Source organism: Rhodanobacter sp. L36, assembly GCF_009765755.1.
GTDB lineage: Bacteria > Pseudomonadota > Gammaproteobacteria > Xanthomonadales > Rhodanobacteraceae > Rhodanobacter.
In genome coordinates this window covers 624,119-739,461 of record NZ_LMUV01000002.1, presented here as the reverse complement: position 1 = coordinate 739,461, position 115,343 = coordinate 624,119, and the positions used below count along the sequence as shown (strand labels likewise).

The 115,343-nt window shown below is 62.6% G+C and carries 91 protein-coding genes, 2 tRNA genes and 1 pseudogene (2 of these 94 running past the window's edge); 31 read left to right on the top strand and 63 right to left on the bottom strand.

The features are described from left to right. From GSQ73_RS03165 to dtd, 14 genes are all read right to left on the bottom strand, one after another. On the bottom strand, positions 1 to 2,501 hold the 5' portion of the coding sequence (locus GSQ73_RS03165; protein WP_158880913.1) for a ThuA domain-containing protein. Its footprint begins 349 nt before the window's first position; the window shows 2,501 of its 2,850 coding nt (coding positions 1-2,501); it begins with the start codon at positions 2,499 to 2,501; the stop codon falls past the left edge of the window. Between the two features lie 10 nt (positions 2,502 to 2,511). Then, a complete protein-coding gene (locus GSQ73_RS03160) occupies positions 2,512 to 4,683 on the bottom strand; it encodes a formylglycine-generating enzyme family protein (protein WP_158880911.1) in 2,172 nt (723 codons plus the stop codon). A gap of 32 nt (positions 4,684 to 4,715) precedes the next feature. Continuing rightward, positions 4,716 to 5,657 (bottom strand): ribokinase, encoded by a 942-nt coding sequence (locus GSQ73_RS03155; RefSeq protein ID WP_158880909.1) that lies wholly within the window; start codon positions 5,655 to 5,657, stop codon positions 4,716 to 4,718. Further along, the gene (locus GSQ73_RS03150; protein WP_158880907.1) at positions 5,654 to 6,967 is read right to left on the bottom strand and encodes a serine hydrolase domain-containing protein; all 1,314 of its coding nucleotides are present in this window, start codon (positions 6,965 to 6,967) and stop codon (positions 5,654 to 5,656) included. The genes GSQ73_RS03155 and GSQ73_RS03150 overlap by 4 nt, the downstream gene beginning before the upstream one ends. Positions 6,968 to 7,035: 68 nt before the next feature. Beyond that, the gene (locus GSQ73_RS03145) at positions 7,036 to 9,303 is read right to left on the bottom strand and encodes a TonB-dependent receptor (protein WP_158880905.1); all 2,268 of its coding nucleotides are present in this window, start codon (positions 9,301 to 9,303) and stop codon (positions 7,036 to 7,038) included. Positions 9,304 to 9,618: 315 nt separating this feature from the next. Then, positions 9,619 to 10,503, bottom strand: a complete 885-nt coding sequence (locus GSQ73_RS03140) for a LysR family transcriptional regulator (RefSeq protein ID WP_158880903.1) — start codon at positions 10,501 to 10,503, stop codon at positions 9,619 to 9,621. Positions 10,504 to 10,619: 116 nt separating this feature from the next. After that, entirely contained in the window at positions 10,620 to 13,004 is a 2,385-nt protein-coding gene (locus GSQ73_RS03135; RefSeq protein ID WP_158880901.1) for a sodium:solute symporter, read from the bottom strand. Next, positions 13,004 to 13,861: a CoA ester lyase gene (locus tag GSQ73_RS03130; RefSeq protein WP_158880899.1), complete on the bottom strand. Its 858-nt coding sequence runs from the start codon at positions 13,859 to 13,861 to the stop codon at positions 13,004 to 13,006. Before GSQ73_RS03130 ends, GSQ73_RS03135 begins: the two co-directional genes overlap by 1 nt. Before the next feature lie 141 nt (positions 13,862 to 14,002). Beyond that, a complete protein-coding gene (locus GSQ73_RS03125; RefSeq protein WP_216844710.1) occupies positions 14,003 to 17,095 on the bottom strand; it encodes a PAS domain S-box protein in 3,093 nt (1,030 codons plus the stop codon). Positions 17,096 to 17,485: 390 nt separating this feature from the next. Continuing rightward, positions 17,486 to 17,713 carry a DUF2188 domain-containing protein gene (locus tag GSQ73_RS03120; RefSeq protein WP_158880895.1) on the bottom strand — a complete coding sequence of 76 codons (228 nt, stop codon included), beginning with the start codon at positions 17,711 to 17,713 and terminating at the stop codon, positions 17,486 to 17,488. Between the two features lie 608 nt (positions 17,714 to 18,321). Further along, a tRNA-Ile gene (locus GSQ73_RS03115) sits at positions 18,322 to 18,397 on the bottom strand. Between the two features lies 1 nt (position 18,398). Continuing rightward, complete coding sequence (locus tag GSQ73_RS03110) at positions 18,399 to 18,665, bottom strand: hypothetical protein (protein ID WP_158880893.1); 267 nt, start codon at positions 18,663 to 18,665, stop codon at positions 18,399 to 18,401. 85 nt (positions 18,666 to 18,750) lie between these two features. Further along, the gene (gene rpoD / locus GSQ73_RS03105; RefSeq protein ID WP_158880891.1) at positions 18,751 to 20,625 is read right to left on the bottom strand and encodes an RNA polymerase sigma factor RpoD; all 1,875 of its coding nucleotides are present in this window, start codon (positions 20,623 to 20,625) and stop codon (positions 18,751 to 18,753) included. A 168-nt stretch (positions 20,626 to 20,793) separates the two neighbouring features. Then, a complete protein-coding gene (gene dtd, locus GSQ73_RS03100) occupies positions 20,794 to 21,234 on the bottom strand; it encodes a D-aminoacyl-tRNA deacylase (protein ID WP_158880889.1) in 441 nt (146 codons plus the stop codon). A 111-nt stretch (positions 21,235 to 21,345) separates the two neighbouring features. Here dtd and GSQ73_RS03095 point away from each other — a divergent pair, with 111 nt between their 5' ends. Further along, positions 21,346 to 22,239 (top strand): lipid A biosynthesis acyltransferase, encoded by an 894-nt coding sequence (locus GSQ73_RS03095; RefSeq protein WP_158880887.1) that lies wholly within the window; start codon positions 21,346 to 21,348, stop codon positions 22,237 to 22,239. A gap of 6 nt (positions 22,240 to 22,245) precedes the next feature. Here the strand turns inward: GSQ73_RS03095 and GSQ73_RS03090 are convergent, their stop codons facing one another. The 4 genes from GSQ73_RS03090 to GSQ73_RS03075 form a co-directional block, all read right to left on the bottom strand. After that, entirely contained in the window at positions 22,246 to 22,572 is a 327-nt protein-coding gene (locus GSQ73_RS03090; protein WP_158880885.1) for a BTAD domain-containing putative transcriptional regulator, read from the bottom strand. Continuing rightward, positions 22,569 to 24,296 carry a glycosyltransferase family 39 protein gene (locus GSQ73_RS03085; RefSeq protein WP_158880883.1) on the bottom strand — a complete coding sequence of 576 codons (1,728 nt, stop codon included), beginning with the start codon at positions 24,294 to 24,296 and terminating at the stop codon, positions 22,569 to 22,571. Before GSQ73_RS03085 ends, GSQ73_RS03090 begins: the two co-directional genes overlap by 4 nt. 73 nt (positions 24,297 to 24,369) lie before the next feature. Continuing rightward, entirely contained in the window at positions 24,370 to 25,413 is a 1,044-nt protein-coding gene (locus GSQ73_RS03080) for a CDP-glycerol glycerophosphotransferase family protein (protein ID WP_158880881.1), read from the bottom strand. Positions 25,414 to 25,415: 2 nt separating this feature from the next. Then, entirely contained in the window at positions 25,416 to 26,231 is an 816-nt protein-coding gene (locus GSQ73_RS03075; RefSeq protein ID WP_158880879.1) for a glycosyltransferase family 2 protein, read from the bottom strand. Between the two features lie 213 nt (positions 26,232 to 26,444). On the opposite strand from GSQ73_RS03075, the gene GSQ73_RS03070 reads away from it, so the two are divergent. Genes GSQ73_RS03070 through GSQ73_RS03055 form a run of 4 tightly spaced genes read left to right on the top strand, consistent with a single transcriptional unit; the run spans position 26,445 to position 30,519 of the window. Beyond that, positions 26,445 to 27,665, top strand: coding sequence for an O-antigen ligase family protein (locus GSQ73_RS03070; RefSeq protein ID WP_158880877.1), 1,221 nt, complete (start codon positions 26,445 to 26,447; stop codon positions 27,663 to 27,665). A gap of 37 nt (positions 27,666 to 27,702) precedes the next feature. Beyond that, the gene (locus GSQ73_RS03065) at positions 27,703 to 28,653 is read left to right on the top strand and encodes a UDP-glucuronic acid decarboxylase family protein (protein WP_158880875.1); all 951 of its coding nucleotides are present in this window, start codon (positions 27,703 to 27,705) and stop codon (positions 28,651 to 28,653) included. Beyond that, a complete protein-coding gene (locus tag GSQ73_RS03060; protein WP_158880873.1) occupies positions 28,650 to 29,582 on the top strand; it encodes a glycosyltransferase family 2 protein in 933 nt (310 codons plus the stop codon). The genes GSQ73_RS03065 and GSQ73_RS03060 overlap by 4 nt, the downstream gene beginning before the upstream one ends. A 52-nt stretch (positions 29,583 to 29,634) precedes the next feature. Next, a complete protein-coding gene (locus tag GSQ73_RS03055) occupies positions 29,635 to 30,519 on the top strand; it encodes a glycosyltransferase family 2 protein (protein WP_158880871.1) in 885 nt (294 codons plus the stop codon). On the opposite strand, the gene GSQ73_RS03050 is transcribed toward GSQ73_RS03055, so the two are convergent. The 5 genes from GSQ73_RS03050 to def all read right to left on the bottom strand — a co-directional run bounded on the left by GSQ73_RS03050 (position 30,516) and on the right by def (position 36,064). Beyond that, positions 30,516 to 31,490: a glycosyltransferase gene (locus GSQ73_RS03050; RefSeq protein WP_158880869.1), complete on the bottom strand. Its 975-nt coding sequence runs from the start codon at positions 31,488 to 31,490 to the stop codon at positions 30,516 to 30,518. The two genes, GSQ73_RS03055 and GSQ73_RS03050, sit on opposite strands and share 4 nt — an antisense overlap. Beyond that, entirely contained in the window at positions 31,480 to 33,207 is a 1,728-nt protein-coding gene (locus GSQ73_RS03045) for a glycosyltransferase family 39 protein (RefSeq protein ID WP_254063247.1), read from the bottom strand. Before GSQ73_RS03045 ends, GSQ73_RS03050 begins: the two co-directional genes overlap by 11 nt. A gap of 96 nt (positions 33,208 to 33,303) precedes the next feature. Next, positions 33,304 to 34,605, bottom strand: a complete 1,302-nt coding sequence (gene rsmB, locus GSQ73_RS03040; protein WP_158880865.1) for a 16S rRNA (cytosine(967)-C(5))-methyltransferase RsmB — start codon at positions 34,603 to 34,605, stop codon at positions 33,304 to 33,306. Next, positions 34,602 to 35,528, bottom strand: a complete 927-nt coding sequence (fmt, locus tag GSQ73_RS03035) for a methionyl-tRNA formyltransferase (RefSeq protein WP_158881691.1) — start codon at positions 35,526 to 35,528, stop codon at positions 34,602 to 34,604. The genes rsmB and fmt overlap by 4 nt, the downstream gene beginning before the upstream one ends. A 26-nt stretch (positions 35,529 to 35,554) precedes the next feature. Then, positions 35,555 to 36,064 carry a peptide deformylase gene (def, locus tag GSQ73_RS03030; protein ID WP_158880863.1) on the bottom strand — a complete coding sequence of 170 codons (510 nt, stop codon included), beginning with the start codon at positions 36,062 to 36,064 and terminating at the stop codon, positions 35,555 to 35,557. 190 nt (positions 36,065 to 36,254) lie between these two features. Here def and GSQ73_RS03025 point away from each other — a divergent pair, with 190 nt between their 5' ends. From GSQ73_RS03025 to GSQ73_RS02995, 7 genes are all read left to right on the top strand, one after another. After that, positions 36,255 to 37,388 carry a LysM peptidoglycan-binding domain-containing protein gene (locus GSQ73_RS03025; protein ID WP_158880861.1) on the top strand — a complete coding sequence of 378 codons (1,134 nt, stop codon included), beginning with the start codon at positions 36,255 to 36,257 and terminating at the stop codon, positions 37,386 to 37,388. A 99-nt stretch (positions 37,389 to 37,487) separates the two neighbouring features. Continuing rightward, positions 37,488 to 38,654, top strand: a complete 1,167-nt coding sequence (gene dprA, locus GSQ73_RS03020) for a DNA-processing protein DprA (RefSeq protein WP_158880859.1) — start codon at positions 37,488 to 37,490, stop codon at positions 38,652 to 38,654. A gap of 129 nt (positions 38,655 to 38,783) precedes the next feature. After that, a complete protein-coding gene (locus GSQ73_RS03015; RefSeq protein WP_158880857.1) occupies positions 38,784 to 41,294 on the top strand; it encodes a DNA topoisomerase I in 2,511 nt (836 codons plus the stop codon). Beyond that, the gene (locus GSQ73_RS03010; protein ID WP_158880855.1) at positions 41,295 to 41,867 is read left to right on the top strand and encodes a Sua5/YciO/YrdC/YwlC family protein; all 573 of its coding nucleotides are present in this window, start codon (positions 41,295 to 41,297) and stop codon (positions 41,865 to 41,867) included. A gap of 134 nt (positions 41,868 to 42,001) precedes the next feature. Beyond that, positions 42,002 to 43,387, top strand: coding sequence for an AMP-binding protein (locus tag GSQ73_RS03005; protein WP_158880853.1), 1,386 nt, complete (start codon positions 42,002 to 42,004; stop codon positions 43,385 to 43,387). 107 nt (positions 43,388 to 43,494) lie between these two features. Further along, positions 43,495 to 44,778, top strand: a complete 1,284-nt coding sequence (gene purD / locus GSQ73_RS03000; RefSeq protein ID WP_158880851.1) for a phosphoribosylamine--glycine ligase — start codon at positions 43,495 to 43,497, stop codon at positions 44,776 to 44,778. A gap of 223 nt (positions 44,779 to 45,001) precedes the next feature. Next, on the top strand, positions 45,002 to 45,904 hold the full coding sequence (locus GSQ73_RS02995) for a DUF1481 domain-containing protein (RefSeq protein WP_158880849.1): 903 nt from the start codon (positions 45,002 to 45,004) through the stop codon (positions 45,902 to 45,904). A gap of 102 nt (positions 45,905 to 46,006) precedes the next feature. On the opposite strand, the gene GSQ73_RS02990 is transcribed toward GSQ73_RS02995, so the two are convergent. From GSQ73_RS02990 to mnmG, 4 genes are all read right to left on the bottom strand, one after another. Continuing rightward, positions 46,007 to 48,025, bottom strand: a complete 2,019-nt coding sequence (locus tag GSQ73_RS02990) for an autotransporter domain-containing protein (RefSeq protein WP_158880847.1) — start codon at positions 48,023 to 48,025, stop codon at positions 46,007 to 46,009. 97 nt (positions 48,026 to 48,122) lie between these two features. Continuing rightward, positions 48,123 to 50,450, bottom strand: a complete 2,328-nt coding sequence (locus GSQ73_RS02985; RefSeq protein WP_158880845.1) for a Tex family protein — start codon at positions 50,448 to 50,450, stop codon at positions 48,123 to 48,125. Positions 50,451 to 50,596: 146 nt separating this feature from the next. After that, positions 50,597 to 51,367, bottom strand: a complete 771-nt coding sequence (locus GSQ73_RS02980) for an RDD family protein (RefSeq protein ID WP_158880843.1) — start codon at positions 51,365 to 51,367, stop codon at positions 50,597 to 50,599. 121 nt (positions 51,368 to 51,488) lie between these two features. After that, entirely contained in the window at positions 51,489 to 53,366 is a 1,878-nt protein-coding gene (gene mnmG / locus GSQ73_RS02975; protein ID WP_158881689.1) for a tRNA uridine-5-carboxymethylaminomethyl(34) synthesis enzyme MnmG, read from the bottom strand. A 582-nt stretch (positions 53,367 to 53,948) separates the two neighbouring features. Between mnmG and GSQ73_RS02970 the strand changes: the two genes are divergently transcribed. Further along, the gene (locus tag GSQ73_RS02970; protein WP_254063246.1) at positions 53,949 to 54,128 is read left to right on the top strand and encodes a hypothetical protein; all 180 of its coding nucleotides are present in this window, start codon (positions 53,949 to 53,951) and stop codon (positions 54,126 to 54,128) included. 62 nt (positions 54,129 to 54,190) lie between these two features. On the opposite strand, the gene pepN is transcribed toward GSQ73_RS02970, so the two are convergent. Further along, on the bottom strand, positions 54,191 to 56,830 hold the full coding sequence (gene pepN / locus GSQ73_RS02965; RefSeq protein ID WP_158880839.1) for an aminopeptidase N: 2,640 nt from the start codon (positions 56,828 to 56,830) through the stop codon (positions 54,191 to 54,193). Positions 56,831 to 56,895: 65 nt separating this feature from the next. On the opposite strand from pepN, the gene GSQ73_RS02960 reads away from it, so the two are divergent. Then, positions 56,896 to 57,897: an aldose epimerase gene (locus GSQ73_RS02960; RefSeq protein ID WP_158880838.1), complete on the top strand. Its 1,002-nt coding sequence runs from the start codon at positions 56,896 to 56,898 to the stop codon at positions 57,895 to 57,897. Beyond that, positions 57,894 to 58,862, top strand: coding sequence for a pyridoxal-phosphate dependent enzyme (locus GSQ73_RS02955; RefSeq protein WP_158880836.1), 969 nt, complete (start codon positions 57,894 to 57,896; stop codon positions 58,860 to 58,862). Before GSQ73_RS02960 ends, GSQ73_RS02955 begins: the two co-directional genes overlap by 4 nt. Before the next feature lie 30 nt (positions 58,863 to 58,892). Here the strand turns inward: GSQ73_RS02955 and GSQ73_RS02950 are convergent, their stop codons facing one another. Continuing rightward, entirely contained in the window at positions 58,893 to 59,780 is an 888-nt protein-coding gene (locus GSQ73_RS02950; protein WP_158880834.1) for a DMT family transporter, read from the bottom strand. A 77-nt stretch (positions 59,781 to 59,857) separates the two neighbouring features. Here GSQ73_RS02950 and GSQ73_RS02945 point away from each other — a divergent pair, with 77 nt between their 5' ends. After that, the gene (locus GSQ73_RS02945; RefSeq protein ID WP_158880832.1) at positions 59,858 to 60,442 is read left to right on the top strand and encodes a DNA-3-methyladenine glycosylase I; all 585 of its coding nucleotides are present in this window, start codon (positions 59,858 to 59,860) and stop codon (positions 60,440 to 60,442) included. Between the two features lie 14 nt (positions 60,443 to 60,456). On the opposite strand, the gene GSQ73_RS02940 is transcribed toward GSQ73_RS02945, so the two are convergent. Beyond that, the gene (locus GSQ73_RS02940) at positions 60,457 to 61,020 is read right to left on the bottom strand and encodes a hypothetical protein (protein ID WP_158880830.1); all 564 of its coding nucleotides are present in this window, start codon (positions 61,018 to 61,020) and stop codon (positions 60,457 to 60,459) included. A gap of 309 nt (positions 61,021 to 61,329) precedes the next feature. Further along, positions 61,330 to 62,289 (bottom strand): hypothetical protein, encoded by a 960-nt coding sequence (locus tag GSQ73_RS02935; protein ID WP_158880828.1) that lies wholly within the window; start codon positions 62,287 to 62,289, stop codon positions 61,330 to 61,332. 248 nt (positions 62,290 to 62,537) lie between these two features. Between GSQ73_RS02935 and GSQ73_RS02930 the strand changes: the two genes are divergently transcribed. Next, positions 62,538 to 63,014, top strand: a complete 477-nt coding sequence (locus GSQ73_RS02930; protein ID WP_158880826.1) for a hypothetical protein — start codon at positions 62,538 to 62,540, stop codon at positions 63,012 to 63,014. A gap of 100 nt (positions 63,015 to 63,114) precedes the next feature. Here the strand turns inward: GSQ73_RS02930 and GSQ73_RS02925 are convergent, their stop codons facing one another. From GSQ73_RS02925 to GSQ73_RS02905, 5 genes are all read right to left on the bottom strand, one after another. Then, positions 63,115 to 63,990 (bottom strand): hypothetical protein, encoded by an 876-nt coding sequence (locus GSQ73_RS02925; RefSeq protein WP_158880824.1) that lies wholly within the window; start codon positions 63,988 to 63,990, stop codon positions 63,115 to 63,117. Positions 63,991 to 64,054: 64 nt separating this feature from the next. Beyond that, complete coding sequence (locus GSQ73_RS02920) at positions 64,055 to 65,581, bottom strand: esterase-like activity of phytase family protein (protein WP_158880822.1); 1,527 nt, start codon at positions 65,579 to 65,581, stop codon at positions 64,055 to 64,057. A gap of 63 nt (positions 65,582 to 65,644) precedes the next feature. After that, entirely contained in the window at positions 65,645 to 67,996 is a 2,352-nt protein-coding gene (locus tag GSQ73_RS02915; protein WP_158881687.1) for a TonB-dependent receptor, read from the bottom strand. Positions 67,997 to 68,234: 238 nt separating this feature from the next. After that, positions 68,235 to 69,683, bottom strand: a complete 1,449-nt coding sequence (locus GSQ73_RS02910; protein ID WP_158880820.1) for a histidine kinase dimerization/phospho-acceptor domain-containing protein — start codon at positions 69,681 to 69,683, stop codon at positions 68,235 to 68,237. Between the two features lie 8 nt (positions 69,684 to 69,691). Next, positions 69,692 to 70,447, bottom strand: a complete 756-nt coding sequence (locus GSQ73_RS02905) for a response regulator transcription factor (RefSeq protein WP_254063244.1) — start codon at positions 70,445 to 70,447, stop codon at positions 69,692 to 69,694. A gap of 302 nt (positions 70,448 to 70,749) precedes the next feature. On the opposite strand from GSQ73_RS02905, the gene GSQ73_RS02900 reads away from it, so the two are divergent. Next, positions 70,750 to 71,838, top strand: coding sequence for a glycosyltransferase family 9 protein (locus GSQ73_RS02900; protein ID WP_158880816.1), 1,089 nt, complete (start codon positions 70,750 to 70,752; stop codon positions 71,836 to 71,838). A 64-nt stretch (positions 71,839 to 71,902) separates the two neighbouring features. On the opposite strand, the gene GSQ73_RS02895 is transcribed toward GSQ73_RS02900, so the two are convergent. The 6 genes from GSQ73_RS02895 to bioB form a co-directional block, all read right to left on the bottom strand. Further along, positions 71,903 to 72,490: a phosphatase PAP2 family protein gene (locus GSQ73_RS02895; protein ID WP_254063243.1), complete on the bottom strand. Its 588-nt coding sequence runs from the start codon at positions 72,488 to 72,490 to the stop codon at positions 71,903 to 71,905. Between the two features lie 170 nt (positions 72,491 to 72,660). Beyond that, positions 72,661 to 73,542, bottom strand: a complete 882-nt coding sequence (bioC, locus tag GSQ73_RS02890; protein WP_158880814.1) for a malonyl-ACP O-methyltransferase BioC — start codon at positions 73,540 to 73,542, stop codon at positions 72,661 to 72,663. After that, positions 73,539 to 74,324, bottom strand: a complete 786-nt coding sequence (bioH, locus tag GSQ73_RS02885) for a pimeloyl-ACP methyl ester esterase BioH (RefSeq protein ID WP_158880812.1) — start codon at positions 74,322 to 74,324, stop codon at positions 73,539 to 73,541. The genes bioC and bioH overlap by 4 nt, the downstream gene beginning before the upstream one ends. Beyond that, a complete protein-coding gene (locus tag GSQ73_RS02880) occupies positions 74,321 to 75,070 on the bottom strand; it encodes a sulfurtransferase (protein WP_158880810.1) in 750 nt (249 codons plus the stop codon). The genes bioH and GSQ73_RS02880 overlap by 4 nt, the downstream gene beginning before the upstream one ends. A gap of 28 nt (positions 75,071 to 75,098) precedes the next feature. Further along, positions 75,099 to 76,349 carry an 8-amino-7-oxononanoate synthase gene (gene bioF / locus GSQ73_RS02875; RefSeq protein WP_158880808.1) on the bottom strand — a complete coding sequence of 417 codons (1,251 nt, stop codon included), beginning with the start codon at positions 76,347 to 76,349 and terminating at the stop codon, positions 75,099 to 75,101. Continuing rightward, positions 76,291 to 77,325 carry a biotin synthase BioB gene (gene bioB / locus GSQ73_RS02870; RefSeq protein ID WP_158880806.1) on the bottom strand — a complete coding sequence of 345 codons (1,035 nt, stop codon included), beginning with the start codon at positions 77,323 to 77,325 and terminating at the stop codon, positions 76,291 to 76,293. Before bioB ends, bioF begins: the two co-directional genes overlap by 59 nt. A 139-nt stretch (positions 77,326 to 77,464) precedes the next feature. Between bioB and GSQ73_RS02865 the strand changes: the two genes are divergently transcribed. Beyond that, positions 77,465 to 77,599, top strand: coding sequence for a hypothetical protein (locus GSQ73_RS02865; RefSeq protein ID WP_343160817.1), 135 nt, complete (start codon positions 77,465 to 77,467; stop codon positions 77,597 to 77,599). Positions 77,600 to 77,681: 82 nt separating this feature from the next. Next, positions 77,682 to 78,395, top strand: coding sequence for a ComF family protein (locus tag GSQ73_RS02860; protein ID WP_158880804.1), 714 nt, complete (start codon positions 77,682 to 77,684; stop codon positions 78,393 to 78,395). Between the two features lie 2 nt (positions 78,396 to 78,397). On the opposite strand, the gene ubiA is transcribed toward GSQ73_RS02860, so the two are convergent. From ubiA to GSQ73_RS02800, 12 genes are all read right to left on the bottom strand, one after another. Next, positions 78,398 to 79,426, bottom strand: coding sequence for a 4-hydroxybenzoate octaprenyltransferase (gene ubiA / locus GSQ73_RS02855; protein WP_158880802.1), 1,029 nt, complete (start codon positions 79,424 to 79,426; stop codon positions 78,398 to 78,400). 84 nt (positions 79,427 to 79,510) lie between these two features. Next, positions 79,511 to 81,079 (bottom strand): threonine ammonia-lyase, biosynthetic, encoded by a 1,569-nt coding sequence (ilvA, locus tag GSQ73_RS02850; protein ID WP_254063242.1) that lies wholly within the window; start codon positions 81,077 to 81,079, stop codon positions 79,511 to 79,513. A 20-nt stretch (positions 81,080 to 81,099) separates the two neighbouring features. Beyond that, the gene (gene ilvN / locus GSQ73_RS02845; RefSeq protein ID WP_158880800.1) at positions 81,100 to 81,354 is read right to left on the bottom strand and encodes an acetolactate synthase small subunit; all 255 of its coding nucleotides are present in this window, start codon (positions 81,352 to 81,354) and stop codon (positions 81,100 to 81,102) included. A gap of 23 nt (positions 81,355 to 81,377) precedes the next feature. Continuing rightward, the gene (gene ilvB / locus GSQ73_RS02840; protein ID WP_158881681.1) at positions 81,378 to 83,261 is read right to left on the bottom strand and encodes a biosynthetic-type acetolactate synthase large subunit; all 1,884 of its coding nucleotides are present in this window, start codon (positions 83,259 to 83,261) and stop codon (positions 81,378 to 81,380) included. Between the two features lie 55 nt (positions 83,262 to 83,316). Then, positions 83,317 to 84,342, bottom strand: a complete 1,026-nt coding sequence (ilvC, locus tag GSQ73_RS02835; RefSeq protein WP_158880798.1) for a ketol-acid reductoisomerase — start codon at positions 84,340 to 84,342, stop codon at positions 83,317 to 83,319. Next, positions 84,339 to 86,057 carry a dihydroxy-acid dehydratase gene (gene ilvD, locus GSQ73_RS02830; RefSeq protein WP_158880796.1) on the bottom strand — a complete coding sequence of 573 codons (1,719 nt, stop codon included), beginning with the start codon at positions 86,055 to 86,057 and terminating at the stop codon, positions 84,339 to 84,341. Before ilvD ends, ilvC begins: the two co-directional genes overlap by 4 nt. 93 nt (positions 86,058 to 86,150) lie before the next feature. After that, positions 86,151 to 87,248 (bottom strand): 3-isopropylmalate dehydrogenase, encoded by a 1,098-nt coding sequence (leuB, locus tag GSQ73_RS02825; RefSeq protein WP_158880794.1) that lies wholly within the window; start codon positions 87,246 to 87,248, stop codon positions 86,151 to 86,153. Next, positions 87,245 to 87,829: a 3-isopropylmalate dehydratase small subunit gene (gene leuD / locus GSQ73_RS02820; protein WP_158880792.1), complete on the bottom strand. Its 585-nt coding sequence runs from the start codon at positions 87,827 to 87,829 to the stop codon at positions 87,245 to 87,247. Before leuD ends, leuB begins: the two co-directional genes overlap by 4 nt. Next, entirely contained in the window at positions 87,826 to 89,241 is a 1,416-nt protein-coding gene (gene leuC / locus GSQ73_RS02815; RefSeq protein WP_158880790.1) for a 3-isopropylmalate dehydratase large subunit, read from the bottom strand. The genes leuD and leuC overlap by 4 nt, the downstream gene beginning before the upstream one ends. Continuing rightward, complete coding sequence (locus tag GSQ73_RS02810) at positions 89,238 to 90,233, bottom strand: branched-chain amino acid transaminase (RefSeq protein ID WP_158880788.1); 996 nt, start codon at positions 90,231 to 90,233, stop codon at positions 89,238 to 89,240. The genes leuC and GSQ73_RS02810 overlap by 4 nt, the downstream gene beginning before the upstream one ends. Next, the gene (locus tag GSQ73_RS02805) at positions 90,230 to 91,822 is read right to left on the bottom strand and encodes a 2-isopropylmalate synthase (RefSeq protein ID WP_158880786.1); all 1,593 of its coding nucleotides are present in this window, start codon (positions 91,820 to 91,822) and stop codon (positions 90,230 to 90,232) included. Before GSQ73_RS02805 ends, GSQ73_RS02810 begins: the two co-directional genes overlap by 4 nt. 406 nt (positions 91,823 to 92,228) lie before the next feature. Further along, complete coding sequence (locus GSQ73_RS02800) at positions 92,229 to 92,846, bottom strand: TetR/AcrR family transcriptional regulator (protein ID WP_158880784.1); 618 nt, start codon at positions 92,844 to 92,846, stop codon at positions 92,229 to 92,231. A gap of 51 nt (positions 92,847 to 92,897) precedes the next feature. Here GSQ73_RS02800 and GSQ73_RS02795 point away from each other — a divergent pair, with 51 nt between their 5' ends. Continuing rightward, complete coding sequence (locus GSQ73_RS02795) at positions 92,898 to 93,467, top strand: hydrolase (protein WP_158880782.1); 570 nt, start codon at positions 92,898 to 92,900, stop codon at positions 93,465 to 93,467. 32 nt (positions 93,468 to 93,499) lie between these two features. Here GSQ73_RS02795 and thrC read toward each other — a convergent pair whose 3' ends face one another. The 7 genes and pseudogenes from thrC to GSQ73_RS02760 all read right to left on the bottom strand — a co-directional run bounded on the left by thrC (position 93,500) and on the right by GSQ73_RS02760 (position 101,838). Beyond that, entirely contained in the window at positions 93,500 to 94,825 is a 1,326-nt protein-coding gene (gene thrC / locus GSQ73_RS02790) for a threonine synthase (RefSeq protein WP_158880780.1), read from the bottom strand. Further along, complete coding sequence (locus tag GSQ73_RS02785; protein ID WP_254063279.1) at positions 94,822 to 95,799, bottom strand: homoserine kinase; 978 nt, start codon at positions 95,797 to 95,799, stop codon at positions 94,822 to 94,824. The genes thrC and GSQ73_RS02785 overlap by 4 nt, the downstream gene beginning before the upstream one ends. 11 nt (positions 95,800 to 95,810) lie before the next feature. Continuing rightward, positions 95,811 to 96,884: pseudogene (locus GSQ73_RS02780) on the bottom strand (homoserine dehydrogenase); the annotation flags it as partial. 189 nt (positions 96,885 to 97,073) lie between these two features. Beyond that, positions 97,074 to 97,232: a hypothetical protein gene (locus tag GSQ73_RS02775; RefSeq protein WP_158880774.1), complete on the bottom strand. Its 159-nt coding sequence runs from the start codon at positions 97,230 to 97,232 to the stop codon at positions 97,074 to 97,076. 76 nt (positions 97,233 to 97,308) lie between these two features. Next, positions 97,309 to 99,507: an alpha-galactosidase gene (locus GSQ73_RS02770; protein ID WP_158880772.1), complete on the bottom strand. Its 2,199-nt coding sequence runs from the start codon at positions 99,505 to 99,507 to the stop codon at positions 97,309 to 97,311. A gap of 25 nt (positions 99,508 to 99,532) precedes the next feature. Then, positions 99,533 to 99,709 (bottom strand): hypothetical protein, encoded by a 177-nt coding sequence (locus tag GSQ73_RS02765; protein WP_158880770.1) that lies wholly within the window; start codon positions 99,707 to 99,709, stop codon positions 99,533 to 99,535. Between the two features lie 146 nt (positions 99,710 to 99,855). Then, positions 99,856 to 101,838 carry a bifunctional 2',3'-cyclic-nucleotide 2'-phosphodiesterase/3'-nucleotidase gene (locus GSQ73_RS02760; RefSeq protein WP_158880768.1) on the bottom strand — a complete coding sequence of 661 codons (1,983 nt, stop codon included), beginning with the start codon at positions 101,836 to 101,838 and terminating at the stop codon, positions 99,856 to 99,858. Positions 101,839 to 102,029: 191 nt separating this feature from the next. Between GSQ73_RS02760 and GSQ73_RS02755 the strand changes: the two genes are divergently transcribed. The 7 genes from GSQ73_RS02755 to GSQ73_RS02725 all read left to right on the top strand — a co-directional run bounded on the left by GSQ73_RS02755 (position 102,030) and on the right by GSQ73_RS02725 (position 109,992). After that, entirely contained in the window at positions 102,030 to 103,745 is a 1,716-nt protein-coding gene (locus GSQ73_RS02755; RefSeq protein WP_158880766.1) for a sulfatase-like hydrolase/transferase, read from the top strand. 40 nt (positions 103,746 to 103,785) lie between these two features. Then, the gene (locus tag GSQ73_RS02750; RefSeq protein ID WP_158880764.1) at positions 103,786 to 104,832 is read left to right on the top strand and encodes a glycerophosphodiester phosphodiesterase; all 1,047 of its coding nucleotides are present in this window, start codon (positions 103,786 to 103,788) and stop codon (positions 104,830 to 104,832) included. Then, entirely contained in the window at positions 104,822 to 105,550 is a 729-nt protein-coding gene (locus GSQ73_RS02745; RefSeq protein ID WP_158880762.1) for a lysoplasmalogenase, read from the top strand. Before GSQ73_RS02750 ends, GSQ73_RS02745 begins: the two co-directional genes overlap by 11 nt. Next, a complete protein-coding gene (locus tag GSQ73_RS02740) occupies positions 105,547 to 106,815 on the top strand; it encodes a sterol desaturase family protein (RefSeq protein WP_158880760.1) in 1,269 nt (422 codons plus the stop codon). Before GSQ73_RS02745 ends, GSQ73_RS02740 begins: the two co-directional genes overlap by 4 nt. Before the next feature lie 9 nt (positions 106,816 to 106,824). Beyond that, positions 106,825 to 107,424 (top strand): hypothetical protein, encoded by a 600-nt coding sequence (locus GSQ73_RS02735; RefSeq protein ID WP_158880758.1) that lies wholly within the window; start codon positions 106,825 to 106,827, stop codon positions 107,422 to 107,424. Positions 107,425 to 107,429: 5 nt separating this feature from the next. Then, on the top strand, positions 107,430 to 107,894 hold the full coding sequence (locus tag GSQ73_RS02730; protein WP_158880756.1) for a hypothetical protein: 465 nt from the start codon (positions 107,430 to 107,432) through the stop codon (positions 107,892 to 107,894). 595 nt (positions 107,895 to 108,489) lie between these two features. Beyond that, the gene (locus tag GSQ73_RS02725) at positions 108,490 to 109,992 is read left to right on the top strand and encodes an amino acid permease (RefSeq protein WP_158880754.1); all 1,503 of its coding nucleotides are present in this window, start codon (positions 108,490 to 108,492) and stop codon (positions 109,990 to 109,992) included. A 12-nt stretch (positions 109,993 to 110,004) separates the two neighbouring features. Here GSQ73_RS02725 and GSQ73_RS02720 read toward each other — a convergent pair whose 3' ends face one another. After that, complete coding sequence (locus GSQ73_RS02720; protein WP_158881679.1) at positions 110,005 to 111,081, bottom strand: GGDEF domain-containing protein; 1,077 nt, start codon at positions 111,079 to 111,081, stop codon at positions 110,005 to 110,007. A gap of 282 nt (positions 111,082 to 111,363) precedes the next feature. Here GSQ73_RS02720 and GSQ73_RS02715 point away from each other — a divergent pair, with 282 nt between their 5' ends. Next, positions 111,364 to 113,262, top strand: a complete 1,899-nt coding sequence (locus GSQ73_RS02715; protein WP_158880752.1) for a M61 family peptidase — start codon at positions 111,364 to 111,366, stop codon at positions 113,260 to 113,262. Between the two features lie 132 nt (positions 113,263 to 113,394). Next, positions 113,395 to 113,471, top strand: a tRNA-Arg gene (locus tag GSQ73_RS02710). 153 nt (positions 113,472 to 113,624) lie between these two features. Here the strand turns inward: GSQ73_RS02710 and GSQ73_RS02705 are convergent. Then, positions 113,625 to 113,978: a hypothetical protein gene (locus GSQ73_RS02705; RefSeq protein WP_158880750.1), complete on the bottom strand. Its 354-nt coding sequence runs from the start codon at positions 113,976 to 113,978 to the stop codon at positions 113,625 to 113,627. A 1,012-nt stretch (positions 113,979 to 114,990) separates the two neighbouring features. Between GSQ73_RS02705 and GSQ73_RS02695 the strand changes: the two genes are divergently transcribed. After that, positions 114,991 to 115,343: the beginning of a TonB-dependent receptor gene (locus GSQ73_RS02695; RefSeq protein ID WP_158881677.1), read on the top strand. The gene runs 2,575 nt beyond the window's last position; only the first 353 of its 2,928 coding nucleotides appear in the window; the start codon lies at positions 114,991 to 114,993; its stop codon lies beyond the right edge, outside the window.

The window sequence follows — 115,343 nt, the reverse complement described above, 5'->3', positions numbered from 1 at the left end:
CTGGTATAGAGATCGCCGGCGCTGCTTTTCCACAACAGGCGCAGCGTGTCCGCGGCAAAGGCATACAACATGGGCGATGGCGTGTCGTCGCCGGCGAGCAACGCGGAGCGCCGCGCGTTTTCATCCAGCACCCAGACGATCGCGTCGCGTGCGCCGTCGCTGCTGACCACCGGCGAGCCGGGATTGCCGAACACCACGTCGGGCTGGCGACGATCGACACGCAACCACGCGGGTCGTCCGCGCGCCGTCGCCACGTCAAGCTTCACCAGCGACGGCGCGACGCCGACCGCGGAGCCACTGGCCGTGTGCGTGTTGCCGGTCATGTAGACCGACGTGTTGCCGCCGGCAGCGCGAAACACCGCGACGGCCGAGCGCGCGCGCGCAAGATCCATCGCCGCATCGCGATCCGAATACGGTCCAAAGACATTCAGCGGTCCGCGCGTGCCGAATTGCGGCTGTGTTTGCGGCGCCAACAACGAGCCATCGCTTGCGGCGTCGGTGCTGCAAGTCTGGCGCTGATCGAGCCGGCCGGGCAGGTGATCGCGATCGAGCAGATACGCGTTGCCCTGCTTGCCGCCGACCACCAGCAGATGCGATGTGGATGTGAGTGCATGATCGAGATCGGGCAGGAGCGACGCGCCGCCCGATCCGAGATCGATATCCATCTTCGCTGTCGCGCAATAGTTGAACGGCGTGTAGGTTCCGATCAGCTGCAGTCCGCGCGGCGCGATGTCGGAAAGTTTCAGCAACGACTGTGTCCAGTCGTGCGCCTGTTCGATGTAGCCATCGAAACCGCTGCCTGTCACCACGAAAATGTTTCCCGCAGCATCCATCGCCGGGCCACCCGCACCCCACATGCCACCACTGCCACGATGCGGCATCGCCACCGCGGCGAACGCGCTGTCGACTGTCGCGCGCACCGTATCCACGGACACCAGCCAGCCGGTTTCGGTTTCGCCGAAGACGACATACAGGCGTGAACCATCCGGGCTCAGATTCAGTGCGCCACGTTGCACGCGGAAATCGAAACGGCGCGTCGGCGGCAATCGATGCAGGCCGGCGTTATGGTTCACGTCGTTGAGGCGCGGCTCGTCCAGCCGCACCGGCCAGCCGGGAAGCACCGCACCACTGCCCAGATTCAGCGCATACGCTTGCCAGCCCATCTTCGGATCACACGCGGTAACGTAGATGCGACCATGCACCACGTCGATCACCGGCGTGCTCAACACGCCGGTCGGCACGGCGTCGAGCGGCGCTGGCTGCAATCGGCAAGGCGTCGCCAGATGCGTTCGCCAGAGGATGCGACCAGTCGCGACATCGCCGGCCTTCGTCGCGTTGATCGCGTAGACGTCGCCGTTGTTGCTGGCCGCGATGATCACCGAAAACATTTCCCCGCGATGTTCGCCGGCCGTGATCGCGACGCGATCGACGTAGAGCGGTGATGCGTAAAGGCGCGCCGGTTGTCCATCGAAGCTGTCGAGTGCGGGCGACTCCCACAGCAACCCGAACGACGGGCTGGCCACGCTGCTCGGCGTCAGTGCGGTTTCGCGATCATTCCAGCCGCTGCGCTGCGCATCGCGATGAAACGTCGGCGCATCGGGCGCAGCAACGCGCGTGGTTTTTCCTGCCGCGGCATCGCGCAGTTCGTGTGTGGCGATACGCGTCGCGGCATCGGCCGCGCCTGCACTCGTGCCGTTCATGGGAACGTCCACGTGCGCGGTCCACATGATGGCGTTGAGCAACATGCGACGGAGCATCGGCTGATCGAGCGCAACCAGATAGTGCGCGCCGCTGAATCCGAACGAACGCCCACCGCCGTCGCGCTCGTACGCCCAAGCGACGGCAGTTTTCTCGGGACGATCCTCGACGATCGACTGGCCATCGCGGTATTGCACGTGCAGAGTCGCGTTGAGGATCGGCGTGATGGGCGCGGTGAACCGGAACGTCGGGTAGAACTCGTCACGATAGCTGAAATCATGCATGCCGCGCGTGATCGCATGCGCAGGCGACGCAAGCTGCACGCTCGCCGTTTCCGTGGTGCGATCGAACATGCCGAAGCGCGCACCTCCCAGCCAGCGCTGCAATCCGATGTCCTTGTCATCGGCCGGCACGGTCGACGCCTGATGCAGTGCGACCAAGCCAGCGCCACGCCGCATCGCCGCTTCGAACACGCGGCGGTGTTGCGCGTCGCGCAAGGGATGTTTCATGTCGCCATCGAGATACAGCACGATCGTCGCTGCATCGTCGAGCGCATGCGCATCGTCCGGCCACCCATCCGGGTAACTCGTCACCTTGATGTCGCCGCGCCTTGCTTCGGGCAATGCATCGAGGAACGATGCGATCAAGCGGATGCCGTTACCGTAGTCGTGTCGCGCCGGGCCTTCGCTGCTGCTGCCGCCAACCAGCACGATTTTCTTCGGCGCGTCGTGGGCGTGGCAGCTCAGCGATACAAGCAAGCCGAGCGACATCCACCAGCGTCGCGCGCGAAACGGAGAGTTCACGCCGCGTCCATCAGGTCGCGTCCACCACGCAACGGAATCCGACGCAGCCGGAGCGATCCTTGCACGGCGCCATCAGCAAATATTTTCCGTGTTGATCGAGCCGATGCGCCTGCGGGAAATACCAGTGCGAGGTCTGCGGCTGATACGAACTGCCGCCGCGCAGGATCGCCGCGCGGGTGTGTTCGTCGACATATTCGTCGGTCCACTGCCAGACATTGCCGACCAGATCGAGCACACCGAACGGGCTGGCCCCATCGGGATGTGCATCGACATCGTCGGGCGCACGCAGCGTGCGCGCACGATTCGTCACCGGCACCATCGCATCGTTCCAGTCGTTGCCCCACGGATACAGACGGCCATCGCAACCCTGCGCGGCGTACTGCCATTCCCACTCGCGCGGCAGACGCTTTCCGGCCCATTGCGCATAGGCGCGCGCATCCTCGATCGACACCCACGTCACCGGCTTGCTGTCCCATCCCGCAGGTGGTGCATCATTTTTCCAGTGGCGCAGAAAGTTGTGTGCGTCGCGCGGATGCCAGCCGCTGGCGTCGAGGAACGCGCGGAATTGTGCGTTGGTCACCGGCGTGCGATCGATGTGGAAGGCGCGCATCGCGATACGCCGGCGATGGCCGCGACGTGCGCTGCCTTCCCACGGATACTGCACGTCGTTGCCTTCCCAGGTTTGTCCTTCTATCTCCACCCCACCGACTGCAAAATCGAAATCGCCAGCGGGAATCGTGAGCATGCCTTGCGGCGCTTCGACGACGGGTTTGGTAGGTTCGATGGACACCAGCGATTGCGGCAGCGAGTGCCACTGGTTCGACAGCGAACGCAATGGCACGGCAGACAGCGCGTGCATGCGCGCGAGAAAATCGTCGAGGCCATCGATGTTCCTGTTTGCAGAAACCGCCAGCAGCGCGCCGAATCCGCGCCCCTCGATGGCGAAGTCGAACACCGCTTGTTCGCCGTCGATGCGCGGCTGCAGAGCCCCGCCGCTCCACGCGTCGACATAGCGCGTGCCTTCGCGGTGTGGCACCGCAATCTGCTCGCCGGTGACGTCGTATTCGTTGCGATTGACCAGTGTCCACAGCGTCAGGCCATCGATGGGAAAACGGCTGGCGAACACACCGGCTTGCAGCGTGTGTTCGTAAGGCCGCCAGTCCATGCTGACCATCGCCGTTGCAAACTGGCGTTCGATCATCGCGATGCGGCGCAGCGTCTCCGCATCGCGCGGCGTGAGCTGGTTCCAGATGCCCCAGACGTTTTCCCAGGCGTTGTAGCCGATGCCGTTGAAGAAAATGTATTGCAGGTCGTGGTTGCGGTCGCGGCCCCAGCGGTTTTCGTAGTTGATCATGTGGCGCGGTTCCAGCCACTTGAACTTCGCCACCGGTGGAACGATTTCGTTCGGCGCTTTCTTGCCCCAGCTCTGCACATTCCAGATCAGTGCTTCTTCCGCGCTGATGGTGGATTCCGGCTGCAGCACCACCGGATGCCCGAGCGCATCGCAGGCATCGAAAAATGCGCGCGGCACGCCGTTGTAGGTATCACCGTTGATGCCGTCCGCGCCGAGCGCTTTCACCAGTCCGGCGATGGCGTTCCAGTCGTTCTGTTCCGGCGGACGCGTGCCGTTGTCCCACGGCATCGTCGGCAGAAACACGCGCACGCCGCGCCGGTGGAAATCGTCAACCGCACTGCGCAGGCCGTCGATGCCGCCGGGCAGATCGTGCGCGAGATCGCTCTTGTTGCGATCGTCGATGCCGATGTTGGGATAGACGAACCACAGCAGCACGCTGTCGATGCCGCCGAATCTCGCCTCGAGATCGTCGAGGTAGCGATCGACGGTATAGCGCCCCGCGACCGGATCGTGGAAATAGCGATCCTCGACCATCATCTGCGCGTGCACAAAGTTGCGCTGCGCCCATTGCAGTTCCGGTCGGCGATAGTGGGTGTCGTCGTAACCGATGCGCGTGAGGTGCTCGCGACGCCAGTCGATCAGCTCGGCGATCCAGTCGTCGCTGCTGCCATTGACGTCTGTTTTCCAGTGACCGATTTCCGCGAATGGCCAGCCCGGCGCCTTGCCCGGCGTTGGCAGATAACGCTGGGTGGTGACGTGCGAAAACTTGTATTCGTTCTTCACCTTCGGTGGCGCGTCGTCGCGGGGAGAATCAGGATCGGTGTTCATGCAGTGCGGGCTCGGGGAAGTGGGGAAGTCGATCAGTCGAAACCGCAGTACGCGGCGAGGTCGTCGGTGGACTGGCTCGCGGTGTTGGCGGCCAGCATGCTCTCGACTTCGGCATGCGCGGGCACGCCGGTCTGCGCACCCATGCGCGTGCACGCAAGCGCGGATGCAGCGCTCGCGCGACGCAAGGCTTGTGCGAACGGCATGCCCTGACTGAGGGCGGCGACCAGCGTGCCGCAGAAGGTGTCGCCGGCACCGGTGGTGTCCACCGCTTCGACTTTGAAAGCAGGTTGCAACACGTACTGGCCATCAATGCGCGCGCAGCATCCGCGTTCGCCCAGCGTCACCACCACGCATGGCACATCGAGTGCGGCGATACCTTTGGCGATGCGACGACGGACGCCGCTGAGTTCCGCCAGCTCGCCTTCGTTGACGATGAGGATGTCGATGGCCGACATCAGCGCGGCGGAAAGCGGATGCGCCGGCGCCGCGTTCAGCACCACGGAAACTTTCGCGTCGCGTGCTGCGATCGCCCACGCTTCGACGCTTTCCAGCGGCGTCTCCAACTGCATCAGCAGGTGCGACACACCGTCGAGCGATGGCAGGTGTTCGGGACGCAAGGAACTGTTCGCGCCAGGCGCCACGGTGATCGCGTTTTCGGCGTTGTCGGAAAGACAGACGAAGGCGACACCGGTCGGTTCGCTGTGCGAGCGGATCAGCTCGAGTTGCACGCCGGCATCGCGCAGCGAAGCTTCGAGTGGCTTGGAAAAATCGTCGTCGCCCAACGCGAGCAACATGCGTGTGGGCGCGCCGCCGGCGCGCGCGCAGGCGACGGCCTGATTCGCACCCTTGCCGCCGGGAAATGTTTCGAACGCACGCCCGAGAATGGTTTCGCCAGGCGCCGGTACATGCGCCGCGCGCACCACGAAATCGAGATTGGCCGATCCGGCCACCAGCACACTGCGTGCGCCGCTCATTGCAGCGCCTGGTAAACGAGGTCGTAGAAGTTGCGGCTGATGCGCGGCAGATCCTTGCCGCCATCATCGCGCGGCAGATGCTGCAGCATCAGGATCGCGACCAGATGTTCCTGTGGATCGACGGTGTAGTAGGTCGATGCCGCGCCGGTCCAGCCGAACTGGCCGTTCGAGCCGAGCTGCCCGCGCCGCGCCGCGTCGATCACCACCGAGCCGCCGATGCCGAAACCTTCGGCGTCGCTGAATTGCGTCACCGGCGGATTCAGCATGGTGAGGTGGTTGCGCATCATCAGTTCCACGGTTTTTCGTCCCAGCAAGGTGTGTCCGTCCAGCGTACCGCCGTCGAGCAGCATCTGTGCAAAGCGCGCGTAATCGGCGGCGGTGGAATACAAACCACCGGCGCCGCTGGTGTAGGGGTTGAGTGCCACGCCCGGATGCACGGCGCTCGGGCCTTTGGCGATTTCCAGATGGCCGTCCGTGTTCGTCGTGGTGATGTCGACCACGCGCCATCGTTGCGCCGCCGGCACGCTGAATCCGGTGTCGCGCATCTGCAACGGTTCGAAGATGCGTTGCTTCAGGAAGCTGTCGAACGATTGGCCGGAAACCACCTCGACCACGCGCGCCATCAGTTCGATCGATGCGCCGTCGTAACCGAAGCGCGTGCCCGGATCGGCAGCGAGCGGCACGCGGCTCATGCGTTCGGCGAAATCGCGCAGGTCGCTCGCGCCGTGCGGATCGATCCGTTCCATCCGCCGCGTGGCGATTTCCTCGTCTTTCAGCCCGGCCGGATAACCCGCCGTGTGCGTGAGCAGCGCGTGCAACGTCACCGGCTTGTCGGACGGCCGCAGCTTCGGCGCATCGACACTGCCGCCGATCAGCACCTGCGGATGATCGAAGCCGGGCAGGTAACGCGAGACCGGATCTTCCAGCGTGATCTTGCCTTCCTCGACCAGCATCATCACCGCGACCGACGTGATGGTCTTGCTCATCGAGTAGATGCGGAAGATCGAATCCGGACGCATCGGTTTGCTGCGCGCCAGATCACTATGGCCGTAAGCGCGCCATTCGATCAGCTTGCCGTTGCGGGCGATCAGCGATACCGCGCCGAGATAGCCGTGTTCGTCGGTGGCGCCATCGAGGAATTCGTGCAGTCGCTGCAGCCGTTCGGCCGAGAAACCCTGCGACGCGGGTGACGCTGGCGGCAGTGGCGACGCGGCCTGCGTTGATCGCGGAAGGCCACAGCAGAAAACGATCAGCGACAGTGCACACACAAGACGCGGTGCGATGCGGTGCCGTCGGGCAACGTCGATCATCAACGGGTTTCCTTCATGTTGCCGCGGCACGGCATGTATCCGTGCGCGGCCCGTTCCCGTCATGCCTTTCAGAACGTGATCGAGTACGTCAGCGAGGTGACCCGACCGCGGCCGGCCCAGTAATTCTGGTAGCCCGGCACCTGCGACCAGGTGAGGATGTATTGCTTGTTCAACAAGTTCTCGACACCGAGCGAGAGCTTGCCATAACGATACATGTCGTAGTCCACGCCGAGGTCGAACAGCGTGTAGCCATGGGTCTGTTCCTCATAGCTGAAGGTCTGGCCGTCATAGGCACGCGTGTCGCTGCCGGAGATATGCCGGCCGAACAGCGAGGTGGAATCAATCGTGGCGTCGGCGTTGGGCAGGAAGTTCCAGGTGAACACCGTCACGAACTTGTTCGGGCTGATGTTGTTGATGCCCAGCGGCTCCTTCAGTCCGCCGCCCGCATAGGCGCCGGCCGGGTCGGCACCCCAGAACGCGGTGTAACCTTTGATCTGCGAGTACAGCGCGTTGATCTTGAAATCGGAATTGAAGCGCCACTCGCCAGTGACTTCGGTGCCGGTAATGCGCACCGGCGCACGACTCAGGATGAAATCCGAGGTAGTCGGGCTGACCGACAGCGAGGCGCCGAACTTGGATTTGGAAATGTAATGCGTCGCGCCGAACGCGCCGTGTTCGCCGCGCCAGTTGAAACCGAATTCGTTGTTGTCGAACACGATGTCCTTCAGGCCGCTGATGCGATCCACCGACTGGCCCGGGATGTTGATATTGCGCAACGGGATGCCGACGTTCGGCAAGGTGAAGCCCTGGCTGTACGAGTAGTAGGTCGACCATTCGTCGTTGATGCGCCAGATGGCACCCAGGTTCTTGAGGTTCTCCTTGTACTTCAGGCTGCCGCCCTGGACGATCACGCGGTTGTTCGCCCAGGTCGACTGGTACGTGTTGACGTCGAGCTTGTCGTCCTCATAGCGCCAGCCGCCACTGAGCGTGACCGGGCCGACATCCCACGAGAGTTGCGCATAGGGCGCGAGGCTCTTGTAGTTCATCGGCGGCACCCACAGGCGATCGGTCAGCGCCAGCCGCTGCTGCGCCTGATCCTTGCCGATGTCGACGCCACCATGCAGCTCCAGGCCGCTGACGTTGAACAGTTCATCGCGTGTCCACGAAGTGCGCAGGCCTTTCTTGTGTGCGTCGATTTCGGACTGGTCGAACAGCGTGCCGACCGGTGCGATCAGCGGATCCTGTTTCTCCGGTGCGTTCTCCGGCAGGAAACGCATCTGCTGGTCGGCCTTGTATGCCGTGACGTTGAGCGTGCCACCGAAGAAGTTGGTGTTGTCGTATTCCAGTGCGTACTGCGCGAAGTCGTTGAACGCATCTTCCGAACCGTTGATCTGGCCACGCACCGACGTGTTGGTGACCGGCGTGGCGCACGGTGGATCGTCGGTTGGCCCGCGGCAGCCCAGCACCTGGATGTACTTGCCCTTGCCGTTGATCTGGAAGTGGCTGTAGGTGGCCTGCAGGCGTTGCGTGTTGTTGTCGCCGAAATTGAAACCGCCCTTGAAGAACAGGTTCTTGGTTCGCGAATCGGCCAGCGAGCCGCTGGTATTCATGCCGATGCTGCGGCCGTTGCCGTCGTAGCTGAGGCCACGATCGATGTACGAGGCGGCGAACAGCATGTCGAACTGATCGTCCTTGTGCGTGAAGGTGAGCCCGGTCTTCCAGCTCTCGCTGTCGTCGTGGCCCTGGGTCTGGTAACGCGTGGTGAAAGTGGTCTGGTTGCCGTTCTCGGTCGGCACCTTGGAGATGTAGTTGATGATGCCGCCGGCGGCGCCGATACCTTCGGAAGCGGAGGGACCGTTGATCACCTCGACGCGGCCGATGATGCCCATGTCGGTGAACGTGGCGCTGCGGTCGCCCTCGCGCAGCGGCGAGCCTTGCGGAATGCCGTCGAACAAACGCAGCGGCTCACGGCCGCGCAGGGTTTCGCCGCTGTTGCTCATCGCCTGCGAGGATTCGGAATAGCCCGGCACCTGCTTGGACAACACGGCCGTCGCGTCTTCGGTCACCGCCAGCGTGTGCTGCACTTCCTCGGTGGAGACCACGGTGATCGCGCCGGGGATTTCGTCCACCGCCTTGGGTGCACGCGTGCCGGTGACGATGACTTGGCCCAGGTTGGCGGCCTTCTTTTTGTCCGCGTCCTGCGCTGCCTTGGCATCTTTTGCCGGCGCCGTGCCGGTGGCCGGCGTCGTGCTCGTGGTGTTCTGTGCATGCACGCTGCCTGCAAAAACGGAAACCAGCAGGATGCTGCTGATCGCTGCGGAAAGTGGCTTGATCATGTCGTGTCTCGTGGTTGTTCTAGGTGGCCTTGGCCGGCCGAGATGGCCAACCTGGTCTTTTTTGTGCCGAGCAATCTTGTCGCGCGTTGAACGTCGTGCCGCATGGTCGAAAGGGCGACGTCCTCCCCGACGTCGGACAACCCTTGCTTGATTTTGAGCGAGCCTATGCGCTTCGCAGCGTGGGTAGAACTGGCGCGGACTATGTTCAGAGACTAGTTTTTGTTGCTTACCGATGACGCGCGCAGATGCCGCTTTGCAGCATCGGACGTCTATCGCATCGAATTCGTTCGCAGTGAAAAAAAGCGCCCGCGCGTGTCAGCGCGGCGGCTTGGCTTTCATCGCCTTTCGGCTTTCCTGCAGGAACACCGTGACCAGCCGCACGCGCACGCTGGAGCGCGACCACACGATGCCGATGCGTCGCGGCACCGCAGGGCAAGGCAATGGAATGCGCGCGAGATTCAGGCCTTCGGGCCAAGGCTGCGCCCAGTCCGGCACGAGTGATACGCCGAGGCCGCGATCGACCATCACGGCGATCGCGTTCAATGCGTTCAGTTCGAAGCGCTCGCGCGGCACGATGCCGTTGATGCGCATGTATTCGTCGGCCTGGCGTCCACCCCACTGATTGCGGTCGTAGCGGATCAGCGGTTGCGTCGCGAGCAATTCATGCGGGTTGCGATCGGCCATGCTCGATGGCGCCAGCACGATCAGCGGCTCCTCGCGCAGCAGTTGCCATTCGCAGGTCTTGGGCAGCGCGTAAGGCGCCTGCAGCACCATCGCTGCGTCGAGGTCGCCCGTCTCCACCGCGCGATAGAGATCGGCCGAATAGCCCGGCTTGATGAACACGTTGATCTGCGGAAAGGTTTCCACCATCAGCGCCAGCACGTCCGGCAACATGCCGGCCAGAGCGGTAGGGCAGGCACCCAGGCGAAGCTCGCCGGACACACCGTTTTCGTTCGCCACGCTGCGCAGGTCGGCCACGTTGCGCAGCAGGTCGCGCGATCGTTGCAGGATGCGCGAGCCTTCTTCAGTGACGCTTACCGTGCGACCGACACGGGCGATGAGCGTGGCGCCGATCTCGCGCTCCAGCGTGCGGATCTGCTGCGCGACGGCGGCAGGCGTGATGTTCAGCACGCGTGCGGCGGCAGCCATCGAACCCTGGTCGACGATGGTGATGAAGGTATGCAGGAACTGGGTATCCACGGCGTCTCACTGTTCAGGCGGCGCAGTCCTTGCGTTGCGGTCCGTGCACAGACGGCAAGTCATGATCGCATCTGCGGTGCGCTGGCGCGGGTGCCGGAAGTGATTGTCGCGCCATCTCAATGGCCTTCATCGGAATAGATGGTCAGCCCTTTCAGCGAACGCGTCGGCGCCGGAAAGAACAGGCTCGCCACATAACCGATCACGATGCACAACAGGATCGAGATCGCCAGGTAGAAATACGGATGCACCAGCTTGAACCACCACGCCACCAGGGTCAGGCAGATGCTGGCGCCGATGCCGATGGCCACGCCCGGCGAATTGGCGCGGCGGGTGAACATGCCCAGCGGGTATGCACCGGCGAAGCCGCCGCCGAGCAGCCCCGCCAGTTCGATCGACACGTCGAACAGCGAATGCACATCGAAGCGCGAAAGCAGTAGCGCGAGACCGATGCCGGTGAGGCCGACCATGATCGTCATCGCCTCGGCGAAGAACACGCTTTTCTTCTGCGAGGAATCCTTCACCAGGCGGTCGTAGAAATCCACCGAGATCAATGTCGCGACGCTGTTCATGATGCCCGACAGCGTCGCCATCGCCGCGGCGAAGATGCCCGCGATGATCAGCCCGGTCACGCCCATCGGCAGCTCCGCGGCGATGAACAGCGGAAAGGTCGCATCGATCGGCAGCAGCGGATTCATGCGCTCCGGGTGCGCCTTGTAGAACACGAACAGCGCGGTGCCGATCATGTAGAAAATGAAGCCGCCGGGAATCATCATCGCGGCGAACATCCAGATCGAACGGCCGGCTTCCTTGTCTGACTTGGTCGACAGCGTGCGCTGCATCAGCACCTGATCCTTGGGGAACGTGAGCACCACGTCGAACAGCACCAGAAAAAGGAAACCCCAAACCGTCGCCTTGGTCAGGTCGAAGCTGAAATCGAACAGGTGCATCTTGTGCTCGGCCATCGCGGTGGACATCATTGTTTTCACGCCGCCATGCAAGCCGTACGCGATGAAGCCGATCGCGAAGATCGCGCCCCCCATCTTCACGATCACCTGCACGAAGTCGGTCCATATCACTGCCTTCATGCCGCCCATCGCGGTGTAGATGATGGTGAAGCCGCCCATCAGGATCACGCTCCAGGTGACACTGATGCCGGTGATGGTGGAAATCGCGAGCGCCGGCAGAAACAAAATCACGCTCATGCGGCTGCCGAGCTGGGTGAAGATGCACAGCGCGCTGGCGAGCATGCGGATGCCGGGATGGAAGCGTGTTTCCAGATACGAGAACACCGACATCAGGTCGAGCCGGCGCAGCAGCGGCACGATCCACACCGCGACGAACATCAGCCCGAACACGGCGATCAGATTGTTGGTGAGGTATTGCCAGTTGCTCTCGAACGCCTTCGCCGGTATCGCGATGAAACTGATCGAACTGGTGTTGGCCGCGTACAGGCTGACGCCGGCGGCCCAGAACGGAATGCTGCGGCCACCGACGAAAAAGCTCGAAGTGGAATTGCGTTTTTCGCGCACGTAGAAAAACAGCCCGATGCCGATCATCGCCGACAGGTAGACCACGATCACCAGCCAGTCCAGCCAGCGCAACAGATGCTTCGTGGTCTGCACGCTCGCGTAGCCAAAATCGAAAAGCGAGCCGTCGGTGCTGCGTTGCGCCCAGAACATGCCGTCGGTCCATGCGCCGGTGACGGTGGTGTCGCCCACGGTCGCGCCGGGCAGCACGGCCCACGCACTGGTGATCATCTGGAACGTCATCAGCTTCGACGGGCCACTGCCGGCAGCATCGCGAACGAGATACAAGGCGTTCGCCTGCCCGAGAATCTGCCCGGAACCGGCGACGATTTGCCCAGGCACGCGACCGCGTTCCGTCCAGCCGGTGCCGCTGTTCCAGCGCAACAAATGTTCCGTGCCGCCCGCGACATCCTTCACTGAAAGCAGCACGGCCGACGAACTGGCGATCAACGATGTCGGCGGCTGCGCACCCGGCCAGCCGGCGATCGCACTCCACGCCGGATGCTCCGCTGTCGGGTTGTACTGCAACAGCTGCGCCTTGCCGTTTGCGCCGATGCCGGCGATGGAAAGCGTGTCCGACGACCACGTGCCGCGCGCGTCGCGGAGTGGCGCGGGCAGTGAAATCGGCGCGTCGATATTCAATGCGCCGTTGGCGAGATGAAGCCGCGCCACGGCCGAGATTTCATTGTCTGTCGCATCGAGCAGTAGCCACGCACTGCTGCCGCCTTCGACGACCTGATCGAAACGCGGCGCGCCGGACGGCAACGACAACGGCGTCCATCCCTTGTGCGCGTCGTCGAGTCGCCAGGCTGCGTTGTCCGACAACGCAATCGGCGTGCCGTCGACCACCATGATGCTGCGCAACGGCGTGGTCGACGCCAGCGAAGGCAGCCGACCGCTGTTCAACGGCGCGAGGCTTTGCGCGTATAGCGGCGTGGCGATCGCCATCAGCAGCATGCAAAAAAAGGCGCGCATCAGTTCGATTTTCGCGATGCGGCAAGCAGGACTTGCGCGCGTTTGAGAAAGGGCAGGTCGATCATCTTTCCATCGACCACGAAGGCACCGTTCGACGAACGTCCCGGCGCGTTCGCGGCATCGACGATGCGTCGCGCCGCTTCGAGTTCGTCATCCGTCGCTGCGAAGACCGCATTCGCAAGCGAGACCTGCCGCGGATGGATGCAGCTCTTGCCGACGAAGCCCAGCCCACGCGCCATGCGCGCTTCTACGGCATAGCCTTCATCGTTGTCCAGCGTGGCGAACGCGCCGTCCATCGCGAACACGTTCGCCTGCGCCGCAGCCATGCGCAGCGCAAACATCGACGCGTGCACATGGCGTGCGTCGGTGCGGTCGATGCCGTGCGGTTCGAACAGGTCGCCCAGCCCGAGTTGCAGCCCGGCCACACGTGGATGCGCGCCGGCGATCTGTGCGGCATGCGCCAGCGCCAGCGGCGTTTCGATATTCACCAGCAGGCCGATCGGTTGCTTCACGCCGTTCGCGTGCTCGGCGTTTTCGATCATCGCGATCGCACGGAGCAATGCTTCCGGCGATTCGATCTTGGGCAGGTTGATCAGCGTGACATTCGGCAGCGCGACCGCTGTGATGTCTTCCGCGAAATGCGCCGAGTCCGGCGCGTTGGTCCGCACGATGATGAGCTTGTCCGCATGCGTGACGTCGTCACTGGCGACGAACCGCGCGACAGTTTCGCGTGCCTCGGCCTTGCGAGCTTCGACGACGGAATCCTCCAGATCGAATGACAGCGCATCGGCCTCGCCGGCCAGCGCCTTGGCAAACAGCTCCGGCCGCGCGCCGGGCACGAACAATTTGCTACGCATGGGACTGGTCGGTCTGCGTCCTTGTCATGAGCGCCAGTGTGCGGCATGAATTCGCGCGAATCGAGTCGCGGCGACAGGTTCAAAAGATAGATTTTGTGTTGAGCGACAAAAGGCGCCTGAAGCGCGCCGCGGTTCAATCCGCTACGACGTCAGCCGCCTGATTTCGCCCATCAGTTCGGCTGCGCCGTAGGGCTTGAGCAGCGTGCCTACCTTTCCTTCCAAGGGAATCGCCTCGTCGCTGAGTTGCCCGGTTGAAAACACGACAGGGAGATCGGGAACGATTTGCCAAAGCCGTTTCGCCAGTTCGATGCCGGAAATATCCGGAAGGGTGATGTCGGTCACCAGTACATCGAAACTGTCGGTGCGGAAATGTTTTTCGGCGACGGATGCGCGCGGCGTGCCGACGACATGGAACCCTTTCGCCTCCAGCATTTCGTGGGTGGCGATCCGGATCAGGTCGTCGTCTTCGCATAGCAGGACACGAAGCGGCCGTACCGTTTTCGCATCGGCAGAGATCGTTGACGAAAGACCGCCAAGAATCGGCACCGCGTCCAACCGGGCGGCTGCGTTGCGTTGCGCCTGAGCGGCCAGAACGGAGCGGACTTTTCGCGCCATGGTTTCGCTGGTGTAGGGCTTGCTCAGCAGGTCGACGCCTTCGTCCAGCCGTCCACCGTGAACGATCGCGTTCTGCGTGTAGCCGGATGTGAAGAGCACGGCCAGTTCGGGCAACTGCTTGCGCGCCAGCCTTGCGAGATCGGGGCTGCGCAGGTCGCCGGGCATCACGACATCGGTGAACAGGAGATCGACACTCGCGCCGCTCTCGATCACCGCAAGTGCCTGGCGCCCATCGCGCGACTGCAGCACGCGATAGCCGAGATTGCCCAGCAGCGCGACGACGGTTTCGCGCACGGCGTCGTCGTCTTCCGCAACCAGGATGGTTTCGCTGCCACCTTCGACCGGACCGGTGGCGCCGCTGACGATCACTTCTTCGGACTTGGTTGACCGTGGCAGGTAGAGCTTCACCGTGGTGCCGTGACCGGGCTCGCTGTAAATCTTGATGTGGCCTTCGGACTGCTTCACGAAGCCATGAACCATCGACAAGCCGAGGCCGCTTCCGCGTCCTTCGGCCTTGGTCGTGTAGAACGGTTCGAATACTTTTTCGAGCAGCGATGCGTCCATGCCGCAACCGGTGTCGGTCACGGCGACCAGCACGTACTGGCCGGCTTTGGCATCCAGATGATTCTGCACGTACGCTTCGTCGAGCCAGGCGTTACCGGCTTCGATGGTGAGCCGACCTTTGCCATTCATCGCATCGCGCGCGTTGATGGCCAGGTTGAGCAGGGCGTTTTCCAGATTGCCCGCGTCGATGAAGGTGTTCCACAAGCCACCGGAGATCACCGTCTCCAGTTCGATTTCCTCACCCAGTGATCGGCGCAGGAGATCGTCCATGCTGCGAAGCAGCCGCGCAGGATTGACCGCGCGCGGAGCCAGCGGCTGACGCCGACCGAAAGCGAGCAGCTGCGAGGCGAGCTTTGAGCCACGCGCGACACCGGCCATCGCGTTGTTGACCCGACGCGATGCGCGCTCGTTGTCCGCGATGTCGTCGGCGACCAGCTGGAGATTGCCGCTGATGACTTGAAGCAGGTTGTTGAAATCGTGCGCCACGCCGCCGGTCAGATTGCCGATGGCTTCCATCTTCTGACTCTGGCGAAGGGCTTCCTGTGTCCTGACCAGGTCCGCCGTGCGTTCCTCGACGCGCCGTTCCAACTGCACGGCCAAATCGGACATGGCCGCCTCCACTGCTTTCTGGTCTTCGATATCCGCGTTGTTGCCGACCCAACGCTCGATGCTTCCATCGGCATGGAAAATGGGCACGGCGCGAACGCTGTACCAGCGGTAGCTGCCGTCGTGGCGACGCAAGCGGAATTCGGTGTTGTATGGCTGACGGCTGACGAGGGATTTCTCCCATTCCGAGAGAGCGCGGCCGATATCGTCCGGATGCAGCATGGCGGTCCAGCCGTCGCCATCGAGCGATCCCGGCTGCGTGCCGAAGTAGTCGTAGACGCGATCATTGAACCAGTTGAGCCTTCCTTCCCGGTCCGCGGTCCAGATCTGGTTAGGCATCGACTGCGCCAGCTGGCGAAAGCGCTCCTCGCTCTGGCGCAGGTTTTCCTCGGATCTTTTCCGCGCCGAGATCTCGACGAACAGCACGGCGAAACGTTCTGCGTCCATGCGTCGCGCGCGCGCTTCGAACCAGCGATTTCCGAGGCCCGGCGTGTGGATTTCGAATTGCCTGGGAATGCCGGTGGCCAGCACTTCCGCATACGTCGCGATCGTCACGTCGTCGATCGAGGGCACCAGTTCGCGAATGGAATGGCCCACCGAGTTGGCGGCATCCAGCCCCGTCTGCACGCCGAATGCCGGGTTGATTTCCAGGATCATGAAATCGACCATTTTCCCCGAGTCGTCGCGAATGGCGCTCGCGACAAAAAAGCCTTCCTGCATGCGCTCGAACAATTCGCGCCAGCGAAACTCGCTGCGTGCCGTGGCCTCTTCGGCTTCCTTTCGCTCGGTGATATCCATCGCGATGCCGATGTAGCGTCGCTGCTGCGTCACACCTTTCAGGAAAGGCTCGCCGCGTCGCGCGATCCATTTGATCGCGCCGGTTTTCGGATCGACCCGCCGGAATTCGGAATACCGGATCGGATTGGCCGCGTCCAGGCGCCCCGGCCCGAGCAGCCTGCGATCGTCCGGATGAACCAGGTCGACCAGCAGGGAATCGGTCACCTCCACATCCGGCGGCAAATCCCAGATTCGGCGGTATTGAGCCGACACTTCCATGCGACCTGTTTCGGGAAACCACTCGAACGTTCCGACGCCACCGATTTCCTGCGCCAGTTTCAGGGTCTCCTCGGCAAGCACTTTCGTAGTGGTTTCCTTGACGATCGCGAGCACGCCCACCGGCGTGCCGGAATCGTCGACGAGCGGGCTGTAGTCGAGCGTCAGCCAGACGTCCTCCGGCTCGCCCTTGCGCATCAGCACGAGCGGTTTGTCATCGTAGTTGAGCGTGCGGCCGGCCAGACCTTCGCTGAGCACATGCGCGTTGAAGTCGGCGACTTCGGGCCATCCTTCGAGGACATTCGAACCGAGCAATGCCGGGTGACGGCCGCCGGCGAAATCCTGATAGGCGTCGTTGTAGATCATGACCCCGGTCACGCCCCAGAGCAGCGTCATCGGGACATCCGATCTCAGGATCAACGACGTCGTGAACCTCAGCTGTGGCGACCACCTCGAGATATCGCCCAAAGGCGTCAAGGACCAGTCAAACGCGCGGATGAGTGCGCTCATCCCGACAGCGGGCCCTAGAAATGCCAGCGGGTCGACGCCTTGCGAATCTTGCATCGTGAAATCCCCGGCCCGCCTCGGGCCAACCGGCGCATATTACGTCAACCGCCTGCGATGGTTTTGTGTTTGCCGAGTCGACGGCCGCATTGTTTCAAGGCGAAAAATCCTGCGGAAAAAACCAAGATTCTTTTCGGCCGAGTTACCCGCTTCGGTGTCGAGTCGCAGCTCCGCGGGCACCGATGTCCGAGCGACGCTGGTCGCCGCGTTGCGCGAAAAATTCTATTTCACGGGGAGCAGATCAGCCGTAAACAGCCGCCACTGACCATCGGCTCCTTCGACACAGAGATAGCTCTCGTCGACGGCCTTGGTGCGTTGCACTTTTGCAAGATTCACCGCGAACGCGAGCGCCTGTTCACGTGATCCGAAGCGCTTCTCGCCATCGCCAGGAACGGGAACCGTCCAGCCGCGAGTTGCATCAGGTCGGAAAGGTATCTCGATCAATTTCACTTCGGAGCCCGGCGTGATTCGACAGGCGCAACCTATCTTCCGGGTAGTGAACGACCGGTCGAGATGCGATGGAGTAACCATCGCATGGGATACACGCAGCGATGGACGTGGTGTGGACAGTGCGAACGCACGAATGCCATCTGCCGATCGTCGTCCAACGACTGGAGCGTTGATGACTCGCCGAACAGCAGCCGTGATAGACGGGGGCCGCCGTAGACGAAGGCATTGATGAGGATCAGAAACCCCTGATCGCTACCGGCGGCTGGAAAGCGCAGCAGCACAGGCTGCCAGACAGGCGATGACGCCGACGCATTGGCTGGCAATCGACGCGGCGCGCGTGGCAGCTTCGTCCGGATCGTTGAACTGCCGCGGAAGCTTCGGCAGCACGCTCAGGCGAGCTGCGCGGGTGAACGGCTGGATTAATCTGTACGGTTTCCATGACGCGGACTGTGATCACCTGCTGCCGACGTTCGACGCAGTCCATCGCAGCGTTCGCGACTTACATCAAACAGTCATCTGCTGACCGTCTGCCATGCGTTGCCTGAAGAAATCGCGTGGCGGAACCCTGGGTGCGCATCGGCGTAGATCGTCCGAAATGGCGCTGTGTATGGTGGGCCCACGAGGACTCGAACCTCGAACCAAAGGATTATGAGTCCTCTGCTCTAACCATTGAGCTATAGGCCCTTTACGGCCGGCAAGTGTAGCGAATGGTCGCGGAAACGACGATGGGGGTTTTTTCACATTGTTGGGCGCATGCTGCAGCTCGGCCCACGAAAGGAGAGGCGGCATGAAGCGACTGTTGATTGCGGGATTGATTGCTTTTGGCGTGATGATCGCGGCACCGACATCGGCGCAGGTTCATCGCGTCGTGGTGGTGCATCATCCGGTCCACCACCGGATCGTCCACCATCGTCCACCACCGCCGCGGCATCATCGCCGGCACGTGGTCCATCACCCGATCCATCATTGATCGGGTGAACTAGACCAAAGAAAACGCCCGCGAAAGCGGGCGTTTTCTTGTGCAGCCTTGTCGCGATTTATTCGACGTCGAGGAACGAACGCAGCTGTTCGGAGCGGCTCGGATGACGCAGCTTGCGCAACGCCTTGGCTTCGATCTGGCGAATGCGCTCACGGGTGACGTCGAACTGCTTGCCGACTTCTTCCAGGGTGTGATCGGTGTTCATGTCGATGCCGAAGCGCATGCGCAGCACTTTGGCTTCCCGCGGGGTGAGGCCAGCGAGCACGTCGCGCACGGTTTCCATCAGGCCGGTTTCCGTCGCCGAGTCGATCGGCGAACTGGCGTTGCCGTCCTCGATGAAATCGCCCAGATGCGAATCCTCGTCGTCGCCGATCGGGGTTTCCATCGAGATCGGTTCCTTCGCGATCTTCAGCACCTTGCGGATCTTGTCCTCGGGCATCTCCATTTCCTTGGCCAGTTCCTCCGGCGTAGCCTCGCGGCCGAACTGCTGAAGCATCTGACGGGAAATGCGATTGAGCTTGTTGATCGTTTCGATCATGTGCACCGGAATGCGAATGGTGCGCGCCTGGTCGGCGATCGAGCGCGTGATGGCCTGGCGAATCCACCACGTGGCGTAGGTGGAGAACTTGTAGCCGCGGCGGTATTCGAACTTGTCCACGGCCTTCATCAGGCCGATGTTGCCTTCCTGGATCAGGTCGAGGAACTGCAGGCCGCGATTGGTGTACTTCTTGGCGATCGAGATCACCAGGCGCAGGTTGGCCTCGACCATTTCCTTCTTGGCGCGACGGGCCTTGGCTTCGCCGCTGGCCATGGCGCGATTGATGTCCTTGATGTCGATCAGCGGCAGGAACAGCTTGCGCTCGATGCTGGCGAGCTTCTCCTGCTCTGCATCGATGGTTTCGCGATGCGTTTTGATGTTCGGCGACCATTTCTGGCGCTTGCGGCTGAGTTCGGCCACCCACTCGAGATTGCCCTCGTTACTGGGGAAGGTCTTGATGAACTCGGCCTTGGGCATCTTCACCTGCTTGACGAAGATGTCCATCAGTACGCGCTCGTGGTGACGGATGTCGTTGACCACTTCGCGCAGCTTGCGCACGAAACCGTCGATCAGCGCGGACGGCAGCTTGAGCTTGAGGAACTCCTCGGCCATCTGGTCGCGCAGCTTGACGATTTTCTTGTCGAGAATGCTGTCGGCTTTTGGCGCAGCCTTCTGGAATTTGCCGTAGTAGTCGCGCAGCAACTCCATGCGACGCTTGACCTCTTCCGGATCCGGGCCCGTCGGGCCGGCTTCTTCTTCCTCTTCAGTCGCGGTCTCATCGTCTTCGACTTCGGCCTCGTCGTTCGGATCAGGCTCGGGCAGCAGTGCAGCGGCCGCTTCCTTTTCCTTGCGCGCGAGATCGGCCGCTTCTTCCAGATCGAGGAAACCGGCGAGGATTTCACTGAGGCGGCGCTTGCCGTCCAGATGCTGGTCGTATTCTTCCAGCAGCAGCTCGATGGTCAGCGGGAAGCTGGCCAACGCAGTCTGCACCTGGCCCAGACCCTCCTCGATGCGCTTGGCGATCGCGATTTCGCCCTCGCGGGTCAGCAGTTCGACCGTGCCCATTTCGCGCATGTACATGCGCACGGGATCAGTGGTGCGGCCGACTTCGGCGTCCACGGCGGACAGCAGAGCGACAGCTTCTTCGGCGGCGGCTTCGTCGTCGGTGCTGCTGCCGGCCTTGTCGGCCAGCGGATCGGCATCCGGCGCGGCATCGTGCACTTCGATGCCGACGCCCTTGAGCACCGCCATGATGTCTTCGATCTGCTCCGGATCGACGATGTCGTCGGGCAGGTGATCGTTGATTTCGGCGTACGTCAGATAGCCCTGCTCCAGACCCTTGGAGATGAGCGCCTTGATTTCAGACTGTTGCTCGTGGGGAGCTTTGCTATTCATTAACCGACCGCCGAGGGGTTCAAGAACCGGACATTATAGCGATGTGCTGCTTTTTTGACCAGATTTCAAGTGGAAAAAGTTTCGGGGAGAGACGCAAAAATCACGCCAGCGCAAGACGTTGCAGCGCGCCTTGCAGGCTCGGCCACCGAAGGGCCGTGTTCGCATGAGTCAACGGGTGTCGAGCCAGAAAGTGACGGGTCCATCGTTGACCAGCTGCACCACCATATGGGCACCGAAGCGCCCGGTTTCCACCCCCGGATGCGCGATGCGTGCAAGTTCCACCAGACGATCGAACCAGTGCCGGCCGTGTTCGGGCGTGCCGGCGGTAGTAAAGCTCGGGCGCATGCCCGAATGCGTATCCGCGGCCAGCGTGAATTGACTTACCAGCAGCAGGCCGCCACCGATGTCGGTGAGCGAGCGATTCATCCGGCCGGTGTCATCGGAGAACACGCGGTAGCCGAGCAGGCGTTCGAGCATGCGTTTTGTCTGTGCTTCGCCGTCGTCCGGTTGCACCGCCACGAGCGCCAGCAAGCCGGGGCCGATCGAGCCGACGGTTTCGTCGTCGACATCGACGCGGGCGGAAAGTACGCGCTGGATCAAGGCAATCATGTCGGTACGCATGATGGACGACGATGCAGCTTAAGTCCGTCGCTGCATCGGCGAAAGCGCCGTACGCCTGATCACGGACAGCTCGTTCATCGGCTCCCGTAAACTGCGCGAATGCGCGCCGACATGGTTGTCCTCTATCTTCTTCTTCGCCTGCTGGCATTGCTGCCTTTGCGCGCGTTGCATGCATTCGGTGCTGCGCTTGGCCGGCTTGTATTGTGGCGCCGCGGCAGGACCGCGCAGAACACGGCAGTGAACATACGTATCACAAGGCCGGAACTGGACGAAGCGGCACAGTCTTCACTGTTGCGAAAAGTCATGGAGGAAAGCGGCAAATCCGCTACCGAAATCGTCAAGGTCTGGGGCGCAGGCGCCGAGCGATCGCTGGCGCTGATTCGCGACGTGCAGGGCGAGGCATTGCTGGATGCGGCGCTCGCGGCGGGCAAGGGCGTAATCATCGCGGCGCCGCACCTGGGTTGCTGGGAAGTCTTGAATTACTGGCTGTGCCGCAAAATGCCGATGGCGATTCTCTACCGGCCACCACGGATCGCCGCGATCGAAGGCCTGTTGCGCAAGGTTCGCGGCGCGCTGGCACCGGAGCAGGTGCGCGCCGATGGTGCGGGCGTACGCACGCTGTACAAGCGGCTTGCTTCCGGCGGAACGGTCGGGATTTTGCCGGACCAGAAGCCGCGTGCCGGCGAGGGTGAATTTGCACCGTTCTTCGGACGCGACGCGTTGACGATGGTGCTGCTGCCGCGACTCGCCGTGCGCACCGGCGCAACGGTTTTGTTCGCCTTCGCCGAACGGTTGCCACGCGGCGCGGGATATCGCGTCCACTTGCTTCCTGCGCCAACGGGCATCGCCGATACCGATCTCGTGATGGCGTGCGCAGCTCTCAACCGCGGCGTGCAGAATTGCGTCGAACTCGCGTTCGCGCAGTATCAGTGGCAGTACAAGCGCTACTCGGCCAGCGACCGGATTAGCCCGTACGATCGCGAAAACGGTTAGCGCCGGCTACGGCGCTGTTTTCTCCAGCCGTCGCAGAAACACGGTCATTTCCTTTTCGGCCTGCTTGTCGCCGCGTTGTGCGGCAGCTGCGATGCCACGACGCCACGCGTCCATCGCGTCCGCGATCTGGCCGCTATCCAGCAGTGCCTTGCCAAGCAATTTCCACGCTGCCGAATAGACCGGATCGAAAACCAGTGCGCGCCGCAATTCGTCGATCGCCGCTGCGCCGTCGCCAGCGGCGATCAGCGCATTTCCAAGCGAGAAACGCAGCAACGCGCCGTCGCGCGGGCCACCGCGCTGGCTGCGCAGGCTGACGATCAGCGAGGCATTCATGGCCGGCTGCGGTAGCGCCAGTCGTTGGTCGGATAGACCTGGGTAGGCTGCGGCAAATCAGGCGGCGTGAGGCCGTTTTTCAGATCCGCCAGCGATGCGGCCGGCCACACCACGATCCACGACGAACGAAACGGCTGCACCAGCAATGCGTAGCGCAGGTCGTTGGCATCGAGTTTTTCCGGATGCGCCACGATCACGCCATCGGGATGCGCGCGCGCGAAATCTTTCACGGCCTGATCGTTGAACAGCTCGGTGATCGGTTGCGTCAGGCGACCTTCGAAATGGAATTGCCCTTCGTAAGTACCGACGTTGCCGATCGGCCGATTGGCTGCTTCGGCTGCGCCGAGCAACTGCGCCGCCGGCCGCAAGTCGTAGTGCTGCCATAGCGTGAGCGTGAACAGCGTGTTGAGCGCGAGCGCGCCGATCAGGCCGGCGAAGGCCAGCCGGCGAAGTTCGCCGCGACCACGAAGCAACAGCAGCGAACCCAGCAGCAGAAACACCATGCTGAAATAGCGGCTGTACGGCGCGGCCGTATCGAACCATTCGCCATGCAGGTGATTGCCGTTCACCAGGATCGGCAGCAGAAACAGAAACACGCCGAAGCCGATGCCGCCGATGCCCAGCGGCCATGTTCCGAGCCATCCGCTTTCGGACGACCACGAACTACGTTCGCGCAGCATTGCGATGGCGCCAGCCATCAGCAGAGCAGCGCCGCCGAACTCGGGCAGCGGGTAGTACCACTGCTTGCCGCTGATCAGCGAAAACAGCACAAAACTCGGCACCAGCCAGCACAACGCGAATCGCAGGCCCGGTTCCAGCGGCCGACGCAATGTGGCCAGTGCGACCCAGACACGCGGCCAGCCGCTGAAGGGAAACAGCAGCAACGGCAGGCCGATTACGTAGAACCAGATCGGCCGCGCGTGGCTTTGCAGATCCTTCACTTGCGGCAGGCCATTGACCACGCGGCCGGCCGTCTGCGTGAAAAAAAGTCGGTGGCGATATTCGTCGCCGCCGGCGAAGCCCGCGGGCAGAGCCCACGCCAGCATCATCGCGCCGCCGAGCAGAATCGACAGCACACCTGCGCCATACCAGCGCGCGCGATGCTGTCGCGCCCACTCGTTCCACATCGGCCCGAGCAACCATGGAAACACCACGTGCAGCAGCATCACCGGGCCCTTGGTCAGCAGGCCCAGGCCGATGCAGATGCCGAACAGAATCCAGCGTGGTTCCGTGCGCCGCGACTTTGGCGTCAGACACAGCAGAGCGGCCAGCACGAACACCGCCAGCAGCACGTCGTACATCACTTGCAGGCCGAACAGGAACGCGTAGCCCAGCGCCAGCAGCATCCACGGCGCCGCCTTGGTCATCCATGGGCGAGACGGAAAAAGGCGCCGCGCCAGCATCGACACGAGCACCAGCTGCGCGCCGCCGATCAGCACTTCGAGAACGCGCGGCCACACATCGGTGACACCGAACACGAACCATCCGGCCTGGATCAGCCAGAACAGCAGTGGCGCTTTTTCGCTGTAGGGCTGGCCGTTGATGTGTGGCACCAGCCAGTGGCCGTGGCTCCACATTTCCCACGCGACGGCGAGCGTGCGGGTGGAGTAGAGCGGCATCGGACCGTGCGAAAACATCGCCAGCAGCGCCACCAGCATCCACAACGGAAGCCACGGCCATACGGCGCGCAGATGTTCGGAACGGCTATAGGTGCTGACGGACACAGGCGGATCCCCGGCGAATATCGAGCAATTCTAGCCTGCGCCGATCAGCCGGCGTCTTGCCGCAAAAGGAAACTCAGGCCGGCCCCCAGTAACCGATGCGCCGGCGCAGCTTGAGCTTTCGCCACCGGTTGCCCGGCTTGCGTCGCGGATTGCGTGCACCGGCAGCGATGAAGGTATCAATGGCATCGAGTACACGCTCGCTGGATCGGCCATCGCGATAAGGGTGGATGGCATCGGCGTAATCGCGAATGGCCTTCATCAGTTCCGGCGGGCGCGCCAGTGCGCGTTCGATCGCCGGTTCGAATTGCGCCGGGTCGTCGATGTCGATCAGTTGCGGCCCGGGCCGCCGATTCTTGAACGTCACCACCGGTTTGCCGGTGAGCAGGAATTCGTTGAGTGCGGACGATGTGTCCGAACACATCAGGTCGACCTGCGGAAACAATTCCAGAATGTTGTCGTTCTCGGCGAACGTCAGGTAATCGTTCTGCAGCGCCTTGTAACGCGCGCGGGTTTCGGGATTCATCTTCGGGTGAAAGGTGACGATCCAGCGCCAGCGCCCATCGCGCGACAGGCGCTTCACCTCCTCGAACAATATTTCCGCCGCGCTCCACGATGGCGAAAACGTGGAGTGGTACAGAATCACCGGCGGCTTGCGCACGTCGGGCAAGGGCCCGTCGATGTCGCGCATGAAGGGATCGATCTTGGGCCAGCCGGTTTCGATCACCGCGAAGTGCCCGAGTTTTTCGGAGATCGCCTTGAACTGCGCGGTGTCTCGTGGCCCGGTGGTGCAATACAGGTCGAAGAAACCGCGTATGTAGATATGCCTCGGTTTGCCGGCATCGAAGCCGTGAAACGTTTCCACTTTCACGCCCGGAAAAAAATGCGGCACGGCGTTGCTCGACGTGATCACCGCAATGGGTTTCCACGCGCGCACTTCGGCGACGCTGAGCAGGCGTTCGCCGTCGACCAGATCTTCCGCGCCAGGTCCGTCGAAAAACCACGCCGCCTCGTGGCCTCGCGCGCGAATCGCTTCCTGTATCGGACGCAGGATGGCGAGCGCGTAACGCTCCGATCCGTACAGCAGATAATGTTTGCGCGTTGCCGTTGTTGTGTTCATCGTCAGCGATCGATGCCGTGCTTCGAGAGGATGTTGGCGGCGCTCGCCACCGACTCGGGGTTGTGAACCATTTCGAAGTAACGCATGCGCTTGTACAGCGCGTAGCTCGCGGCCGTCCGCGCGATGACAAAACCGCGCCACCCGTCGAGGAACGCGAGGCGGAACAGATAATCCTTGAGGAACGCGAGCGGATACACGAACGGCGCCTGCCACATGCGCACCGGCTTGCCCTTGTCGAGCCAGTCGCGACATTTCAGTTCGGCGTAGCGCAACACCTTGAGCTGCTTGTGCGGCAAGGTCGGATTGTTGACGTGGTTGAACGGCGCCTGCAGCGTTGGCGCTGCGCCGTCGAAACGCAATGATTCATGCACGCGCGCATCCGTCCAGCGCGCGCGATCACGGTGATACAGACGCGCCATGCGCTCACCGACAGCCGGGCGATACCAGCGCATCGGACGACCCATGTAGATCGTGCTGCGACGCAGGTACGCGGCAGGCGTATTGCCTTCCATCAGGGTCGGCAACTTCTGTTCGAGTTCCTTCGCAAGTTTCTGCGTGAGGTACTCGTCGGCATCCAGCACGAGAATCCACGGATGGCTGCTTTGAGTCGACGCAAAATTTCGTTGCGCGCCGAAGCCCAGCCAGTCTTGGTGGATCACGCGCGCGCCGTGTTTCTGCGCGATCGCGACCGTGTCATCGTCGCTCCCGCTGTCGATCACGAGTTTCTCGGCCGCGAACGGCACGCTGTCCAGGCAGCGCGCGATATTGCGTGCTTCGTTGCATGTGATGACGATGAGCGTGACGGGGAGCGAAGCCATCGCGAAAGTCTAGCTGCTCCGAATCGTTGCGCGTGCTGTCGGATCCACGCGAGATATCCGATGCCGCTTGCGACGGGTGATAATGCGCGGCGGCCCGGTCGACATGGAAGCGTCGCAATTCATCGGTGGGCGCCGCCAATCGGTAAGTCACCCTTCACGACGGCGCGGGTAGCTTGTCCCGCAACACTCAAGCGGTATCCGCGGATTTCATACGTGTCTTTTCAGAGTCTCTACCAAACACAACCTGCGTGGCGCTGGCTGATCGGCATCGGACTGCTCTGGATGATGCTGGGCATGGTGCTGGTGCCGGCCGGCGTGTCGTTCAATCCCAGTCACGGCTATGAGGTGAGTCTGGGAATCCTGCTTTATCTGCCGACCTTGCTGGCACTTGTGATGCGCCGCGAAGCGATCTGGGCGTCGCTGTGGGCGCAACCACTGTTTCGTGTATTTCTATTGCTGCTGGCCTGGGCAGCGATGTCGCTGCTTTGGGAGCATGCGCGCCGGCCCTGGGATGAACTGGGGCGATTGCTGAGCGTGTTGATCTTCGTGCTGGCCTGGCAGTTGTGGGATGTCCACGACCGTTTCCGCGTGGAGCTGATGTTGCTCGTCGCCAGCGTTGCGCTGGCGCTCTGTGCGGCCTATTACGATATCCAGTACCTGCTTGCGCCCCCTGCGGACGATCGTCTGGTCGGCGACGGCACAATCGCTACTTCGAACTACGCCGCGGCATTGATGGGCGCCGTGGTGGTGTGGCTCAGCCAGCTTCCCGGTGGGGACGCGCGACGTTTCTGGCTGCGTTGTGTCGCTTGCATTCCGCTGCTGATATTCGTTGGATTGACCCAGTCACGCAGCGTGTGGCTCGCACTCATCCTCTGCACCGTGCTTTCACCGCTATGGCGACGCCGCGATTATCTGATTTCCGGATTGGCGGTGGTGGTTCTGGTGGTCGCGACGGCGTTGGTACTGTTCGCGCCGCATGTGCTGGTTGAACGCGGCACCTCGCGGCGGCCCGAATTGTTTACGCAAGCGATCCATCACATCGCGCAACATCCGTGGCTTGGCCTGGGCCAGGGCGCGCCGTTCGCGCTGCACGTCGCCGGCATGGATTTCACACACAGCCACAACGTGCTGACGCAGACGGCCATTGAACTGGGGTTGCCGGGATTGCTGCTGCTGGTGATCTTGTGGCTGATGCTGGGCTGGCGTGCGTGGAAGCAGCGCTATCTGCTGCGCGGGCAGGTGGCGATGGGGCTGTGGGTATACGCCAGCATTACGTTGCAGTTCGACATGCCGCAGATTCTCGATAGTCCGCGCCCGGGCTGGTTGCTGGTGTGGCTGCCGTTGGCTCTGATGCTTTCGCAGCCGCGACCGCAGCCACCATCCCCGTCGACGCCGGCGCGATCGGCAGACGACCTCGCTATGATGCGGGACTGATCATTCAGCCCGGACGCCTCGGGCATTCGAGGGCATAGTGAACAGGCTGCTAGTCACCGGCGGGGCCGGATTTCTCGGGTCGCACTTGTGCGATCGCCTCATCGCGGATGGCCACGACGTGTTGTGCGTGGACAACTTCTTTACCGGCAGCAAGCGCAACGTGGCCCATCTGCTGGACCATCCGTATTTCGAGCTGATGCGCCACGACGTCACTTTCCCGCTGTACGTGGAGGTCGACCGCATCTTCAACCTGGCTTGCCCGGCATCGCCTGTGCATTACCAGCACGATCCGGTGCAGACCACCAAAACCAGTGTGCATGGCGCGATCAACATGCTTGGGCTGGCCAAGCGTCTGCACGCGCGCATCCTGCAGGCTTCCACCAGCGAGGTCTATGGCGACCCCGAGGTGCATCCGCAGACCGAGGATTACTGGGGCAGGGTCAATCCGATCGGTATCCGCAGCTGCTATGACGAAGGCAAGCGCTGCGCCGAGACGCTGTTTTTCGACTATCACCGCCAACACGCGCTGGAGATCAAGGTGGTGCGCATCTTCAACACGTATGGTCCGCGCATGCATCCGAATGACGGCCGCGTGGTAAGCAACTTCATCATGCAGGCGTTGCGCGGCGAGGACATCACGATCTACGGCGATGGCAGCCAGACGCGCAGCTTCTGCTATGTCGACGACCTGATCGAAGCGTTCGTGAGAATGATGGACAGCGACAAGGGTTTCATCGGCCCTGTGAACATCGGCAACCCGGTGGAATTCACCATGATCGCGCTGGCAGAAAAGGTATTGCAGCTGGTCGGCGGCAAGTCGAAGCTCGTCTATCGGCCGCTGCCCTCCGACGATCCGCGCCAGCGTCAGCCGGACATCTCGCTGGCGAAAGACAAACTCGGCTGGCAGCCGAGCGTGGCGCTGGAAGACGGCCTGAAGGAAACCATCCGTTATTTCCGCGGGTTGATGCAGCAGGGCCTGGCGGCATGAGCAATCCGGTCGGCTTCGCCGTCGTCATCACCAACTACAACTATCGGCAATTCGTCGCCGAGGCGGTTGACGGTGCACTGGCGCAGACGCGTGCGGCCGCGCAGGTGATCGTGGTGGACGATGGGTCAACCGATGGATCGCCGCAACTGCTGCGCGAGCGCTACGGCAGCGATGCGCGCGTCACTTTGTTGCTTGGCGAAAACGGCGGTCAGCTTGCAGCATTCGTGCGCGGGTTGCGTGCGGCGACCGCCGAGGTGATCTGTTTTCTGGATGCGGACGATCGCTGGGATCCCGAGTACCTGGCAAAAATCGGTGAGATCTACGACACGCGTCGCGATATCGATTTCGTGTTCAGCGATGTCGCGCTGTTCGGGAACGAACAAGGCGTGCAGGGTTACGCGAAAGACGCCACCGACCTGGGTTACACGGCCATCAGCACCTGGGCGACCGGCCACTGGTATGGCGAAGCAACTTCGGCTTTGTCCATGCGTCGCCACTGGGCCGTACGCGCGCTCGATCTTCCGGCGGATTTCGTGTCGAGCTGGCGCATCTCGGCGGACAACTGCCTGGTGTTCGGCAGCAGCGTGCTCGGTGCACGCAAATTCTATTTGCCAACTGGCGCGGTGCACTACCGCATCCACGATACCAATGGCTGGTGGCATGCGCGCGATCGCGAGCGTCAGTTCGCCAGCGGATTCCGTTCGCGTTGCCTGATCAACTATTACGCCAGTCGCATGTACATGGACGACCACGTGTTCGACCTGGTCAAGCGCGAATTTCTCAGCAAGCCCGCGCCAGCGCACGATGAAATCTGGCGCTACGCCGCGCTGGCGTTGCGCGGTCCGTCCTCGTGGTTCAAACGCGTGGAACGAGCCGTCGCCATTGCCCGTCGAGCGTTTGGCGCGTCGTCCGGAAAGTCGACGCAATGAACCGGCGCTTCGGCTTTTCCACGAGCCCGTGTTCCGCATCAGGTTCGCGCACATGAGCCAACGCCATCCCCCGACGATCAGCGTGATCGTGCTGACATACAACTGGCCACAGGCGCTGGCGCTGGTATTGCGCGCACTCGCGATGCAGACCGTGCTTCCCGACGAAGTGATCGTCGCGGACGATGGTTCGACGCCCGAGACGCGCGAATTGCTGGTACGCCTTGCGCGTGGTTATCCGGCTCCACTGCGGCACGCGTGGCAGGACGATCGCGGGTTTCGCGCTGGTCGTGCGCGTAATGCAGGCATCCTGGACGCCACAGGCGAGTACGTGATCCTGCTCGATGGCGACATGCTGGTGCATCCTCATTTCATCGCGGATCACCTGATGCTCGCAGCGCGCGGCAGTTTCGTGCAGGGCACGCGGTTGCGTGCCACCGAGCGCGAAACGGCGCGATTGTTGTCCGGCGGCACGCCGCGGTTCGGCCCATGGATGGATGCGTACTTTCGTCAGCGAAATGCGCCGCGCACGCAGTTGCACTATGGCAAGCGCATTCATACCGTGCGCTGGCCATGGCTCGCGCGCCGCAAGGCCCGTTCGCGCAAGGGCGGACACGTGATGAGCTGCAACATGGCCATCTGGCGCGACGATCTGTTGCGCGTCAACGGGTTCAACGAAACGATGGAAGGCTACGGCAGCGAAGATCTCGAACTCGCGGCGCGTCTGCAGAACAACGGCCTGCGGCGGCGCCAGCTGAAATTCGCCGGGCTGGCGATTCATCTCGAACATGCTTCGCGCGCTCCCGCCGATCCGGACGACCCGACGCTGCCCAATAACGTCATCCTGCGGCAGACGCGGGAGCAGGGCATCCGTCGTTGCGACTCAGGTATCGACGGGCACGTGCGTGAAGCGCTGCCCGACCTGCGCAACCACGTCTAGCCGAGTGCCGCCAGCGCGTCGCGCAGGCGGATCGGAAACGCCAGCTGCTCGCGTTCGTACCAGGCGCGCGCCTCGCGCCCGAGCCGATCCATTTCGTCGGTCGACATTGCAATGCAGCGATCGATGGCCTCGCGCATCGGTGCGCCATCGAAGACGTAACGCGTAGCCAGATCCTGCGTGCCGTTCGGCGTGGCGTGCACGAGCACGCCGCGATTCGGCGCAACCAGTTCATTCATCGGCTCGGCATCCAGCGTCACGACCACGGCACTGCAACTCATCGCTTCAGCGATGTAGTGGCCATAGCCTTCGGTCTGCGACGGACACAGGTGGAAGCGGTGTTCGTTCTGCAATCGCCGATAAGTGTCGTCGTCGATGTGATCGCGGATCAGCCGCACGTTGGATGCTTCAGGCAGCGCGCCGTGCTGGCGTCTGCGCCACGCCACGGTCAGCATCGGCCACGCGGGATTCGCGGCCCACAATTCGAGCAAGGCTTGCGTGCCCTTGTTGCCGCTGCGACCCGGGCCGTGGAAGAACGCGTGCCGGCGCGGCACGTTTTCTGTTCGTCGATCGGGGCTGGTGAAACCGATGTAGCGCACCGGCATATCGAGCGCGCGGAAGATCGTCGCGGCGTGTCGGGTTTTCACCCATACCGCGTCGATGCGGCTCAGCGCGGCGCGATCCTGCGCACGGAAATATTCCGGGTTGGGTATCAGCACGTTGTGCCGGGCGGCGCGCAGGAATTCCGGCCGCACGCGTTCCAGCATCACGTTGAGATCGAACCGCGGAGCGCGACCTGTGAGGCGCCATCGTGTCCACGCTTCCAAAAGGCGGCCGCGATGCGCGAGCGCAGCGGTTGTCGATGGGACGCCGACGCTCCTCAACGCGTCGGCGAGAAGCACCATGTCGCGACTCAGGCCGGCGCCGTTGTCGCGGCCGATCAGCTGCACATGCGTAGTCGTTTCATTCGGCATCGCTGTCCTTGTCCGTCGCGTTGTCGCTGATGGCCGGTACGCAGCCTGATTTCACTGCATCGGCGCGAAATATCCACCAGTCGCGACGACTGGCGTGGCCGACGCGCACCGCGCGCGCACGATCCACGCAATGTCCCATCGCCTCGTCCAGGCTGAACACCCAGCGCTGGTCTGGAGCGGCGCGCAGCCATGCTACGGCATCTGAGTATTGTTGCCGCCACGGCACGACGAAACCGAATTCGACGACCGGCCCCTGCGCCATCAGCAGGTTCTGTTCTTTCCACGCGACCAGCCCGATGGTCGCAACCGGGCCGGCGATGGCGCGCGCACGCGTCATCACATCGCGGGCCGAACGGTCGTCGTTGAGCAGTGGATAACCCCATAGGCCGTGCATGCTCCACAAAGTGGCGGCGAACAACAGCCATCCCAGCGGTGCCTGTCGCAGCCGGGTAATGGCGGTGATCAGAAAGCCGGCCAGGCCGATAGCCAGGAACAGCCACCAGATGCGTGGATCGAGTTCATGTTCGAACCGCGCCGCCCACGCCGGATGGACGTCCAAAGCCACGGCGGACGTAACCGCCAGGCTCGCCGACATCACAAATGTCAGCGCCAGGATGGCCGCACGCACGCGGAGCATTCGCAACAGTGCCGGCAACAGTGGCGCGAGTGCGAAGGCGATCATCGGCAGGGCCGGCAAAATGTAGACATCTCGCTTGCCCGGGCTCAGCGAGAAAAACACCACGACCAGAAAGGTCCAGCCAAGCGGCAGCAGGAAACGCGCATCGCGACGTTTGCATCGCCGCCACCATGCCGGTATCGCCCACGGCAGCAGCAGCGACAACGGCATCCAGTCGAAGATGATGACGCCGAGGAAATAGAGCGGCGAATGGAAGTGCCCCGGCGGTGCCGCGTAGCGATGCACGGTCTGGCCGAAAAGAATGTCCTGCACGTACTCGGCATGTTGCGCATCGCCATTGGCGCGCGCCGCCAGCAGCATCGGCAACAGCCAGGCCAGAATCGGAACGAAAAAACACGCCAGGCCGCCGATCCAGCGCCATCCGCCGTGGATGATGGCCAACTGGTTCCAGCGCTGTTTGCGAGCCAGCAGATAGGGAACCAGCATCAGCATCGCGAGCACGCCCACGCCTTTGGTGATTACGCCGACGCCCGCGAAAAAACAGCCCACGGCAAACCATTGCCACGACGGCCCGACCAGCAGATGGCGCAGCATTCCGTAATTGGCGAGGGTGATCCAGCCGAGCAGCAGCGGATCGATCTGCGCGTTGCGCATCTGGTAGGTGAAGTGGATCGTGACCAGCAAGGTCGCCGCGGCAAGCAGTGCACTGCGGTGACTCCAGCATCGGCGTGCAAGGTCGTAGACCAGCGCCAGTGCGCCCAGCGCGGCCAGCAACGAAGGCAACAGAAAGGCGACGCGCCAGTTGCCAACGAGTTGATAAGCCGATGCCTGAAGCCACATGAAAACCGGCGGCTTGTCCGCATACAGTTCGTGGCCGCGATGCGGAAACAGCCACTCGCCGTGTTCCGCCATCCAGCGTGCGGCCAGCGCAAAACGTGGTTCGTCCGACGGCCACGGATCGCGCAGACCGATGCCCAGGCCGAGCACCAGCAACGCGAACACGGCGAAAAGAATCAATTCCCGGCGGGCGTCGCTCAGCCACAGCGGACGAGACCGGGACAACGGTACATGCGACTTCACGAGTGCAGATTCCATCGGTCGAACAGCAGCGAAAGCATAGCCCGCGGAATGCGACGGTTCGAAGATGGTCAACGCATCGAGGCGTCGAACCTTCGATCAGGAATGCTTTTCGATCACCGCGTAATACATGCCGTCGAGGTCGCCATCGCCGGGCAGTATTTGCCAACCCACGGCGGCGGCCTGACCCGTCGGCAGCGTAAAGGCGATCGCCTTCGCGTCCGATTGTGCGGCCAGCAATTCGTTGACGATGGTTTCGTTTTCGGGGCGCAAGACCGAGCAGGTGATGTAGACGAGTTTTCCGCCGACTGCCAGCAACGGCCACAACGCGGACAGGATCCGCCGCTGCTGCGCGTGCATGGCGGCGATGTCGCTTTCGCGACGATGCAATCGCACATCGGGTCGCCGACGCAGCACGCCCGTCGCCGAGCACGGCGCGTCGAGGAGGATGCGATCGAACGGCTGCCCGTTCCACCAACCGCGCGGCGCGCCGGCATCGCCGACCACAATCCGGCCATCCAGACGCAAGCGCATGAGGTTTTCGCGAATCCGCTCGGCGCGTTTCGGATCGACTTCCAGCGCGGTGAGTTCGATCTGCGCGCGTTCGAGCAAATGACAAGCCTTGCCACCCGGCGCGGCGCAGGCGTCGAGCACGCGCAGGCCATCGCGAAGATCGGCGAGATCGGCGGCCACTTGCGCGGCGCCGTCCTGCACGGCGAACGCGCCATCGTCGAAGCCGGGCATGCGCGTGACGTCGGTGCTATGCGGCAGGACCAGTGCATCCGCCAGCCATGGATGTTCGGTGGCGGCGTGGCCAGCTTGCTGAAATTGCGCAAGCAAATCCGCGCGCGTGCTGCGCTGACGGTTCACGCGCAACGTCAACGGTGGCTCGCGATTGTCGGCGACCATCACTGCTTCGGACTCGGTTGGCCAGTCGCGTGCCAGCGCAGCGGCCAGCCACGCGGGATGCGCATGGCGCGTCTGTGGTTGGGCGTCGAGCGCGGCGAGCAGCGACACGCGCTCGCGCTGCCAGCGGCGAAGCACCGCGTTGACCAAGCCGGACAGTTGCGGCCGTTTCAGCGAACGCACCGCTTCGACGGTCGCAGCGACGGCCGCGTAATCCTGCAACTCCAGGATTTCCAGCTGCACCAGACCCAGCACCATGAGCGCGTGCACGGACGGGTCCTTGTGCCGCAACGGTTTTTCGAGCAATCCATCGATGGCCGCATCAAAGCGCAGCCACCAGCGCGCACCTTCGCTGAGCAGCGCCATCAGCAGGGCACGATCGCGCGGATCGGGCAGGCGTGGCGCGCTGCGTTCCATCACGTCACGCAGCGACGCACCGCGCATCGCGATCTCGGCAAGCCCTTTCGCGGCGAGCGCGCGGGTGTCGATTTTCATCGGGAACGGCGCAGGTCGGGACGCGCGTTGAGATAGTCCGCTGCGCCGATGCGCTTGCCGCCGGGTCGTTGCAGCGAGGTCACGCGCAGCGTGCCTTGAGCGCATGCGATGTCGATGCCGTCGCGCCCAGCAGCGAGCATCGCGCCTGGTTCGGCGTCGTGTTGTAAATCCACGGCTTGCGCGGACCATATTTTCAGCGACTCGCCGCCGATCGACGCCTCCGCCACGGGCCATGGATCGAATGCGCGGACCTGTCGTTCCAGTTCGATCGCGGTGCGCTGGAAATCCAATCGTGCTTCCGACTTGTCCAGCTTGTGCGCGTACACCACGCCGCTCTCGTCCTGCATTCTTGGCGTCAACACGCGGCCCTGCAGAAGATGGCTCAGGCCTTCGGCAAGCGCTTCGGCGCCCAGCATCGAAAGGCGATCGTGCAACGAACCGCCGGTGTCCGTTGCTGCGATCGGCGTGCGTCGTTCGAGCAACACCGGGCCGGTATCCAGACCGGCTTCCATCTGCATCAGATCCACGCCGCTTTCGGTATCGCCGGCCAGGATCGCACGCTGGATCGGCGCCGCGCCGCGCCACCGCGGCAACAGGCTCGCATGCACGTTCCAGCAACCGTGCAACGGCAACTTCAGCACTTTGCGTGGAAGGATCAAGCCATAGGCCACAACCACCAGCAGGTCGGCGCGATAGTCCGACATGGTTTGTTGCGCATCGGCGGATTTCAGTGACTCGGGTTGCTCGACAGCGAAGCCGGCTGACAGCGCCGCCTGCTTGACCGGGCCGGGCATGAGCTTGCGTCCGCGTCCGGCTGGCCGGTCAGGTTGCGTGTAGACCGCAACAACCTCGGCGCCGCTGTCGCGACAGGCAGCGAGGCAAGGCAAAGAGAATTCGGGCGTGCCGGCGAAGATCAGTCGCAGAGGTGGCTTGCTTGCATCCAAGTCGTTCAAGCACTCGCCGCCTGCTTGCGTTGCTTGTCCAGGCGCTTCAACAGCAGCGCGCGTTTCAGGGACGACAGGTAATCGACAAAAACCTTGCCGTCCAGATGATCCATCTCGTGCTGGATGCAGACCGCCAGCGGACCATCGACATCGATGACGAATTCGTTGCCTTGCACATCCTGTGCTTTGACTTTCACCTTCAGCGCGCGAGTCACATCGGCGTACAGGCCGGGAAACGACAGGCAGCCTTCCTGATAAACCTGCGAGCCTTCCTTCTCGAGAATTTGCGGATTGATCAGCGCCAGTGCGTGCTTGCGATCCTCGCTCATGTCCGCCACCAGCACGCGCTGATGCACGTTGACCTGGGTCGCGGCCAGGCCGACGCCGTTCGCCACGTACATCGTCTCGAACAAATCGGCAACAAACTGCTTGAGGTCGGCGTCGAACGCCCGCACCGGTTCAGCACGCGTGCGCAGACGCGCGTCCGGAAATTCGAGAATGGGTAAAACAGACATGGTTCTCACCTCGGCGCCGAAATTGCGGGCAAATCGGTGACAACCCAGCCCGCCGGCAACTTAGAATGGACGCGCATTGTACGGCTGTATGGCCTTGCCTGCAGACGATTTTTGCCAACTCGCGCCTGTTGCGTGTCTTAACGGTTCGGTTACACTCGGCCGAGCATCTGGGGAAGGGGGATTCCCACCAATGATCAAGAAAATATTCGTGTTGCTGGCCGGCATGCTGGTCACCGTTGCCGTGTACGCGGCGGGCGCGCAACTGCGAGCCAATCATCCCGACACGTACACCGTGCGCAGAGGCGACACGCTCTGGGATATCTCTTCCAAGTTCCTCGCCAAACCCTGGTTGTGGCCTGAAATCTGGCAGGCCAATCCGCAGGTGCGCAATCCGCATCTGATCTATCCCGGCGACGTGCTTAATCTTTCATTCTTGAACGGTGGTCCGCACGTGGGCCTTGAGCCGCGCGTGCACGCCGAAGGCGAGGCCGTGCCGGCGATTCCGCTGTCCGAACTGCGCATGTTCCTGAAGGACATGCGAGTAATGGATTCCAACGCAGTGCGAAATGCGCCGTATGTGGTCGGCCTGGAAGAAGCCCGTCTGCGCGGCGCGGTCGGCCAGAACATCTACGTGCGCGGTTTGCAGGGCGCGCCGGGACAGCGCTGGGCCATCGTGCGTCCGACGCATGTGTTCCGCGGATTCGAGCAGGGCGATGCGAAGGACGCCGAAAACGAAATCGTCGGCCATGAGTTGGACAGCAACGTCGCCATGGTCAACACGCCGTGGGACGAAGATTCGCGCAACGACGGCCACTACGGCCGCGGCGACGATCTGGGTGTCGAAGTCAGCGTGATCGGCAACGCCGAGACACTGCGCACGGGTGATCCGTCGACGCTGCTGCTGCTGGATTCCACCATGGAAATCCGCAGCGGCGACCGCGTGCTGCCCGTCGATGATGCACCGTACGACGCTTTCTATTACCCGCATGCGCCGAAGTCGGCAGTGCCGGACAACGCGCGCGTGAACGCTTTCGCCGATGCGATGGACGCTGTGGGTTCGAGGCAGGTCGTGGTGTTGTCGGTCGGTGCGAAGGACGGCGTCGACAACGGCACCACCTTCACCATCGAGGAGCCGGGCGAAACCATCCATGACGACGTGGCCAGCAACAGCTGGCGCCGCGGCGTGGGCAAAACGGTCACGTTGCCCAACGAATACGTCGGTCACGTCATGGTGTTCCGCACCTTCGACCGCGTGAGCTACGGCCTGGTCATGGACAGCCTGCGTCCGGTGCACAAGGGCAATCGCCTGCGCATGCCTGAGTAAATCTGGCGCCTCCTGGAGGCGGTCGCGCAACATCCCTACACAACGGCGCGGCCATCACCGCGCCGTTTCTTTTTGCGTCTGCTTCGTACACTGCAAGGCATGAACGACACGGACGAACTGCGCGCATGGATGGTGGCGTTGCGCACGCCAGGCCTCGGCCCCGGCGGGCTGCGCCATCTGCTGGACAAGACCGGCAACATTGAAGGCGCTCTGGCGCGGCTGCGTCGATCGGCACGTCTCGACGAATCGGCACGGGCATGGCTGCAACAACCCGATGATGAATTGCTGCGTGCGGATCTGGCCTGGCTTGCCCAGCCGGGACATCGGCTGCTGCGCTGCACGGAGGATGATTTCCCGCCGCAGCTCGAAAATATCCCGCAACCACCGGCGGCGTTGTTCGTGATCGGCGATGCGAGTCTGCTGTTGTATCCGCAGGTGGCGATCGTCGGCGCGCGCGGCGCGAGTATCAGTGGCCTGGCGCACGCGCGTGCGTTCGCGCGTGCTTTGGCCGAAGCCGGTTTCGCGATCACCAGCGGCATGGCCGATGGCATCGATGGCGCCGCTCACATCGCAGCGCTGGACATCGGCGCACGGACTCTCGCCGTGATCGGTACCGGACCGGATCGCGTCTATCCGCGCAAGCACCATGCACTGGCGAAAAGGATCGCCGCGCACGGTGCGCTGGTCAGCGAATTTCCACCGGGCACGGCGGCGCGCGCCAATCATTTCCCCCGGCGCAACCGGATCATCGCAGGCCTTTCGCTCGGCACGCTGGTGATCGAGGCGGGCCTCAAATCCGGTTCACTGATCACGGCCAGGCTGGCGGCCGAACAGGGTCGCGAAGTGTTTGCGCTGCCCGGTTCCATCCACAATCCGCTGGCTCGCGGTTGCCACAGGTTGATCCGTGATGGTGCCCGATTGGTGGAGGACGTTGCCGAGATTGTGGAGACATTGGTGCCCGCAGCGCGCATGCTTGGCGGCGAATTGGCTGCACGACTGGGCCATGATGCGTCGTCGGAAAGTTCGGTCGCAGCTGCAGAGTTCGAAAAATCAGACAGCCTTGCGGATTCGCAGACGCCCGAATATCGGCGACTTTGGACTGAACTCGGCTACGAGCCCGTGACGTTGGACGAACTTGTCCAGCGGACCGGGCAATCCGCGGCGTTGCTTGGTTCGATGCTGCTGATGCTCGAACTGGATGCGCGTGTGGAAAGTTTGCCGGGCAATCGCTACCAGCGGCTGCCTGATGCGGTGACGAAAAGCTGACGTCATTGCGTGACTCACGCGTCATGTGGATCGGCGCGGGCTTGACAGCCGCGGCCACGACGTGGTTTCAACTATATATAGATGTCCGGCGCGCAAGCACCGGTGGTTCGCTTACGGAAATCCCGCTTCATGGCAAAAAACCTGCTCATCGTCGAATCGCCGGCCAAGGCCAAGACGATCAACAAATACCTCGGCAAGGATTTTCACGTGCTGGCTTCCTACGGCCACGTGCGGGATCTGCGGCCGAAGGAAGGCGCGGTCGACCCCGACAACGGGTTTGCGATGGCGTACGAGATCATCGAGCGCAACGAGAAACACGTTGACGCCATCGCCAAGGCGGCCAAGCTTGCCGATGACATCTATCTGGCGACCGACTTGGATCGCGAAGGCGAAGCCATTTCGTGGCATATCAGCGAAATCCTGAAAGAGCGCGGCCTGACTGACGGCAAGCGCGTGCATCGGGTTGTTTTTTCCGAGATCACGCCCAAGGCGATCAAGGCGGCGGTGGCCGCGCCGCGCCAGCTTTCGCATGATCTGGTCGATGCGCAGCAGGCGCGGCGGGCGCTGGATTATCTGGTCGGCTTCAATTTGTCGCCGGTGCTCTGGCGCAAGGTGCAACGCGGCCTGTCCGCCGGGCGCGTTCAATCGCCCGCGCTGCGCATGATCGTGGAGCGCGAAGATGAAATCGAAGCGTTCAAGGCGCGCGAATACTGGTCCATCGAAGCGCAGCTCAAGCACGCCGAAGGCGATTTCACCGCGCGCCTGAGCAAGCTCAACGGCAAGAAGTTCGAACAGTTCGACCTCACCAATGAAGCGGATGCCCATGCGGCGCGCGATGCATTGAAGCAGGCTGCGCGTGGCCGTCTGACGGTCAGCGATGTCAGTTCGAAAGAGCGCAAGCGTCGGCCTGCCGCGCCCTTCACCACGTCCACGCTGCAACAGGAAGCCGCACGCAAGCTGGGTTTCACCACCAGCCGCACCATGAAAGTGGCGCAAGGTCTGTACGAAGGCGTTGCGCTGGGCGACGAAGGCAACGTCGGCCTGATCACTTACATGCGTACCGATTCGACGATGCTCGGCGATGACGCCGTAGCCGAACTGCGTCAGTTGATCGCGCGCGATTTCGGCACCAAGGCGCTGCCGGATGGTCCGCAGGTCTACAAGACCAAATCGAAAAACGCGCAGGAAGCGCATGAGGCCATTCGCCCCACGTCAGCGATGTACACGCCCAAGTTAGTGGCGGCGTTCCTCAACGACGACCAGCGCAAGCTTTACGAATTGATCTGGAAGCGCACCGTCGCCTGCCAGATGATTCATGCCACGCTCAACACGGTGTCGGTCGAATTTGCACTGAAGGACGTCGCCGGTGGCGATGCGTCGTTCCGCGCCAGCGGGACCACCGTGATCGATCCGGGCTTTCTCGCCGTGTACGAAGAAGGTCGCGACCAGAAGAGCGCCGAGGATGACGACGAAGGTCGCCGTCTGCCGCGCATGCAAGTGGACGAGCAGGTGCCGCTGCACGAGATCGCGGCCGATCAGCATTTCACCGAACCACCGCCGCGCTATTCCGAAGCCAGCCTGGTCAAGGCGCTGGAAGAACACGGCATCGGCCGACCGTCGACGTACGCCAGCATCATCCAGGTGCTGCAGAATCGCGAATACGTTTTTCTCGACAGCCGTCGCTTCAAACCAAGCGACGTCGGTCGCGCGGTCAGCAAATTCCTGACCGCGCATTTCACGCGCTACGTCGACTACGACTTCACCGCCAAACTCGAGGACGAGCTCGACGCCGTCAGCCGTGGCGAGGAAGCGTGGGTGCCGTTGATGGAGCGGTTCTGGCAGCCGTTCAAGCAACAGGTCGACGAGAAGACCGAGTCGGTCGATCGCAACGAAGCCACTGGCGCGCGCGATCTGGGCATCGATCCGAAAACCGGCAAACCAGTGTCGGTGCGTCTCGGTCGCTACGGGCCGTTCGCGCAGATCGGCACAAAGGAAGACGAAGACAAACCGACCTTCGCCAGCCTGCGCACAGGCCAGAGCATGCACACGATCAGCCTTGTCGATGCGCTTGAGTTGTTCAAGATGCCGCGCAAGCTCGGGCAGTCGGACAACGGCGACGAAGTGAGCGTCGGCGTGGGTCGCTTCGGTCCGTTCGTGAAGCAGGGCAGCACCTATGCCTCGCTCAAGCCTGAGGACGACCCATACACGATCGAACTGCCGCGTGCCCTGCAAATCGTGCAGGAGAAAATGGAGATGCTTGCCAACCGGTTGATCCTCGATTTCGGCGATGGCGTGCAGGTGCTCAACGGTCGCTACGGCGCGTACATCACCGATGGCGAAAAGAACGCACGCATACCGAAGGATCAGGAGCCGAAGGAACTGACGCAAGCGCAGTGCCTTGAATTGCTCGCCGCTGCGCCGGTGCGAAAAGGTCGCTTCGGCAAGAAGGGCGCGACCAAGAAAACGACTGCGAAAAAGGAAACTTCGACGGTCAAGAAGGCGGCTGCTAAGAAACCGGCCGCGAAAAAATCCACAGCCAAGAAAGCCACCAAGAAAGCCTCCACGAAAAAGACCGCCAAGAAAGCTGCCGCGAAAAAATCGGCAACCAAAAAGGCCGCGTCGGTGAAGGCCGAGCCCTGAGTGCTGCGGCGATTCACCTCCGACGAGCTCGATGACGCCGCCGATGTATTGCACAACGGCGGCGTCATTGCGTATCCCACCGAAGCGGTGTTCGGCCTCGGCTGCGATCCGCACAACCATTCGGCATTCGTGCGGCTGTTCGCGCTCAAGCAGCGTCCGCCGACGCAAGGCGTGTTGCTGATCGCCGCCGAGTTCGCCGATATCGAGCGCTATATCGAAACCGGCTCGATACCGACCCATATCCTGGACGAAATAAAAGCCGGCTGGCCGGGCCCTCGAACCTGGATTTTTTCGCGCTCGCCGCAGGTGCCGGCGTGGGTCGCCGGCGACCATCCGGGAATCGCCTTGCGAGTGACGGCACACGAACCCGCCGCCGCGCTGTGCCGCGCTTTTGGCGGAGCGATCGTGTCGACCAGCGCCAACCTGCATGGCCATCCCGCGGCGCGTTCCGTACAGGATGTGGTCGATGCATTTGGAGACAACCTGGATGGCGTCCTCGACGCAACTCTGGGCGGACAGCAGCAACCCACCGTGATTCGCGACGCGCTGTCGGGCGCTATCATTCGTGCCTGAAATAAGGGAGCTCGACCGGGCGAGGGTCGCAGGCCGCAGCTGAAGTCAGATCATCTGGATCATTCACGTGACGGTGTGGGCGGCGCAGCGATGCTTTCCGCACTCACAGCCGTCATACGTCAGGGAGTTGTTGCTTGGCCATCGTTTACGGAACCTATGAGCGCGAGGTGCTGCAGCACCTGCCATTGCTGAATGCCACCGACGGCGACTGCGTCGTTGCGTGGCGCGACGGCAAGCCGATCAGCGCGCACGTGTTCGTTGCGCATGTACACGCGGTGGCGGAGTCGCTTCCGTCGGCGCCGGCTGCCATCAACCTGTGCGAAGACCGTTACGCGTTCCTGGTGGCGTTCTGCGCCATCGCCTTGCGCGGACAAACCAATCTGCTGCCGTCATCGCGTGCGCCCCGGGCCGTGGACGAAGTGATGGCCGCGCATCCCGGCTGCTATGCGTTGGGCGAGCAGCCGCTCGATCCGGCGCCGGCGGGTTATCAGCGCATGAGTTTCTCGGACATGCCTCTCGCGCCTGAGATCGATTCGACCATTTGGCCGTCCATTCCTGCCGAGCAGGTGGTCGCCATCGGCTACACGTCCGGCTCGACCGGAGTCCCGAGCGCAAACGTCAAGACCTGGCGCAGTTTCCATGCGAGCAACGCAGGCAACCTGGCGATGTTGCAGCAGGCGGTCGGCCAGCGTTTCGAGATCGTCGCCACCGTGCCACCGCAGCACATGTACGGCCTGGAGACGTCGGTGGTGCTGCCCTTGCTCGGTGGCGTCGGCATCCATGCGGGGCGGCCTTTTTTTCCAGCCGATGTGGCTGCTGCATTGGCCGCGTTGCCTTCGCCGCGTGTGCTGGTGACCACACCCGTACATCTGCGCGCGATGGTGGAATCGGGCGTGACGTTTCCCGCAGTCGCGGCGATGTTGTCCGCCACCGCGCCGATGCCGATCGAACTGGCGCGACTCGCCGAAGCATGCTTCGACGCGCCCCTGCTCGAAGTGTTCGGCTCCACCGAAACCTGTGTCTTCGCCAGCCGTCGCCCGAGCGTCGACGAGGATTGGCAGTTGTACGACGGCGTCACGTTGCACCCCCAACCCGATGGCACGCTGATCGAGGCGCCGCAACTTTCCTCGCCCGTTTCGCTGGCCGATATTGTCAGTCTCTCCGCGGGCGGGCGGCGATTCCAGTTGTGCGGCCGGCATGCCGACATGCTGGAGATTGCCGGCAAGCGCGCATCGCTCGGAGATCTCACGCGGCGCTTGCTGGCGATTCCCGGTGTGAAGGATGGCGTGGTATTCCAGCTCGACGGCGGCGACGCGCTCGGCGTGCATCGCATCGCCGCGCTCGTCGTGGCGCCGGGTCTGGATGAACACGTGATCCAGAATGCGCTGCGCCAGGCCATCGACCCGCTCTTTCTGCCGCGCCCACTGCGTCTCGTGCACGCGTTGCCGCGCAACGAAACCGGCAAACTGCCGCGGGAAGCGCTGCTCGATCTCCTGCAGCAGCACGACCCCGCGGTCTGACGATGTTCGATCCGCGACGTCGGCGTTTTCGCGAATAGGCGCTACGCGGCAGTCGCTACAATGCGCGCCTGCGTCACGTGGCGCATCGATGTATCCGGAGTGCAGACATGAAAGTTCTCGTCATCGGCAATGGCGGCCGCGAACACGCGCTGGCGTGGAAACTCCGGCAATCGCCGCAGGTCAGCGAAGTGATCGTCGCGCCCGGCAATGCCGGCACCGCGCACGAGCAGGGCGTGCGCAACGTAGATATTGCCGCACATGACATCGACGAACTGTTTGCGTTTGCGAAGGGCGAGAAAATTGGTCTGACCGTGGTCGGTCCGGAAGTGCCGCTGGTTGCCGGCGTGGTCGATCGATTCCGCGCGGCGGGTTTGCGCATCTTCGGTCCGCGCGCGGTGGCCGCGCAACTGGAAGGCTCCAAGGCTTTCGCGAAGGATTTCCTGCTCCGGCATAACATTCCAACGTCGCGCTACGCGGTATTCACCGATTTGAATCCTGCGCTGGCTCATGTCAGAAAACACGGCGCACCGATCGTGATCAAGGCCGATGGTCTCGCGGCAGGCAAGGGCGTGGTGGTGGCGCTGACTCTGGCCGATGCGGAACTGGCGCTGCACGACATGCTCGGCGCGCACAGTTTCGGCGACGCGTCGGCGCGCGTGGTGATCGAGGAATTTCTCGAAGGCGAGGAGGCGAGCTACATCGTGATGAGCGATGGCAGCCACGCCTTGCCGATGGCCAGCAGCCAGGATCACAAGCGGCGCGATGAAGGCGACCTTGGTCCGAACACCGGCGGCATGGGCGCGTATTCGCCGGCGCCGGTGGTCACGCCCGTGATCGAGCAGCGCATCCTCAAGGAAGTGATCGAGCCAACGCTCCGTGGCATGGCAGCCGAAGGCGCGCCGTTCATCGGGTTTCTCTACGCCGGCTTGATGATCGACAAGGACGGCACACCGAAGGTGATCGAATTCAACGTGCGCTTCGGCGATCCCGAAACCCAGCCGATCTTGCTGCGGCTGAAGTCTGACCTGGTTGAACTGATCGACGCTGCGCTGGATGGCCGGCTCGAACATGTTCACGCGCGTTGGGATGTACGGCCGGCGATCGGTGTAGTGATGGCTGCCGGCGGTTATCCCGGCAAGGTTCGCGCCGGCGATGTGATCAGCGGACTGGATGCGGTCCATGGTGCGGACGTGAAAGTTTTTCACGCGGGTACGCGTCTCGATGCGCAAGGACAGGTGGTTACCGCGGGTGGCCGCGTGCTCACGGTCTGCGCGCTCGGCAACGACCTCGCTGCCGCGCGCCGCGATGCTTATGACGCAATCGATGGCATCCATTACGACGGCGCATTCTGCCGTCGCGATATCGCGTATCGCGCATTGCAGCGCGGATGAACTCGCGCGCGACAGGTCGTGCACGCCATTTGAATGCGGCCCGTGAAATGCTCAGTCTGCATTGCAAAACTGCGTACGGGCACGCATGGATATGCCATTGGCTGGCTTGACTTTTCCGTGCCCGTATTTTTCGGCTATGCTTGAAACTTCCCCCGCGAAAAAGCCGTGGCGCGCAGGCGCCTGACCCGTTTCGTGTTTGTTTCCACGTGAAAGAGGTTTTCCCATGCGCAAGATGGTTTTGTCGCTGATGTCCGTCGCCGCACTTGCTCTGAATGGCTGCCACGGTAGTTCGTCAGAGTCGGCACAGCCGGCGGATAGCAACGCTGCTGCTCCGACTACAGCAGCCACAGCCGCCGCTGCACCTGCTGCTGCACCTGTCGGCCCGGCCAACGAGGTTAGCGGCACGGTGTCGGTGCGCGGTGCCGGTTCGCTTTCGCCGAATGCCACGTTGGTGATCAACCTGGTGGACGTTTCCGCCACGGCTTCCGGCGCGGCGCCTCTGGCGACCAAGACGGCTCCGGCCGGCACGTTCCCGCAAGCGTTCCAGCTGACCTTCAACAAGGCCGAGGTCAAGGCGGACGATCTGTACGTGGTACAGGCATCGCTGACCGATGGCGATCGCCACTACGCGATGCCGATTCAGGCACCCGTGCTGACCAAGGGCAACAAGAACACTGGCGTGGCGGTCGAGCTGGTTGCCGAACAGACACCCGGCGAAAAGGTGCTTGCCGAATTCGATGGCGTGCAGAAGCAGATCGGCGGCATGAAGGTCAGCAACGGCACCAAGCTCGACAAGGATATTTCGCGCGGCTGGCAGGTGTTCCGTCAGGCCGGTGAAGTGAAGTTCATTCGCGAGCTGGTGGATTACGGCGACAAGGGTTTCACCAGCACCGACTACGCGTACAAGGATGGCAAGCTCTGGGCCGCCGTGCAGCAGAAGAAATCCAACAAGGATGCCAAGCCAACCTCGACCGACAGCGTAGGCTGGGATGACAGCGGCACACTGGTGTTGAAGCAGCATCAGGCCGGTGGCAACACGCAGGACCTCGATGGCGACGCCGCTGCTTCGCTGCACAAGCAGGGTGTGGAAATTCTCAACCTGGCGACGAACGGCAAGAAAAAATAAGCCGTCTGGACGTCCAAACAAAAAGCCGCCCATGTGAATGGGCGGCTTTTTGTTTGGCGAGTGCTGTGACTGGAATCGGTCGGGCATGCCGACCGGTTTCGATCAGAACAGGATCTTCACGCCCATGTTGACGCTGTTGTACTTCTGGCTGTCATCGCTGAAGCGGCCGCTGTAACCGATCCAGCTGGTGACGGTTGGCGTGAGCTGCGCGGTGACGCCCAGATCCGCCGTGCCCCAGGTTTTGTCGGGAAGGAAACCGGTTAGGGCGAACGTGCCGTTCATGCTGTTGAGGCCGGCGGTGACGAGTCGGGCATCCGCCTTGCTGTCATGGTTCCAGGCCAGTTCCGCATACGGCGACAACGCCAGATTGCCTGCATCGAAATGACCCTGCAGACGCCAGCCCAGCGTGCTGACGAGCGCGTCGCGCTGCTGGCGGCCGAACCACATGGCGCTGCTGTCGTTGCCGTTTTCGCTGTAGCCATTGACCTTGATGCTTTCCCAGTCGACGTTGGCAAACGGCCCGGTGCGCAAGTTGGAGAAATCGAACCAGTAGCCGCCGGTGAACCCGCCGCCGAGGTGCGAACCGTCGGCTTTGCCTGTTTCATTGCGCTGCATGGTGCCCAGATCGATGCGACGATCGATGTCCTTGAAGTTGGACTGGCCGAAGTTCGCGTAGCCACCGATATAGCCGCCACCTTGATGATAGGTGACATAACCCAGACCGCTGATGTCCTGAAGCTTGTAACCGCCACCGCCGGAAACGTAGGCGTTGTTTTGTGCGACGCCAAGCGCCACACCCGCGGAAATATGCTCAGCGGCACGGATGTCTGCGCCGAGCGTGAAGTTCACATCATTGCTGTTGGTTTTCGGCGCACCGTTATTGGCGTCGAAACGCTGACGGGCGTAGTCGATGTTCACGAACGCACGTGTCTCGCCGCCGTCGTTGTCGGCGACCATCTGGTTGCGCACGACGCGGTTCTGCACTGTGCTGACCTGCAACGGCGCTTCGCCAAGCAGCGAAATCTGTTCCGGCGCCTGTAGCACCGACAGCACGTATTGACTAAGCAACGCGTGCGCGGCCGTGGTGGGATGTACGCCGTCGGCGAACACGTAACTCTGGTCGGCACCCGCGGCGTAGGTATACGGCAAGCCCGAGCCCTGCGGTCCGCACTGCACCGAACTGGAACCCACGCCGCAAGCGGGATCGGTGGCGTTGGTGAATCCGTAGGCGGTCGGGTTTGCGACGACTTCCGACAGCAGGCCGTAGGCATTGATCGGGATGATGCCAACCTTCATCTGGCCCAGACCCGAGTTGAGCTGGCCATTGAACAACTGGCTGAGTCCGGCCAGCGACGCTGCGGCCGATGCGCCCTGTTCCGTGGCGGAAGGCGTGGTGCCGATGTTCGGCAGGTTGTAGACGAGGATGTTTTTGACGCCCGCGGATTGCAGCTGACTGATGAGCTTCACTTCCTGCTGCGCAGCGGCTGCGACGCCCGCCTGCGCCTGATCGGCAGTCTCCAGTCCTGTGACGCCAGCCTGCGCTGCAACTGCAGCGTTGACTTGCGCCGCTATGATCGGCGTGATCTGCGCGGTGAATGCGGGAACCTGGCTCGGCGGCAATCCACCCGCTTCGGCGGCCGCGACCTGTGCGGCGACGGCCTGCGCGATCAATTGCTGCGCCACGGCGGCGCCGCCTGCGGCTGTGGCGTGATAGAAGATGTCATTCGCACCGCCCCAGATCGAATACAGCGCCTTGCTGTCGGCCGAGCCGGCCGAAAGATACGCGCCCACCTGAGTCGTCAGCGTTGGCACCGCCGCCGGCGTACCCGGTGAGTTGACCAGCACGCCCGCGCCGCCCCATGCGTAGTCGGTGCCGCCCAGCAGCGATGGGCTCAGGCTCAGGCCTAGTTGGTTGGCGACATTCTCGATACCGATGCTGCCCGGATTGGTCGTGAAGCGCAGCGGTGGCTGGATGCCGGGCGCCGTTGCGAGGGAAATGTTGCCATCGTCGCTGAGGCTGTCACCGAAAACGATGAGATGGGTGAAATCAGTGGCGACGGCCGCGCCGCTGAAGAGCAAGGTAGCGGCAATGGCGCCGGCAAGGTGGCGGGTGCGAAGCATGGGTTAACACTCCCTGGGCCGGAATGGCCTTGTTATATGTTCGTTACGTTAATGCACCCCATACGGAAGCGCATGCTGCATCGCAACGCGCGGCCGCTCAGCGCTTGGCGGCGCGAGCAAGGGCGTCGGCAAAAGCGCTGTTCACAGGCGGCGCGGCCGGCTTCGCGGTTGCATTGCTTGAAGGGCGACCGGGGTTGCGTTGATCGCGCGGCGCGGCTGATTTGTTTTCCGACGGACGCCCCGCACGTGCCTGGCCGGGCTCGTCGTCGAGTCGCATGCTCAGGGCGATGCGCTGTCGCGGCAAATCGATTTCCATCACCTTGATCTTGACGATGTCACCGGCTTTCACCACGTCGCGCGGATCCTTGACGAAGGTGTGCGAGAGCGAGGAAACATGCACGAGTCCATCCTGATGCACGCCGATATCGACGAACGCGCCGAATGCTGCCACGTTGGTGACGCGACCTTCGAGAATCATGCCGGGGCGAAGATCCTTCACGTCATCCACGCCTTCGGCAAAAGTGGGCGCGACGAATTCAGGACGCGGGTCGCGACCAGGTTTTTCGAGCTCTTTCAGAATATCGCGCACGGTCGGCACGCCGAAACGTTCGTCTGTGAACTGCTCGGGTTTCAGGCCGCGTAGAAAACCCGCGTCGCCGATGATGGATTTCATCTCGCGCCCGCACTGCGCGATGATCCGTTCAATCACCGGATACGCCTCGGGGTGCACCGCGCTCGCATCGAGCGGGTTGTCTCCGCCAGATACGCGAAGAAACCCCGCGCATTGCTCGAATGCCTTGTCGCCCAGACGCGCCACCTTGAGCAGCGCCTTGCGATTGGCGAACGGCCCGTTAGCGTCACGATGCTTGATCACGTTTTCCGCGACGCCGGCACTCAGCCCTGCGACGCGCGCAAGCAACGCCGCGGATGCCGTGTTCACGTCGACACCCACGGCGTTGACGCAATCCTCCACGCGCGCGTCGAGTGCGCGTGCCAGCTTGATCTGGTTGACGTCGTGCTGGTACTGGCCGACGCCGATTGCCTTGGGTTCGATCTTTACCAGCTCGGCGAGCGGATCCTGCAATCGGCGCGCGATCGATATGGCGCCACGCAGCGTGACGTCGAGCTTGGGGAATTCCTTCGCTGCCAATTCAGAGGCTGAATAAATCGAAGCGCCGGCCTCGCTCACGACGACTTTGGAAAGGTCCAGGCCCGCGTGTTTCTTCATTAATTCGGCGGCGAGCTTGTCGGTCTCGCGAGACGCGGTGCCGTTGCCGATCGCGATCAGGTTCACCCCGTGCTGCTTGCTCAGCGCGGCCAGCCGCGCGATTGATTCATCCCACTGGCGGCGCGGTTCATGCGGATAGATCACGTCGGTGGCAAGCACTTTGCCGGTGGCATCGACGATCGCCAGTTTCACGCCGGTGCGGATACCCGGGTCCAGGCCCATCACTGTCCTCGCGCCGGCAGGTGCGGCCAGCATGAGGTCCTTGAGGTTATCGCCGAATACGCGGATCGCCTCGTCTTCCGCGCCTTCGCGCACGCGGCCGAACAGATCCAGCGTGAGATGCAGATGCAGCTTCACGCGCCAGGTCAGGCGCACCGTTTCGCGCAGCCATGCATCGGCGGCGCGGCCGCGGTTGTGGATGTCGGCATGTGCGGCCACGCGGCCTTCGCCTTCGGCGTGACCTTTTTCGGCGTCGACATCGGGATAAAGTTCAAGCTCGATGACGCCTTCATTGCGCGCGCGCATCAGCGCCAGCAGGCGGTGGGATGGAATCTTTCCGATCGGTTCGATGTGATCGAAGTAGTCGCGGAACTTGGCGCCTTCGTTTTCCTTGCCGGCCACGACCTTGGCGCGAATCTGTCCCTTCGCCCACATCCAATCGCGCAGCTCGCCCACCAGATGGGCGTCTTCGGCAATCGATTCCATCAAGATCGCGCGCGCGCCATCGAGTGCGGCGCGCACATCGGCAATGCCTTTCTCTGCATCGACGAACGACTCGGCAAATGTCTCCGGCGACTGCGTAGGATCGCTGCGCAATCCCAGCGCGAGCGGTTCCAGTCCAGCCTCGCGCGCAATCTGCGCTTTGGTGCGGCGTTTCGGCTTGAACGGCAGATAGAGATCTTCCAGTCGCGCCTTGGTTTCGGCGGCGAGCAATTCATTCTTCAACGTGTCGCTGAGCTTCCCCTGTTCCTCGACGCTGGCAAGGATCGCGGTGCGTCGTTCTTCCAGTTCGCGCAGATAACGCAGGCGTTCTTCCAGCAATCGCAATTGCGTGTCGTCCAGACCGCCGGTTGCTTCCTTGCGATAGCGCGCGATGAAAGGCACCGTGGCGCCGCCATCGAGAAGATCGACCGCCGCCTGCACCTGCTCTGTTCGGGCGGCGATATCGTGAGCAATGCGTTGTTCGATGCTGAGCATGGAGACGATCAATTCCTTGGATGATGAAGCGCGTCGGATCGGTAATAGCCGTCGATGATAACAAGCGGTCGCATCGACGCAGTTGGATATGGCACAAGAAAACGGCGCCGGAGCGTGGCTCCGGCGCCGCATGGGTCCACACTTGATCAGGCGCTGAAAGTATTGCTGCCGCCCGATGTCGAAGAGGGGGCCGTTGGTTTGAATTCGCTGGCGCGACCGTTCAGGACCAACGTGTTGCAGATGATGTCGTGCAAGCCTTGCTTGCGCCGTGTCCACGCGACCATCAGGAAGCCGATGAGAATGATCAGGCTGCTGAGGTATTTCGCAAAGAACCGTCCAGTCGCGCGCAGAAATGAAATGCGCCCGCCTTGTTCGTCCACTACGCGGATACCCAGCGCCAGCTTTCCGACGGTCGCCTGCCAGGTCGAACTTTCACATGCAGCGAAATAAATCCACGTCACCACGGTAACGATGAGCAAGGCAGGCCACATGGTGGCGTAGTACTGTTGGTACGCAGCGACAAACACCTGCATGTCGTTGGGAGTCGCCATGATGGTCTGCTTCATGGTTTCCTGCGCTGCGTCACTTCCCATCATCTTTTGAATGATGGTGCTGGGAATCAGCAGGATGATGAAGTCGAGGATGTAAGCTGCCACGCGTTTCCAGAAACCTGCGTGATCCTCCAGCGCTGCCGTCGTGGTTTGCGGCAAGGGAGTGGCTGCCATCGGTGTTGCGGGAGCAGCGGATGCATCCGGTACCACATCCGGAAACAGCACGGACAGCGGCTGCCAATCGGCAAGCCCTTCGTACCACGCCAGGTCATCGCGACTGACCTGTCCGCTGCGCAACCACTGGCGCACGTCGTCTTCCTTGTACGGCCCATGTCGCTCGCCATCACGACCGATCCAGATTTCCATTGCGCGCTCCCCATGCTGGTGAAAGCCGAATGATGCCACGAGCCCATGAGAAGCCGTAGGCCATCGGTCCCGAAGTCTCTAGCCGCGGACGTTACGGACGCAGCGTTTCGCTCATGCGCCCTCAGGCCGCGTTGCGTCGCTTGAGATGCACCAGCAGCAACGAAATCGCTGAGGGTGTCACACCGCTGACGCGCGCGGCCTGACCGATCGTCGCCGGCAGCGTTCGCTTGAGCTTGAGCAGAACTTCGGCCGAAAGCCCGCGCACCTTGTCGTAGTCGAAGTTCGATGGAATGCCGGTGTGTTCGTGTCGGCGCTGACGATCGATCTCCTCGCGCTGCCGCTCGAGATAGCCGGCGTACTTCACCTGCACTTCGACCTGGGCGGCGACATCGTCGCTCGATACCGCCGGACCAAGGCCATCGACGCTCATGAGTTTCGTGTAGTTGAGCTCTGGTCGGCGCAGCAAATCCAGCGCGCTGGTTTCGCGGCTGACGACTACGCCGAGTTGGCGTTCGATCGCGGCGCCCAATGCATTGTTCGGTGCTGACCACAATGTGCCAAGCCGTTGGGTTTCGCGCTCGACCGCTTCGCGTTTCGTCAGCATCGCCTCGAAGCGCGCCTGTGGCACGACGCCCAGCGCGTGACCTGTCTCGCTCAGGCGCAAATCCGCATTGTCCTCGCGCAGATGCAACCGATACTCCGCGCGCGAAGTGAACATGCGATAGGGCTCGATGGTGCCGTTGCTGGTGAGGTCATCGATCAGCACGCCGATGTACGCCTCGTCGCGGCGCGGAAACCACGGCGCTTCGCCACGCGTCGCGCGGGCGGCATTCAATCCGGCGATGAGGCCTTGCGCGCCGGCTTCTTCATAACCGGTGGTGCCGTTGATCTGTCCGGCGAAGTACAGTCCGGCGATCGCCTTCGTCTCCAGCCACGGCTGCAAGCCGCGCGGATCGAAGTAGTCGTATTCAATGGCATATCCCGGCCGCGTGATGTGCGCGTTTTCGAAGCCCTTGATCGAACGCACTAGCGCAAGCTGCACGTCGAAAGGGAGCGATGTCGAGATGCCGTTGGGATAAATCTCGAACGTGTCCAGCCCTTCGGGTTCGATGAAGATCTGGTGCGAATTCTTCTCGGCGAAACGCACCACCTTGTCCTCGATCGACGGGCAGTAACGCGGGCCAACGCCTTCGATCTGCCCGGTATACAGCGGTGAGCGATCCAGCGCGCCGCGGATCAGGTCGTGGGTCTGCTCGCTGGTGTGCGTGATCCAGCAGCTCACCTGGCGCGGATGTTCGCTGCGCGAACCGAGATAGGAAAACACCGGCGCCGGATTGTCGCCCGGCTGCTCTTCCAATCCGTCGAAATTCACGCTGCGCATGTCGATCCGTGGCGGCGTGCCGGTTTTCAGACGATCGGCGGCGATCGGCAGCTCGCGCAGTTTCTGCGCGAGCGCGCTGGCCGGCGGATCGCCCGCCCTGCCACCTGCGTATTGTGCCGGCCCGATATGGATCTTGCCCGCGAGAAACGTCCCCGCGGTGAGCACCACGGCATTCGCGCGAAACGAAAGCCCCATCTGCGTGACCACGCCGGTGACGCGTCCGTTCTCGATGATCAGATCGTCCACCGACTGCTGGAACAAATCGAGATTCGGCTCCGACTCGACGATCTGCCGGATCGCCGCCTTGTAGAGCGCGCGATCAGCCTGGCAGCGCGTGGCGCGTACGGCCGGGCCCTTCGACGCGTTCAACGTGCGCCACTGGATGCCAGCAAGGTCGGCGGCGTGGGCCATCGCACCGCCGAGTGCATCGATCTCCTTGACCAGGTGACCCTTGCCGATGCCGCCGATCGCCGGGTTGCAGCTCATCTGCCCGATGGTTTCGATGTTGTGGCTGAGCAGCAGCGTACGCGCACCGGTTCGCGCAGCGGCGAGCGCCGCCTCGGTGCCGGCGTGGCCGCCACCGATCACGATGACGTCGTAGTGGGTCGGGTGATGCATCGAACTGACCTGACAGAGCAAAAAGGTGACGCGCAGGGGCGCCATGGTACCGCCAATGTGCTGATTGCGATTTCGGCGGCCGGGAGTGGCACGCTTCCTGCTTCTTCAATCTTGCACTTTCAAGGGCAGACGCTGCGCGACACGCGCGCCGAGATCGAACGGACAGGGGTTCGATCGCGTACCAGGAAAGGTAGCAATGACGGCACCCTTCGGGGTGCCGTCGCCTTTTGTGGAGGCTGAAACGACAAGACCCCGCGGCATGCACCGCGGGGTCTTGTCTATGTAGATCTGGCGCCGGGCGGTCTCAGGAACAGGGGGAATCCAGGATGACCGTATTGCCGGGCGCCAGAAAGCGAAATCGTTGCGTCCGGGTCGCTGACTGCGGCCCGGGCGAGGTTTGATATTTACCGCAAGTGCGTGAACAACGGGTGACTGAAAAGGGATTTTGTGTCGACTCGTGGCAGCTGCTGACGTGGTGCGTCAGTCCTGTGGGCGCAGCCAGTAAGTGCGTGTGATGCGGATCACATTTGGCACGGCCATTGCATTTCCCTTCTCACCACTTCAGGGGGAAGCGACATGGACATGAGTTTCGATTTCCAACCGGTTTATCCGCGCCACGATCTGCTCGTCGAACTTGGCGAGGTCGAGATGGCCATGGACAACCTCAACGACTACGACGAAAGCCAGCGCAGCGTGATCGAACCCGATCTCGAATCGCGCATGCAAAGCCTGCTCGAAGCGCTGGATCATCTGGCCGTCTGATTGTTTCCTTTGCATGGCAAGCTCGCCATGCTGAATGCAATCAGTGGCCTGCTTCGCATCGATCAGCCTTGCATCATGCTGACGATGATTTCCGAGAGGTTACGGGATAGCGCGTCGTTACCGGCTAGTTCGCTGATGACCGCATGCGCCAGTTCGCGCCGACACGGCTCCAGTCTCTGCCAGCCGTTGAACGCAGTCGCCAATCGCGCCGCGACCTGCGGATTCAGCGCATCGAGCCCAAGCAACCGATCGGCCAGCAGTCGATAACCCGCACCATCCGCGCGGTGAAAGCCGCTGGGGTTTCCGCGTACGAATGCGCCGAACAGTGACTGCACGCGATTCGGATTGCGCAAGGTAAACGAAGCATCCTGTTCCAGCATCTTTACGCGATCGAGCGTCGCATCCCCGGGTACCTGCGCCTGCAGGGCGAACCACTTGTCGAGTGCAAGTGCGTTATCTGCATAGCGCGCCCGATATTGCGCCACGGCAGACCCGGCTTGCGGCGCATCACTACGCAACAAGACATTGAGAGCCGCGAGTCGATCCGTCATCCCCGGCGCTTCGCGATACTGCGTGACGGCCCGCCGTTGCGTTTCGGCGCTATCGACCAGCCCCAGCAATTCCAGCGTGCGGCGTTTGAGTCGACGCTGCGCCTGACTCGTCGCATCGAGTTTGATTGTGCTGCACTTGTGCAGCATCTCGTATTTTTCTGCCAGTGCGCGAGCGCCAATGCGTTCGGCGAGTCTGAGTTGAAGCTGCCGATGTAGCGCATGAATGCGCTGCGGATCAACTGACGCCTCGCGCTCGGCCAGTTCAATTTCACCCGGTGGCGTCAGCAGATCGGCCAACAGTGCCTGGTCGATCTCCGTCGCTTCAAAGAGCAGCGCCAGCGCATCGGTCCATGCGATCAACGCGTCGTCCGCGACGCCATCGCGAAGGTTTTCGTAAGCGCGACACGCCAGTTGCTGGCCGGCTTCCCATTGATTGAAACCATCGGGATCGTGAGCCAGCAGCAACGCCAGTTCGGCCGGTGCGTATTCGTATTCCAGAATCACCGGCGCGGAGAAACCGCGCAACAACGATGGCACCGGTGCTTCGACCACGTCGCGGAAAACGAATGACGCTTGCGCCTGATCCAGCAAGACGACTGTCTCTTTTTCGCCGTGGGACGTTTGGCCGTCCATATGCAGGTCGAGCATTTCGCCATCACGATCGAACAGCCCCACCTTGACCGGAATCGGCAGCGCGGGCTTCTCCTCATGACCGTTCGAGCCATGTTGAATAAGGCGAAGCGTATAGGTGCGGCTCTCGGCATCGTGGCGGCCTTCGGCCTTCAGTCGTGGCGTGCCCGCCTGTGCATACCAGGCGAGATACGGCATCAGATCCACCTGATTGGCCTCGCCCAACGAGCCGAGAAAATCCTCCAGCGTCGCGGCGCGACCATCGTTGCGTTCGAAATATAGATCCATGCCGCGCCGGAATCCCTGCTTGCCGAGATGCCCAGAAAGCATGCGCACCAGTTCGGCGCCTTTCTCGTACACGGTCGCGGTGTAGAAATTGTTGATCTCGCTGTATTGCGCGGGCCGCACCGGATGAGCGATCGGGCCGGCATCCTCGGGGAACTGCGCACGACGCAACAGCGATACGTCCTCGATGCGTTTCAGCGGTGCGGAATTCATGTCGGCCGAAAAACTTTGTTCGCGAAATACCGTCAGGCCTTCCTTCAGCGACAACTGGAACCAGTCGCGACAAGTCACCCGGTTGCCACTCCAGTTGTGGAAATACTCGTGCGCGACCACCGCCTCGACGTGACGGTACTCGTCGTCGGTGCTGCTGTCCTGGTCGGCCAGCAAGTACTTCGCGTTGAAGATGTTGAGGCCCTTGTTCTCCATCGCGCCCATGTTGAAATCGTGCGTGGCGACGATATGGAAAACATCCAGGTCGTAGTTGCGGCCGAACGCCCGTTCATCCCAGCGCATCGAACGCTCGAGCGCATCCATTGCGTAATGACAGCGATCGATCGCGTCGGACTCGGCCCAGATATTCAGCACGACCTTACGACCGTCGGCAGTCACGTAATCGCGCGTGATTTTATCGAGACGGCCGGCGACCAGCGCGAACAGGTAACTCGGTTTCGGATGCGGATCGACGAACCGGACCCAATGCCAGCCATTGTCCAGATCACCCACGCCATCCGGATTGCCGCCGGCCAGCAATACCGGAAAGCGCTCGCGATTCGCGCGCAACGTCACCGTGTAGCGCGATTGCACGTCGGGGCGATCGGGAAAAAACGTGATGTGCCGGAAACCTTCCGCTTCGCATTGCGTCAACAGGAATCCGGCGTCGTGCGAGCCGGAAAGATAAAGACCTTCCAGCGCCGTGTTTGCGGCCGGCCGCAATCGCACGCGCGTTTCCAGCACGCTGCCGTCGCGCGCATTGTCGATTTCGAGCAGATCGTCAACGAAGCGATAAGCGTCGGCATCAAGTGTCTTTCCATCCAGCGCGATCGAAAGCAGTTCGAGATTCTCGCCGTTCAATCGCAATGGTGAATCCTGCGCCGGATCGCGGCGGAGCAGCAGGCGGGTCGACAATTCGCTGCTCTCGATATCGAGGTCGAAATCCATCTCGATGGAATCGACGTGCCAGGCGGGTGCGCGGTAGTCGGCCAGGCGGATCGCCGCGTTTTCTTGCGTGTCGTTCATGGAGGCAACAATGAAATCGGAGGCGGGCAGGCTAACATGACGGCTTTCAATGGCAGGAGAATTCGATGGGCCATTACGCCGCAACCCGCGCCTCCATAGGCAACCAGCCGATCGTGGTTCTTGAGGATGTCGACAACGCGCGGCGCGTGAGCATCGCGTGCCATGGCGCCACCTTGCTGAAGTTCGAAGTGACCATCGATGGCGTCACGCACGACCTCGCCGACGGCTATCGCGACGCTGCGGAAATCGCCAGCCGTCCTGGTTCGCGATTCGCGATCATGGTGCCGTTCGCTGGCCGCATCGACGACGCGCGCTACACCTACGATGGTCGATTCGAAGATCTTCAACCCGGCGTCACCGGTGATCAGCGCGCCAGCCGCCACGGCTTCGTGCGCGGTGTCGATTTCAGTATTGCCTCGATCATGTCCGACGACGAACGCGCAAGCGTGACGTTGACGACCGACGCAATTCGCCCGCAGCCGGGTTATCCGCACTCGATCGATCTGGCGGTCACCTTCACGCTCGACGCGGTCGGCCTCACACTCGATGTCCACATGCACAACGTCGGCGACAGTGCCGCGCCGTGTTTCTTCGGCTGGCATCCGTACTTTCGTCTCGCCAACAGCAGCGTCGTTGATGAGTGGCAATTGCGGATTCCCGCGCAGACGATGATCCGCACCGACGCCAACCTGATCGCTCTGCCCGGGGCGGCGACCTACGTGCCGCTGGACGATGTGCCCGCGCTGGATTTTCGCGAGCTTCGTGCGATCGGCAACGCCGTCATCGATCAGGAATACACCGACCTCGATGCCGATGCCGATGGCCGCATCCGCACGCACCTGCGCAATCCATCCAACGGCCTCGGCATTGCGGTGTGGCAGGAGCACGGCCTGATGCATGCATTCACCGCCGATACGGCGAGTCGCGACGTGCGGCGCTCGGTCGCGCTGGAGCCGATGGAAAGCATGGCCAATGCGTTCGATCGTCCCGACTGCGCCGATGCGATCCGCCTGCTGCCCGGCGCCGAGCGCCGCTTTCGTTGCGGCGTGGAGATCGAGCGCTCATGAGCGCGCAGCTTGCAGCCGTCGATGCATTGCCAAGCCTCGAACAGATTCGCGATGCGGCCGCGCGCATCGCGCCACATGCGTATGTCACGCCGATCCTTCGCAGCCCGGCGCTGGATGCACTGAGCGGCGCGCAACTGCATTTTAAATCCGAGAACCTGCAGCGCGGCGGCGCGTTCAAGTTTCGTGGTGCGTGCAATGCGGTGTGGTCGCTGAGCGATGACGAAGCCGCCCGTGGCGTGGTCACGCATTCGTCCGGCAACCATGGCAACGCGCTCGCACTGGCTGCCGCGACGCGCGGCATTGCCGCGCATGTAGTCGTGCCGGAAGGCGCCGTGCGTGCGAAGGTCGAAGCCATCGAGCGCGCCGGTGCGATCTTGCATCGTTGCGCGCCGACGCAGGCAGCGCGCGAGGCGATGTCGCACGACGTGCAACGCGCTACCGGCGCCATCATGGTTCACCCGTATGCCGATACGCGCGTCATGGCCGGGCAGGGCACGCTCGCGCTGGAACTGCTGCGTCAGTCCGGTGGACTCGACGCGTTGATCACGCCGGTCGGCGGCGGCGGCCTCGCCAGTGGCGTCGCGATTGCCGCGCACGGTGTCGATTCATCGATCACGTTGTTCGGTGCCGAACCGCAAGGCGCCGACGACGCAGCGCAGTCATTGGCGCACGGTGCGCGTGTTGCCAGCGTTGTGCCCGACACGCTGTGCGACGGACTGCGCGCCTTGATCGGTGAGCGCAATCTCGATGCGTTACGCACCTATCGTGTGCAGGTCATCACCGTCGCGGACGCGGATACCGTGGCGGCCATGCAGCTGCTGTGGTCGGAGTTGAAGCAGGTCGTCGAAGTTTCCAGCGCCACGGTGTTCGCGGCGATACTCAAGCGACGCGACTTGTTCGCCGGCAAACGCGTTGGCGTGGTGCTCACCGGCGGCAACGTGGATCTGCACGACCTTCCCTGGTAACTCCCGTGTTGCCATATCTGAATGCGAAACTCAGCCGGCGCGCTTCGTTCCGACACCACTGACCGCGACCAGCCCGAGTAGCACGAACACGATGCCGATCGCTTCCATCATGGTCGGCTGCTCGCGGAGGATCAGCCACGCCAGCAACACGCTGATGATCGGCACGCCGAGGCTGGAAAGGCTCGCCACCGCGGTGGACATTCGCTGCAGCACGATCGACCACAGCCACCACGCCAGGCTCGATGCCATCACCACGCTGTAGATCAGGCCACCGATGAAGGCGCCGTTCCATTCGATCGCGCGCTGCGGCACGACCAGCGCGACGATACCGAGCGCAACGCCGCCCGCAAGCATCTGCCACGCGGTCAACGCCAGCAACGGCGGCGACGTGCGGCGCATCAGGCGCTTGCTCAACACCGTGCCGGCAGCCCACGCCACACCGCCGGCGATCGCCAGGATCGTGCTCGTCGCACTGCCCATGCTGCGCCACGGTTCGATGATGCAGAGCAGGCCGACCGCCGCCAGCGCCATGCCGATCCAGTGCCGACGCGTGGGTCGTTCGCCGATCATCAACCACGCGAGCAACACGGCCCAGAACGGCATCGTGTACGCGAGCAACGCCACGTGGCCGGCGCCTCCGCTGATCAACGCCCACTGTTCCAGGCCCTGAAATGCCGCGGTCTGGCACAGCCCGATCAACACGGTCGGCAACAAGGGTGGCGGACGCAACGATTGTCGCGACAACAACAGTGCCGCGAACAAAACGGACGCACCGAGCAGGTAGCGCAACGCTGCGAAATCGAAAGGCCCGGCGTGTGCCAACACCTGCTTCATCACGATCCAGCTGTACGACCACAACGCGAGCGTGGCGAGCAGCGCCAGAATCGCGCCGCGCTGCGATGAGAAACGACTCGGCATGGTGATGTCGCTGATGAGGAAGCGACAAGTCTAGCGGTGTCGGTTAGGGTGTGCCGGACTTCCATCCAGGGCCCGCCATGACCAAGACTGCCGAACCGAAACGCTGCCATTGGGCTACCACCGATGAGCTGCTGCGTGACTACCACGACACCGAGTGGGGCACGCCGGTGCACGACGATCGCACGTTGTTCGAGTTCCTCTGCCTCGAAGGCGCACAGGCCGGGCTTTCCTGGCGCACGGTACTGGCCAAGCGCGACAACTATCGCAAGGCGTTCCACGATTTCGACATCGCGCGCGTCGCCGCGATGAAAGACAAGCAACTGGAAAAACTGATGCTCGATCCCGGCATCATCCGCAACCGCCTCAAGATCTGGTCCACCCGCGACAACGCGATCACGGCAATCGGCGTGATCAAGGAGTTTGGAAGTCTGGACGCCTATCTGTGGTCCTTCGTCAACGGCAAGACCCTGGTCAACCGCTGGCGCGAGATGAGCGACGTACCAGCCAGCACACCGCTATCCGACCACATGAGCAAGACGCTGAAGAAACGCGGCTTCCGTTTTGTCGGCACCACGATCAGCTATTCGATGATGCAGGCGACCGGGATGATCAATGATCATCTAGTGGGGTGTTTTCGGCACAAGCGCTGTGCGTGTGAGTGATGCGAGTTCGCTCACTATGCTGACAGGTGTTCCGGCATTCGGTGAATCTGCGACTGCCACAAGGTATTGAGTTCGTCTGCGATGGCTTGGGTGTCTTGTAGGCCAAGCAAGATGAACTCTCTAGCCATGCCGGACTTGAGGCCAATAAGGATACGTCCAGAATAGCGCACGTTGCCCATGCCCCATTTGGGCGTCAGGTCGATGGAGATGGATGAGATGTCTCCCATCGCATAGCAAAAATTGGCCTTATCCAGATGGAGAAAACAGGATGGGTCCGATTTCATCTCGACATAGCGGGCTAGCATCACTGGATTGACATAAAAATGCGGATCGATTGCCAATCGCGGTGACATGAACCCAGGGTTGGAGATCATTTGCAAAATGCGCACGCCGAAGATGCCATTCTCGAACCCGGAGATCCGGAACGTCCGGTTCAAGATGCCGGAGTAGTACTCCATCGCGATGAAATTGCAGAGGCCAGGCCCTGAAACCATCAAGGCTTGGCGCTGGTTTGCAGGATTGTTCGAGATTGAAATGGGTGCTCGTGTGGATATGGCCGTAAAAAATTTTCGAAGCATATGTTGAAACTCCACGGCAAGGTGCAGTCGCCTGATCGAAGCGTACAAAGAGATCGACAAGCTTTCGATAGCCTGCCTGGCTATCTTTTATCGCAGCTTTTTAAGCGAGGCGTTTCGTACTCCTACCCATTTGTCCGGTCTGCACAGCTTCACAAAAGAAAGTGATTCGCGCTCCGCAAGCGTACGAAAGCTTTTGCTTTGAAGCGCGGCATAGATTGAACGCTGGATTCCGGCCTTCGCCGGAATGACGGGCGGACAAGGCGTTTCCGGCCTTCGCCTGAATGACGAAAAGCGGCGCGACACCGCACCTCAATCCGACAAATCCAGCACACACGCATCCGCCCCGAAACTTCGGCAACACACCGGGAAAATCATCAAGCTTGCCGGAGCGATCGCAGGCCCGAGCAGTCCTTCGAGAAAGCCACCGAAGAATCCGCAACCTGATTGACCGTCCTTGCCGCAGAGTGGGCTGTCGTGGATATGCAGCTGGTTTCCCTTCAGATCCACCTCGACCAACGCACGCAACGCCGGCACGCCGATGCGCTCGATCGCTTCACGCAGATCGAGCTCGTCATCCAGGCTGTACTCGCGTGCGAACACCCAGTTTCCCGTGCGCTGACCTGCCAGTGCCAGCGAGGATTCGCGCGACGCCTCGTTCACCGATTGCTGCAGTGCCAGGAGTTCCGGCGTGATGTTCGGATAGTTGGAGTCCAGCGAACGCAAAACTTTTTCGACAGCCAGCTCGTCGGGAGCCAGCGGCACGAGTTCAACGAACGGCAACACGACGTCGGCTACAGGCGGTGCCGAAGGTTGTGGTGCCGGCTGGATGAAATCGAAATCCGGTCCTGTCGCGGATATTCCCTGCAGAGCTGATGTGTCCGTGGTCGACTCATCGACGATGGGGTCAGACGCCTCAACTTCCACCGGTGGCATCGTCGCGGTTGATACGGGCGCGATCGCGGCAACGGGCACTGGTGGTGGCACGTAAGCCGCACGCGGCAGCGAGGCCGCGAAATGCGGTCTCGTTTCACCTTCCACGAAGGGAAATATCTGCACACTGACGAGGCGCTCGCAGTCGTCCAGCGCGGCCTGCAATGATTTCTTGCCGCCGCGCGGACCGCGCACCACGATGGTCAGAAGTGTCCCGTGAGGATCCTGCACCAGTCGCTGGCGCTGCAAGGTAAAACCATGAGCCATCACGAGTCGGCCCACATCAATCAGCAGGCCATCGCGATTTTGCGCGAGGCCCTGAATTTCCAGCTCGATCATCGGACCCCCTGTGATACCGATGCAACGCGTGTGTGCGGGTCGTGCCGCATGCGCAGGCGACACGCCAGGCTGGGATTCTAGAGGAATCGACGCCGTGCGCGCAGCATGGATGTCGGCGCCAGATGATTGGTTGAAGGAGTGAGTCCCGAACTTCGACGGAATCACATTGCGACAAATCGCGCCACAGTTTTCACTGTCCGATGCGACAGTGGCGTATGGTCAACCACCACCAGAACCACGGGCTCACCATGCCACCTGCGAAGCCCTTTCGACAGTTGGACTTTCTGAACTATCTGGAACACCTCGATGCGTCCACGGGCCGCGTCGCGCACGCATCGATGCCACCATCGATGGCGCGCGTCATGGCAGCCGCGAACGAAGCCGGCGAACCCTCGCAAGCCGTCGATCAGCTGATCGAATTGTTGAAGGCGCACAAGGCCGTGTGGCAGGCGTCATTCGACACGGACGTCGTCGCCGGTGAATTGCGGCGCTATCAGAAATACGCCAAGCCGGGCCAACCATCACCGCATATCGTGCAACTGCGACAGCAGCAGGCGGTCGCTCGACAGGCATCCAGCCAGTCGAAGCAATCGTTTATCAAGGCGGCCTCAGCGTTTGTTCGAAGCGTCGGTATCGAGGTGCCGCAGCGGATGGGGCTTGAAGTTTTCATCATCGGCTGGATCGATGCCAACGTGCCGACGACGTTTGCGTTCGCGGCGGAATGAATCGCGCTTGCGCAACATCCGGGGAAAAATTCAGTGGGTGATTGTCATCACTCCCGCCATCCGCGGGAGTTTGTTTTTTCGGTATCGAGAACCGAATGACTCAGTTGCAGAAGTCGTTCGGGTAGGTCGCCGAGTGGTAGTCGTAGACCCATGCGGTCTTGGTGGTGGACGGCGAGAGATCCCAGCTGGTCAGCGTGCTCATCGCCTGCATCAATATTTGCGAGCGCTGCATGACCGGCGTGGTGAAGTAAGAGCTGCTGTCGGCGTCGATGCGAAACGACAGCTCGGCCAGGGACGGTGTGCTGCTGCTGCCGATGTACCACAGGGTCAGCGTGAAGTCGGCGACCGACTGGCCGAGGTCGGAGCTGGGGCCGTCGTATTCGTGTTGCGTGAGGCTGAGACCGTTGACTTTCACCAGCGATTGCGACGAAGAAGCAGAGAGCACGCTGGCGCCCGGAAACTGCGAGATCAATGCGCTGACGGTGGCCGGCGCGCCGCCGGATGCCGGGTCCTGTTTGCTGGAGTTTGAATAGACCAGGCTGCTCGGGCTGACGTCGGTTTCCAGCTTGCCGCTGTTGTGTTTGCCGGAGCCCGACACGTCAGTGAACGAAGAGAGCTCTTCATCCGGATGGCTGAATTTGAACTCGATGTCGTTGTCGTCGCCGGTGCGATAGCGCACGGCGTATTTGTTGTTGCGCACGACGCAGGTGCCGGCGGTGTCGTAGTAACTAACCACGTCCAGCCCATCGGCGGCGAAACTGCCGGTGATGGTCTTGTCGAAGTTCAACTGGGTCAGTCGCGTCGACAGCGCCTGCAGCAACGAGCTGGCGGCGCTGGCAGGGTTGCTGGCGAACAGGCTCGGCGTCAGCAGGACTTTGTATTCCTTGCTGTCGACGTAGGCGGGGGAGTTGGCGTGGCTGGCGAAACTGCCAAACAGGCCAGTGATTGCGAGAGTGCAGGCAAGCGATCGTTTCATGTCGTGCGCCTTGGTGGTGGAGAAAAAGGATGTCGACCACGCGCCTGCATGCCGGCGTCGTGGATCAGTGTGTCGTCTGTGTCATGCCCGGAAGCGTGAGCCGGTAGACGAGCAGCATGTTGTCGTTGTCGAAATTCGAATCGCAGCTCTGCTTCTCCATCACGCAATGGCGCGCGATGAAGTCGTTGTCGTTGCCGACGAACAGGAAAAAGTCATCCGGGTTCGCAGCATCAAACGCCGGCGCGAAGTCCATCGCTTCCCATTTCTCCGAGATCGTCAGCGGCTGATTTCTGGGTTGCGTCGTGAGGTTCATGCCGAAACGCGCGAGTTGATCGGGATTGAGCATGTTGACCAGTTCGACCCACGACATCGGATGGATGTCGTGTTTCAGGATTGATTTGCCCGGTGATTCGAGAACGGAGGCCGTGGTGTTTTCGTAAGTCGTGCCGGCGAGATTGGTGGCGCCATCGGTATCGACCAGCAACATGCTCTTGTAGACGATCGGCTTGTCGTTATCCGTGCCAAGGCCGTTACCATCGCGCGCGAGTATGAGCAATTGATGATCGTTCAATGCGCGTATTTCACTTTCGGCAGCGGTCTTGTTGGCCGGCTTGCCGTCGCCCTGGTCGCGGTACGCGGGAAGTTCGATCACGTAGTGCGCGATCGGTCGTGCTGGCACTGGTTGCCGGGTCACGTCGTAGACCATCACACGCGTCACAACGCGACCGCTGGCGTCGTCCTTGTCCTCGGGATGACGCGCGGAATCCTGGATCAGCGCGCTTTGCAAGGCCACGAACAAGCGCGTGCCATCGGGCGACAGCGACATGCCTTCGACGCCCTGATTATTGCGACGGCCGCTGTCCGGCGCGGCCAGCGAATTGAAGTCGATCTTTCCATGCGTGCGCGGCGTCACCGCGGGTGGCGGTACGAGTACGCCGCGCAGGTGCCCGCGTGGATCAAAGAAATACACGTTGGCTGCGTACTCGTCACCGACGTAGAAACTGCCATCGCGAGTGAACTGCAACGACTCCGCATCGATCGAAATCTTGCCTGCGCCGATGCCTTGATGCGGCGACGGCAGCAGGACGCCGTGCTCGGTGATCGTGCCGGTGCCCGGATCGGCACCGGTGAACGGCCGGCCATGAAAATCGCGCAATTCGATGCCGCCATCGGGAACGATCGACACCTGCGCCTGCGAATGGACGTCCGCCGCCAGCGCCTTGCCGACGTAAGGTTTGAAGCGAATGTGGAAACGATGCAGGCGTGCCGCGTAGTCATAAAACAGGTTGGCCGCCGGATCGTTGCGACCGCGATCAGGCAGCGTCCACAGCGTGCCTTCGTAGTGATCGCCCACCTTGCGCCAGCGCTTCTTGTCGATCGCCAGCGAAGAGAACGAGCCCAGTGTGTCGCCGAGAAAATCCACGGTTTGCGCTGAAAGCCTGCCGGTTCCGACCAGACCCTCGTTGACGAATTGCTGGCCTCGCACGGTCACCGTGCGCGATTCGTCGCCGTGTTCCAGATGGGGCGTCGTGACGCTTGTCGTCGCAAACGCCTGGCCGGAAACAAGCAGAGCGAGCAGCAGGGATTTCATGCGGTTCCCGTTTCGATATGGAGCCACGGCGCCAGACGCATGCGCGAATGGCGCGAGGTTTCATCAGATGCGGATGTCGAGCGTGCCGAACATCTGTCGCGGCGCCGAGGCATGGAACACATAGATCGCGCCGGTCGGGTCAGTCGGTGCGAATACGCTGTTGTCGAAATTCGCTGCGTAGCGTTTATCGGTCAGGTTGGTGACGTTGAACGAGAGGCGCACATCCTTGGCAAACGAGACACGACCGAAGTCGTAGCCGGCGCCCGCATCGAACACGGTGAACCCGCCAAAGCCCTGGTCGTTGGTGTACGTGTAATAGCGCTTGCCTGTGTACTTGCCCTGCAGCGACGCGAACCATGGGCCCTCGTTGAAGCTGAGCACGCTGGAGAAAAGCTTGGTCGGCGTATCCACCTGGATTTTGCCCGCGGTGGGTTCGAGCACGCCCGCCTGCACGTAGTCGCTGTTGTAGGTGGAGCGGTTGTACGAGGCCGAGTTGTACCAGCTGAAGAATTCCACCGGCGTCCACAGGAACGTGAGTTCCACGCCATGGCTGTCGACGCCGCCCACGTTGTAGAAACGGTTGCCGCAAGTCGGCCCGACCGGCTGGCGAGAGTCGCACGGGTTGTATTGCAGCAGGCGATTGTCGAACGCCACCTTGTACAGCGCGGCCGAAGCCTGGAAGGTGTCCTGCACCACGCGATAACCCGCTTCAAGCGAACGCGATTCCTGCGGTACCAGCGGCGTGGTCTGCGCGTTCCACGTGGCCTGGCTCACCGCTTGCGGACCGAGCTTGAAACCACCCTGGAACATGGCAATGTTTTTCGCATAACTGCCAAAGATTTCCTGGCCATCGCCGAGCTGGTAATGCACGCCGGCCTCCGGCAGAAACGCCTTGCTCGCGCGCAAGCTGCCGGTGGCGAACTGGCCGCTGGAACTGGGCGAGATCGGCGTCTTCGCAATGCCGGGCAACGCCTGCGCATCGGAAGTGACGTGCGGGCTTTTGACGCCGGCGTCGATCGACAGTTTGTCGTCGAGCAGCTTGATGGTGTCCTGCAAATACGCCTGCTTGGTTTCCCACACGGTGCGCTGATCGAACGTGCCGGTATCGGGCTGGCCACTCAGGAAACCGCTGAGGCTGCGTGGTCCGGTCACGTCGGTGAAGCTGTAGCGCGACGCGCTGCTCACGTTGTGCTCGTACCAGAGGCCACCCTCGATGTGGTTGACGCCGATATCCCAGTTGGCCGATAGGATCGCGCCGGTGCGGTTGATGGTGTAGAGCGTCTCGCGAATGATCACCGGCAGTTGTTCGGGCGTGCCCTTGTTGGAGAATGTGCCGCTGTTCCAGTTGTTGCCGGTGCCGGCGTCCTCGTGGTGATACACCTGCGCGTGCACGGTGAGGTCGTCGGTGGGGAAGAAATCGCCGGCGATGTAATACAGGTCGTCGTTGCGCATGATCTGGCCACCGGTGAACGCGCCATCGGCATCCTGATCGGGTCCACTGCTGTCGCATCTGGAGGCGACGAAACTGCCGGTGTTGCAATAGGCGCGGCTCAGCGCCTTGCTCCAGTCCGGCGCGTAACCGCCCCAGTTGTAGCCGAGGCCGCGGGAGAGTTCGTTCTTCGACAGATAGAAATCATCCGCCTGCGAGGTGCGCGAGGTATCGGCGAACGCCGTGATGTGGCCGCCGTCGAAATCGTAGACGGCCTTGCCGTTGAACTGCTTCTCGCTGGAATTGTTGTACGCGCTCTGGTCGTTCCACAGATCCTGCGAAGTGCGTGCGCCCGACAGGTACATCGAGAAGCCGTGATAGTCGCCGGTATCGAAACGCGCGTAGGTGCGATGGGTCATGTCGCTGCCCATGGTCTGGGTGATGCGCGCACCCATGGTCTTGTCCGGGTTGCTCGAGGTATACGCCACGGTGCCGCCGAGATCGCTGGTCGATGGCGTGCCCAGGTTGCCGATGCCTTCGGCGAGTTCCGCGCCACCGAAATTCTCCGGGATCAACGCGCGGCTGATCGACAGGCCGTTGTAGTTGTTGTACGAGCTGTCGCCGAGCGGCATGCCGTCCAGCGTGTAGCCGAGCTGGGTGGAACTGAAGCCGCGCAGGCTCATTGTCATCGACTGCTCGTTGAGCCCCATCGCATCGACTGATTGTGCATTCACGCCGGGCAGGTAATTGAGCACCTTCTGCAAGCTCGTGCCGGGCGGCAATACCGCGAGGCTCTTGGGCGTGACGCGCTGTACCTGGCGCGATTCACCACTACCCACCACCGACACCGCCGCCAGATCCTTGGCATCTTTCGATGTGGAGCTGGCGTCGCCGGCGCTTGTAGTCGCCGGCGTCGTCGTATCGGTGGCATGCAACACCGACGACAGCGCCAGGCACACGGCAAGAGCGAGAACAGACTTGTTCAACACGGGCATCTCCTCGAGGAATGTCGGCGCGCGAGATTGCGAAACCTGTTCGCAGCGCGCCGGTGGTCAAGCGACCCGGGGATGCTTTCATGCGGAGATGAAACATTTATGACGTGTGCGCGTCACGAGTCAAAACGATGACATCGCGCGATCTTGCGCAGGAATTTGCGTGCAAACGGAATATACATATGGACGTCCAGACGTCTATCACAGAGAAGATGCTGCAAGTACACAAAGATCAGCGACTCAAGCACTCGGAGGCGAGTGCTCGCGGCGAAGACGCTCCTGTGCCGGAACTGCTGTCGGTGACAGATAGTGAAGCGGGTCGATCAGTGCGCACTACGGCATGCAGTTGGCCACTCATCAACTTCAAGCTGAGGTGCATGGACTGAATGCCTGCCGCCGCAGTGGCCAGCGCAACGCCCAGCCCCGTATGTACGCCAGCATCCTGGCCCTTGCGCCAGAATCGTCGATGCATCAGCAGCACATCGTCCTCATCGAGGCCTGGCGCATCGTTTTGCAGCGTCCAGCTATTCGACTGGTAGCTCACCCGGAGGCGACTGCCGACAGGTGCATAGGCCACGGCATTGCCCAGCAGGTTGCCCAGGACGACTTCCAGCAGGGTCGGGTCCGCTTGCCAGATCAGTGCTTGCCGAGTGCCAAGGGTCACGTCGAGATGCCGCCGATGGATGTCCTCACCAAGACGTTCCAGCAATTTTCGCGTCAAGGCTCCGATGTCGATGGATTGATATTGCACACGCTCGATGCCCGCCTCGATACGCGTCAAAAGCAGCAACGCAGTGACGAGGCGTTCCATCTCCATGCCGATGTTGCCGATAACGGCCAGAAACGCGCGCAGATCAGCGTGACTTGGATACCGCAGCTCCACCTCGATCATCGTGTGCATCTCGGCGAGCGGTGTACGCAGCTCGTGCGCAACCCCACTCGCGAACTGGCGTTCGCGCATCAGGCCCTCTTCCATGCGTGAAAGCACCTCGTTGAAGCGCATGATCAGCGGCTTGAGCTCCGAGGAACTGTCGGTATCCAGTCGTCGTTCGGGTGACTCGGGTCCGATCAGCTGCACGGCTTCAGCGAGCCGGGTCAGTGGCTTCAAACCACGCCGAATCAGTAACGGGGCAAGCAGCGCGACGATAAGCACGGCGATCAGAACACAGCCGTATTCGATGCGGTCCATCGAGGTCTGAAAACTTCTCACTTCCTTGAGATCGACGGCCAGCCCAAGATGGCAGCTGGACGCGGATGACGTGCCCTTGCCGCTTCCGGTGAGCGACGAGGGCGGAAAACTGAGGCTCACTCCCCGCAATTCGCTGCCTTTGGCATCCGACATGTCGGCGAACACAGGCTTGCCCGCTGACATGGTCGGCCAATGCAAGTCCGCGGCCGCAGGCGATGACAACACGTGTTCGTCGCCGCACCGGATGTTGAAATAGACGATGCCATCATCTGCGAGGAACTGCGGCATGCGGCCCGTGCCGAGAGCAGACTGCGTCGCGATGGGTCCCATGCGAAAGATGTCGGACAGCGCCTGGGCACGTTCGAGAAGGTTGGTATCCGCCTGCGCGGCCACTTCATTGTCGATATGCGCATCGAGCAGCCAGGTCGCGCTGCCCAGTGTGAGCACGATGGCGCCCACCAGGAACAGCGTGATGCGCAGCCTGATCGACATCGGGCTGATCATTTGATCAGGTAGCCGGAGCTGCGGCGTGTTTCGATGACGTCGATGAGACCTGCCTCGGCGAGCTTGCGGCGCAACCCGAAGACAACAACTTCGATGCTCTTGTCGGACGCATCCGACTGCGTGCCCGACAGACGATCCAGTATTTCGGCTCGCGTAAAAACACGACCGCGATGGCGCAGCAACAATTCGAGCAGCGAATATTGCCTGGGCGTCAGCATCAGCGGGACACCGGCAACATCGACCATCCGCGCCCGGGGATTGAGGTTCAGCATTCCGACCGACAACGAAAGCAGCTTGGCTTCCTGCGGACGTCGGGCCAGCGCATGCAATCGCGCCACCAGCTCGTCGAACGCGAACGGCTTGACCAGATAGTCGTCGGCGCCCTTGTTCAGCGCGCCGATCTTGTCGGATACCTGATCGCGCGCCGAGAGAACCAGCACGCGCGGGCGGTCGCTGCGATGACGAAGGTGATGCAGCACGGCCAGGCCATCTTTGCGCGGCATGCCCAGATCCAGCACCACCTGTTCGTAGCCGAAGCTGTCCAGGTGATGGCAGGCCGCTACGCCGTCGGCGGCCTGGTCAACCGTGAAGCCGGCGGCCGTGAGCCCGCGAGCCAGCGAGTCACGAAGACGCATCGAGTCTTCAACAATGAGTACGTTCACGCTCGGTACTCCGGGCAGGCTGAGGGCGCTTGGCGCATCGTCGAAAAACATCCTGACCCCGGCCCGCAGAGATCCGGTCGCTGCGGCCATCGTTCCGTGCGGTCGAACCGCGCGGCGATACAGACCATGACATTTATATGCATTCAACGTCGCTGCCAGCACTGTGAAAACAATTTGTCATAAATGTTCCGCATTCCTAAAAAATATTTAATCGAGTCGGTAAACCATTCCTGTCTGCGTTTATATGTGTCGAGTGATAAGTGCCATGCCGTCGAACGGATAAATAACAACGGCTAACCGGCAACAAAGATTCTGGCGACACACTTGCGTTCTAAAGCCGCATTACCGGCTCCGTTACGTTGCGCTGGTGCAACGGCGGCATGGAGGTATCCGTGAAACCCTCATTTGTCCACACGCGAGTCGATGCCATACCAGCCAACGAGATTTATCGCATCCTCGTGTGCCGGCCGAATCATCGTCTCGGCAACATGGTTTTGATGACGCCCCTGATTGCCGAGCTCGAACGGCTATACAAGGGTGCGGAAATCGACATCGTTGCGGAAGGTTATGCGGCCAATGACATCTTTCAAACCTTCTTGAATGTCAGGCATATTCATTGCCTTCCGCCCAGAGGTTTCAAACATCCTTTCGTTTTCCTTTCAAAAATACTGAAAATACGAAAAACGCGTTATGACCTGATAATTGATCCGTGCCTCGGTTCGGGCTTCAGCCGTCTGCTGACGCGATTATTCAACGGGCGACGCAAACTTGGCTTCGACGATTCAGGCCGACGTCGCGGCATGACTCATCTGGTACCGAGTTCCATGGCGCCGCTTCACATGGCGAAGCGTGCGGTCATGCTCGTACGCTGGTATTCCGCGCCTGTGGGCAACCGAGTTGAGAATTTTCCCGTGCTGGATATCCGTCTGACCGGGTTGGAACGAAGACAGGGCGAACACCAGATACGCGACATCGTGGTCGCGTCGGCTCAATCCAGTACCGGCGGCGTGATCGGACTGTTCGCGGAGGCCACGGGAAGAAAGCGCTACGACCAGGACTGGTGGAATGCCTTTGTCTCTGCCGTGCAATCGGCAAGCCCGGATTGCAGTCTGGTGGAAATCATTCCGGTGCACGGTCGTTCGATGCTGGATTCGAAATGGCCCGGCTATTATTCCACCAGCATTCGCCGCATGGCATCGGCCATGGCGGGTGTCGACATGATGATCAGTGCGGATTGCGGCGCGATGCATCTGGCTGCCGCTTCGGGAGTTCCGACCATCGGCATGTTCTCTGTCACCGATGCGCGCGTCTATGGACCCTACGGATCACACAATGCCTATCTGGTGACCGAAGGCATGACCCCGCAACAAGCCGCAAGAAGAGCGGTCGAACTCTACCGTGAATCGTTCTCGATCCGTCGTGCGGCCGATCTTGTCGAGAATCCTGTCTTCGCCGCGATTCAGATGCTCAGCGTGATCTGACGAGCACGCCCTGACTGCACGTGTCGGAAAGACGCCGGCGTCAGCACCAACGGGCCTGGGTTTCTCAAGGATTGAAATGATGAATATACCCAACGCTCAAGCCGCCAGGCAGCCAGCCGACGGTCAGCGACGACTTCCGCCGCGCAGCCCACACGCCGATTCCTGTACCAACAGCCGCGGCGACAATCACGTCACTCTGCCAATGGCCGCGTGTCTTGAGTCGCGCGATAGCGTCATAAGCGGGGAGCAGGGCAAGCGCGTAGATGGCAGGGTGATCTTCGCCGTAGTTGACGATGAAAGGAGTGACGGCTGCGGAGATGGTCGAGACTTCGCCGCTGGGGAAACTGCTGTCGTGGCTGCTTTTGAAGAAGCGGTTGGGATCGTCGGTTTGTGATGGGCGCTCACGTCGAAAAACATGCTTGGCAGCCGTCACGGCCACGGTGTTGACAACCACCGCGTCGACCGAGCGCCAGAACGTGTCGCCCAGCTTGTCGTCATCGCCGAAGGCAAACGCCCCTGCGCCAATGGTAAAGAGGGTGCCGTAGACCAACGCTTTCTGATTGCTTCGCTTCCAGATGCCGCGGTTGTCATAGGCGAGTCGGTGATCGATGCCGAATGGACCGTCACCGGCTCGCACGGTGGACGACCACATGGTCGTCGCAAGAAGCGGGCTCAGCCACAACGAAATCAAACATAGCCGTTTCATCGAAAGACCCCAGAGTGGCCGCACAACACGCGCGTTCGGATGGTGCTACCGAATTCTTGTGATTTGCTTACGATCGGTTTCAATGATGCCGATCAAGCATCGCCTGTTGATCCTGATCAACTGCGACGCGAGCCGCGCAGGCGTTCGATCGGGAAGCTCGCGATGTCGCCACCGTCGGCGTCGCGTCGCGACTGTCCTTCGGGCGGGCCCCATGCGTGCGCGCTGACGACTTCCCAAGTGGCGGGTATGCGGCCATCCACGCGCATCGTTTCGTAGGCTTCAAGCATCCGTCGATAACGATGCTTGCCGGTGAGCCCGCGTACGCGCGCCTGGTCGGCGTTGGTCGCGCCGAGGCCTTGCAGCTCTTCCAGCAACTTGCGTGGTGCGCTGTAAGTGAGCGTGTAGCGATGCACATCGAGCACCGGATCGCGCAGGCCCGCCGCGAGCATGGCGTCGCCGACATCGTGCATATCGAGGAAACGACTCACGTGAGGCTGCTGGTCGGCTTCGGCCCAAGCGGCGCGAAGTTCCTTCAGCGTGTCCGGCCCGAAACTGGAAAACAGCAACAATCCGCCGGGACGCAGCACGCGCGCGCATTCGCCGAACAGGGCGGGCAAGTCGTCGATCCACTGGAAACACAAATTGGAATGCAGCACGTCGACACTGCGGTCGGCGAAAGGCAGCGTGGTGGCTTCGGCGCAGACGCGGATGAAGGGCTTCAACCAGCTGCTGTGCTTTTTCGCCGCGCGCAGCATCGGCAAGGCCAGATCGACCGCGATTACTTCGGCCTTCGGGTATTGTTGCTTCAGTAACGCGGTGCCGCGACCGGTGCCGGCACCGACGTCGACCACCTGCTGCGGTATCTGCGTGTAGAAAGCCAGGCGTTCGAGCAGGGCCTGCTGCACTTCACGCTGCAAGACATCGTGGTTTTCGTAGGTCGTGGCGGCGCGACCGAAGTGCCGGCGCACCTGCGCGCGATCGAGTTCGAAATCGCTCATGGCGTCACCTTGGCGTGTGTGGATGCCAGCCATGGCTGCAGTGCCTGCGCCACCGCATCGGCGTATCCGAAAAAGGGCGCGTGGCCCGCATGCGCAATTTCATCGAAACTGCCGCCGGATTGTTCGGCCGACCACTGCATCGCCTGCGGCTTGACCAGACGATCGCGCCGACCGGCAATCCATGCGCTGGGCATCGTGAGGTTTGTGAGCGCTTCGCGCTGGTCGCTGGTTTCCAGCAGACGGATACCTTCCTGCAGCACGCGCAGATCCGGTTCGCCACGCGCGAACGCGAGCGTGCGCAGATGACGCAATTCTGCGCGCGGGTCGGCGCTACCCATGGCTTCGAGTGCGAGAAAACGTTCCAGCGTGGCGTGATAGTCGGTTTCGAGATCCAGCGCGAGCTGGTGCACCAACGCATCGTCGGCACCCCAAGGCCAGTTTTCATCGCGGACGAATTTCGGCGTCGCGCACACCATCGCCAGCGCATGCACCTGCTGCGGCATGTCGAGCGCCGCAGTGAGCGCGATGATGCCGCCCATCGACCAGCCCAGCCAGATCGCCGGCGGCGTGATCGCCGCAATGGCTGCGACGCAGGCACGCGGCTCCAGCGGAATGTCGCTGTCGCGCGAATAACCGTGGCCGGGCAGATCGACCACGTGCATCGTGCAATGTTCGCGCAGAGCCTCGACCAACGGCGCAAGCACGCCGCCATGCATCGCCCAGCCGTGCAGCATCACCATCGGCACCGGCCCGTGACCGTGTGTCTCCATGTGCAAACTCATGGTGTTTTTGCTGCAGGCGATGCGGGTGCAAGTTGCGTGTCGACCGCCACGCGCTCATCGAACACGAAGCAGGCGCCACGCCAGTGCGCGCCATCTGTCTGTTCCAGATATTTCAGGATGCCGCCATCGAGCTGGTAGACATGCGGCATGCCGAGGTACTGCATGTGCAGCACGGCCTTCTCGCAGCGAATGCCGCCGGTACAGTACGAGACCACCGTGCGACCTTCGTAGCGTTCGCGATCAGCGGCGATCGCTGCAGGAAAACCGGTGAAGCTCGCCAGCCGATAATCGATCGCGTCATTGAACTTGCCGACCGCGACTTCGTAATCATTGCGCGTATCCAGCATCACCACCTCGCGACCTTCATCGTCGTGGCCCTGCGCAAGCCAGCGCTGCAATGTCTCCGCATCGACCGCCGGCGCGCGCCCGCCTTCAGGGCGAATGGTCGGCAAGCGCATCGTGATGATTTCCTTCTTCAGCCGTACGCGCATGCGTCCGAACGGCGGCGCGTCCGAGATCGACTCCTTCGGCGCGATATCCACAAAGCGCTGATCGTCGTGCAGCCACGCCATGAAACCATCTATTGCATCGCGCGTGCCGGCAAGGAAAAGGTTGATGCCTTCGGGCGCAAGCAGGATCGTGCCTTTCAGCGCCAGCTTCGTGCAGCGTTCGAGCACGCGCTCGCGCAGCGCCGGCAGCTCGTCCAGGCTGATGAATTTATAGGCGGAGATATTGACGGTCGACATGCGGGAACATCGGCGGAGCAGGCCGCGATTATACGGGAGCGCCGCTGATCGCTTGCGCTGCGGCAGGCAGGCGCAAGGTTTCCAATGCGCCCAGCAGTTGATCGACATGCGATTCGTCGTGCGCCGCCGATAGCGTGATGCGCAGACGTGCGCTGCCGGAAGGAACCGTCGGCGGGCGAATGGCTGTTGCCAGCAAGCCGTGTTTTTCGAGATGACTCGCAGCATCCAGCGCAGCCTGTGCGTCGCCAAAAGCCAGCGGCTGAATCGCGCCGACGCTCGGCATCAATGCAAAGCCGAGCTGGTTGGCGCCGCTGCGAAAACGCTCGATCAGCGCGACAAGTTTTTCTCGCCGCCAAGACTCTGTCTGCGCAAGGTTCACCGCAACGAGCGCGGCGGACGCCACAGCTGGCGGCATGGCGGTGGTGTAGATGTACGGCCGCGCGAACTGGATCAGTCCTTCGATCAGTTCGTTGGAGCCGGCGACGAAGGCGCCGAAACATCCGAGGGCCTTGCCCAGCGTGGCCATCAAAACCGGCACGTCGCTCTGGCCCAGATTTGCCGCGTGCACGCTGCCGGCGCCGCGCTCGCCAAGCACACCGAGTCCGTGCGCATCGTCGACCATCAGCGTGGCATCTTCACGCTTGCACAGTGCAGCCAGTTCGCGCAGCGGCGCGATATCGCCATCCATGCTGAAAACGCCATCGGTGGCGAGCAATGCTGCTGCGTCGCGGCGTGCACTTAACTGGCGCGCAGCGCCCTCGATGTCGGCATGTGGATAGCGTTTCAATTCCGCGCCGGACCATTGCGCGCCATCGAGCAGACAGGCGTGATTGAGCTTGTCCTGCACGCATACATCACCGCGCGCGAGCAGTGATTGCAACACGCCAAGGTTCGCCATGTAGCCGGCGGAAAACAGCAGCGCGCGTTCGCGTCCCGTCCAGTCGGCGAGCGCCTCTTCGAGCGCGGCATGCTCGGCGCGGTGGCCGCAGATCAGGTGCGCCGATGTGCTCCCAACACCTTCGTCGTCGGCCACGCGCTTGAATGCGGCAATCAGTTGCGGATGCTGTGCCAGCCCGAGGTAATCGTTGCTGCAGAACGACAGCAGGCGTCGCCCGTCGATTTCCAGCCACGGGCCCTGCGCGTGATCGATTGTGCGCAACTTACGCAGCAGTCGCGCGCCTTCGCGTTCGGCCGTCCGGACGGCCAATCGATCAAGCAGATCAGGCCGCGATGGTGCGATCACGACGTTCGTCTGCACCTGTTTCGAGGATGTCCGCATGCACCGTGGTGCTTTCCTCGACGACCTCCATCGGATGCAGGTCGAGACGGCGGAACAGCGCGCGATCCTGCGCCACGTCCGGGTTGCCGGTGGTCAGCAGTTTCTCGCCGTAGAAAATCGAGTTGGCTCCGGCGAAAAAGCACAACGCCTGCACCGCATCGTCCATCTGCTGACGACCGGCAGAGAGCCGCACCATCGATGCGGGCATCAGTAACCGCGCCACGGCGATCGTGCGCACGAACTCGAACGGATCGAGCGCGGCGATGCCATTCAACGGCGTACCTTCCACCTGCACCAATTGATTGATCGGCACCGACTGCGGATGCTCGGGGAGATTGGCCAGCGTCTGCAGCAAACCGGCGCGCTGGTCGCGCGACTCGCCCATGCCGACAATGCCGCCACAGCAGGTTTTCATGCCGGCGTCGCGCACATGCTCCAGCGTGTCGAGGCGATCCTGGTACTGGCGCGTATGGATCACCTCGCCGTAGAACTCCGGCGCGGTGTCGAGGTTATGGTTGTAGTAATCGAGCCCGGCGGATTTCAGCGACTCCGCCTGCGGGCCGCTGAGCATGCCGAGCGTGGCACAGGTTTCCAGGCCGAGACTTTTTACTGCGCGCACAATTTCGGCGACTTTCACCACGTCGCGATCCTTCGGGCTGCGCCATGCCGCGCCCATGCAGAAACGACTGGCGCCGGCATCCTTCGCCGCCTGCGCGCGTTCGAGCACGGCTTCGACGCTCATCAGTTTCTGTGCCTGCACGCCGGTGTCGTAGCGCGCGGCCTGCGGACAGTACGCACAATCTTCCGGACAACCGCCGGTCTTGATCGACAACAGCGTGGAGACCTGTACGGCGTTCGGGTCGTGGTTCTCACGATGCACCGAGTGCGCGCGATGCAGCAGCTCGTTGAACGGCAGTGCGAACAGCGCCGCCACTTCGGCGCGCGTCCAGTCGTGACGGATGGCGGTATCGGCCATGGAACGGCAACTCCGGTGCGTGAAGCGAAAGAGTGTGGAAGTCGCTCCGGAGCGTGTCAACCAAACCTGACAACACTCTGGTTGACGACGCCAATCCCGTTACCATCAGCGCATCGAAATCAGCGCGGGATGAATCGACATGAGTGAAGGACAGGGAAGCTCGGGCAATGTGCTCGCGGCGATATGCAGCTTCTTCATCCCGGGCTTGGGCCAACTGGTGCAGGGACGATTACTGATCGCGATCGTGATGTTCGTGCTGGCCGGCCTGCTGTGATCCTCTGGCTCGGCTGGTTGATCCACCTCTGGTCGATCCTCGACGCCGCGCTGTTCAAGCCGGCGCGTTGACCACATTGCGCATGGAAGCGCTAGAAAAATCATGGCGGCGACTGACGCGTTTCGTGTTGCCGCCACGCTGCCTGCTCTGCGGCGCGGCGGGCTCCGAGGGTATCGACCTGTGTGGCGAATGTGCGTTAGAGCTGCCACGTAATCGCAGTTGCTGCGCGCGCTGCGCACTTCCACTGGCGGTGTCCGCGCCGATGTGCGGCCAATGCCTGCGACGCACGCCATCGTGGCATGCGGCCTGGGCGCCATTTCGATACGGCTGGCCATTGGACCGACTGGAATCTCGCTACAAGTTCGGCGCCGATCTTGCCGCCGGACGCGTGTTGTCGACGCTGTGGCAACGCGAGCCTTGTCCCGTGCAGCTGCCGCAACTCTTGCTGGTCGTGCCGCTGCATCAAAAGCGATTGCGCCAGCGCGGTTACAACCAGGCGCTGGAATTGGCGCGACCGCTCGCGCGCGCGCTGGATGTGCCACTGCGTCACGACATTCTGCAACGCTTCCGCGCTACCGATGCGCAAACCGAACTCGACGCGCTCAGCCGCCGCCGCAATGTTCGCGGTGCGTTCGTCTTGCGCGAAGGCGTCGCGTTGCCTGCGCACGTGGCGATTCTCGATGACGTGATGACCACGGGCGCCACGCTCGCCGAATGCGCGCGCGTGCTCAGGCGTAATGGTGTGCAACGCGTCGACGTCTGGGCGCTGGCGCGCGCACCGTCGCCGCGGGGTTGAACTCAGCGCACCGCCAGCGCGAGCACAATGCCGATCCACACGACCAGACCGAGCCAGTTGTTGTGGCGGAATGCACGGAGGCAGGTGTCGCGTGCGCGGCCGCGAATCATCCACAGCTGATAGCCGAACAGGGCGGCGGCGATCAGCAGGCCCGACCAGTACGGCCAGCCCAGCGCGGCACGTTGTCCGACGAACAACATGGTCAGCAGAAACGTGCCCATCAACACGCCGAGTATCGGCAGGTCGGCGTCGCCGAACAGGATCGCGGTGGATTTCGCGCCGGCCTTGATGTCGTCGTCGCGATCGACCATCGCGTATTCGGTGTCGTACACCACCGACCAGATGATGTTGCCGATGAACAATAGCCAGCCTACTGGCGGCACGTGATGGGTGACAGCCGCAAAGGCCATCGGTATCGACCAGCCGAACGCTGCGCCGAGCACCACTTGCGGCATCGACGTGTAGCGTTTGGTAAACGGGTACAGCGCCGCCAGCGCCGCGCCGACGAACGACAATTCGATCGTGAAGCGATTGGTGAAGAGCACCAGCACAAAGGCGAATACCAGCAACACGGCGAACACCACCAGCGCTTCGCGCGGCGTCACGCGACCGCTGGCGATCGGCCGGCCGGCCGTGCGCGCCACCTGCGGATCGAGCTTGCGATCGGCGTAGTCGTTGATCGCACAGCCGGCCGCCCGCATCGCGAACACGCCCAGCGTGAAAATGATCAGCGGTTTCCACGGCGGAAAATCGCCGGCGGCCAGCCACAGCGCCCACCATGTCGGCCACAGCAGCAGCAGCGCGCCGATCGGGCGATCCATGCGCGTGAGCACCAGATAATCCAGCGCCTTGTCGCGGTACCGCGTCGGCAGTTTTCGCAGCAGCCAGTTCAGTACGCGTGTGGCGCGCGTCGAACTGTCAGCGGGAACCGGTGCCTTGCGCGCGACCGCTCGCGGCGCACCCGGTCGCGGACGCGTCGCAGGCGACGGATTCGGCTTGCGTGGCTGGCGCTTGCGGGGGGTGGGTGACATCGCATCAGTCTAACGTGACCGATTGCGGGAAACGCGGTCGCCAGTCGCAGCTCGCGTTGTGTCCTTAAAAAAAAGCCGGCGCAGTTACTTGCGCAGCAGCAGCCGATACGCCGGATGATCGCTTTCATCCACGCAGGGATAGCCGAGCGTGTCGAGGAAGCGCTGGAACAATGCCTGCTCGTCGTCGGGCACCTGGATGCCGACGAGGATGCGGCCATAGTCGGCACCGTGGTTGCGGTAGTGAAACAGGCTCACGTTCCAGTCCGGATGCAAGTGGCGCAGGAAACGGATCAACGCGCCGGGCCGCTCCGGAAATTCGAAACGGTAGAGACGTTCGTTGTGCGCGAGTGCGGAGTGGCCACCGATCATGTGTCGCAAGTGCAGCTTGGCCAGCTCGTCATCGGTGAGGTCGAGCACGCCGAAATTCTGCGCATGGAAAGCGGCGATCAGCGCCTCGCGTTCGCTGCGATGCGATGTCTGCACGCCGACAAACAGATGCGCCTGGGCGGCATCGCCGATGCGGTAGTTGAACTCGGTGATGCTGTGCTGACCGAGCGCGGCGCAGAAGCGGCGGAAGCTGCCGCGCTGTTCGGGGATCGTCACCGCAAACACCGCTTCGCGCTGCTCGCCGACTTCGGCGCGCTCGGCGACAAAGCGCAGCCGATCAAAATTCATGTTGGCGCCCGAGACGATAGCGACCAGCGCACCATCGCATGCGCCGTGGGTGGCGACATATTGCTTCAGGCCGGCGAGTGCCAGGGCGCCGGCTGGCTCCGGCACGCTGCGGGTTTCCTGGTAGATGTCGCGGATCGATGCGCAGATCGCGTCGGTGTCGACGGTGAGCATGTCGTCGACATATTGCCGGCACAACGCGAAGGTGAGCTCGCCGACCTGCTTCACCGCCGTGCCATCGGCGAACAGGCCGACGTCGGTCAACGCGATGCGTTTTCCAGCGGCGAGCGATTGCGTCATCGCATTCGAATCCGTTGCCTGCACGCCGATCACTTTCACTTCGGGTCGCAGCAACTTGATGCAGCTCGCGATCCCGGCGAGCAGGCCACCACCGCCGACCGGCACGAACACGGCGTGCAACGGACCCGGATGCTGTTTCAGGATTTCCAGCGCGACGGTGGCCTGGCCGGCGATCACGTCGGCGTCGTCGAACGGATGCACGAACGTCTGCAGCCCGACGGATTGCAAACGTGCCGCTTCCAACTGCGCATCGCTGTATGAGTCGCCGGCAAGCACGATGTTTACCGCGTCGCCACCGAGGCGGCGAACGGCATCGATCTTCACTTGCGGCGCGGTTACCGGCATCACGATGGTGGCGCGGATGCCGAGTTTCGCTGCGGCCAGTGCCACACCTTGCGCGTGGTTGCCGGCGGAGGCGGCGATCACGCCGCGCGCGCGTTGCGACGCGTCGAGTTGCACCATGCGGTTGTACGCGCCGCGCAGCTTGAACGAAAACACCGGCTGCTGATCCTCGCGTTTCAGCAGCACGTTGCAGGCCAGCCGAGCAGACATCAGCGGTGCGGATTCGAGCGCGGTTTCGCGCGCCACGTCGTAGACCTGTGCCGTCGATGCGCGACGCAAAAGCTCGCGGCCGGAAATCATTGGGTGCGTCGGCGGCCGCGCTTCCACATGCGCGTTCATGGGCGATGTTCCGTCATCGGTCAGGCGACCGTGTCGCCGACCAGCGACAGCGTGATCACGTCGAGTACGTCGATCAGCTTGCGTGTCTGCCGCAAGATCTGTTCCAGCGTGTCTTCGTCGCCGTGAACCACCAGCGTGAGTTGGGAAATCGCCGGATCATTGGTCGCAGCAACGGTGAGTGAGTCGATGTTGTGGCTGCGCGCGGCAAACAGGCCGGCCACGCGGACCAGCGCGCCGGCCTCGTTCTGCAACAGGATGGAAAGTGTGTGGCGCATGGCGTGGTTCGTCGTCATCCTGATCAGAACATGTCGTCGCGCGCAGCTTCGCTTTCGGCGACCTGCTGGCGCGAGGCGATGCAGTCGCCGGTGATCATCTGTGCGTAACTCGCGCCGGGTCCGACCATCGGATACACCCCGGCATCCGGATCGATCATCACTTCGAGAAATGCCGGGCCGTCGAAGGCGAGGAAGTCAATGATGGTTTTCGACAGTTCGTCCTTGTTCTCCAGCCGCTTCGCCCATTCGAAACCGTCGGCCTGTGCGGCCTTGATGAAGTCCTTGCGATGCAGGCTTTTGTCGGAGCTGGCGAAGCGGCCCTTGAAGAACAGTTTTTGCCACTGCCGCACCATGCCGTCGCCGACGTTGTTGAGTACCACCACTTTCACTGGCAGACCATAGGTCGTGACGGTTTCGAGCTCGCCGATGTTCATGCGAATGCTGGAGTCGCCATCGATGTCGATCACCACGGCATCCGGCCGCGCGAACTGCGCGCCGATGGCCGCTGGCAGGCCGAAACCCATCGTGCCCATCGAGCCGGAACTGAGCCAATGCCGCGGTTCTCGGAAATCGAAATATTGCGCCGCCCACATCTGGTGCTGGCCCACGCCGGTGCTGATCACCGCGCGACCCTGCGTGATGCGATTGATCGCCTCGATCACCGCATACGGCTGGATCATCGCGCTGTCGCGGTCGTAGTTCATCGCGTGGGCGCGCTTGAGTTCGGCAATCTGTGCGTGCCACGTTGCATAGCGACCGTCCTGACGCGGACGAAAGCCGTGGCGCGTGCCGTACTGGCGCAACCGATCCAGCGTCAGGCGCAGATCACCGTTGTGATGCCAATGCACCGGCTTGACCTTGCCGATCTCGGCCGGATCGATATCGATCTGCGCGATGAACTTCGCCGTCGGCGCGAATTTGTCCGGTACGCCGGCCACGCGATCGTCGAAGCGCGCGCCCAGTGTCAGCATGAAGTCGCAATCGTCCACGGCGTAGTTCGCGTATGCGGTGCCGTGCATGCCAAGCATGTGCAACGCGAGCGAATCGGTGGTGTCGAACGCGCCCAGACCCATCAGCGTGGTGGTGACCGGCAGACCGAAGTCATCGACGAACGCGCGCAGTGCCGCGGATGCGCCGGAGGCGATCAGGCCACCACCTGCATAAATCAGCGGGCGTTTCGATTGCTCCAGCGCCGCGAAGAACGTTGCACATTCGGCATCACTTACATGCGCCGACTGCACCGTTTGCAGGCGCGCGCGATAACCCGGAATCGGCAGGCGACCTTCGCCGCGAAAGTTCAGCGCGGCGTTCTGCACATCCTTCGGCACGTCGATCACCACCGGGCCAGGCCGACCGCTGCGTGCGATCTCGAACGCGGTGCGCAGGGTCACTTCGAGTCGTCCCGGATCGGTAACCAGAAACACGTGCTTCGCGCACGCGCCCATGATGTTGCTGATCGGCGCTTCCTGAAATGCATCACTGCCGATCGAGGCCCGGGCGACCTGGCCGCAGATCACCACCAGTGGCACGGAGTCGGCCATCGAGTCGCGCACTGGCGTCACCATGTTGGTGGCGCCCGGGCCGGACGTGACCACCGCCACGCCGACCTTGCCCGACGCGCGCGCATAGCCGGCCGCCATGAAACCCGCGCCTTGTTCGTTGGCCGGCACGATCAGCGGCATCGGCTCGACGCCGCCTTCGCCGGGATGCTCGGCGTTGTAGCGAAACAGCGCGTCATACACCGGCAGAATCGCGCCGCCGGAATAGCCGAACATCACACTCACGCCTTCGTCGGCGAGCACTTGCACGATCACCTCGGCACCAGTCATCGGTTGACCGGCCAGTGGATGATGATCCGCGGCGATCTCGGCTTTCAGTGGTTGCGCGTTCACATCGGGGTCCTTCATTCGTGCGTAAAAAAGTTCACTTCCCGCCACGCGGAAGGAAGTGAGTTGAAGCAAGTCAGCCAACTTTTTTCAGCGGCGTTGCAGCAGCGGGTTTGTCGTTCGACGTCTGCAGCCACGGCATGCGCGCGCGAAGCTTCGCGCCGACTTTCTCGATCGGATGATCGAGATCGGCCTGCTTGAACTTCTTGTAGTTCGGCAGGCCCGCCTTGTATTCAGCCGTCCAGTTCCTGGCGAACGTGCCGTCCTGGATATCGGTCAGCACGGCCTTCATGCGCGCCTTGGTGTCGGCGTCGACGATGCGCGGACCACTCACGTAATCGCCGTACTGCGCGGTTTCGGAGATGAACTCCAGCATGCGGGTGATGCCGCCTTCGTAGAACAGGTCGACGATCAGCTTCAGTTCGTGCATCACTTCGTAATACGCGATCTCCGGCTGGTAACCGGCTTCCACGAGGGTCTCGAAACCCTTGATCACCAACTCGCTGGCACCGCCGCACAACACGGCCTGTTCGCCGAACAAATCCGTTTCGGTCTCTTCCTTGAAGTCGGTCTTGATCAGCATGGCGCGTCCACCACCGATGCCGTCGGCGTAGGCCTTGGTCTTTGCTTCAGCTTCGCCACTCACGTCTTGATGCACGGCCCAGATGGAAGGCACGCCACGACCGCGCTCGTACTCGGTGCGTACGAGTGCGCCCGGTCCCTTCGGTGCCACCAGGATCACGTCGATGTCTTCTCGCGGCTTGATCTGACCGAAGTGGATGTTGAAACCGTGCGCGAACAACAACGCGGCGCCGGGTTTGATGTTCGGTTCGATGGCGTCCTTGTAGAGCGCGGGCTGCACCATGTCCGGCGTCAGCACGGCGACGAGGTCGGCGCCTTTGACGGCGTGCGCCGGTTCGACCACGGCGAAGCCGTCGGCCTCGGCTTTTTTCCAGGTCGGGCCGCCAGGCCGCAGGCCGACCACCACGTCGAGGCCGGAGTCGCGCAGGTTCAGCGCGTGCGCGCGACCCTGGCTGCCATAACCGAGTACGGCGATGCGGCCGGCGTAAGGCTGGGTGTCGGAGGAAGGTGTGCTGCTCATGCGGAGACTCCTGCGTTTTTCTGGTTGGGATGTTTGGACGTCGAGACGGCTGAACGTACCGGCGACGATGAGGGATGGGTGCTGGCGCCGTCCGAGGCGGAGCCGACGAGCAAGGCGTACTTGGCCAGTGCGCCGTGACTCACTTTCGGTTGCGGCGGATGCCAGTGGGTGCGGCGCTCGGTGAGATCGGCGTCGGTGGAAATCTCGCGGCTGGCGGCGTCGATCACGATGCGGTCGCCATCTTTCAGCAAACCGATCGGGCCGCCGCGTGCTGCTTCGGGTGCGATGTGGCCGACCATGAATCCATGCGTGGCGCCACTGAAACGGCCGTCGGTGATCAGCGCCACGTCGTCGCCCAGGCCACGGCCGATCAGCGCGGCGGTGACACCGAGCATCTCGCGCATGCCGGGTCCGCCGGCCGGGCCTTCGTTGCGGATCACGACGACGTCGCCCTTGACCAGGGTGCCGCCCTGCACGGCGGCAAACGCGTGCTCCTCGCTTTCGAACACGCGCGCAACGCCTTCGAAATGCGTCGTGCCCTTGCCGGCCAGTTTGAGGATGCAGCCTTCCGGTGCGAGGTTGCCGTAGAGAATCGAATAACCGCCGCGCGGTTTCAGCGGCGCGCTGACCGGAAGCACGACATGTTGATTGTCGGTGCGCGGCGCGGCGGCCGCTTCTTCGAACAGACTGCGGCCGGTGACGGTGGGCGTGTCTTCCAGCATGCCGGCGCTGATCAGTTCCTGCGCCACGCGCGCACTGCCACCCGCGCCGAACATTTCCACCGCGGTGTAGCGACCGCCGGGCAACAGATCGGCGATCACCGGCGTGTCGGCCGATGCAGGTTCGAAATCTTCCAGCGTCCACTCGACGCCGGCTTCGCGCGCGATCGCCAGCAGATGCAGCACGGCATTGGTGGAACCCGCCGTCGCGGCGACCATGCGCGCGGCGTTGCGCAGCGAGGTGCGCGTCAGCAATTCGCGTGGCGTGCGCTGGGCGGCGAAGCATTCCATCACCAGTTCGCCGCAACGCTTCGCTGCCGCGGACTTGGCGGGGTGCGTGGCCGGAATGTCGTTGAAACCCATCGGCGACAAGCCCAGCGTGGACAGCACCATCGCCATCGTATTGGCAGTGAACTGCCCGCCGCATGCACCGGCACCGGGGCAGGCATCACGTTCGACCGAGGTGAGTTCGGCGTCGCTGATCTTGCCCGCGCCGTGCGCACCGACCGCTTCGAACACCTGCTGGATGGTGATCGGATGCTGGTCGTGCGTGCCGTGCGCGATGGTGCCGCCGTAGAGTGCGACCGATGGAATATTCAATCGCGCCATCGCCATCGCGGCGGCGGGAATCGTCTTGTCGCAGCCGCAAAGCACCACCATTGCGTCGAGCGAATGGCCGTCCACTGCCAGCTCGATCGAATCGGCGATCACCTCGCGACTGACCAGCGACGCGCGCATGCCCGGCGTGCCCATCGCGATGCCGTCGGTGACGGCAATCGTGTTGAACTCGACCGGCGTACCGCCGGCGGCGCGCACGCCTTCGATCGCGGCCTGTGCCAGTTCGCGCAGGTTGAGGTTGCACGGACTCACGTTGGACCAGGTATGCACGACCGCAACCAGCGGCTTGGCGATGTCTGCGTCGTCCAGTCCGGTGGCGCGAAGCATCGCGCGCGCTGGCGCACGATCGGGCCCGGTTTTCATCACATCACTGCGCATGCTAGTTCCGTGTCGTCGTGGAAAAAGAAGTCATTCCGTGGCGGAAAAAGAATGGACACCTCCGTGTGTCCAACCATGGGGAAGCGTGTGCCGTCATCCGCATGCGCGGGCTCCGGCGAAAAAGGAATCGGCGGCATCGGCGTGTTCTTCCACCGCGGCAAGCACGGCGTCGCGCACCGTGTCGGTGCCGGCGTCGCCACCGATGTCACGCGTGTGCGGTCCGTTGCGCAGCACCTGGTCGACGGCGGCTTCGATCGCGACTGCTTCGGCTTCGAGTTGCAGCGAATGGCGCAGCAACATCGCCGCGGAAAGAATCGCGCCGATCGGATTGGCGACGCCCTGGCCGGCGATGTCCGGCGCGGAGCCATGGATCGGTTCGTACAAGCCGGCCGAACCATCGCCCAGCGATGCGGATGGCAGCAAGCCGAGCGAGCCGGCGAGCGCGGCGGCTTCATCGGTGAGGATGTCGCCGAACAGGTTTTCCGTGACCACCACGTCGTAGCGCGACGGCTGCGTCAGCAGCAGCATCGCCATCGAATCGACCAGCTGGTGCTCGACCGTGACATCCGGATAGTCGGCGGCGATGCGCTGCACCGTGCTGCGCCACAGCCGCGAGGTTTCCAGCACGTTGGCCTTGTCGACCGAGGTGACATGACGACGGCGTCCGCGCGCCAGGTCGAACGCACGACGCACCACGCGCTCGATTTCCATGACGGTGTACTTGCATTCGTCGGTCGCGGTATCGGCGGTGCGTGTCTTCGCGCCGAAGTACGCGCCGCCGGTGAGTTCGCGCACGAACAACACGTCGACGTTCTTCAGCTTTTCGTTTTTCAGCGGCGACAACGCAGCGAGCGATGGATGCACCGTCAGAGGGCGCAGGTTGGCATAGACGCCGAGTGCGGCGCGCAACGCGAGCAAGCCCTGCTCCGGGCGAACCTTGGCATTCGGATCGGACCACTTCGGGCCGCCGACGGCACCGAGCAATACGGCGTCGGCGGCCTTGCATGCGGCAAGGGATGCGGTAGGCAGTGGTTCGCCGGTGGCGTCGATCGCGGCCCCGCCGATCAGCTGTTCGTCGAAGCTGAATTCGTGCCCGTAGCGCGCGGCCACGGCATGCAATACGGCCACGGCGGCGGCGGTGACTTCCGGACCGACGCCATCGCCGGGCAGGGTGACGACATGCGCTTTCATGCGGCTTTCTCCAGAGATTTTTCGTAAGTGGTGATGGCGTCGGCGTGCTGCAGCAGATAGCCGAGCTGGTCGACGCCGTTGAGCAGGCAATGCCGCGCGAACGGCTCGAGCTGGAAAGCGATGCGTCCGCCATCGGGCAGCGCGATGTATTCGTCGCGCACGTCGATGGAGAGTTCGATGCCGGGATGCTCGAGCAGCCAGCGATGCTCGGCCTCGCTCACCATGATCGCCAGCAGGCCGTTCTTCAGCGCGTTGTTGCGGAAGATGTCCGCGATCTCGCTGCACAGCACGGCGTGGATGCCGTAGTCGAGCAGTGCCCACGGCGCGTGTTCGCGCGACGAACCACAACCGAAGTTGCGCCCCGCGACGAGGATCGCGCAACCGCGCGCCTGCGGCTGGTTGAGCGGAAACGCCGGGTTGTCGCTGCCGTCCGGCTGGTAACGCCAGTCGTGGAAACACAACTTGCCAAGACCGTTGCGCTCGGTGGTGGTGAGGAAACGCGCGGGAATGATGCGGTCGGTGTCGATGTTTTCGTCGACCAGCACGGCGGTGCGCGAGTGGAGGCGGATGACCGGCTTCATGCGGCTTGCTCCTGCGTCAGATATTCGCGCGGATCGGCGATACGTCCTGCGATCGCGGATGCCGCAGCGGTCGCCGGGCTCGCCAGCACGGTGCGTGCGCCCTTGCCTTGGCGACCTTCGAAATTCCGATTGGAGGTGGAGACCACGAGTTGGCCCGGTTGCGCGAGATCGCCATTCATCGCGATGCACATCGAGCAACCCGGCACGCGCCACTCGGCGCCGGCGTTGGTGAACACGTGATGCAGGCCTTCGCGCTCGGCGTCGCGACGCACGGCTTCGGAACCGGGCACGACCAGCATGCGCACGCCGCTGGCAACGTGCCGGCCGTTCAACACGCTCGCCGCTTCGCGCAGATCCGAGAGTCGCGAATTGGTGCAACTGCCAACGAACACCACATCGACCGGCGTGCCCTGCATCGGCTTGCCGGCCTCGCTGCGCATGTAGTCGAGCGCACGGCGTTCCTGCACATTGCGCGCAGCGGGCACCGGCGCATCCATCGCGATCGCCATGCCCGGATGCGTGCCGTAGGTAACAGTCGGTTTGACCTCCGCGGCGTTGATGCGCACTTCGCGATCGAAGCCCGCGCCATCATCGGTGCGCAGTGCGCGCCAGTGCATCACTGCCTCGTCCCATGCGGCACCTGATGGTGCGTGCGGACGACCTTTCAACCAGTCGAACGTGACATCGTCCGGTGCGATCAGTCCGGCGCGCGCGCCGGCTTCGATCGACATGTTGCAGACGGTCATGCGTTCGTCCATCGACAACGCCTCGATCGCTGCGCCGCGATATTCGATGACGTGGCCGGTGCCGCCGTCCACGCCGATGCTGCCGATGATGTGCAGGATCAGGTCCTTCGCGCCGACGCCGTCGGGCAGCTTGCCGTCGACATGGATCGCGAGTGTTTTTGCCTTTCTCTGCAGCAGGCACTGTGTCGCCATCACGTGGCCGACTTCGGTGGTGCCGATGCCGAACGCGAGTGCGCCGAATGCGCCGTGCGTGGAGGTATGGCTGTCGCCGCAGACGATGGTCATGCCCGGCTGCGTTGCGCCGAGTTCCGGCCCGATCACGTGCACGATGCCGCGGTCCGCGCTGTCCCATCCATGCAGTTCGATGCCGAATTCGCGACAGTTGGTTTCCAGCTGCGCAACCTGTGCCTTCGCCTCGTCGTTGGCGTACGGACGTTCGCCGTTCGCCGCCGCGGGAAGTGTCGGCGTGGAGTGATCCAGCGTCGCCAGCATGCGATCGGGGCGCCGCAGTTTCAGTCCGCGCTCGCGCAATTCACTGAACGCCTGTGGCGAAGTGACTTCATGCACCAGATGCAAATCCACATAGAGGATCGCTGGCGTCGCCTCGGTTTCGGCGGCGACGACATGCGTCTCCCAGATTTTTTCGAACAGGGTCTTGGCGGTCACGCCGGGATCTCCAGTGGTTGGTGCACTCGTTCATGAGCGCGGGTATGAGCCAGCGACGACGCGCCGTTGGCGGCGGACGCATCAACAAAATTCAGCCAGTTCCAGCGGTCCTCGATTCGGCCATCGAACAAACCGAAGAAAGCCTGTCGAAGCGCGCAAGTGATTGGCCCGGGCACGCCGGCGCCCACGTTCTTGCGATCGACCGAACGCACCGGCGTGATCTCCGCGGCGGTGCCGGTCATGAACACTTCGTCGGCGGTGTACAGCGATTCGCGCGGCAGGTCGCGCTCCTCGACCGCGATGCCCATGTCCGCAGCGAGCGTGATCACCGCGTCGCGTGTGATGCCGGCCAGGATGCCGGCGCTCGACGGCGGCGTGAGCAGCTTGCCGCGCTTGACCAGGAACAGATTCTCGCCGGCGCCTTCGCTCAGCAAGCCGTTGTGACCGAGCGCGATGCCTTCGTCGTAGCCGCCGCGTCGCGCCTCCATGCCGATCAACTGGCTCGACAGATAATTGCCGCCGGCCTTGGCCCAACTCGGGATGGTGTTCGGCGCCGGCCTCTGCCATGACGACACGCAGACATCCGCGCCGCGCTCGGCTGCTTCGCCCAGATACGCGCCCCAGTTGAGCGCCATGATCGCCACTTCCACCGGCGCGCCTTTGCTCGGCAGCACGCCAAGTCCGCCCGCTCCGCGAAACACGATCGGTCGCACATAAGCGGACGACATGTCGTTCACACGAATCAGTTCGAGGCAGGCGGCATTGATCTCATCTTCGCTGTAACCGATCTCGATTTCGTAGATGCGCGCCGACTCGAACAACCTCTGCGTGTGTTCGGCAAGACGGAAGTACGCGGGCCCTTTGGGTGTTGCGTATACGCGCTCGCCTTCGAACACCGACGAGCCGTAATGCAGCGCGTGCGTGCTGACGTGGACGTTGGCCTCGGCCCACGGTTTGATCCGGCCGTTGTGCCAGAGAAAAGCTGCGTTCATGCGGTCACTCCCTGTGGGTGCTTGATGGCGACCGGCGTCTGCCGTTCGATCCGGTTGACGATGGAAAGCGCGGCCAGCGCGGTGGCTTCGACGATGTCGGTGCTGACGCCGTCACCGCGCCACTCGCGCGACGCATGGCGTGCTCGCAGTTGCGCGTGGCCGTGTGCATCGCCGCCTTCGCTCATCGCGTCGACCTGGAATCGCGTGAGTTCGAGCGCGGTGCCGGTGGCGCGTTCAATGGCGCGCAGCACCGCATCGACCGGGCCGTCGCCGATCGCCGCTTCGCTGACTTCGTGGCCGTGCTCGTGCGCGAGTTTCACCGATGCCGACGCGCTGCCCAGATGCGAGCTGCTGTGCAGTTGCACGATGCGCCACGGACCGGTGGCATCGGGATCCTCGCCTCGCGCCAGCGCGTGCAGATCTTCGTCATGCAGCTCGCGCCCGCGATCGGCGAGCACCTTGAAGCGCGCGAAAATTTCATCCAGCGCTGCATCCGCCGGTGTGTGGCCGAGCGTCTGCAGGCGCTGGCGCAGCGCGGCACGGCCGGAATGCTTGCCCAGAACCAGCGTCGTCTCGGCGATGCCGACGTCCTGCGGCCGCATGATTTCGTAGGTGCCGCGATGCTTCAGCATGCCGTGCTGATGGATACCGGATTCGTGCGCGAATGCGTTGGCGCCGACAATTGCCTTGTTGCGCTGCACCGGTTGGCCGGTCAGTTCGGTCAACAGCTTCGATGTGCCGTACAGGCGGCGCGTGTCGATGCGCGTGTCGATGCCGAAGTAGGGCGCGCGCACTTTCAGCGCCATCACGATTTCTTCCAGCGACGCGTTGCCAGCGCGCTCGCCGATACCGTTGATCGTGCATTCCACCTGGCGCACGCCGGCGCTGATTGACGCGAGCGTGTTGGCGACGGCCATGCCGAGATCGTCGTGACAGTGGCTGGAAAAAATCACTTTGTCCGCGCCTTGCACATGACGGCGCAGGTAGGCGAAAAAATCCGCCATCTCGCCCGGTGTGTTGTAGCCGACCGTGTCCGGCGCGTTGAGCGTGGTGGCGCCAGCGGCCACCGCGGCGCTGAAAATCTCGGCGAGAAATTCCGGCTCGGTACGGGTGGCGTCTTCAGCGGAGAATTCGACTTCGTCGCACAAGTGGCGCGCTCGCTCGATGGATGCGATGGCCGCATCGAATACCTGCGCCTTGCTCATCCCGAGCTTGTGTTCGCGATGCAGCGGGCTGGTCGAAATGAACAGGTGGATGCGTGAGTGACGAGCGGCCTCGAGCGCGCGTGCCGCGCTGTCGATGTCGCCGTTCTGACAGCGCGCAAGACCACAGACCGTGGTGTGCCTGAGCGCCTTGGCGATTTCCGCGACCGCACCGAAATCATCCGGCGACGCCTGCGGGAAACCGGCTTCGAGCACGTCCACACCCAGCGCTTCGAGCGCGAGCGCCATGCGCAGTTTGGCCCGCCGATCCATCGAGAATCCCGGCGCCTGTTCTCCATCGCGCAAGGTGGTGTCGAAGATCCGCACGCGATCGGCCGCTACATCGGCTTCGCTGGTCGGGGCTTGCTGCTGGTCGATGCTTTTCATGTTGGCTCCGCTGTGTGTGCGTCGCCGAAGGCATAAAAAAACCCCGCATCCGTTTTCGGTGCGGGGTTCTTTGGGAATCTTCAGGTTTGTTTCTGGTTACCTGGATTACGCCCTCAGCCCGCACCTCCGTTGGTAATAAGGAGTACGAGTACAAGGGTAAGAAGAAGCGTGCCGCGAAGCTGCAGCAGCCCGCTCACCGTCGAAAGACGATGCATATGGACGAAGCGGCAGGGGTTGTTGCGTTGCGACATCCTTGGACCGTAAGCGATGTGTTTGCAGCGTGTCAACAGTTTAAATTGAAACCAATTGGCTTCGGCGGCGGTATTTCATCTGGACGCCTAGCCGTCCAGACGAACATCGGCGGCCATACCGGTGCGCATGTCGCCGCACCACGAAAACCATCGCTTCAGCGTTTCGCAAGCGAAGCCAGATAGAGCTGCAGCGCCCGTTCAAGTTGCTCCAGTGCCGACTTGCGACCCACCAGGCCGACCTCCGCGCTGAGCGCCACCGCGGCCTTCATCAACTGCAGCACGACGACCGCGGCGGCATGCAGCTCGCTGGACGACAGGTGGGTGATGCGCTGGCCGAGTAGTTCCTGCAAACCTTCGCGCAGGTGTTGGCGGATCGCCAAGCCACGCACCGCAGGCAACGAGGCGAGGGATTCGGCGAGCACGGCAAAAGCCGGATGTCGGCGGCGGAAGGCGACCAGCAGGCGAATCAGCTGCGTGCCGAGCTGGTCGTCATTCCAGTCGCCGGACTGCGCCGCAAGCTGCTGCAGGTGTTGCTGAAGGGATTGCGTGTACTGCGTCATCAGCGCATGCGCCAGCGCTTCCTTGGTTGGAAAAAACTGGTAGAGCGAACCGATCGCCGCGCCGGCACGCGCTGCGATCTCGGTCATCGTGGCTGCTTCGTAACCTTTGTCGACGAAGCATGCCGCGGCGGCATCGAGCAGCGATGCCACGCGTTCGCGACCGCGTTGCCGTTGCGGCGCCTTGGCGCTGGCGGTTGACTTTTGTGAGGTCATCCTCATAATTCCAAAAGCGAGGGCATCCTCACTTGCCGACTGGAGAATACCGTGGAAAAACTTGATCCGCGCAGCACCGCGCTGGTGCTCATCGATTTGCAGAAGGGTATCGCGCCTTACGCAGGCGGTCCGCACAGCGCGGCCCATGTGAACGAGCGCGCCGGCCGGCTCGCAGCACGCTTCCGCGCACTCGGCGCGCCGGTGGTGCTGGTTCGGGTGGGCTTCGCGGCCGACTTTGCCGATGCGCTCAAGCAGCCGGTGGATCAACCGTCGCCGGCGCGATCGCTGCCCGATAACTGGCTTGAGCTCGCGGATGAACTGGCCGAGGCGCCCAGCGACATTCACATCACCAAGCGTCAGTGGGGCGCGTTCCATGGCACCGAACTGGATCTCCAGTTGCGTCGTCGCGGTATCACGCAGATCGTACTCGGCGGCATCTCCACCAACATCGGTGTCGAATCCACCGCACGCGCCGCGTACGAGCACAACTACGCATTGATCCTGGCCGAGGACGCGATGAGCGCAGCCAATGCCGAGCAGCACAAGTTCGCAGTCGAGACAATTTTTCCGCGGCTCGGTCGCGTGCGATCGACCGCGGACATCCTCGAAGCGTTGAGTTGATGGAATTCACAAGCGCGTCAGGATGACGCGCTTCAACCGGCGGCGTGTTCGAGCAGCCATTGCCGCAACGCGTCGGCGCTCGCCGCCAGAGGTTCGGCGCTGGCAGGACGTTGCAACATGTTGGCGAGCGCATCGGGCACATCCACGGCATGGCCGATCAACGGCTCCACCACGCTTTCGAATTTAGCCGGATGCGCGGTAGCCACCACGACCCACGGCATGTCATTGCCTTCGCGACGCAGTTCGTCGAGTACGTGCATCGCCGTCGCGGTGTGCGGGCAAAGCACTTCGCCGTGATCGCGCGCATGGCTTTCGATGATCAGGCGGATCGTCGCATCGTCGACACTGCGTGCGTCGAGCAGTGCGCGCAGTTGCGCTTCATCCGGAAACGTCCAGCGCAACCGTTCGAAGTTGCTGGGCGCGCCGACGTCCATGGCATTGGCGAGCGTGGCGATGGCCTCGCGCGGTGCGTATCGGTCGCCGGCGAAATAGTCGGGCAAGGTGGCATTGGCGTTGCAGGCAAGCTGCAGTTCGCCGATCGGCAAGCCCATGCCTTTCGCCCACAGGCATGCCATGGCATTGCCGAGGTTGCCGGTGGGCACGATGAAATTCAGCGGTGTGTCGTGTTCGCGCCACCAGCCCAGCGCGGCGTGTGCGTAGTAGCTCATCTGCGGAAGCAGACGGCCGAGGCTGATGCTGTTGGCCGACGAAAGCGGCACGCGGGCCGGCAACGTCGTGTCGTTGAGCGCGGTTTTCACCATGCGCTGGCAGTCGTCGAATCGGCCAGTCACGCGCAGCGCATGGATATTGTCTCCGAAGCAGCCCAGTTGATGCGCCTGCCGCGGCGAGACTTTGCCATCGGGATAGAGAATCACCACATGAATGCCTGGTTGACGGTGAAATGCCGCAGCCACCGCCGCACCCGTGTCGCCGGATGTCGCCACGAGGATGGTCAGCGTCTGTGAGTTCTCACGCGGCAGGCGTTGCAGACAAGCGGCAAGAAAACGTGCGCCGAAATCCTTGAACGCCGACGTCGGCCCGTGAAAGAGCTCCAGCATCGACGACCCCGGATGCGCGCGCAGTTCACGCAGCGGCGCGTCGAAGGTGAACGCCTCGACGCAAATCTCCGGCAGTTCATCGGCGAGTGGATCGCCCGCAAAAAACGGGGCGAGAAGCGTCGCGGCGGTGTCGGCCAGCGTGCCGTTCGCGTCGAACGCCTCCGCATCGATGCGCGGCAAAAACTCCGGCACGTACAGGCCGCCGTCGGGCGCGAGTCCCGCGGCAATCGCTCGGCTGATCGGCACTGATGGCGTGGGACTTCGCGTGCTGTGATAACGCAAGGGTGCGATCACGCTCATGCATCGACCTCGATCGATGCGATCAACGATGCCGCCGGTCCGTTGATCGGCGACACGCGCGCATCGCTGTCCAGCCCCGCATCGGCGAAGGCTGCCTGCATCGATCGCGTCGCGGCTTCGGCATCGGCGTGGTTCTCGTACCAGCCGAACACGCTCGGGCCCGCGCCGGAAATACTCGCACCCATGGCACGATGATCCAGCGCAGCCTGCTTCACTCTCGCGAAGTTCGGTATCAGTGGTGCACGCCGCGGTTCCACCAACACGTCCTTCAGGCCCTCGCGCACCAGCGTCGCGTCGCCGTGCCAGCAACCGGCGAGCACCATCGCGAGATTCGAACTCTGCGCCACGAATTCGCCAAGTTCGTAATGCCCGGCCAGCGCCGCGCGCGCCTTGCGCGTTTCAAGAACCACGTGCGGATGCACCAGCGCACAGTGCCATTCGGCGGGCACCGCAATGCGCAACAATCGATCGTGCGTCGCCATCACCAGACCACCGAGCAACATCGCGCCGAGGTTGTCGCCGTGACGACTGCCGCTGGCGACCGCTTCGCCGTCGAGCGCAAAACCGTAGAGCGATTCGCGCGGCAACGGCTGCACGAGCAACGCATTCGCCGCCACCAGCGCAGCCACGCACGAGGCAGCCGAACCGCCCATGCCCGAACCGAGCGCGATGCCCTTGTTCAACACCAGTTCGAAACCGTGCTGCAGTCCAAGCGCCTTGCGCAATGCCATCAAAGCGACGCCGGCGGTGTTCTGTCGCGGGTCCGTCGGCAGGTCGGTGACGCAGCCGCGAATGTCGGCGATGCGCACCACCGGCTCGTCAATGCGACGTATTTCGGCGCGATCACCCGCGCCAGTGACGCTGTGCCCGAGCAAATCAAAACCGACGCCCACATTGCCGACGCTCGCCGGTGAATAGGCGCAAGCGGCCTGCAGAGGTTTCGGGCGATGCGGTGCAGCCATGGCAGGTTCCATCAGCGAAGTATTCATGCGCGCGCCTCCAGTGATTCGGCGATGCGCAACAGATCGGTGAACACACCCGCGGCGGTTACTTCCGGACCGGCGCCGGGGCCTTGCACCGACAGCGGATTGTCGCAGTAACGACGTGTACTGAACTGCACGATGTTGTCGGTCAGTCTCGTATGGGCAAACGCATGCGTGGACGGCAGCACCGTCAGGCGCACGCTGGCACGGCCGTGGCCGTCCAGGTGCGCCACGTGACGCAGCACGCCGCCTTCGGCACGCGCTTCGGCGAGTTTCGCCGCCATCGGCGCATCCAGTTCGCGCAGCCGCGACATGAACGCATCCAGGGGCAACGCAGCGAGTTCCGCAGGCACCAGGCTTTGCAGATCGACATCTTCCAGCGACAGCAGCCAGCCCGCTTCACGCGCCAGGATCACCAGCTTGCGCGCGACGTCGAGGCCGGAGAGATCATCGCGCGGATCCGGCTCGGTGTAGCCCAGTGCATGTGCCTCTCGTACCAACACCGAGAACGGCTGCGTGCCGTTGTAGCGATTGCACAGCCAGGCGAGCGTGCCGGAAAACATGCCCTCCACCGCGAGCAGTTCGTCGCCGGTGTCGAGCAGGTCGCGCAAGGTCTGCACCACAGGCAGCCCGGCACACACCGTGGCTTCGTAGCGAAAGCGCGCGCGTTCGGCGCAGGCAGCGCGGATTGATTTCCAGCGATCCAGCGAGCCGCTGCCGGCCTGCTTGTTCGGCGTCACCACATGCAGGCCAGCGGCCAGCCATGACGCATAGTGCCCTGCGACGACATCGCTGGCGCTGCAATCGATCAACAGCGCGTGCCGGCCATCATCACCGCGTACGTGCGCAGCGAATTCGTCGAGATTGCCCGGCCGCCAGATCTGCGCACGCTCGGCGTGATGTTGATGGCCCGCGTGATTGAGCTCCGGGTCGTCGCAGTCCAGCCACATGCGTCGACTCGCAGCCACGCCGCACAATTGCAGATCGAGGCCCGATTCGCGCAGCCGAGGCTGCGCCGCGCGCAATTGCGCAAGCAGCGCGCTGCCGACGCGCCCGGGCCCGATCAAGCCCACCGCCAGCGCGCGTCGGCGACGCACTGCAGACGAGGCAAAAGCGGACGATGGCCGATGGATGGCAGCAGGTTGAAGCGCACAGATATTCACGATGACCTCCAGTGAGGCCCGTGCTCGCTGGCGGATCGGCTTGTGCTGTGGGGAGTGCACCGGCCCGCCTGTCGAGGGCGGGGCCGTTGCGTAGTAGAGAACCTATTCGCGCACGGACACCCACCCCGACCGAGTAATGGTCGTGGTGGTAGTCGTCATCGCGATGGTGGTGTGGATCGTGCCGATCGTCACCGACAACGCTGCCCGCCCGGAAAAAACCAGGGCGACATGCGTGCGTGCGGGTGAGAGTTCGAGCGACATGGATCGACCTTAAGGGGATTGTTGCGCTGCGGTCAATAGATGCATTTGCAACTTTGCCCCGCAGGAAACAGCTCGGCTAGTCGTGCACAGTCGACAGCATCACCAGCTCCGACGACTCCGGCACCGGCAGTCGCACGACGACGCCCGTGCGTGACAACGCGTCGCCGGTTTCCACGACATCCGCGGCGCTGCCGTCGTGGAAATGCAATCGGTAGCGACGCAGCGGCTGCAGCCCCTTCAACACGAAGCGATGAGAAATCTCCTTGCCATTCGATCCGTGAAACGCATACAGAACACCTGTGCCGCTGGCAGCGTCGACATATTCGGTGCCATCCCAGCCTTTGCCATCGGGTCGCGGCCCGACGTGATAAAGATCGGCGTTGCGGATCAGTGGGCGCAACGTCGATTTGTAGACGCGCAGCTCTTCCATCGCATCGTCGCGCTGTGCGCTTGTCCAGCGGGTGGTGTCGAGCATCAGGGTGAACCAGCCCATCATGCCGCTGCGCAGCATGGTTCGAAAATTCTCGATGCGCGGCGTCGGCCACTGCTTTACATAGGTTTCGAGCATCGCTGATGGCAACACATGGCTGGCGTCGTAGAACGCCTGCCGGTTCGACAGCGGATCGTACGAATCGACGATCGAAAAATAATCACCGACTGCCGCACTTCCGAAATCGACCATGCGCCCGCCGTCGTTGCAGATCTCCAGCAACAGGTCCGGGTGCGCCTTTTTCAACGTTCGATAAATGTCGTAGTACGCCCGCGCCGCGTGGTAACTCACGTCGGTCGAGTTGGGGCCATCGGCCCACCGGAAACCTTCGTCCTCGTAGTGATGCACGAGCTTCGGATCGCAGGTCGCGTGCGGATGGTCGGCACGGTCGCAGCCCTGCGCGACGACGTAGCCATCGTGTTCGAGCATGTCGAGGTGATCGTCATGCACCAGTCGCTCAACTTCCTTCGACACCCAAGCCTTGGCATCCGACTGTCCGATGTCGATGGTGATGCCCTTGAACTCGCCGGGCTTCCAGCCGGGCGGCGGATCGGTGACGAGCCAGTCGCGGGTGGCCGCGTGAAGCACGCTCATCGACGCGGGCTGCATGCTGTTGCCTGCCTGCGCCCAGTCGATCCAGAGGCCGAACTTCAACCCGTGTCGATGCGCATCGTCGGCAATGGTCACCAGCCCTTGCGGAAACTTGCGCGGATCGGGCACCCAGTCGCCGACACCGCGAAACCAGCCGGCGTCCAGATGGAACATCTCGAAACCCAGCGCCGCGGAGTCGATAATCATGCGGTGCGCCTGCGCTGCATCCACAGCCATGCCGCTACCCCAGCTGTTGTTGACCAGCAGCGGATAGTGCGGGTCGGCGACATGGCGCGGATCATTCAACACCTCGCGCACCCATCGCCGCAGCGCGTTGCCTGCGTCATCGACGCTGCCATGCGTGGCGCCCAGAAACACTGTCGGCGTGACGAAACTCTCGCCGGATAGCAGCCGCGTTTCGAACGGGCCAGGTTCGGGATTCAGTCCCGCGCCCCCCTCCAGCACATCGCCGCGTCGCTGCACGCGCATCGCGACACGACCGCTGAATTCCATACCGACATACCAGCCATCGGTCGCATCGTCGCCAGGCGAGCGCACCAGCATGTACGGAATGATCTCGCGCGGTTCGCCCTTGCGGGGATGCGCATAGGTGCTCGACGTGCCCAGCCAGCGATAACCTTCGCCGACATCCACAAGATGCGTTCCGACCGGCGGCGCCTCGCCCGCGCCCTTGTCGATCCACAACTGCTGGAGCGAACGCGACGCGGGGACGTGCCAGCGAAAACGAAAACTGTCCTGCAACGGCAACGTGATCGTGCGACCCGTGAGGTTCTGGATGCGGATCGTGTGCTCCAGCGGACCGTGCATTGCACGTGTGCGCCACGACCAGGTGAGTCGCAACTTCGGTACATCGTTTTCGTACACCGCATCCATGGCATCGCCACGTAGACGGCTGGCCGTCCGGTTGAAATGCCAGTGCAGCGGCCGATCCTTGCCGTCGATGGTGATGTGATCGATCAGCGTCGTGGCGTCATTACCCGTCCATCCAGTGATCGAAGTTGACGACAACTGCGTGACTTGCGGAGCCGATGATCCGAATCGGATAGTCACGCGGGTATCGCGGTTGCCAATCTGCGCCGCTTCAACGTGGGTGGCCCACAACGGAGTTGCATTCGTCGCGAGAATCGCAATCAAAGCGACGCCAACGTCATGCAATTTCTTGAGTCGCTTCATGCGCCGGCCAGTCTGATGTGACGCTTCAAAAGAATGTTTGCGGTCGATAAACCGAGACTATGGCATCGTCCATGTCAGGACTTTGCTGAATCAATGTACCGAAGCGATGTTTTGCTTCGACCGGGCTGGTTGCTTCGGTCGAGCTACCTTTCTGAATCGCGGCATCGGGCAGCCAGCGTATCGAACCTTGCTTCTTCAACATGATTGCGTCTTTGAAGCGAACGGCGCCTGGATAGGTCGATCATGCCATTCGGTCGCGAATCGAAAGCATGGCGATGGAAGTCGACTACACGACTATTGCAAACATCCGCTCCGGAAAGTGATCAAGTATTTGAATGTCCAGAAAGCTCAACGCGATAAATCGATCGCATACGTCGCCGTGCCATCGCCATGGTCCTTCACCAGTCGAATGTTCTGCAGCCCCACAACACCGGCGACATCGAGTTTGTTGCCGGCGGCGGTGAAGGTGATGGGGCCGCGTACTTTCATGGGTGCGAAGTTCCATGACGTCGGCTCGAGGTCTTTCGAAACGAGCCGCGGATGTTGCTGCAGCCACTGGGCGAGAATTTCGCGCGTGCCATCCGGCGCGGCGAGCACGATGTTGTTGCCGTCGAGTCCGGGGAAGTGGCCGCCGCCGCTGGCGCGATAGTTGTTGGTGGCGATGATGAAGGGATCGCTCGGCGAAACCGGTTTGCCTTGGTAGCTCAGCTGGGTGATGCGATGGTCGACGGGTTTGGACAGGTCGATCAGGTAGTGAATGCCGCCCTGGATCTGGTCGAAGTTGTAGCCGACGAAATGCGAGCTGATCAGTGGCTGTTCGCCTGGCTTGTTCGGATCGATGCGGTTGAAGCGGCGTGCGGATTGCTCCAGCCAGCTTTTCAACCCGGCGCCATCGGTCTTCACCGCGGCGAGCGTGTTGGGATAGAAGTAGAGATCGGCAGCGCTGCGCAAGGTGAGCGGGCCGGGCGCGACGTCGGTGTAGTCGTCCGGGCCGCCGAAGCCGGTGCGGAATGCGGCAGCGGCGGCAAGTACCGGCACGTTCGCGAGTTCCGGATGCGAATGCGGCAGCTCGGCGCGCACGTAATCGATCTGCGCGGCGTTGACCGGCGCGAGCGCGGTCATGTTTCCTTCGTCGGCAAAGTAGCTGCTCATGCGTAGCGTGCTTTCGCCGATCGGCGTGTTGACGTAGGCAATAGCGGCTTCATGTGTCTGCTGGATCAATGGCGCGACCTGCGGATCGGCAGGCACGCACTGATTTTTCTGCGGACAGATCGGCCGCACTTCGCTGTGCGTGTGATCGAGGTCGACGACCCAACGCCCGTCCTTGCGATTCAGCACGAGCTGGATCACGCCGAGGTCCTTGCCGAAGAAGCCGCCCATCACCGCCGGCACGTTGCGCACGAAACCGCGCCGCGCATCCACGTCTTTCATGCCGGCGTAGCGTGGTCCCGGAAACTCGGTATGCGAGTGACCAAGCAGCAGCACGTTGATGCCGGGCACGCCGGCGAGATACCAGCCGCCGTTTTCCATCTGCGAGGTGTACGGCGCGGTGTCCAGGCCGCCGTGCAGAATCGCGACGATCAAATCCGGATGCTGCGCCTGCAACTGCGGCACGTACTTTTGCGCAGCCTCAACGACGCCACTCACCGTGACCCTGCCGCCGAGTTTCTGCTTGTCCCACTGCATGATCGGCGGCGGCGTGAAGCCGATGATGCCGATGCGCAACGGCACGCTGACCTTGCTGCCGTCCGCCGTGTACGCCTCGATGGTTTTGGTCACCACCGTCCACGGCTTGAAGATCGGCGAGCCATCGCGCGCGCTGTACACGTTGGAAAGCACCAGCGGAAAATGCGGCCCGGCGCAATGTTCCGCGCGACCGCCATCGACGTTCATCGGCGTGCCGGTGACCTGCGAAAGAAAGCCGAGTCCGTAGTTGAATTCGTGGTTGCCGGCGGTGCCGCCGTCGTAGCCCATCGTGTCCATCGCGCGATAGATCGCCAGCTCCTGGTCGCAACCGACCGGCTTCACCAGCGCCTGATAATCCGCCAGCACGCTGCCCTGAATCGTGTCGCCGCTGTCGAACAGAAAGGTGTTGGGAAACTCGGCGCGCGCGCGACGGATCAACGTTGCGGTGCGTTCGTAGCCGAGCGTGTCGTCCGCTTTCAGCTTGTAGTAGTCGTAGCTCAACACGTTGGAATGCACGTCGGTGGTTTCGAGAATCGCGACCTTCGCGCTGGAGCCATCGGGCAAATTGATCGGCCGTGACTGCGATGCACAACCGGCGAGCAGGAAGGCGGCGAGGGTGGCGATGGGAAAGGCGCGTTTCGACATGGTGTCCCGTGCATGGCTGGCGGATTCGAATCGCGAAAACTAGCAGATCGACACCATCGATGAGCCGTCGTCGCCGCACGCCATGCAAAACGGCAGTGGAACGGCGCGATGCCTCGCACGCATGTTGCAGTTGCAAGACCGTAAGATGTCGCCTCGGTGGCAGCCGACCCCTGCCAGGGGAAATCAACTTCATGCGTCGCAATTTTCTACGCGCCACGCGAGTGGCGCTTTTACCGGTACTCGCGCTGGTCTTTTTTTGTTACTGCCTCGGCGTGACCGCGCTGGACGAACCACTGCTGCTGCAACAAGCATTCATCGGCTGCCTGATGCTCAGCACGTTCGGTATTTTGCTGTTTGCCTTCGGACGTCTCGGCACCGCCTTGTTGATCAGCGGTGGCCTGTTCGCGGCGCTCAAGTTCATGTCTGTGATGAAACTGCGTTACCTCGATGCGCCCTTGATGCCGTCGGATTTTCTCTACTTCGCCGGCGCCAGTCTGGTCGATACATTGCGGCACTATCCGTATCTGTATGCCCTAGGCCTGGGCGTCGTCGTAGTGCTGCCGCCCTTGCTGTGGCTGGTGTGGCGTCACGACAAGCGCGTGCTGGTTGATACACGACGTGGCAGCGTCCTGCTGGCGCGGCTGGGCGGTGTTGCCGTGTTCGCACTGGCGTTCTGGACCTGCATGCTGCCGACGGGCCCGTTCGAGGCGGTGCATTCGCGGGATGTGTGGGAGAAATTGTCCGACGATGCGCAGATGACGAATTTCTTCGTCAACCTGCGCGACGCCGCGGTGAAGCTGCCGACCATGACCAGCGACGCCGTCGCGGAATCCGTATGGGGCGCCACCGCGCAGGGTGCGCCGGGCGTCACGCATTCGCCGTATCCGGACATCGTGCAGGTGCTTGAGGAAAGCACGTTCGATCCGTCCAACTACACCGCGTGCATCGGCGTGCCTCAGTGCCAGGTGTCGATGTTCCAGGCCGACGCGCGCACGCGTGCGCATGGCGCGATGCGCGTGCACACATTTGGCGGCGGCACCTGGGTCAGCGAATTCGCATCGCTCACCGGCATGCCGCAGGATATCTTCGGGCCGGGTGGCACCTATGCGCCTTACGTGCTGGCGCCGCACGTGCACGATACGCTCGCACTGCAGCTGCGCCGACTCGGCTATCGCACCATCGCCATCTACCCCGTCAACGGCAATTTCATCAATGCGCGCTACGCCTATCAGTCGTATGGCTTCGACCGTCTCTACGATTCGGTCGAGCTGGGCCTGGTGGAATGGCAGGACACCGACGCGCAGATGTTCGCTGCCGCCAAGCGCATCTATGACAGCGTGAAGAAACCCGGGCAGCCGGTATTCGTGATGATTCTGACCTTGAATCAGCACGGCCCGCACGACGACGATCCGATGGACGACGTGCCGGCGCCATACAGCAATCTGCTGCACGGCCTGAAGTATCAGCCGGCGCTGAACTTCGACACGTACCTCTATCGCCTGCACGATTCGTCCGAGGCGATGCGCGGGCTCGAGCACGATTTTCTCGATCGTGCGCAGCCGACCGTGCTGATGCATTTCGGCGATCATCAGCCGTCGTTCGGCGGCATGATCCGTCAGTTGCAACGGACATTGCCGCCGCCGATGCAGCCGTATCGCGATTACCTCACCTATTACATGGTGAAGAGCAATTTCGCAGGCGCGCCGTTGCCGAGCTATCCGATGATGGATATCGCGTTCCTGCCGACCATGGTGCTGCAGGCCGCAGGCGTGCCGACCGATCCGTATTTTTCCGCCGAGAACGCGTTCCGCACGCGCTGCCACGGCCTGTACGACGACTGCGCCACACCGGGCCTGCTCGCGTCGTACCACGCATGGACGATCGGCCGGCTGCACGTGTATCAATGAAGCGCGGCGCGCGCGCGCGATGTCCGCTACCGTGTCGGCCATGACAACCGCCGCGCCGATGCATCAACCACCGATCACCACGAAAGTGCAGGTGATCGCACATCGCGGCGCGAGCGCGCTGCGACCGGAACACACGCTCGCGTCGTACGCGAAGGCGATCGCCGACGGTGCGGATTTTATCGAGCCGGATCTGGTATCCACGCGTGACGGCGCGCTGGTCGCGCGCCATGAAAACGCGATCGGCGACACGACTGACGTCGCCTTACATCCTCAGTTCGCTTCGCGACGCACGCGCAAACAGATAGACGGCCAGACGGTCGACGACTGGTTCTGCGAAGACTTCACCCTGGCCGAACTGAAAACCCTGCGCGCGCGCGAACGCCTTCCGCAGTTGCGCGGCACCGCGTACGACGGCCGCTTCGATATTCCCGCGCTGGAGGAAATCATTGCGCTGGCGGCAACCGAATCGGCGGCGCGCGGGCGCATCATCGGCATCATTCCCGAAATCAAGCACGGCAGTTATTTCGCGCGCATCGGCCTGCCGATGGAGGATCGCCTGCTCGCCAGACTGGCAGCGCACAGCTATACGCGACGCGCGCCGATCGAAATCCAGTCGTTCGAAATCGCCAACCTGCGCTACCTGCGCCAACGCATCGGCACGGCACACTCCAACATCCGGCTATTACAGTTGCTCGGCGACGATGCCGAACAACCGTGGGACGTGGTGCTCGCCGGCGGCACGCTCGACTACGCGCAGATGATGACGTCGCCCGGCTTGCGCGAGATAGCGTGCTACGCCGATGCGATCGGCCCGTCCACGCGCTCGATCATTCCGCTCGATGCCGATGCATTCGGCGTGCCGACGATGCTGGTACGCGATGCGCATGCCATGGGGCTCGAAGTGCACCCATACACGTTTCGTCCGGAAAACCAGTTCATGCCGCGCGGCCTGTGGCTCGGCGACGATCCCGCCACGGTCAACGAAGCCGGATCGATCGCCGAAATCCGCATGTATCTCGACGCCGGCATCGATGCGTTTTTCACCGACGCGCCGGCGATCGGACGCAAGGCGCTCGATGAGCGTTGAGCTTTCTCAACGGTCGTGGCGAAGGCGGCTCACGCTGGCGGTAATCGTCGTAGCTATTGGCGCCATCGCCGGCGAGTTGCTGGCGACGCATGACTTCGGCAACGGCTGGTGGTTCTTGCACTGGTGCTTCAAACCGCTGGCGACAATATGGATCTTCGCGATGGCGTGGTGCGCTCAACCAGTGGTGTCGGTGCACTATCGACGCTGGATTCTCGCGGGCATTCTTTTCTCGTGCTGCGGCGATGTATTCCTGATGTTGCCCGTTGATCTTTTCGTGCCGGGGTTGCTGTCTTTCCTGCTGGCACACCTGTGCTTTCTCGTGGCCTTTCTCGGTGATAGCCGCTTCGCGGCGCGGCCATTCGTGCTGCTCGCCGCGCTTGGCTACGGCGCACTCAACCTGCAACTTCTTTGGCCGTCCATTCCATCGCCATTGCGTCTGCCGGTGACCGTCTACGTGACGGTGCTCGCGTGCATGGCCGGACAGGCAGCAGTGCGTGCGAGAGTCTTCGCGCTGCACGATGATCCGCGTCGACGCAGCGCAACGCACGCGGTTATCGGCGCACTCGTGTTCATGCTCAGCGACAGCCTGCTCGCGTGGAACAAGTTCCGCGGCCCGATACCGCTGGCCGACGCGGGCGTTCTGGCGACGTACTATCTGGCGATGTGGTGTATCGCGCGTTCGGTGCAGCGCGACGACAGGGCGATCGAGACGACATGAATACGCAGGAACTCATCATCACCTGGGCGACGCCGGTGTTCTTTCTGCTGATAGCGATCGAACTCCTGGCGGCGAAGCGGCGCGGGCATGCGGCGTATGGCAGCAGTGATGCGATCAACAGCATCGGGCTCGGCGTGATCTCCCAGATCGTCGGCGTATTCAGCAAGCTGCTGACCTTCGGCATCTACGCGTGGTGCGTGCAGCACCTGGCGCTGTTCGCGCTGCCGGCAAACAATCTGTTCGCATGGGCCGGCGCCTTGCTGCTCTACGACTTCTGCTACTACTGGCTGCACCGCTGCGGGCACCGGGTGAACATCCTGTGGGCCGCGCACGTGGTGCATCACCAGAGCGAGCACTACAACCTTTCCACCGCGCTGCGCCAGACCGGCAGCGGCGTGTTGTTGGGCTGGCTGTTCTACCTCCCGCTGGCATTGCTCGGCGTGCCGCTGCGGATGTTCGTGATCGTTGCGCTGATCGACCTGCTGTATCAGTTCTGGGTGCATACCGAACAGATCGGGCGACTCGGCTGGTTCGATCGCGTGTTCTGTTCGCCGTCCAACCATCGCGCACATCACGCGGTGAACGATCGCTATCTCGACCGCAACTACGGCGGCATTCTCATTGTGTGGGATCGTTTGTTCGGTACCTTCATCGAAGAGCACGATCGCGACGCGCCGGTATACGGCACGCGCTCGCCGCTGCGCAGCTGGAACCCGTTGTGGGCCAACGCCGAGGTGTACTGGAGCACCGCGATCGACGCGTGGCACGCACGCCGCTGGCGCGACAAGCTGCTGCTGTGGATCAAGCCACCCGGCTGGCGACCCGCCGATGTCGCCGGACGTTTTCCGAAGCCGGCCTTCGTGATCAGCACCGAACGCTTCGCCCCGCCGATGTCAAAGGCCATGACCATCTACGTCATGGTGCAGTTCGCCCTGCTGCTCGGCATGGCCACGCAATTCCTCGGCATGGCCGGCAAGGCGACTCTAGTCGACCTGCTCGCCTACGCGGCCTATCTGGTCATCAGCCTGAGCATCCTCGGCGGACTGATGGAAGGACGGCGCTGGGCGGTGTGGATGGAAGCATTACGTGTCGTGATGACAGCGGCGGTTCCGCTGCTGACGGGGCGATGGTTTGGTATCGATCCGTTAGACATGCGCGTTGCTGTGACGATCACCATAGTGTTCGGCGTGACTGCCATCGGTTTCCTCTGGTCGATCGTCACTCGCCGCGACTCGGCCATCCGTCCTACCGAAAATCCAGTCTGAGAATTCCCCATGCGTTTCGCTGTGCTGATGCTGATGCTGGTGCTATGGAGCGGCGCGACTGTTGCGGCTCAGGTGGGGAAAGTTGATCGCACCTTCACTGCCAAAGGTGATATCACCGCCGATGGTCGTGCCGAAATATTGACTCTGCACATCGTCGGAAAGTCGATGCAATCGTCTTTCAGATGGAGCCTCGTCATTACCGACGATACGGGCGTGGTGCTTTATCGGGTCGATCGTGACGATGCGTCGCAAGATGGCTTTTTCGGAACGGATGGATACGAGGCGAGGTGCGCGGACTATGAAAGCTGCAAAAAGCGCTACTACTTCCAGGACCTGCCGGAAACGATCTTCGCTGCCCTGAAGCCATCGCCTGCCGCGTGGAAGTTTGATCAATACACATTCCCCAATCTGCGTGACACGGCCCACGCCTATCTGGTGCATCACGGAGTGGCGCAAGTCAGGATCAATGGCGCTCTGGTTGAAATGCGAAAGACATTGAACAAGCCGGGATTTCACATGCTCGACGTTCCACTATCGGCTGCGCAATACGGCGAACCCATGATCTGGGTTGCAAGCGTGCACATGTTCGTTCCGTTTTATCAGGACTAGCCCAGATGACAATTTCGAAGAACAAACGCGTTTCTCCCAAAGTTCCAGTTTCGGTCTTGAGTGCTCTCTTTTTTTTGCTGGCAACATCGTTCGCATGGTCTGCCGAGTATCGAGTGGTGTTCAGAAATCTCGACCTGCTGAAGTCCGAACGAGTTGTCGGTTTTGATCTCACATTCAAGACCGCTTCCATTTCGGCGATGAACCGAGTTCCAGCTGGATGGCACATTGAATTGGAGAATGATCCTTCAGGAATAGTCAAATTGAAGGGCGGAATCATCGTGGGAGCCGCGGCGTTGAGCGAGAAGGATTTGCAACGTCTGATTAAAATCAGATCGACAGGGAGCCGGGCGGATGCGCCAGATTTGCATGGCGACATTGTTGTCACGTCAGACTTTGCGCATGAAAGACATTTGCTCATCGACAGCAAGAAGTACCGATTACTCAAGGCAGATATCCACCGTCAACCGTGACGAGAACAGGTTCATCGGTTTGCGTGTTGCGCATGGCACACAACATCACGTGCCCAAGATGTCGACGACACTTTTTGCTTCATCGCCGAGGCAACTGCACCTCATCGATGAGTCTTTTTGCCTCAGCGTTGAGGCGCGACGAGCCAGCGATGAGTCTTTTTGCCTCATCGATCAGGCAACTGCACCTCATCGATGAGGTGATCGAGCTTCATCGGTGAGGTGCTTGAACCTCGTGCGTGAGTCTCATCGGGTCAGCGGTGAGGCAAAAAGGGTCAACGATGAGCCGGCGAGCCTCATGCATAAGTCTTTTTGCCTCATCGATGAAGCAAAACGACTCAACCGGCTTCAGAAGGGTCTGACGGGTCGCCTGGAGCAAAGGTTCGGTGAGGCCGGTGCATGCCGGTTTTGCAGGCGGTCGGTCCGCGAGTGCGGATGTTGAGCGCGACGGAGCGGGTTTGGGACGGGGCATGTGCGCATGCACCCGATCCGGGATGTGCGCGTTGCCACAGCGCGAATGGGCGACGATGACAATGTTGCAAAAGCCGCCTCGTCATCGCTGCCGTTATGATCCCCGCTTGCTTCCGAGGATCACACGATGGGTTTCTTCCACAGGCTGGTGCGGCACAAGTCGGTCGAGCAACTGCAGTCGGAGGCGGGCAAACGCGGTGATTTCAGGCGTGTGCTGGGCCTGTGGCAGCTCACGGCGATCGGCATTGGCGGCATCATCGGCGTGGGCATTTTCGTGCTGGCCGGACAGCAGGCGGCGACGAATGCGGGGCCGGCGGTGGCGCTCAGTTTCATCATCGCCGGACTTGGCAGCGCGTGCGCCGCGCTGTGCTACGCGGAATTCGCCGGGCTGATACCGGTGACTGGCAGCGCGTACACCTACGGTTACGCGGTGCTCGGCGAATTCGTCGCGTGGATCATCGGCTGGGACTTGCTGCTGGAGTACGCGCTGGTGGTCGCGGTGGTGGCGATCGGCTGGTCCGGTTACGTGCAGGTGTTGCTCGCATCGGCCGGCGTGCACCTGCCGGAGTGGGCGCAGAAAAGCATGAGCGCGCAGACGATGCACTACTACCTGCAGCAGATGTTCGGCGTGCACGGCGCGGCGGTGGCGCCGAGCGATGGGCATCGCTTCAACGTGATCGCCGCGGCGGTGTCGATCGCGGTGGCGATCCTGCTCACCGTGCGCACCGAATGGGGTGCGCGTTTCAATACGGCGGTGGTGACGATCAAGGTGATCGGCGTGTTGCTGGTGGTCGGCGTTGGCGTGTTCTACATCCACGCGGCGAACTGGCATCCGTTTATCCCCGCGCGCGTGACCGATGCCGCCACGGGGCTGAGCCACTTCGGCTGGCAGGGCGTTTTGACCGGGGCGAGCGTGGTGTTTTTCGCGGTGTTCGGCTACGACACGCTGACAACGGCGGCGGAGGAAGCGAAGCATCCGCAGCGCGATCTGCCGCGCGCGGTGCTGTTGTCGCTGGGCGTCGCGATGGTGTTGTACATCGCGGTGTCGCTGGTGCTGACCGGCATCGTTCCTTACGGCACGCTCGGCGGCGAGGCGTCGGTGTCCGATGCGTTCCATTCGATCGGCCTGAACTGGCTGAGCATCATCATCGCGATCGCCGCGGTGATCGGCGTGACCAGCGTGCTGTTCGCCTTCATGCTCGGCGCGGCGCGTATCTGGTTTGCGCTGGCGCGCGATGGCCTGCTGCCGGCGTGGTTCGCGAAGGTGAGCCCGCGCTTCGGCACGCCGGCGCGGCCGACGATCATCCTCGGCCTGTTCACCGCGCTGGTTGCCGGTTTGCTGCCGATCGGCGAAGTGGCCGAGCTGGTGAACATCGGCACGCTGAGCGCGTTCATCATCATCTGCGGATCGATCATGGTGCTGCGCGTACGCCGGCCGGACCTGCAGCGTCATTTCCGCACGCCGGCGGTGTGGTTCACCGCGCCGCTGGGCATCGTGTTTTCGGTGGTGCTGATCTACGGCCTGCCGTGGATCACCTACGAGCGCTTCGTGATCTGGATGGCCATCGGCTGCGTGATTTATTTCGGTTACGGCATGTGGCACAGCAAGCTGGAACAAGCCGGCAGCTGAGGCATAGCGCGATCAGGCGACCCTGACCACGCGATCGCGACCGTTGCGCTTGGCCAGTCGCATCGCCTGATCGGCCCGCGCGAGCAGGCTTTCGATGGTTTCGTCCGCATGGTGGCATTCGGCGATGCCGATGCTCACGGTCAACGGGCCATCCGGCCGGCGCACCGAGTGCATCGCCACACGCAGCCGCTCGGCTTTTTCCGACGCCTGGCGCATGCCGAACCCCGGCAGCAGCAGCGCGAATTCTTCGCCGCCGATGCGGCCGATCAGCGTGGTGTGACGCGCCTGCGAACGCAGCGCGGCGGCGAGTGCGGTCAACGCTTCGTCGCCGGCCGCATGGCCGTGCTCGTCGTTGAGCCGCTTGAAGTGATCGGCGTCGAGATACAGCATGCAGGTCGGCAAGCCATCCTGTTGCGCGTCGACCAGCTGGTTACGCGCGAGTTCGAGAAAGCGGTTGCGCAGCAGCAGGCCGGTGAGGCCGTCGGTATTGGCCTGCTCGCGCAGTTGTCGCTCCAGCCGGAACTGTTCGAACAAAGTGCGCGTCATGAAAGCGCGCAGCACAGTCGAAGCGCAGATCGAGATCGCCATGTACACGGTGAACTGGAAAATCTGCGTGCCGCCCTCGCCAATGCCGAACAGCAACATCGGCAACGGGCCCAGCGCGCACAACAGCATGGCGGCGAGGAAATCCCAGCGGCCGGGCCAGATCACCGACGACGCGACCGGTACCAGCAGGCATCCCGGCAACACCCACGGCAGGCCGGCCGGGCGACCGAAACCATTGAGATTGATGCCGATTTCCAGCAGCGCCACGCACAGCAACGTCAGCAGGCTCAACGGCAAAGGCGAGCGGACTTTTCTCGTCGCCACTGCCACCAGCAGCAGCGGCAAGACCGGCGTCAGTCGCCACGCGAGCGGGATGGCGGAACCGGCCAGCAAGGCGCTGGCACCGGTCGCGGCGAGGTAGGCAACCACCGCCACCAGCATCAGCGCGTGCACCATCGGCGCCATCTGCAGCGCCAGGTAATCGCGATATTCGCGCTGTCCCTGCAGGCCGCCGGCTTCCCTGCCCGGGAACAGGGCATGCATGCGGGAGCGGCCGACGGGAGCGCGGGTGTCCATGGGAGAAGTCACAGCAAGATAAATGCCAGAGGGCCCTGGGAACCGGCGAAGGCGATACACAGCCATGACCTTCGGCATGGGTTAAGCGCAGCAAGTCGGGTCTAGCATCGACGCCTTCGATCCTCGCCGCGCGCGGTTGCCTGCACCGGCGGACAGCGAAATTTTCCGCCCTCGAGCCTTCCGCACAGACGTTTTCGTGGTTTGTCTGCCGGTATCGCGGGCCTCGTCGTTTCCATCTTGGAGAACCCAGTGAAAGTTACCCGCCTTGCTTCAGCCATGGTTGCCGCCGCCTTCGGGCTGGGCAGCTTCGCGGCGCTCGCCGATGTCGCGGCACCGCAGGATGTGCCGTATCAGGGCACTCTCAAGATCAACGTCGATGCCACCGATATTGCGCACCGCATCTTCCGCGTGCACGAGGTGATTCCCGCGGCGCCCGGCCCGCTGACCCTGTTGTATCCGGAGTGGATTCCCGGCAATCACTCGCCGACCGGACCGATCAGCAAGCTGGCGGGTCTGGTCGTCAAGGCCAATGGCACCACGCTGCCGTGGACGCGCGATCAGTTCAACGTGTACGCCTTCCATGTCGACGTGCCGCAGGGCGCCAGCGGCGTCGAGGTGGATTTCCAGTACCTGTCACCGCTGAGCCAGCGCGAAGGCCGCGTGGTGATGACGCCGGAAATGCTCGACGTGCAGTGGAGCGCCAACACGATCTATCCGGCCGGCTACTTCGCCCGACAGATCAACACCGAGCCGAGCGTGAAGCTGCCGACCGGCTGGCAGGCGGGCACGGCGCTGGAAGTCGCGTCGCGCGACGGCGACACGCTGAACTTCAAGCCGATCAACTACGACGACCTGGTGGATTCGCCGATTTTCGCCGGCAAGTATTTCAAGCGCGTCGATCTCGATCCGGGCGCATCGACGCCGGTGCACATCGACATCGTCGCGGACGATCCGAAGTTCCTGGAGATCAAGCCGGAGCAGTTGAAGGTGCATCAGAATCTGGTGCAGCAGATGTACAAGATGTACGGCGCGCACCACTACGATCACTACGATTTCCTGCTGTCGCTCAGCGAGAAGATGGGCGGCGAAGGACTCGAACATCACCGCTCCAGCGAAGACGGCACCGGTACTGACTACTTCACCGACTGGGAGAAATCCGCGCTCGGTCGCGACCTGCTTTCGCACGAGTTCAACCATTCGTGGGACGGCAAATATCGTCGCGGCGCGGATCTCGCCACGCCGAACTTCAACGTGCCGATGGGCGATTCGCTGCTGTGGGTTTACGAAGGCCAGACGCAGTTCTGGGGTCAGGTGATGGCTGCGCGCTCGGGCATGTGGACCACCGACCAGACGCACGACATGCTCGCCTTTGTCGCGGCCACTTATGACCAGGGTCGCCCGGGCCTGGCCAGCTGGCGCAACGTGCAGGACACCACCAACGATCCGACCATCGCACAGCGCAGCCCGTTGCCGTACCGCAACTATCAGGGCAGCGAGGACTACTACTCGGCCGGCCAGATGATCTGGCTCGAGGTCGACAGCAAGCTGCGTGAACTCAGCGGCGGCAAGAAGACCATCGACGATTTCGGCAAGGCTTTCTTCGGCGTCAACCCGGGCAAGTGGGATGTCGATACGTACACCTTCGAGGACGTCACCAAGACGCTCAACGGCATCGCGCCGTTCGACTGGGCAAGCTATCTGCGCACGCGCCTGGATGGACACGGGTCGCTGATCGGCGGCATCGCATCGCACGGCTGGAAGCTGGTCTATACCGACAAGCCCTCCGCAGCAGTGAAGGCCATCGAGATGCGCCGTCACGCGGCCGACCTCACCTATTCGCTGGGCGTATCGGTGGGCAAGGGCGGCGACATCGGCGACGTGCTGTGGGATGGCCCGGCCTTCAAGGCTGGTCTGTCGCCCGGCATGACGATCGTGGCCGTGAACAGCCACGACTATGACGCCGACGCACTGAAGGATGCCGTCACCGCCGCGGCGAAGGATCGCAGCCAGCCGATCGAATTGCTGGTGAAGAACTTCGACGAGTACCAGACCATCCGCATCGACTACCACGGTGGCCTCAAGTATCCGCACCTGATGCGCGAAGAGGGCAAGCCGGACACGCTGACCGCCTTGCTCAAGCCACGCTGACCGGACCATTCCGCTCCCTGCGCAGGCAGGGAGCGGCCTTCCACTGCGGCACCTCGAACATCAGCCGCCTCGGCTATACTGCGCACCCTGCGTCGAACCGCCCGTCATGGACGTTCGCCGCAATTGCCACATGCGCTCGTAGCTCAGCTGGATAGAGTACTGCCCTCCGAAGGCAGTGGTCGTGGGTTCGAATCCCGCCGAGCGCACCATCATCGACAAGAAAGAAGGCCACCTCGACGGGTGGCCTTCTTTTTTGTGGACGTCCATCTTCCATACGAGGTCTTCGGCGCGCGGGGATTGATCACCGAGATTTTTCTGGAGCGCGCCGTTCCCGATCGCGAGACGTCATGTCGGATTTTTTATCAGTGCATGGCCTTTGGGGCCGGATGCTCCGTCCCGGGCGTCGTGGATTGTCCATTGCTGGCTTGCACCTTCGCTACGTAGGCACCGTATTCCGATTTTTCCAGACGACCGTTTCCGTTTGCGTCCGAATCGGCGAGATGCATCCGCAAGGGCTTCAGCGCTTCGACATCCTTCGGGATATCCGCGCGAGTCAGGAATCCGCGATGTGTCTTGTCGAGATCCTCGAAGCTTGGTATGGCCTGATCATTGGCAGCTGACGCCTGGCCCTGCCACGGCGAGGCAGGTGATGTTGGCGAGTAGGCGGCGCCAAGCAGGAACGCAGCAGCAACAAGCGCGGGAATGGAAATTTTCACGGTGCACTCCTCTTCTGAAGGTGTCCGGATGATCGGTGCATCGTCGTTAGCGATTTGTGAGGCAGCTGCGTGGGGAATGTGAGTGCCTGACATTGCGTCGGAATGCGCGGGTGCCTTGAAGAATCCGCCAGCACTTCATCGGGGCCGCAAACCCCTGTGTATAAGCGCATGACAGAGGCCCATGACGACACTGCTGATAGCGATATCGATCGCCGGCTCTGCGGCGTCATCAACTGTTCGGGCCTGGAACGATCGCCGTGTCCGACGCGTACTGGCATGCCTGAAGCTGCATGCGCTGTATTTGCTCATCGGGCGTTCCCGAAAGGCAGGCCTCCATGGTTTCTTCGCGAAGCTTCGGGTTCCGGGCGTAGACCGTCGGATCAGCGTGCATGGAAAGCAGAAATTCTGAAGCAGATCGCGGAACGCGATCGCAACCCGCGGAAATCAGCGTCAGCGCAGTGACGAAGAGAAAAGCGGCGCGGTTCATGGGGATTGCCGGAATGGGAGCGGGAATGCTGAGGCCGTTGCCTCAACGGAGCCATAGCCAATTGGAGACGTTTGTCGTGTCCTGTTCGTGACCGATCGGTTGCAGGTGGATGCGCGGTAGCCCATCCGGTTCGGCAGTCACGTAGACATTCGCGCCATTCGGAGCAATAGCCACCGTAAGGTCATCTGCCGCCGCACAGCTGCGCCGGGCAAACGGAATGCTTGAGCATCGAGTGCCGGAGTCGAGCGGGACAAACACGTCCCGAAACTTTGCTGATATCGATCTCATAGAACTTATCGTTCTTTAGGCATGACGAAACGTCATAGAAATGGACGTCTATACGTCCAAACATCATGTTACGTTTGTTCTCGCGCTGCATCGCAGCAAACAACGCCGTCGCTTCAGCGCGAAGTCACGGCGAGCAACCGTCGAGGAACAACGCTCTTGAACAAGAAACACCTTTCTCCACAAAGGACACTGGCTTTTTTCGTAGCCGCGGCGCTGGTCTCGATCGCCTCGCCTTCCATGGCACAGTCCACCACCGGCAGCATCTTCGGACAGGCACCCGCCGCCGATGGAGAAACGGTGCAGGTACGCAGTTCGTCGGGCGTTGTCCGCGAGGTATCGGTGGACAGGCATGGGCATTACGTCGCGCCGCAGTTGCCGATCGGCTCTTACGTGGTTTCCTTGCTGCGCGAGGGCAATGTCGTCGATTCGCATGCGGATGTGAATCTGCGCGTGGGCACAGGCACGGAAGTATCTTTCGGGGCTGTTGCCGCGAAAAACCTGGGCGCCGTTTCCGTGACTGCGCAGAACCTGCCGGTGATCGATGTCACTTCGGTGGATTCGCGCACCGTGATCACCGCGAAGGAACTCGC

Excerpts from the sequence above, each read along its gene's own strand:
- GSQ73_RS03110 (WP_158880893.1), bottom strand. The coding sequence starts at position 18,665 with ATGGACCACGTGCCGGCGATGATGCCGCGGCGGTGGTGGACGATGGTG.
- dtd (WP_158880889.1), bottom strand. The coding sequence starts at position 21,234 with ATGATTGCCTTGATCCAGCGCGTACTTTCCGCCCGCGTCGATGTCGAC.
- GSQ73_RS03095 (WP_158880887.1), top strand. The coding sequence starts at position 21,346 with ATGCGCGCCGACATGGTTGTCCTCTATCTTCTTCTTCGCCTGCTGGCA.
- GSQ73_RS02730 (WP_158880756.1), top strand. The coding sequence starts at position 107,430 with ATGACAATTTCGAAGAACAAACGCGTTTCTCCCAAAGTTCCAGTTTCG.
- GSQ73_RS02970 (WP_254063246.1), top strand. The coding sequence starts at position 53,949 with ATGAGTTTCGATTTCCAACCGGTTTATCCGCGCCACGATCTGCTCGTC.
- leuD (WP_158880792.1), bottom strand. The coding sequence starts at position 87,829 with ATGAAGCCGGTCATCCGCCTCCACTCGCGCACCGCCGTGCTGGTCGAC.
- GSQ73_RS02955 (WP_158880836.1), top strand. The coding sequence starts at position 57,894 with ATGAGCGCGCAGCTTGCAGCCGTCGATGCATTGCCAAGCCTCGAACAG.
- GSQ73_RS03050 (WP_158880869.1), bottom strand. The coding sequence starts at position 31,490 with ATGCCGAATGAAACGACTACGCATGTGCAGCTGATCGGCCGCGACAAC.
- dprA (WP_158880859.1), top strand. The coding sequence starts at position 37,488 with ATGAACGACACGGACGAACTGCGCGCATGGATGGTGGCGTTGCGCACG.
- GSQ73_RS02800 (WP_158880784.1), bottom strand. The coding sequence starts at position 92,846 with ATGACCTCACAAAAGTCAACCGCCAGCGCCAAGGCGCCGCAACGGCAA.
- GSQ73_RS03075 (WP_158880879.1), bottom strand. The coding sequence starts at position 26,231 with ATGGCTTCGCTCCCCGTCACGCTCATCGTCATCACATGCAACGAAGCA.
- GSQ73_RS02810 (WP_158880788.1), bottom strand. The coding sequence starts at position 90,233 with ATGAACGCAGCTTTTCTCTGGCACAACGGCCGGATCAAACCGTGGGCC.
- GSQ73_RS02920 (WP_158880822.1), bottom strand. The coding sequence starts at position 65,581 with ATGAAATCCCTGCTGCTCGCTCTGCTTGTTTCCGGCCAGGCGTTTGCG.
- GSQ73_RS02960 (WP_158880838.1), top strand. The coding sequence starts at position 56,896 with ATGGGCCATTACGCCGCAACCCGCGCCTCCATAGGCAACCAGCCGATC.
- GSQ73_RS02755 (WP_158880766.1), top strand. The coding sequence starts at position 102,030 with ATGCGTCGCAATTTTCTACGCGCCACGCGAGTGGCGCTTTTACCGGTA.
- GSQ73_RS02985 (WP_158880845.1), bottom strand. The coding sequence starts at position 50,450 with ATGCTCAGCATCGAACAACGCATTGCTCACGATATCGCCGCCCGAACA.
- GSQ73_RS03055 (WP_158880871.1), top strand. The coding sequence starts at position 29,635 with ATGAGCCAACGCCATCCCCCGACGATCAGCGTGATCGTGCTGACATAC.
- GSQ73_RS02905 (WP_254063244.1), bottom strand. The coding sequence starts at position 70,447 with ATGGCCGCAGCGACCGGATCTCTGCGGGCCGGGGTCAGGATGTTTTTC.
- GSQ73_RS03130 (WP_158880899.1), bottom strand. The coding sequence starts at position 13,861 with ATGCGTAGCAAATTGTTCGTGCCCGGCGCGCGGCCGGAGCTGTTTGCC.
- GSQ73_RS03155 (WP_158880909.1), bottom strand. The coding sequence starts at position 5,657 with ATGAGCGGCGCACGCAGTGTGCTGGTGGCCGGATCGGCCAATCTCGAT.
- GSQ73_RS02785 (WP_254063279.1), bottom strand. The coding sequence starts at position 95,799 with ATGGAACCTGCCATGGCTGCACCGCATCGCCCGAAACCTCTGCAGGCC.
- GSQ73_RS03160 (WP_158880911.1), bottom strand. The coding sequence starts at position 4,683 with ATGAACACCGATCCTGATTCTCCCCGCGACGACGCGCCACCGAAGGTG.
- thrC (WP_158880780.1), bottom strand. The coding sequence starts at position 94,825 with ATGAGCGTGATCGCACCCTTGCGTTATCACAGCACGCGAAGTCCCACG.
- GSQ73_RS03015 (WP_158880857.1), top strand. The coding sequence starts at position 38,784 with ATGGCAAAAAACCTGCTCATCGTCGAATCGCCGGCCAAGGCCAAGACG.
- bioH (WP_158880812.1), bottom strand. The coding sequence starts at position 74,324 with ATGAGTTTGCACATGGAGACACACGGTCACGGGCCGGTGCCGATGGTG.
- ubiA (WP_158880802.1), bottom strand. The coding sequence starts at position 79,426 with ATGTCACCCACCCCCCGCAAGCGCCAGCCACGCAAGCCGAATCCGTCG.
- GSQ73_RS02945 (WP_158880832.1), top strand. The coding sequence starts at position 59,858 with ATGACCAAGACTGCCGAACCGAAACGCTGCCATTGGGCTACCACCGAT.
- ilvC (WP_158880798.1), bottom strand. The coding sequence starts at position 84,342 with ATGAGCAGCACACCTTCCTCCGACACCCAGCCTTACGCCGGCCGCATC.
- ilvN (WP_158880800.1), bottom strand. The coding sequence starts at position 81,354 with ATGCGCCACACACTTTCCATCCTGTTGCAGAACGAGGCCGGCGCGCTG.
- GSQ73_RS03080 (WP_158880881.1), bottom strand. The coding sequence starts at position 25,413 with ATGAACACAACAACGGCAACGCGCAAACATTATCTGCTGTACGGATCG.
- GSQ73_RS02725 (WP_158880754.1), top strand. The coding sequence starts at position 108,490 with ATGGGTTTCTTCCACAGGCTGGTGCGGCACAAGTCGGTCGAGCAACTG.
- GSQ73_RS02865 (WP_343160817.1), top strand. The coding sequence starts at position 77,465 with ATGAGTGAAGGACAGGGAAGCTCGGGCAATGTGCTCGCGGCGATATGC.
- GSQ73_RS02775 (WP_158880774.1), bottom strand. The coding sequence starts at position 97,232 with ATGTCGCTCGAACTCTCACCCGCACGCACGCATGTCGCCCTGGTTTTT.
- GSQ73_RS02935 (WP_158880828.1), bottom strand. The coding sequence starts at position 62,289 with ATGATCGAGCTGGAAATTCAGGGCCTCGCGCAAAATCGCGATGGCCTG.
- GSQ73_RS02940 (WP_158880830.1), bottom strand. The coding sequence starts at position 61,020 with ATGCTTCGAAAATTTTTTACGGCCATATCCACACGAGCACCCATTTCA.
- GSQ73_RS02910 (WP_158880820.1), bottom strand. The coding sequence starts at position 69,683 with ATGTCGATCAGGCTGCGCATCACGCTGTTCCTGGTGGGCGCCATCGTG.
- GSQ73_RS02805 (WP_158880786.1), bottom strand. The coding sequence starts at position 91,822 with ATGAAAAGCATCGACCAGCAGCAAGCCCCGACCAGCGAAGCCGATGTA.
- ilvD (WP_158880796.1), bottom strand. The coding sequence starts at position 86,057 with ATGCGCAGTGATGTGATGAAAACCGGGCCCGATCGTGCGCCAGCGCGC.
- GSQ73_RS03150 (WP_158880907.1), bottom strand. The coding sequence starts at position 6,967 with ATGATCGACGTTGCCCGACGGCACCGCATCGCACCGCGTCTTGTGTGT.
- GSQ73_RS02735 (WP_158880758.1), top strand. The coding sequence starts at position 106,825 with ATGCGTTTCGCTGTGCTGATGCTGATGCTGGTGCTATGGAGCGGCGCG.
- GSQ73_RS03135 (WP_158880901.1), bottom strand. The coding sequence starts at position 13,004 with ATGCGCGCCTTTTTTTGCATGCTGCTGATGGCGATCGCCACGCCGCTA.
- GSQ73_RS02930 (WP_158880826.1), top strand. The coding sequence starts at position 62,538 with ATGCCACCTGCGAAGCCCTTTCGACAGTTGGACTTTCTGAACTATCTG.
- GSQ73_RS02750 (WP_158880764.1), top strand. The coding sequence starts at position 103,786 with ATGACAACCGCCGCGCCGATGCATCAACCACCGATCACCACGAAAGTG.
- GSQ73_RS03090 (WP_158880885.1), bottom strand. The coding sequence starts at position 22,572 with ATGAATGCCTCGCTGATCGTCAGCCTGCGCAGCCAGCGCGGTGGCCCG.
- pepN (WP_158880839.1), bottom strand. The coding sequence starts at position 56,830 with ATGAACGACACGCAAGAAAACGCGGCGATCCGCCTGGCCGACTACCGC.
- bioF (WP_158880808.1), bottom strand. The coding sequence starts at position 76,349 with ATGCGGACATCCTCGAAACAGGTGCAGACGAACGTCGTGATCGCACCA.
- GSQ73_RS02980 (WP_158880843.1), bottom strand. The coding sequence starts at position 51,367 with ATGGAAATCTGGATCGGTCGTGATGGCGAGCGACATGGGCCGTACAAG.
- GSQ73_RS03145 (WP_158880905.1), bottom strand. The coding sequence starts at position 9,303 with ATGATCAAGCCACTTTCCGCAGCGATCAGCAGCATCCTGCTGGTTTCC.
- bioB (WP_158880806.1), bottom strand. The coding sequence starts at position 77,325 with ATGGCCGATACCGCCATCCGTCACGACTGGACGCGCGCCGAAGTGGCG.
- GSQ73_RS02880 (WP_158880810.1), bottom strand. The coding sequence starts at position 75,070 with ATGTCGACCGTCAATATCTCCGCCTATAAATTCATCAGCCTGGACGAG.
- def (WP_158880863.1), bottom strand. The coding sequence starts at position 36,064 with ATGTCTGTTTTACCCATTCTCGAATTTCCGGACGCGCGTCTGCGCACG.
- ilvA (WP_254063242.1), bottom strand. The coding sequence starts at position 81,079 with ATGAACGCGCATGTGGAAGCGCGGCCGCCGACGCACCCAATGATTTCC.
- rsmB (WP_158880865.1), bottom strand. The coding sequence starts at position 34,605 with ATGAAAATCGACACCCGCGCGCTCGCCGCGAAAGGGCTTGCCGAGATC.
- GSQ73_RS02745 (WP_158880762.1), top strand. The coding sequence starts at position 104,822 with ATGAGCGTTGAGCTTTCTCAACGGTCGTGGCGAAGGCGGCTCACGCTG.
- GSQ73_RS02760 (WP_158880768.1), bottom strand. The coding sequence starts at position 101,838 with ATGTCGAAACGCGCCTTTCCCATCGCCACCCTCGCCGCCTTCCTGCTC.
- GSQ73_RS02925 (WP_158880824.1), bottom strand. The coding sequence starts at position 63,990 with ATGAAACGATCGCTTGCCTGCACTCTCGCAATCACTGGCCTGTTTGGC.
- rpoD (WP_158880891.1), bottom strand. The coding sequence starts at position 20,625 with ATGAATAGCAAAGCTCCCCACGAGCAACAGTCTGAAATCAAGGCGCTC.
- mnmG (WP_158881689.1), bottom strand. The coding sequence starts at position 53,366 with ATGCATCACCCGACCCACTACGACGTCATCGTGATCGGTGGCGGCCAC.
- GSQ73_RS02765 (WP_158880770.1), bottom strand. The coding sequence starts at position 99,709 with ATGTTGAAGAAGCAAGGTTCGATACGCTGGCTGCCCGATGCCGCGATT.
- GSQ73_RS02895 (WP_254063243.1), bottom strand. The coding sequence starts at position 72,490 with ATGTGGTCGTCCACCGTGCGAGCCGGTGACGGTCCATTCGGCATCGAT.
- GSQ73_RS03025 (WP_158880861.1), top strand. The coding sequence starts at position 36,255 with ATGATCAAGAAAATATTCGTGTTGCTGGCCGGCATGCTGGTCACCGTT.
- leuB (WP_158880794.1), bottom strand. The coding sequence starts at position 87,248 with ATGAAAGCGCATGTCGTCACCCTGCCCGGCGATGGCGTCGGTCCGGAA.
- GSQ73_RS02950 (WP_158880834.1), bottom strand. The coding sequence starts at position 59,780 with ATGCCGAGTCGTTTCTCATCGCAGCGCGGCGCGATTCTGGCGCTGCTC.
- GSQ73_RS02995 (WP_158880849.1), top strand. The coding sequence starts at position 45,002 with ATGCGCAAGATGGTTTTGTCGCTGATGTCCGTCGCCGCACTTGCTCTG.
- bioC (WP_158880814.1), bottom strand. The coding sequence starts at position 73,542 with ATGAGCGATTTCGAACTCGATCGCGCGCAGGTGCGCCGGCACTTCGGT.
- ilvB (WP_158881681.1), bottom strand. The coding sequence starts at position 83,261 with ATGAAGGACCCCGATGTGAACGCGCAACCACTGAAAGCCGAGATCGCC.
- GSQ73_RS03060 (WP_158880873.1), top strand. The coding sequence starts at position 28,650 with ATGAGCAATCCGGTCGGCTTCGCCGTCGTCATCACCAACTACAACTAT.
- GSQ73_RS02740 (WP_158880760.1), top strand. The coding sequence starts at position 105,547 with ATGAATACGCAGGAACTCATCATCACCTGGGCGACGCCGGTGTTCTTT.
- GSQ73_RS02860 (WP_158880804.1), top strand. The coding sequence starts at position 77,682 with ATGGAAGCGCTAGAAAAATCATGGCGGCGACTGACGCGTTTCGTGTTG.
- GSQ73_RS02720 (WP_158881679.1), bottom strand. The coding sequence starts at position 111,081 with ATGCATGCCCTGTTCCCGGGCAGGGAAGCCGGCGGCCTGCAGGGACAG.
- purD (WP_158880851.1), top strand. The coding sequence starts at position 43,495 with ATGAAAGTTCTCGTCATCGGCAATGGCGGCCGCGAACACGCGCTGGCG.
- GSQ73_RS02990 (WP_158880847.1), bottom strand. The coding sequence starts at position 48,025 with ATGCTTCGCACCCGCCACCTTGCCGGCGCCATTGCCGCTACCTTGCTC.
- GSQ73_RS03125 (WP_216844710.1), bottom strand. The coding sequence starts at position 17,095 with ATGACGCTGCTCTGGGGCGTGACCGGGGTCATGATCTACAACGACGCC.
- GSQ73_RS02770 (WP_158880772.1), bottom strand. The coding sequence starts at position 99,507 with ATGAAGCGACTCAAGAAATTGCATGACGTTGGCGTCGCTTTGATTGCG.